The sequence below is a fragment of the Hippea alviniae EP5-r genome (assembly GCF_000420385.1).
Classification (GTDB): domain Bacteria; phylum Campylobacterota_A; class Desulfurellia; order Desulfurellales; family Hippeaceae; genus Hippea; species Hippea alviniae.
The window spans coordinates 1,035,748-1,151,090 of the sequence record NZ_ATUV01000001.1 but is presented as its reverse complement, the minus strand read 5'-3'; the positions used below and the strand labels follow the sequence as shown (position 1 = coordinate 1,151,090).

The following is a 115,343-nucleotide window of genomic DNA, read 5'->3' as shown; positions in this document are numbered from 1 at the left end:
GATAAGCTTTACAAGACTTGAGTTTTTGCTTAGCTTGATTGTTTCTGTTGTTTTCTTTCTTGGTGGTTTGTATCATTTTCAACCTTTTAAATCTTATTTTGACTTTGAGACCTATCTGAAGGATAGTTGGATAAAGAGTCCAGATTATCAACCACCTTACGGTCATGCAGAAGAATCAAGTCTTAGAGTTTTTTGCAAAAGGGTGTCAATAGATTTAAATGAAGCCATGAAGATTCTTAGCGAGAAAGGAATAAGGGTTGAGTCGGCAGATGAGAGTTTAAAAGAGATAGCAAAGAAAAATAATACAACACCTATGAACATATACATTGCGATAAAGGCGCTAAAGAAGAGTGATGAACCAACTATATCTTTCGGAATTGGTAAAAAGACAATAAAAGAGCTTGCTTCGGAAGGTGTTATAAAGTTTGGAAAAGTAAAAGCATATTTAAAGGAGAAGGGAGTCGAGATTAACCCTGATGATACGCTTAAAAGTGTAGCTGAAAAGCTTGATACCACACCCAAAGAATTATTGGATAGGCTAAAAGAGATATCAAAATAGCTATTTTATTTTTCAAATGCCTTCTCATACAGCCGGTTGTTTCCCTTTATTTTATCGCTTAAAGGGTCAAAGAATAGAATCTCTTTCTGGCTCATGGAGCTTACAACCTTAACAAACTTTTTGTCTTCTTTGTCTTTTAGAAGATAGAATCCGTTTTCTGCTATCGTCTTTGCTATCTGTTTAAATATATCTATTTCTTCGTTTTCCATTTCCATTATAAATATGTGTTTTATTTCACTAAAAGCCAGATTTACTTGCTCTTTTAAATACTCTTCAATTGAATCAAGCTTATTTTTATCCCTTAAAAACTTTTGCAGTCTGTATATGCTTCCACCGAGATAATCCCAGATTAGGTTTTGTTTATCTTTTGGTATTTTGTGGTAGTCTAAATATTCAAACACTGTATCTTTATCGAGATGGTCGATTTTGTAAAATGTGCTTGTCTCTTTCAGTTTTGCTTCGTTGTAAATCCTGTTTATAAAGATTGTGTTTGAAGAAAGGATTACAACATGAGACAGATGCGTCTCTTTTGTCAATCTTACACAGAAGTTTAAAAACTCTTTTAGGAGCTCTCTTTCTCCATTGATGTAAATCTCTTCCAATGTCTGAATCTCATCAATAATGAGAATGGGTTTTTTATTTTCTTTCTTTACCTTTTTATAAAGTTCATCTATTAGAGCATCAAATAAATCCTTTTTTCTCTCTTTTACCTGTTTTAAGACTTCTGCTTTAAGTGTGATTACTGCAATAGACACTCCTGCAGATATACTTTTTTGAACTTCATAATCTTCTTCTGACTTAATGAAAGACTCAAAGAATGTCCCGTAGCTTGATATGAGTTTCCCTCTTAAGTTTACATACCTAACCCAATAGTTATCTCTTGGCTTCAGATTCTCAAAATCTTCAAACAGCTCCTTTTCAACAACATACTCAATGAGTGTTGTTTTGCCACAGGATTTGGGTCCATAAAGCCAGAGAATTTCATCTGGCACTTCATTGAATCGCTCAAGCAGAAACTTTATTTCTTTATCTCTATCAATGAATTCTTTATTTCTGAAGGTTCTGATGAACACTTAATGCTCCTTTTATGGGGTTTATTTACATGCTATAACATCCAAAGCAACACTTGCTCCTTTTGGCATAGCTGCTTGAACGACTAAGGAGCGAGCGGGTTTATGTGTGAAGTATTCTGCGTATATCTCGTTTATCGTTGCAAAATCGTTTAAGTCAGTTATGTAAAGGGTTGCCTTTACAACATTTTCGAGATTAAAGTCAGCCTGCTGAAGAATGTTTTTTACATTCTCTATAACCTGTTTTGTCTGATTTTTTATATCACTGTCTATCTGGCCGTTTTCTGGGTTTATGGGAAGTTGCATAGAGACAAAACAAAAATTGCCTTCGACTACTGCCTGAGAGTATGGGCCTAAGGCTTTCGGTGCTTTGTCCGTATGGATGGCTTTCATGTTTTTTGCCTCCTAATTTGAGAGTTTTATCTTGAGCTCTTCTTGTATGTCCCTAAAAGAGTTTGCATTTTGAATAATCTCGCTTATCGATAATTTATTTGGGTTTTCTATGGTTAGTTTTATTTTACCGTTGTCTGTTTTTACAAAGTTTATTATTGCATCTTTAAAATCTCTAAACTCTGAATTTGACAGTTTATTTTCAAGTTCATTTATAATTTGCTCTTTTGTCTGATTATCTTTGCTTTTTATATAGTTAAATAATCTTTCTTTGAGTCCGCTATCTTTTATCTCAAAAGCTATTTTTATAGGTTTTATTTTTCCCAACTCCCCGAAAAATTCAAGTACAGCCAAGGGATTTTGGTTTTTGTTGTTATTTAATTCATCTGCAATTTTTTTTAGTTTGTAGAAGTTTATGTTTTCGAACTTTAGGGAGTATTCAAACGAAAAGTTATTTTTCCAATCTATTTTGTATTTTTTTACTTTAAATGTTTTCTTATTTTTGTTTGCTTCGATTTTTCCTTCTATCTCGATAGGGTTGTCTATTTTTATTACATCCGTCAGGATTTCATTTACCTGCTTACTGTTGTTCTGTAAATCTTTAAAGAAATTTTTGTTGAACTTTATATCTTCAACTGAGAACTCGTACTTTATTTTACCCTTTCTGTCTTTATATTCAAACTCGCCATTTTTTGCCGTTAAGATGGTTTTTCCTATGAGTTGAGTGGGTCCGTTTATGTTCATATTTATTAAGGTTGCATTTTTGAACTCCGCTTCATAATCGTTATTTAGGTTTCCTTTGAGTACAACTTCTTTGACTTTTACTTTTCCTGTTATGTTGCCCTTATTTTCGACTTCAAATTCTATACCTTTAAGCTGAATGCTTTTTGAGAATAAATTGGCTTTTAGATTTTTGTAATAAAAATTTTTTATTGTGTTGTTATTCTTTGTTAAATTTTCTATCTGCTCTTTTGCTTTTTTTTCAAAAGATGCGTTCAAATAAAGATATACACCAACGGATACGATGATTAGAAGTGCGGCAGCTGCTATGCTTATTAATAGACTTTTTTTCATCTTTTCCTCCTTGTTTTTAAGATTGTAAGAAATTTATTCAACTATATCAAATTTTTCTGTTTTTTGGGTTTCTTTATAATGCCAAAGAGCGTTGGGCTTAGAATGCATGTTATTGCAGCAAGGATGATAATAGCTGAGTTTACTTCTCTGTCAATTATACCCAGTTTCAAACCTATAATGCTTGCAGCAATAATCAAGCTTAACCTTCCGCTTAAAAGTATGCCACCTGCTATTGTGTCTTTTAAAGAGAATCTTATCTTTAGTGGCAGTGATGCTAAAATTTTTATCAGAATGCCACCAATTACGATTGTTAATAAGAACTCTAAGCCAATCTTTGTATCAAAAGGTAAGGTAGCTTTTGCTCCTTGATAGATAAAGAAAAACGGAATGAAGAATCCATACCCGAGCGCATCGAGTTTTATTCTTAAGACTTTTGTTTCTCTTGAGTTTAGGTTTGAGATAATCAATCCTGCTATGAAACTTCCCAATATTACTTCAATGCCAAACTTTTCTGCAAGAAACATAAACAGAAAGAGCAGGGCAAACGCACCGCGAATTCCAAACTGAATATGTGATTTATGTTTGAGCATAGAGACAGACTCGTGTATAGCTTTATGCTGTGGAGCTCTTTTTAAGAATCGAATAATAAGGAACGCTATGCCGAAGATAGAAAATAGAAGCAGTATCTCTGCAATTGGCTCACCTTTTTCTTTATAGAATGAGAAGATAGATATTGCCGTAAGCGTTAAAAAGTCGGCTAAAAAGGCGGCATACAGAAGCGTCTGTTTATATGCGAGTTTAAGGTCGCTTCTCGATTTTAATGTTGGAAAGACTATTGCCACAGAAGTTGTGGAGAATATAAGGGTTAGGTATAAAACACTGTTTGCGCAATCAAATTGTGATATTAAAAATTTTGAGAAGAACCATGAGAATACGGCTGTTAGTATTAAAATTAGTGCCGCTATAAATATTGGAGAGTTAAAAAAACTTTTGCCTGAGAATTTTTTGAAGTTTAAATCACTCTCAAGTCCGCCTAAAAACATTAAAAACGCAAGCCCAAAGGTTGACAAAAACTCCATAGTTTCGCCATTTGTTGTTATGAGTTTTAGTCCGCTGTTTCCTATAATAAAACCTGCAAATATCTCGAAGGCAACAGAAGGTATTGCACCACCAAGTAGTCTTGTTGATGCTATTGGAATGAGAAAGCTTAATATAACGATTAAGGCGATTGAATCTATCATAACAGTTTTGGTAAAAGCTTGTTTAAAATCCTTGCCGTTGCTCCCCAGATGATTTCACCTTCATATTCAACAAGTGGTGTTTCCCTGATTTTTCCGTTATAGTTGAGTTTTCCTTTTTTGATAGGATAGTGCTCGATGAGAAAGTTTAAGGGAACAAAGAGTAGTTTCTCGACTTCGTCCGGATTGATTTTGTATGGTGGTTGTCTGTTTACTATGCCGACAAATGGATAGATAAGGTAATCCGTCGTTAATGTTTTTGTCGGCTCGATGTTGCCAATTATCTCTATGTCGTTTTCACATATACCAATCTCTTCACATGTTTCTCTGATTGCAGTATGTAGAAGGGTTTTGTCGTTCGGCTCTTTTATGCCACCCGGAAAGCTTATTTGACCTGCATGTTTTCTCAAGCTTTTGGCTTTTTTCTCAAAAATCAGAAACCACTCGCCATTTTTTGGTAAAAAAGGTATAATTACAGCCGATATGCGGGATTGGTTGGAGATTTCTTCTGATATGTTTAAAGAGAAGATGGACTTTAGCCACTTTTTATTTCTAAACATGCTTAATTTTATCAAAATAATTAGAAAAATTGAAGAAAGTTAATATATTATCGTATTAGTTTGACTAACTCTTCAGCTGGCATGGGTTTGTAGAATAGGAAACCTTGCAGATAATCGCAGCCTATCTGTTTTAGTAAGTTTGCCTGTTCTTTTGTTTCGACACCTTCTGCGACGGTTTTTATGCCCAGCTCTTTTGCCATAAATAGTATTGTTTTTACTATTGATAGAGTTTTTGCATCGTTTAAGATAATTCTCGTGAACGAGATATCGATTTTTATGAAATCAAGTGGCAATTTTGAAATATATGATAAAGAAGAGTAACCTGTTCCGAAGTCGTCAACCATTATTTTAAATCCTTTGTTTCTAAGTTTATTTAATGTTTTTGCGGCTTTCTGCAGATTTTCTATAAACAACCTTTCGGTTATCTCTATTCTCAACATTTTAGGGTTGATGCCGTTTTCTTTGACACTATTTATCAGCTTTTCTACAAACAGGTCGTCATTTAGACTTACAGGAGATATGTTTAAAGCTATTGGTATTCCTTTTTCTATAATATTTTTAAGACATGGCAGCTTTTTGTTTACAGTCCAAATTTCCAAATCCTTTATTAGTTTCATCTCTTCGAGTATTGGCACAAACTCCATAGGAGATATTATCTTGCCGTTTTTCTTCCATCTTATTAAGGCTTCTGCTCCACCTATGCTTAAATCGTTTGCATTTACATAGGGTTGTAAGAAGAACACGAACTCGTCGTTTTCTAAAGCTTTTAGGAATGATGATTCTATCTGAACCCTTTTTGTAAATTTCTCTTTGAGAGAGTCTCTGTAAAACCCGAGATTTACGGATTTTTCTTTGCTTTCAGGAATAGCTATCTCTGCTTTTTCAATCAACTCTTCCGCATCTTTTGAATCTGATGGAAACATTGATATTCCTGCGTTAAATCCCATAATTATGCTACTTGAACCTGTTGAATATGGTTTAAAAAGCACATCGAGAAGTCTTTTTACAATAACAAACACGTCCTCTTCTCTTTGAATGTCTTTTATTAGAACACCGAATCTGTCTGATTCGAGTTTTGCTACAGTGTCGTATTCACGCAAGAAATTTATGAGTCTTTCAGCTATCTGTTTGAGTATGCTGTTTGCTTTTTTAAATCCCAATGCTTTGTTTATTGTTGAGAACTCTATTGGATTTATAACAACAACAGCACCGATTAAATTTTTGTGTTTTGCTCTATGTATGAATTTTTCTATAGCTTTTACAAATGCGTTTCTATTTAAAAGCCCTATTATTTGGTCTTTATTTAGTGTTTCGTCTATAGCTTTTTGCAACTCTATATTTCCCGTTATGTCTTTCCCTGTGGCTATGTAAAATATTTGGTCTTCCTCTATGGTTTTTGATATGTTAAGAAGAATATCAATTTGGGTGCCGTCTTTTCTTTTGCATAATACAACTCTGTAGAAACCACCATTGATTGTGTTTATAGGTTTTTGTTTAACCTTCTCTGTTAGGAGAAAGTCAAGCTTTTTGCCTTCGAGCTCTTCTTTTGAAAACCCTGTAATTCTTTCTGTGTTGCTGTTTAGATATAGGATATTTAATTCTTTATCGGTGATTATTACGAGGTCAAACCCCTGTTCAATGGTGCTATTTAAGAGATTTTTCCATCTTTCAAGATTTATTCTTTTTATAGCTGCGGAGATAGCAGTTTGAATGTTTTTTATAAGTTTTATGTGCTGTTCGTCAAATATTTCTGGGATTCTTGAATATAAAGCCATTATATAATCGCCAACAGGAAGTGAGCAGACAGCGTAAACGCCTGTTTTCTTTTGTTGTTCTCTCCATGCTTTCATTCTATCGTCTTTATAAATGTTGTTTATTACGACAATCGATTTCGTTCTGTATGCTTCGCCTATACTACCTTTACCTTCGGGTATGTTTTCGTCCGCTGAAACCTTCATTTGTTTAAATATTTCTTCGTACTCTTTTAATTTTGCTTTTATGTGATGTAGTTCGAATAATTTTGTCTTTTCGTCTATTTTGCCTACAACAACAAGATCAAACCCTACGGTTTCAACGAGCGTATTAACTGTCTTTTTTATCAACTCTTTCTCATTCTTCGATGAGGTTGCTATGAACATTATTTTTGCGAGACTCTCGTAAAGGATTGAGAAAAGTTTTTGTTGCGTTGAATCTATAACTATTACAAGCCCTGCCGGTTTACCATTAAATGTTATGGTATAACCGAAGTTTATAGTTGGTTTTATAAATCCACTTTTTGTTTTGTAAAATAACTCATTGTACTCTTTTGTGAAAGTTTCACCCCTTGTTCTTTTTTCTATGATGCTTTTTATGTAGTCCTTGTCTTTATAAAGTATGTCAAATACTGTTAGTTTTAAAATTTCATCTTTGTCATATCCCAGCAGATTTGCGAATGCTTCATTTGAAAACACTATTTTTCCTTCTTCTTGATAGATATATACACCTATGATGGAGATGGAATTTATAATGTCTATAAATGTTTTACCTAACTTCTCCATCACTTAAATTTATTTATCAGACTTTGCACTTTTTCCGCAATATCTTTAAGATTTTCGCTTGCCTTTGCTACATCTTCTGCCGCTTTTGCATTCTCTTTTGCTGCTTCTGTAACTTCTCTAACCTGCGAATCTATCTCTGCAACTGTTGCAGATATCTCTTCAATAGCTGCAGAAGTTGAAGAGATTTCTTCTATTGTCTGGTTTGTTCTCTCTACAACTTCGTTAATGTGTTCTTTGTTCTCTTGTATTGCTTTTGCTTCAGAGAGGATGCTATCTTGTGTCTCTTTTGTCTTTTGTATAGACTTCTCAACATCTGTTTGCATCTTAACTATCATGCTTCTTATCTCTTCTGTTGAGCTTTGAGTCTTCTCTGCGAGTTTTCTTACTTCATCTGCAACAACGGCAAAACCACGACCAGCTTCTCCTGCTCGTGCAGCTTCGATTGCAGCATTCAAAGCTAAAAGATTTGTTTGGTCTGCAATATCACTAATAACATCAACTATCTTGCCTATGTTTTTGGAAGACTCTCCAACTATGTTTATCTGATTCATTGTCTCTTCTGCTAATTTAGCGTTGATTTCCATGTTTTTGACTCTGTGTTCGATGTCTTCAATTATCTTTTGGTTTACTTCTGCTATTCTGTTTGCGAGATGAGTAACATTTTCTGCAGCTTTTGCTATGTCGTCTATAGCTTTTGAGGTGTCGTTCAGGGCAGTTCTTATCTCTTCCATACCTCTTGTGGTTTCTTCGGTTGCCGAAGATGCTTCGAAAGCAGCAGTTGAGAGGGTTTGAGAATCTTTTACCATTATTTCTGTGGCTTCTTTGATATTTTTAACCATTATTTGCAAGTTTTCTATCATTTTATTCATTTCTCTTTTTAGATTGCCTATTTCGTTGTTTGTCCAAACTTTAAACCTTACATTTAGGTTACCTGACCCTATTTCTCTCATTACATCTTGGACTCCATTCAATGGGTCTATGAGATACATTTTAAGAATAATAAACATTGCAATCATCATAATGCCTAAGATTGCATAAATTATTATTCCTATGGTTTGGGATTTGTTTAGGGAGCTGTTTATCGAATCCATAAAATTGCTCATAGAGTTTAGTTTTATGTTTACAAGTTCTGTTATCTGTTTCTCTATAAGGCTGTTGTTTTTATCAAGAAAATCGATGTGAGAGAGCTTAGTTTCTGGATTTTTTCTCTCTTTTTCGATTTCTTCTTTTGTTAGGTTAAATTCTGCATCTATATCATTCTCAATATTTCTTAGTTTCTCCTTTTCTATAGTTGTTAAAGAATCTGAATATTTTGATATGTATTCTTCAATTATGCTGTTTATTTGGTTTATCTGTTGTTTTGCTTTATTTAGCGAGTAGTCATCGTTTAATGCATAAGCTTTAAGTAAGGCTTCTTTTAATTTAGCGAAGCTTTTTTCGAGTTCATGGTAGTACATAATTTGTCCAAAGTCATGTTGTTTCAGATGTTTAATCATTCGTTTGCTTGAATTTATGGTCGATGATGTAAATATGACAGATACAACGAGACCTATAAACATTAACAATAGCCCCGAGATAATGATGGTTTTAACTGATACATTCTTTAACATAGCGACCTCCTACAGTATTTTTTGTTTATTTGCGTAATGCACTCGGGGGGGGGGGCAGGATGAGAAACTTTTTCTTTTGAGAACTTATACACTTAATCAGTTCAATAAGTGTTCTGTTTAACATAGGTATATCCAATCTTAATTTATTTTTGATTTCTGTCAAGTCTTTGTTAGATTTGACAAATAGATTTAAGTAGTATATTTTTTCCTTAAATGGATAGGGAATTATTCGAAAAGATTAAAGAGCTAAATAGCAAAGAGACGATAAAAGTTTTGTATGTTGAAGATGACGAGTTTGCAAGAAAAGAGACTGAAGAGCTTTTGCTTAACTTCTTTAATTTTATAGATACGGCTAAAGACGGCGTTGAAGGGCTCGAAAAATTCGAATCAAAAAGACACGATATAATAATCACAGATATAAATATGCCAAAAATGGACGGGCTTGAGATGATAAAAAGGATTAAAAAGATAGACAAGAAAGTGCCCGTTTTGGTGATCACGGCTTTTAATAATTTTGAGTATCTGCTTGAGAGTATAAAAATAGGTGTCTATGGTTATATTTTAAAGCCTATCGATATCAACCAGCTAATGGAATCTATATATAGATCTGTTGAAAAGACGATTTTAAGAAAAGAGAGAGATAGGGCTTTAGCTCTGCTTAAACAGTATAAAAAGATAATCGACGAAAGTTTTAGTGTAACAAAAACTGATTTAGATGGAGTTATAACATACGCAAACGAGCTGTTTTGTAAGGCAACAGGATACAAAAGAGAAGAACTTATAGGTAAGTCTCACAATATCGTTAGACATCCCGACATGCCCAAAGAAGTTTTTAAGCAGCTTTGGGATACGATACAGAGCGGAAAGATTTTTAAGGGTGTAATAAAAAATAAAACCAAGGATGGCAAGGCTGTCTATTTAAAAGCCAATGTTGCTCCAATCTTTGACGAAGATGGAAATATTATTGAATATATAGCCGTAAGAGACGATATAACCGATATTATCAATCCCAAGAAGGTTTTACAGGATAAGATTAACGAACTTAAGAAGCCCATTTTACTTTTTGCGAAGATTGAAGATTACGACGATTTGCAGAATCTATACGACGAAGAGATGATAGAGAAGATGGAAGAAGAGTTTGTTAAGATGTCCGAGAGCCTGTTTCCTGATGGTTGTCGTTTTGATTTTAAATACAATTTGGGTAATGGTGAGTTTGCCTTCTTAAAGGAGTATAATAACAACAAACATATAAACGAGTTTTTAAGAGATATTAAACAGTTTCAGGAGAATGTAAGAAATACACCGATTAAGGTTGGTGATTATGAGTATGAGATAGATTTGCTCTTGAGTTTTGCCACAGAGAAGAAACATATGCTTAAAAACGCTTATCTTGGCATAAAAAAGGCACTAAAAGAGAAGATTGACATAATTGCTGCAGATGGATTGTATCAGCAGGTTCAAGAGATAGCAAAAAAGAATATAGAGACATTGAGTATGATAAGGGATGCGATCAAAAACAAAAGGATAGTCTCCTATTATCAGCCAATTTACAACAACAAAATTGGCAGGATAGAGAAGTATGAATCTTTAGTCAGGCTTATAGATAAGGAAGGTAGAGTTCATACTCCTTTTGAGTTCTTGGATGTTGCAAAGATTGGCAAGTACTACAAGCAGATAACAAGGATTGTTGTCGAAAATGCACTTAAAAGGCTTTCAGAGACAAAAACTGAAATATCCATAAATCTATCTGCAATTGACATAGAAGATGCCAATACAAGAGACTTGATTTTAGATAAATTGAAGGAGAATCCCACCTTATCGAGAAGGCTTGTGGTTGAGCTTTTGGAAGATGAAGGCATAAATCAACTCCATATTGTTAAAGGTTTTATAAAGAACCTAAAAGAGTTTGGCGTTAAGATTGCCATTGATGATTTTGGAAGTGGATATTCCAATTTTTCCCGTCTGCTTGAGTATGAGCCAGATTACATTAAGATAGATTCAAGTCTTATAAAAACGATTGTTGAGAGTGTGAGCTCAAGAAACATTGTTGAAGCTATTGTTTCGTTTGCCAACAAGCAGGGATACAAGACTGTTGCTGAGTTTGTCTCTGATGAAAGGATTTTTAATATCGTTAAAGATATGGGTATAGACTACTCTCAGGGTTATTTTATAGGCAAGCCCTTAGAAGATTTAGTTAAATGAAGAGAGTTGTTTTAATCCTTCTTTCTATATTTTTCCTAAGCTCATACGCTCATGCCTTGGACAAGGTTGTTTTGCAACTTAACTGGAAGTATCAATTTGAGTTTGCTGGATATATAGCAGCTAAAGAGAAAGGGTTTTATAGAAAGGCTGGGCTTGATGTTGAAATAAGACAGTACAATGGTGGTGATGTTATAAATAATGTTTTGAGTGGGAAGGCTAATTTTGGTGTCGTTGGGACTGAGATTTTTGCGGCTATGATTTTAAAAAAACCTGTTGTTATGGTTGCAAACTTCTTTAAGCGTTCTCCTTTAGTTTTGGCTGTTAAACCTTCAATTTTTACGCCTGAAGATTTACAAGGCAAGGTGTTTTTATGCGGCGGGGCGGATATAAGGCTAACGAGTGTTGGTCTTTTGCTTAAAAAGTTTGGCATACATTTTAAGAAGATTATAAGGTTTAAAGGCCCATATACGATAAAGCCATTCGTTGAAGGAAGAGTTGATGCAATACCGATATATATTACAAATCAGACATATACATTAAATAAACTTGGCGTTAGATATAATATTATTGACCCATCTAATTACGGTATATTTGCTTATTCTGGAAATCTATTTACATCTAAGGAGTTTTTGAAAAAGCATCCTGATATAGTGAGTAAGTTTGTTAAGGCAACCGTAGAAGGATGGGAGTATGCCCTAAGACATAAAAAGGAGATATCTCGAATTATTTATACGAGATACAAGACCAAAAAAAGTTTAAAGGCTTTATATTATGAGGCAAATAAGATTCAAAGTATCATTATGCCGAGCGTATATCCTATTGGATTTATAGATAAAAATGTTGTTGAGGATATTGTTGTTCAATTCGCAAGCATAATGGGCAAACCTACAGTATATGTTTCAGATTTCATTTTTGCCAGGAAAGAAATTGCATTGACTGATAAAGAGAGAGAATTTTTGAATAGGTATAAAACAGTAAAAATATGTATAAATCCCGATTGGAAACCTATTGAATATCTTGAAAATGGAAAAGCCAAAGGTATCTCAATAGAAGTATTAAAAAAGGTTCTTTCTCAACTATCTTTGAATTATAGGCTTATAAAAACAAAAAGTTGGAGGGAATCTCAAGAGTTTTTAAAAGAGGGTAAGTGCGATGTTTTGCCAAGCGCTGTTAGGACACCACAAAGAGAAAAATACGCTCTGTTTACCAAGCCTTACATAAACTATGAATTGTTTGTTTTCTCAAAGAAGGGAAGGTCATTTATCGTCTCTTTAGATGAGTTGAAAGGCAAAACAATAGCAAGAAAAAAGGGCTCAGCACTTATTCAAATACTTAAAAATATATGTCCTCATTTGGAGATTATACAAACTAACACAATAGCAGATATGTTTAAATATGTGCATGACAACAGAGCATATTGCACAATCGCTACGCTACCGGTTGCAACTTATTATTTGCGAAAATTGGGATACAATGACATAACAATTATTGGTTCAACGGGTATAAGTTATCCTATATCTATTGCTGTAAGAAAGGATTTGCCTTTATTGAGGGGTCTTCTTGATAGGTCCCTTGCTTTGATATCTCGTGAAGATGTGAACAGGATTTGGTCAAGAGAATCAATGAGACACATAAAAGAACAATACAGTAGTTTTCTAATAAAAAGTATTTTGCAAATAACTACTATATTTTCCATTATCGTTTTGGTTCTGTTCTTTGTTCTTAGATTTTTCCTTAAAAAGAATAGAGAGCTTGCAAAAACAAAACAACAACTCGAAGAATCTTTAAAGAATTTTGAAACATTAACTAAGTATTCTATGCAGATGACAATAATATCAAAAGATGGAAAGTGTATAGATGTAAATGATGTTGCTTGTAAAACATTGGGATATTCGAAGGATGAAATTTTAGGAAGAAGCATATATGATTTCATTACTGATGATTGTATAGAGATAGTGAGAAAGAAGCAGAAACTTGAACATACTCAGCCTTACGAACTTAAGTTTAAAAGAAAAGATGGAGATATTGTATATACGCTTGCAAAGGGTGATAATATTGTATTGAATGGTGAGAAGGTTAGACTTGGAACCGCTGTTGATATTACAGAACTTAAAGTTTTGCAGGAGAAACTCAGCCAGCTGAATAAATATCTGACAAAAAGAATTCAAGAAGAGACAGAGAAGAACTTAAAGAAAGATAGAATGATGATGCAGCAATCCAAGTTTGCAGCGACAGGTGAGATGATGGCAATGATTGCTCATCAATGGAGACAGCCTTTGAATGCTATTTCAGCGACGGTTAATAATTTGCTTCTAAAGATTCAGATGGGCGAGTGCTCAGAAGATTTAATTAACGATAAGCTTAAAAATATAATGGAGTATGTTAAGCATTTGAGCAGCACAATTGATGATTTTAGAAACTTCTTTAGGCCAGAGATAACAAAAGAAGAAGCTGTAATTGATGATATTATTGTTCAAATCGTTAAGATTACAAGGGATTACATAGAAGCAAAGAATATCAAGATAGATTTACATCTTAACTGTAAAAAGAGACTGCTTATACATTCCAATGAGCTTAAGCATGTCATACTTAATTTTATAAATAATTCAAGGGATGCTATTGTTGAAAGGAGAATTAAAGAACCAGTGATAAAGATAGAGACAAAGTGTGATGATAAAGGTGTTATTATAGCTGTTGAAGATAATGCCGGTGGCATACCCGAAGATATACTGCCAAAGATATTTGAACCTTATTTTACCACAAAAGATAGCAAAAAGGGAACAGGGCTTGGTTTGTATATGAGCAAAATTATGGTTGAAGAGCATATGAATGGAGAGATAGTTGTTGAAAACACTGATGAAGGTGTAAGGTTTGAAATAAGACTGCCTTTGGAATAAGCGTTGAAAGATAACCTTTTTACTGGTATTATTGAACCTAAGATTTGGATAAAGATTGGGACCCAAATGCGCAAACTAACCTACCGAGATGGTCCTTACATAGATAGAGAAAAGGAAGAAGAATTTTTACTACATAGACTAAACGAAAGACCAGAGAGCATTCTCTTCATCTATGGCCCAAAATCATCAGGCAAAACAACATTTGTTGAATACATTGTTGAGAATATCTTACAGAAAGATGAGAGATTCTATGTCAACTATGTGAATTTTAGAAGGTATGCTATTGTCAACTATGACTCATTCTTAAATATCTACTTCAAACCCATCACAGAAGAGAACAAATCAATGCTTGCAAAGATGAAAGAGAAGTTCAATGTGATAATATCTGGCTTGAAGGGTGAAATAAGCATACCAGAGCAGGGAATAAACTATATGGTTAGCTTCAATCTATACAATGCCATGCAGGAGAATAGATTAGACCCATTTGATTTATTCTTTGATATTCTAAAAAAGCTAAGAGAAAAAGACAAAACGCCCGTCTTAATAATAGATGAAGTCCAAGAGTTAAGAGACATATACATGAATGGAGATACAAAGCAGAGTGTTGAAGGTTGCAATAGACAAGGATATTCTCTTTCTATACTCAAACAAGGGGATAATAAAGTTTAACTCTCAAATAATGAAAAAGAGTGCTGAAGTTTATTTGGGATATAAACTGTGAAGGTGGGCTGTGAGAGTGAAAGTAAAGGCTAAAGGCTAAAGACAAAGGGCTAAGGGTGTGAAAGCAAGTGGCGGAGTATAGTGGTGAGTGGTTAAAGGTAATTTGGTAATTTATCGTAATTAGTGGTAATTAATTGTAATTGGTGTTTAAGAGTTAAGTAGTTCTCTTCTTTTCTGCTGCAGGTAATTGTGGGCAAGGCGTGTTGGTTCTGGAATTTTATACTTTTTTAAACATTTTAGTGTAATTTCTAATGAAGATTCGATGCTTATGTTGTTTCCGGGTGAGACAAATATGGGTTTTGTGTTCTTTTTTGAGCGTAGGACATAACCTGAAAATTCAGAATTCACATAGAGTTTTGTTGTTGCCCTATCAAAGTTTTCAGGCATCTTGTATTCGCCTGTTAGATGTGATTTTGCAACACCTATACTTACTCTATCTTCAACGATACCAAAATGTGCCGCTATACCCATCTTTCTTGGGTGAATAATACCCATTCCGTCAAGCATAAAAACATCAACCTTATTTGTTAGTCTCCTTGATGCCTTTCTGATCAGTGGCAACTCCCTGAATGCAAGGAATGTTGGGATATACGGAAAAAACACCTTTGCTGTTTCAAATACAACTTCTATCTCCTTCTCTTTTTCTAAGTCATAGACAACGATGCATGCAATACCTATAGTCGGATTTGTCCAGATGTTTGTATATGTAAGGTCAACTCCTGCCACAAATCTAATCTCTTTTGGATTAATCCTATCTTTTAGATTAAGCCGTTTTGATAGGTTTATTTGAAACTCTTTTAACTTTTCTATGTTCATTAGCGTTTTAATATAACTTCAACAGGTTCTGAAAAGTAAAACCCTTCAATATTTTTTATGTTTATTCTAACGGGTATTAAAGGCTTTGTGTTGCATACAGAAAATACACCTATATCTCCAATTTTCTTTATCGTGCCTTCTGTTTCTCTGTTGTTGGTTTTTATAATAACCTTCTTGCCAATTTTTATATATTCAAGATTTTCTGGTGTTATGTATGCTTTTACATACAGCGTTTCAGGTTTGTAAATATAAACAATTACACTATTTGATGATACAGAATCTCCAACATGAACCATATCCTTTGCCACTATACCGTTGATAGGACTTGTCACTCTTGTGTAAGATAGCATGAGTTTAGCAAGTTTAACATCCTTTGAAGCAAGGTCAGCTTCGGCTTTTAGATTTTCATATACAACGGTTTGATTGTCTATACTTTTTAACTTTGTTAATATGCTATTTAGTCTGCTCTCTTTTTTCTCAACTTCGGCTTTGTAGAGTGTATCATCAATAAGCGCTATTATTTGTCCTTTTTTTACTTTATCACCTTCTTTGGCGTATAGTTTTGTTATCATGCCAGATACATACGAAGGTGATACACCAACGACTTCAGCAGATACAAAAGCGTTTTTTATGATTACATAAGACAGGTTTTTGTAAATCCTGCTGTATAGAAGCGGTATTGCAACGATTACTATTATGGATAAAAAAACCCAAATTCCATCTATTTTTTTTCTCATAAAACTAAAAAGGGCGGCAGAACCGCCCTTGCTTGATTTTTTAGCTTTTATCTTTGAATAGTTACAAATATCTGACTATTGCCGCGTAAAACATTCAGGAATATAACTCGTTTGTTTTTCGATTCTTCAATTATTTTTTTCAAATCCTTGATGTTTCTTACAGGCTTGTAATTCATTTTTACTATTACATCTCCGACCTGCAGTCCTACCGCATAAGCAAATGAGTCTCGAGATATATTAACAATAACAACACCCTTGTCAACCTTTATGCCGTATTTGCTCTTTAATTCTGGTGTTATGTTAGATACAGAGAATCCATAAGGCGTTTTGTAGATTGTCTCTGATGAGTTGTTTAACTCTCCTTCTGCTGGCCTTGTGCCAAGTATTACAGTTTTGGTTATCTCTTTTCCATCTCTTATTATGCCCAATTTTACCTTTGTTCCAGGTTTCATTGTAAATATCATATATGGTAAATCACTTGCCGACCTAATTTTTTTGCCATTTACGCTGACTATTATGTCGCCGGGTTTTATGCCAGCTTTATATGCTGGTCCACCTTTGAATACCTGCGATACTATTGCACCACCTTCTATGTTTTTAAGATGTAGCTCTTTTGCTGCATCTTTGCTTAGATTTTGAATCATAACGCCGAGATAACCTCTTTTTACCTTTTCACCTTTCATTAGATAGGGTAGTTCTGCTTTAACCATGTTTATAGGTATGGCAAACCCTATACCTTGACCGTGAGCTATTATTGCTGTGTTTATGCCTATAACTTGACCCTTAAGATTAAGAAGTGGGCCACCGGAGTTTCCCGGGTTGATAGCCGCGTCTGTCTGTAAGAAGTGGTCATAAGGACCTTCGCCAATCACCCTGCCTTTTGCCGATATAATGCCTGCTGTTACAGTTCCATTTAAGCCAAATGGGTTCCCAACCGCTACGACCCAATCACCGACCTGAATTTCACTTGAATCACCAAGCGGTAAAGTTGGCAAATCTTCTCGCGGATTGATTTTTATTAAAGCTATGTCTGCCTTTGGGTCTTTTCCTATAACTTTTGCTTTGTATACATCACCGTTTTGAAGCGTTACCCTGATTGTTGTTGCTCTTCTAATTACATGATAGTTTGTTAGTATGTAGCCCTTTTTTGAGATAATAAAACCACTTCCTAAGGCGTATATTTTTCTTTTTACTGGCATGTTGTTGAAAAACTGTTGGAAGAATTGTTCAAATGGGTCATTCTGGTCAAATCCAAATCCAGGTAGTGGACTTGATGGCACTTCGACTATCTGAGTTGTGCTTATGTTTACAACAGCCGGAAGCGCCTTTTTTGCAACATCCCTTATATCTGGAAGGCATGCTGCAAATGCAGTGTAATTAATGACCAACACCAAAACAATAAGAGAAGCTATAATGCGATGGAGTTTCAAATGTTTCATAATACCACCCCCAAACTTAATTTTTTCATTTTCAATCTATCCTTTTATTTTCGTTTTTCAAGTTTTTATGGTTTTTGATAAAACTATACCAAAAAGTATTACATTCCACAGAAGAAAGAGCCACAAAAGTATCGACGGAACAATAGCAACAACTCCGTATATTTTGCTGTATGAGAAGATTGAAAAATAAAGAGCCAGAGCGAGTTTTAATAGGAACACACCTATGGTTGTTAGAAATGATGCAATCAGGACCGAAACTGCTTTTATTTCCTTTGGTTTTGATATATAAAACAAGGAGCTTAAAAAAACAAACCATGCGATAAATGGTAAAGCTTTTGCGTAAAGTGTATCTGCTATTTTTGGTGCAAGCATAGGGATGACAATTTTTATTCCAATGACTATTGTTATTATCACACCAACGGCAACAATGTTTATGAGCATAAATGCTATGGTTCTTATAATTCTGAACTTTTCTTCAATTTCTAATAGATACCGTGTTGTTTTTAAAAATCCAAAAACAAGACTCAACATTGAGAGAGAAAATATAATTGAGTTTAGAAGCTCCATTGAAGAGAGTTTGGATAGAAACATGTCGAAATAACCAAGCAGTTGGTGAGAGTATGTTGGTATAATTTTAATTATATAGCTTTTTATGTAAGGAATTTTTTTGTTTACAAACGGCAGGTGCGAAAGTATAAAGAGAGAGAAATAGAAAAAAGGTACAATATTTAGAACGGTAAGGTATGTTAGAAAAGCGCTCCATATAGGGCCATTTTTTCTGCCATACAGTCTTAGGGCTTCTTTAAAATTAAAGGAGAGCATCCATCATCTTTTTGATTCTTTTTATGCTTTCATCTTTGCCAAGAACCATAAGCATCTCGTATATTCCAGGCCCTATACCTTTGCCCGTTAAAGCTATTCTTACTGGTTGTGCAATTTTAACCATCTTTAGGTTAAATTTTTCGAGCGTATCTTCAAATGCAGTTTTTAGACTCTCTTCGTTTGAGAAGTCAGCATCTTTTAATTTTTCTAACAAATACTCAAGCGGTTCTTTTATTGATGCTTTTACATATTTTTTTACAGCTTTCTGTTCATAATCTTCTGGTTCAACGCAATAAAATCTTATTTCGTCTGCGAGCTCTTTTAGTGTTTGAGCCTTAGTCTGGCGGGTCTTTATTGCTTCAATTATATATTCATCGCTGAAGTTTGAACAGTTTTTATCTAAAAATGGACGCAAATCTTCAAGTAGCTCTTCAGGTTTTTTCATTTTCATATGTTCAAAGTTAACCCAAATGAGCTTATCAGGGTTAAATACCGCTGCAGACTTATTGAGTCTTTCTAAGGAGAAGTATTTTATCATCTCTTCAAATGTGAAAATCTCCTTATCGCCATATGAGAATCCAAGCCTTAGAAGATAATTTACCAATGCTTCTGGCAGTATTCCCATTTCCTTATATTCCAAAACACTTTTTGCTCCATGTCTTTTTGATAGTCTCGTTTTGTCTTCACCCAAAATCATCGGAACATGAGCATACTCAGGCGGTTTTTTGCCAAAGAGCCTATAAAGAACAATCTGTTTTGCCGTGTTTGTTAGATGATCATCGCCTCTTATTACATGGGTTATTCCACACTCTATATCATCAACAACATTCGTGAAGTTATACATAAAAGAGCCATCCGAACGCCTGATAATGAAGTCGTCAAACTCTTTGTATGAGAAGTGCATATTGCCGTGCAAATGGTCGTAAAAATCTATATCTTCTTCTGGCAGTTTTATTCTTATAACATAGGGCTTGTCTTCTGGATACTCTTTTAAGTTTCTACAGTGGCCGTCGTAATGCGGATTTTCCCCTTTTTTTAGCTGCTCTTCTTTGAGTTTTTCAAGTCTCTCTTTTGAACAGTAGCATCTGTAAGCTTTACCTTCTTCTACGAGTCTGTTTAAGTATTTTTCGTATATATCATTTCTCTTGCTTTGATAACATATCTCATCCCACTCAATCTTGCACCACTTTAAACCTTCGAGTATCGCTTCTGTATATTCTTCTTTAGAGCGCTCTTTGTCTGTATCTTCTATTCTTAAAACGAATTCGCCGTTGTTGGCTTTTGCAAAAAGGTAATTAAAAATTGCAGTTCTTAATCCGCCGATGTGCAAGTGTCCTGTTGGAGATGGTGCAAATCGTGTTCTTACCATCATTTGTTCTCCTTCTCTTTGGGATATATTGTAACTTCAACCCTTTTGTTTTTATTGCTCTCCTGAGAAACAACATAATCTTTGTTTAAATAATACACGATTCTACCTGCTTTTATCGTGTTTTTACCGGATATAACAACAGCATTGCCTATCAGGGTTACTTCTGAATTTGTTGCATTATATATAGCTTTATTCGCTGTAGCTTTTTTATTCTCTTTTGTTATAACAACATGACCAGTGCAAATAACCTTTGATATATCGCCTGTTTTTAGATTTTTATACACTTCCATTTTGTCTGATTTTAGTGTTGTATCGCCCCTTCTTGCTATTACATTGCCTTCGAATATGTATAAGCCTTTCTTGTCAAATGCCGTTAATTTGTCTGCTGTTATGTGAAGTGGAATGTGCTTTTTGCCCAAGTACTGCTTTGGGTTTACTCCAAATGCACTAAAACTTAGAGCAAGAAGAAGTATAGAAACTGTCGCCATTTTTTTAAATATTTGCATTCTCAAGCTCCTTTTTTATAAGCTCTAAGGCTCTTTTTCTGTGGGATAGTTTGTTTTTTTCATCAGGTTTCATCTCAGCAAAGGTTATATCAAATCCGTCAGGTATAAATATCGGGTCATAACCAAAGCCATTTTTTCCTTTTGGTTTGTCAATGATGACGCCGTATACATAGCCTTCTTTTTGAATAATCTTATCGCCGATTATAAGTGTCATGCAGCATGTGAATCTTGCCTTTTTGTCTGTTTTGTTTTTTAAATTCTCAAGCAGCTTTTTTATGTTGTCTTCGTCTCTTCCTGTGCCTGCATACCTTGATGAGTAGATGCCGGGCTCTTTATTTAAAGAGAAGACTTCAAGTCCAGAATCATCAGCCAAAACAGGTAAATCTGTGAACTTAGACAAAGCTTTTGCTTTTATAAGCGAGTTTTCACAGAAACTCTTGCCGTTTTCTTCAACTTCAAACTTGTCAATCACGCTTTTTGCAGGCAGAATCTCTATGTCCTTTAAAATTTCCCTTACTTCTTTTAATTTATGCTCGTTGTTGCTTGCAAATACGATTTTACTTACCAAAAACACTCTCCCAATCCTTTTTGAATCTCTCTATGCCTATATCTGTCAATGGGTGCTTGAACAGCTGCTCCATTACTGCTGGCGGAATTGTTGCTATATCAACGCCTATTCTTGCAGCTTCAACCACATGCAGCGGATTTCTTATGCTTGCTGCTATGATTTCGCACTCAAAGTCATAGTTGTCCAGAATTTCCCTTATACTAATTAAAAGCTCAGTGCCAATATGGGATATATCGTCTAATCTTCCAACGAATGGACTTATATATCTTGCACCGGCTTTTGCTGCAAGGAGTGCCTGGGCAGGTGAGAATACAAGCGTCATGTTTACCTTTATACCCTTTTTTGCAAGCATGTTTGTTGCCTTTATGCCTTCTTTTGTCATTGGAATTTTGATTACGATGTTGTCGTGAATCGATGCTAAACTTTCAGCTTCGCTCACCATTTCGTTAGCTGTGTCTTTCGTGACTTCAGCAGATATGGGACCATCAACAATCTGGGTTATCTCTTTTATCACTTCTTCAAAGTTTCTGCCTTCTTTTGCTATTAAACTTGGGTTTGTTGTTACACCATCAACTATACCCATCTCTGCAAACTCTCTGATTTTTTCAACATTTGCCGTATCAAGAAAGAACTTCATCTTTTATCACCCCTTTTTGTAGTTATTTTTACACTCTTTTGAGCAGAAGTATATTATCTCGCCGTTGAATTTTATCTTCTTTACTGCGTCGTGTTTTGGCAGATATACGCCACAGGTGGCACATTTTACCAGCTCTTCTGGTTGACTGTTTGTGTTTTTTCTCTGTTTTGGTGGAAATAGTGCATCGAGTATGTTGTCTATGCGCTTTTTAAATGAATAGACCGTTACGAATATAAACAGCAAAAATAAAAAGAATATAAGTTTTAGCATTAGCTCAACAGTCCGTTTACAATAAACTCGGCTGCTTCGTCTTCTGTTAATCCCTTCGCCATCAATGTTTCAAGCTGAGCCTGGTTTATTCGTCCAACACTTGCTTCGTGTGTCAATTCTGCTTTATCGTTTTTGACTTTCAAAAGCGGCAGGGTTGAAACTTCAACTTCATCGCCTTTTACTATCTCATTACACTCGATATGGCCCTTTGCATAAGGTGCGTTGCCGTATGCTTCGTTTACAACATGGGCTTTTGTCTGGTCTGTTGCAAAAATGGTTGATGTTGCTATACCGCTTGAATATTCGCCGTTTAACCTTAGAACTTCTCGTATATCTATTATATCGTCTTTTCTTCCATATATTTTGCTTTCAAGGTTGGCTTTTGCATTTTTCATTAGCTCTATATCCATAACAACATTGATTCGCCCAACCCTTGTTTTTGTCTCATAGAATTTACTTGCAAAAAACGAGTTCTCATCAACCTTCATTCTTGTTATTGTCTCGACAAAAACTCCACCGCCTTCATCGTGAAAATGCTCATCTTCATACACGACAAACGAGTTCTTACCGATATACATGTCGCTTTCCATATAGTGATGCAGCTTTTCAACTTTTGTCAAAATGCAGTGTGATTTGAATTTTACCTTAACATTATTGCCGATTATATAGTTAAACTTTAGAATTTGCTCTCCTTTTTTCTTTAAAAACCCTGTGCAGAGATGAACAGGGATAGGGATTATCGTGTTGTCTTCTATCTCTACATCTATCATAACAAGCCCATCGGCTCTCTCCTTTGAGCTTATATGCATTCCTTTTACACTGTTTAATCCAACAACCTTGTTTCCACTTACGATAATTGTTGCAACACCAGGGCTTCTTAGGCTCTTATCACCAGTGTTTTTTTCATATATTTCAACAAGTTGCTCAAACTCTTTTTCGTATCCTTTGACTATGTCCATTTTAATCTTCCTCCAGATAGTTTACATGACCGCAGTTGTCGCAAGTTTTCTCATAATATTCAACAATTTTATCGCTCTTGCCTTCTAAAAAGACTTTGCCTGCGCAGATTAGGTATGAGTATCCGCAGTTTAAGGCTATTTCTTTTCTGTGTGTTATAACTATGACAGCACTGCCCATTGACTTGAAGTGGTTTATAACTTTAACAATCATGTCAAGGCTCATTATGTCTATGCCGCTGTCTGGCTCATCCATTATGATATACTTTGGCTTTAGAAGAATACAGCTTGCAAGCTCAACCTTTTTTCTCTCACCACCTGATAATTTTTTATCAACATACCTGCGCATATATTTGCTTGGGTCAAGATTGACAAGCTTTAGGGCTTCTTCTATCTCTTCTTTCTTTATGTCTCTGTTTAGCTTTAAGTAATTTTCAACGGTTATTCCTTCGAACCTTGCAGGCTCTTGCCACAGAAGTGAAATTCCCTTTCTTGCCCTTTGGGTTATGTCTAAATCCGTTATGTCTTCACCATTGAGTAAGATTTTACCTTCGGTTGGCTTATAATCACTCAAACCCATAATGATGTATCCTATTGTTGATTTGCCAACACCGTTGTTGCCAACGATACAGTAAACCTTGCCTTCTTCAAACTTCATGTTTATGCCTTTGATGATTTCGTTTGAGTTTTTTGTGTATTTTATGTTTTTAAGCTCAAGCATTTCTCCCCCTTACTTGTAGTTTCCAACAAATAATAGTGCTCTAAGTCTCAAGGTCAAGTTTTTTGAGTTTTTCTATCTCATCCCTGTATTTTATTGCGTTTTCAAAGTCCATCTTTTTGGCTGCTTCTTTCATAAGTTTTGTCAGATGTTTTATCCTTTTTGGTATATCCTTCTTATCTATCTTTTCTGTTATTATCTCTTCAAGTTCGTCCATATAGTCAAGGTTGCACATCTGAAGCATCTTGTTATCCTTTGATTTTATTATGCTCTTTGGCGTTATGTTGTGTTTTTTGTTGTACTCTTCCTGAATTTTTCTTCTTCTGTTTATCTCGTCTATCGCCTTTTTCATCGATTCTGTCATGTTGTTTGCATAAAAAATAACTTTCGAATCGGCATTTCTTGCAGCTCTGCCTGCCGTCTGAATAAGACTTGTAGTACTCCTTAAAAAACCTTCTTTGTCTGCATCCAGTATAGCAACAAGATTGACTTCAGGTATATCAAGACCTTCCCTTAAAAGATTTACGCCTATTATACAGTCGAATTTATCATTTCTCAAATCGCTAATCAATTTTGCCCTTTCTATTGCGTTGAATTCGGAGTGCATGTATTTTGTTCTCAATCCGAGTTCGTTGTAATATTCGCTTAAGTCTTCTGCCATCCTTTTTGTTAGCGTGGTTACAAGAACTTTGCCACCTTTTTCTGTTGCTTTTTTTATCTCGCTATACAAATCATCAACGGCGTTATCCATCGGTTTTACTTCAACAGGTGGCTCCATCAGTCCAGTTGGTCTTATTATCTGCTCAACAACGACTCCTTTTGATAGCTCTATCTCAAACTCTGCAGGCGTTGCAGAGACGAATATAACCTGATCCCACTTTTTTACCAGCTCTTCAAATTTTAAAGGCCTGTTATCTAAAGCAGAAGGCAATCTGAAACCGTAGTCAACAAGCGTCTTTTTGCGTGAATAATCACCACGATACATGCCCATCAACTGCGGGACTGTAACATGGGACTCATCGATTATTGTCAAAAAATCATCTCCAAAGTAATCTATCAAAGTTCCCGGTGGTTCTCCTTCTTTTCTGTTTGAAAAGTGTCTTGAATAGTTCTCAATACCGGGACATGTGCCTGTCTGCTCAATCATCTCAATATCGAATAGCGTTCTTTCTTCTATTCTTTGGGCTTCAAGCAGTTTTCCTCGTTCTTTGAAATACTCTATTCTCTCCTGAAGCTCTTTTTTTATCGATTTTATGGCTCTCTCTTTCTTCTCTTTTGTGGTTATGAAGAAGTTTGCAGGGAATATGGCAACGGAGTTTTTCTCTTCTATCACCCTATTTGAAAGCGGGTCGAACATGACGATTCTGTCCACTTCATCGTCAAACAACTCTATTCTTATTGCAAGGTTGCGCATATACGAAGGATAGATGTCTATAACATCGCCTCTTACTCTGAATGTTCCGCGCTCAAAACCTATATCGTTTCTTACATATAACAGCTCGACGAATCGTTTTAGTATGTCGCTTCTTGATAGTTTATCTCCAATGTTTATGTAAAAAGCCAAAGATGAGTAATCCTCCTTCTCACCGGCACCATAAATGCATGATACTGAGGCAACAACAATTACATCCCTTCTTGTTAAAAGACTCATAACGGTTTTCTGTTTTAATCTGTCTATCTCGTCGTTTATCGATGAGTCTTTGGCGATGTATGTGTCTGTTCTTGGAATGTAAGCTTCAGGCTGATAATAGTCGTAATAGCTTATAAAGTACTCAACGGCGTTTTCTGGAAAGAAACGGGAAAACTCGTTGTACAGTTGCGCGGCAAGTGTTTTGTTATGCGATATGACAAGAACGGGTTTATTTAGCCGGGCTATTACATTGGCAAGTGTGAATGTTTTGCCGCTTCCTGTTACGCCGAGTAAAACCTGATATTTAACGCCATTTTTTAGGTTATTTACCAGTTCGTCTATAACGCGTGGCTGGTCACCCGAAGGTTTAAAATCGCTGACAAGTTTGAATATACCCATTATCCGTAATTTTTTCTTCTGAACAGATCGGTTCTTTTTGAGATTATTCTATCTATAAACAGGATTCCGTCTAAGTGGTCTATCTCGTGTTGAATAACAACGGCTTCAAAGCCTTCAGTATCAAACTGATGTTCTTTGCCGTCAAGGTCATAGTATTTTACGGTAATTTTGCGTGCCCTGTTGACATTGCCTGTGTAATCCGGAACACTTAGACAGCCTTCTCTTGTCTTTATTATGCTTGACCAATCAAGGATTTCAGGGTTTATCATTATAAGCTCGCCGTGGTTGATTTTTTGACCTTTTTTGTTTTTTGATGCGTCTATAGCAATAATACGCACGAGTTCCCCAATCTGCGGTGCTGCTATACCGACTGTATGGTTGTAGTATCTCATGGTATCAAGTAAGTCTTGTGCGACTTTAAGAGCCTTCTCGTCGATATTTTTTATCTCATCGCATACTTCTTTTAGTCTTTTATCCGGGTATATCACTATGTCTCTTAGCATAGGCACTCCTAAAGCTCGTAAGTCTCTATTTTTCTAATGGAGTAGTCAACACCTATCTGCTTGCTTGCATTGTTTAGAATCTCTTTGAATTTATCTTCTGAGATGTCCTTTGGCAAATCTATTTCAAGAATCATTACATACATAGGATTATCAGCACTTGTGAGTCTTGTTCTTAGATCTAAAATGTTTATATTATTGTCGGCGAAGGCTTTTGAGATTGTATAGACTATGCCGACTTTGTCTTCACCATACACAGATACGCTGTATAAGTTTTCTGGTTCTTTTGTTTTTGCTTCTTCTTTTTCGATTCTCCTTAAAGAGATACTTAGCTCAAGCTCTTTTCTTGCCTTTGCAAACGATTTCTTTAACTCTAATACACCATAGTTTGTCTCAGATGAGATTATGAGTGTCATAGTGAACTGGTCGCCCAATAGTGTTGAAACTGAATCTTCTATGGAGATGTTTTTATTGTATAAAACTTCTGATACCGCAGCCACTATTCCCGGTTTATCCCTGCCAATAACCGTAAGGGCATAAAAGTATTTGTCCATTTTCTACCCCCTTTATTTTCTTGGGCTCAATTGTATATAGAAAAGATTGTTAATTCAAATAAAAAAGCCGACTCTTGAAGAGTCGGCTTATGTTTATTGTAGGAGGTTTGGGTTTTAATTAAAAGACATAGCTTAACTCAAAAGCGACTGTGTCCTGGTGCATTTTCACACTTGTTTCTGGCCCATACATCATTACATCTTGCATATCTGTATTTTTTACGCTCTGTTTATGGGAGAAGGCGTGGGCGTATGCCATTGATATATCAAAGTTTTTAGTGAATTTGTATGTAAATCCTATTGTTGCGTGGGTCTGGACTATAGCTGGTGCAACTATGTTGCTATTTAGGTCTTCATCTTTTATAGGACTTTTTGCGTAATTAAATCCTGCCCTTACTGTAAAGGATTTTGATATGTCATAGGATGCACCAACTGCAAACACCCACTGATTGTGCCAATGGAAGGGCCATTTATCAATTGCAAGTCCACTTACTTTTGGTTCCCACATTACATCTTTGTAGTTTATCCATCTTATATCTGTTTCTATTCGTAAGGGTTCAATAGGCCTAAAGTCAATGCCGAATGCCACTTGGCGAGGCATATCAAGCCTCATTTTGACTTTGTCGGAGGTAATCATCAATCCATTTCCTGGAGTCGTGTTCCACTCTAATTTTTGCATGTATCTTTTTGATTTGTATACTAAACCAACCGTGAGCATGTCATTAATTTTGTATACTAAACCTAAGTCGAACCCTATTCCGTACGCATTTGCTGTATCCAAGGAATCTGTGTGAACCCCGGGGCTTGGCAATTTCATTTGTTGGTTGGTGTACACTCCTCCACCTAAGGTGTTCTTATAGTCTGGAACATTCCAATCGAATTCCATACTTAGGGCTTGATAGACAAATACGGGCGCGAAACCTATTGAGAAATTGCCGGTTCTATATGCACCACCAATAGACATTTCCATCATTTGCATATTTGAATAGGCTTTTTTTAACCAACCAGTTTTTACATTGACTGGTCCTAAGGGTGTCATGACGGGTACTTTTTGGTCTCCTGTTAAGTTATTATCACTCCAATCAACACCCATACCGGAAACACCATACATTCCAATGCCAAATACAAAGTGAGGTGTTCCACAATTACAACCCATAGGATTGTATGCGAAGCCAGCAGCAGGAACAACAAACAGATTGGAGTCACTCTTGTGTCCATTGAGTTTTCTTGGTGGCATGAATAGGGAACCACCAACATCGAACATTGTATTTGGTAACCAAGCTATTCCAGCAGGATTTTGGATGATTGTTGATGCATCCTGCGGGTTTGCAACAACAGCACCTGCCATACCAAGTGATTTTGCACCAGTGGCTATCATGTAGTAGCCATTAGTTGCGTTAGAGATGTTAGAGATGCCAAAAACCAATCCAGCAGCCAATGCAGCACTAAAAAGCTTTTTCTTAACAGACATCTTAAACCTCCTTTTGTTAAAAAGTCAATTAAATTACAAATTCATAGCTGCCAAAGTAATACTATAACTCTATAATATTCATGTCAATAAAAAACATAATTTTTCTGAAAGATTTTCCGTAAAAAATATAGAGAATCTTTTTCTTATACAAATTCTTATACAAAGTTTTTTGAGAGTTTTTAGGAATTTTTTGAATTTGTTCTTGACTTTTTCATAATTTGACATATGTTCAAAACAGGAGAAATGATGGAGGTAAAAGTATGAAAGTCGCATTTCCAACAAACAATTTAAAAAAGATTGCATCACATACAGCTCTTAGCAAATACCTTGCTATTGTAGATATTGGGAATGGCGAGATAATGGAAAGGGTTGCCGTTAAAAACCCAATCCCTGAGATGGTAAAGGATGGTATGGGCTCAGAAGAGACCGGCAGAGGACTTGGAGCAGGCAGAATTATACCTGCTATTCTGTCTGATTATGGTGTTGAGCTGTTTGTTGCAAGGGATATAGGTGAAGGTATGAGAATGAATCTTGAGTATGCTGGCATAAGTGTATTGGAGACAGAAGAGAAAGAGATAGAAAAAATTATTGAAAGTTTAATAAGGGGGTAAGAAAATGATGAGAAGGTTTAAGTGTGCAGATTGCGGAGCAGAGTTTGAAGAGCCTTTCGGAACAGGCAGGCCTGTATGTCCAAAGTGTGGTTCGGCCAATGTTTACAGGGTTGATGAGTATGCTGGAGCAGGTCCTGGCATGGGCAAGGGTATGGGTCGAGGAATGGGCAGAGGTTTAGGTAGAGGCATGGGAAGAGGCTTAGGTCGTGGCATGGGCAGAGGAAGAAGATTTGGCGACTTTTAGGAGGATTTAAGTGATTGAAGTTCACATACCGAGTTATGGCGTTCTAAAGCTCAAAAAAGCTGTCTTTGACTTCAACGGCACGCTTGCAAACTCTGGTGTTCTTGTTGATAGTGTTAAAAATGCGATGGATGAGCTCTCAAAGAGTCTAAAAATCTATGTTCTGACGGGTGATACATTCTCATCTGCATCTTCTCAGCTTGAAATTCTGCCTTGCGATATAGTTATAGCTCCAAAGGAGAATCAGAGAGAGTTTAAAAAAAGCTTCATCTATGAGCTTGGCTGTAGTGATGTTGTTGCTATAGGAAATGGAAGAAATGACGCAGAGATGCTAAAAAGCGCAGCGTTGGGTATAGCTGTTGATAATGGTGAAGGTATAGCTGTTCAGACGCTTCTGAGTGCTGATATTGTTGTTTATGGCATAGACAGTGTATTTGAGCTTCTTTTAAATCCCACAAAACTTATAGCAACTTTAAGGGGCTAAATTTTAATCCAGGCGGCTCTTTGTGAGTCGTCTGGATGGTTTGTTTAAAATGTATTTTACCCTTGTCTTTTTATACCCATTATGTAAGATTGAAATATGGAAAATTTAAAACTCACCCAACCACACGACACATTCTTCAAAAGGCTATTCAGCAATGAGAAAAATATAAAGGATTTCTTAATCTCATTTTTGCCAGAAAAACTCAAGCAATCATTAGACTTAAACACAATAAAGGTTATAGACACAGAGAAGATTTCAAAGAGATACAAAAGGCATCATCTTGATTTAGTCGTTGAGTGCAAAACAAGTAAAGAAAAAGGAAGAAAAGCTCAGATATACATACTCTTTGAGCATAAATCATACGCGGACAGATTTACTCTCATTCAGATACTCTCATACATGACAACCATCTGAGAGACAAACATAAAGAACAAAGAAGAGTTGATACCCATAATTCCCTTTATCTTCTATCATGGAAAAAAGAAGCTCTCTATTCCTGAAAACTTCTCAAACTATTTCAATATTGAAGACAAAAACATAAAAGAGTATCTTTTAAATTTTAAAAGCATTATCTTCGATACAAACAGACTCAACGATGACAAGATAATAGAAACAACAAAAGCAATAAACAACCTTGAGCTTTTGGCTGGACTTTTGAGCATGAAACATATATTTGATGATATAAAGAGCCTAAAGCCTGTCCTTAAAGCTCTTATACAGGTATCAGATAAGAATGGATATTGTCTGTTTTTGGAGTATATTATTATAGCCAGAGACATAGACAAAAAAGAACTAAGCAGAGTAATTAAAGAAACAGGAGGAGACAAAATGCCAACATTAGCAGATAGACTAATTGAAGAAGGCAAACAGATAGGCTGGCAGGAAGGAAAACAGGCTGGTTGGCAGGAAGGTGTTTATGAAGGACTGCTCGAAGCCATAAAAATAGGCTTGCAGCTTAAGTTTAGCAGTGATGGACTTGCTCTGTTTGAGTCAATAAAAACAATTAATGACATCGATAAACTCAAAACCATAAAAGATGCGATTATTGATGCGAAGAGTGTTGATGAGATAAAGAAGCTTTTGATAAATAATTGAAAGGTTTTTGAGTGCCACCTTTAAGATATAATGAAGAGCTATTTCTTAAATCCACAATTATTTGAATTCACAATTAACTTAAAGTTAAGCCATCATCTGTCTTTCATTACAAAATATAGAAAATAGAATTCCATTTTGATATAAAGTTGCTGAAAATTTATAAGGGGGTGGGTTTTTGTGATTTTTATAGGCTCTGACCATGGTGGTTTTGAGTTGAAAGAGAAGATTAAAGTTTTCCTAAGAGAAAAGGGTGTTGAGTTTGAAGATTTGGGTACATTTTCAGAAGAATCATGCGATTATCCGGACATAGCCGAATCTGTTGCGCAAAAGGTTGCACAAACTGACTCAAAGGGTATATTAATCTGTGGAACAGGTATCGGTATGAGTATAGCGGCAAATAAGGTTAAAGGTATAAGGTGTGCCTTATGTCATGATGCTTATACGGCAGAGTATGCAAGAAAACACAACAACGCAAACATCATAGCGTTTGGTGGAAGGACAACGGGCGTTGAGATAGCAAAGCAGATGGTTGAGATATTTTTAAGGGAAGAGTTTGAAGGAGGCAGGCATAAGAGAAGAATAGATAAAATAGCAAAGATGGAGGGAGTATGAGAGTTTTAAAAGATTTTGACCCAGATGTGTATCAGGCTATTGAGAACGAGAAAAGAAGAGAAATGTATGGCCTTGAGCTTATAGCCAGCGAAAACTTTGTATCCGAAGCTGTGATGGAAGCTCAAGGTTCTGTTATGACGAATAAATACGCTGAAGGCTATCCTTCAAAAAGGTATTACGGTGGATGTGAATATGTCGATGTTGTTGAGAATCTTGCTATAGAAAGGGCAAAAAAACTCTTTGGTGCTGAGCATGTTAATGTGCAGCCACACTCAGGTTCTCAGGCAAATATGGCTGTTTATATGGCAACGCTGCAGCCTGGCGACAGACTGCTTGGTATGGATTTAACAAACGGTGGGCATCTAACACATGGCTCAAGGGTTAACTTCTCAGGAAAACTGTATCTTACATTCGGATACGGTGTTAATCCTGAAACAGGCATGATAGATTATGATGAAGTAGCCGAGATTGCCCAAGAGTTTAAGCCGAGATTAATCGTCTGTGGAGCAAGTGCATATCCAAGAATTATAGATTTTAAAAAGTTCAGAGAGATAGCGGATAGCGTTGATGCTTACTTAATGGCAGACATTGCTCATATTGCAGGCCTTGTTGCTGCAGGCCTTCACCCAAGCCCAATTCCATACTGCGAGTTTGTTACAACAACAACACACAAAACCCTGCGCGGCCCAAGAGGCGGCATGATAATGACAAAGGAGTTCTTTGCAAAGCCAATTGATAAGATGGTATTTCCCGGTATGCAGGGTGGTCCACTAATGCATGTGATTGCTGCAAAGGCTGTCTGCTTCAAAGAAGCTTTGAGTGATGAGTTTAAAGAGTATCAGAAGCAGGTTGTTAAAAACGCCAAAAAGTTAGCTGAAGTTTTAATAGATAACGGATTTAAACTTGTCTCTGGCGGCACTGATAATCATCTAATTCTTGTTGATTTGACAAATAAGAATATAACAGGTAAAGATGCAGAAGAAGCATTGGGTAAGGTTGGTATAACGGTTAATAAGAACACGATTCCTGGTGAGACAAGAAGCCCGTTTGTAGCAAGCGGTATAAGAATAGGAACACCAGCCATAACAACGCGCGGAATGAAAGAGAAAGAGATGGAAAAGATTGGCGAATTTATAACGGAAGTGCTCAACAACATAGGTGATGAGAAGAAATATAGCATGATAAGAGAAGAGGTGAAAAAGCTCTGCGAAGAGTTTATGTTTTACTCTGTCTGATACTTGCACTTTTTATAGTCAAATCAAACGCTGCGCAGCTTGAGTTTTATAAGGAAGGCGGCACATCGTATTTTGTGTTAAGTGATGTGCCGTCTGATTTCAAGGCTTACATAAAGGGCAGGTATTTTGTTGCCTATTTTCCAAAAAAAATACTAAAAAAGGAATTTTTCTCTTTTGACCTTAAAGATAGCGAGTTTTCTAACTTTCAGGTTGAAAATTTTGATAACTCATCTCAAATAGTCATAACCTGTAAAAGGGGTTTTGTTCCTAAGTTTTCCAAAAATGGCGATAAGATAGTGATAAAGGCTTTGCCTTTTGTAGCAACAAAAACAGAAGAGCTTAACTTGTCGGCTGTTCCTAAGGATATGATAGCTTTGCCGTTTTATGTTTCTGAAAACACATTCTCTCCTGTTAAGAATATTAAACCGTCTTACGATGAGACGCTCTTTTTTAGCGGCATCAGGGCATTTTATATAAACAACTATCAACTTGCTGCTGCGTTTTTTAAAGAGATAATTACAAAGTATCCACAGAGTCATTTTTTTATAAGTGCCTATTTTCTGTTGGGTGATTGTTATAAGAAGATGAAACAGTATAACCTTGCAATAAGCACATATAACAAGGCTATTCAACTTGCTCCGAAAAACGATGCCGTTGCCCAAACCCTATTTTCCATAGCTGATATTTATCAGAAGCAGGATATGTTTATGGCAGCAAGACAGATTTACAAAAAGATAAAGAAGGACTATGCGGGAACAGTTTGGGCTTTTAAGGCTAATTTTATGCTTGGGTATAGCTATTATAAAGAGAATAGGTGCAGGCAAGCTTTGAAGTATTTTTTGAATATTCAAAAGAAAAACAGCTATTATCCTTTGAGCATGCTGCTTTCTGCTGAGTGTTTCTATCGAAAGAAGGATTATGCAAGAAGTGTTCTTGCCTACTATTACATGTCAAGTGAACTAAATAGCATAGATGTTAAGAAGTTTTACAAAGAGCTTGGCGATGTTGGTATAGCTTTATGTGAGTTTGAAGATTACAAGGAGTCTGATAAGGTTTTTTCTTATCTTGAGTCTTCAAAAGACAACAACATAGTCGAGTTTTCATACATAGAGAGAATGAGATGTGATTTAAAGAAGGGTGATTATGATGATTTGGATTATCGCGGCAAGTATATTCTAAAATTTTCCAAGAATGCAAAGTATAGAGAACTTGCAAGAAAACTGATGGATGAAGCAAAGCTTAAAAAGGGTCAGGTAAGCAAGAAGATGATTGATGAGATAATGGCAAAATACAAAAACGACCCAGAAGTTGTCTCTTTGGCTTTGTATGTTTATGCTGAGAAAAATTATAGAGATAAAAACTGCCCTGAAGCTTTAGATTATCTTGCCAAGCTCAAGAAAATGTATCCAAATTCTGAATACAACAAAAAATCGGATAGTATAGCTTCTGAGTGTATCAATAGAATGGTTGATGATTTTTATAAAAATCCAGATATTGAAACAATCGAAAAAGCCTATGACTTTGCTGTTCTTTTGAAGCCACAGAAGGCTGATTTGTGCAAACTATCCTGGGGCATGATATTCTCAGGTAAAGTTGGCAGTGTTGAGAAGATTATGCATCAGATAAAGGATGAAGAGTGCAAAGATACTGTTATTGCTAAATTCTATGTCGAGATGGGCAATGATGTAAAAGCAGCAGGTATAGTCAACAAGTTAAGCAAAACAAAGCCGTATGTATATTACATAGACATGATTTTTGGTGATATTAATTACTTTAATAATGATTACAACAAGGCTTATGAGCTTTATAAGAATGGATTGGGAATAGATGTTCCAATCATGCAGGATTACTTAAGATTAAGGATTGCAAAATCGCTTCTTGAGAGTGATAACTGCTCATCAGCCCTGAATTACTTAAAACGGATAAAGACAAGAATGTACAACGATGAAGTGGAGTTTTTAAAGGGCAGATGTCTGTTTAAGCTCAAAAAATACAAGGATGCGATAGAGACATTACTCAATTTAAGGAACAATTTGGCATATAGAGAGAAGGTGCTTTTCTATGTTGCTCTGTCTTATTTGAATCTTAACGACAAGAAGAGTGCCAATGAGTTTTATTTGAAGCTTAAAAGATACTATCCAAATAGCCAATATTTAAAGGTGCTTGAGTCTTTGATGTGATGGATGAGAAATTTAAAACCTTGCAGGTGATGTTTGAAGCCGTTTTAAATACAAGCCGCAAGTTAGAAAAATCCTATGCTCAACTGAAGAGAAAATTTGAAGTATTAGAAGACAAGTTAGAAAGAAACAGGCGCTATTTGGAGAATATTCTAAAAAGCATAGATAGTGGCGTATGTTCTATAGATAAAAATGGCTTTATAACGGTGTTTAACAGAAAAGCCTGTTTAGTTTTTGCGACAAAAGAAGGCAAAGTCAAGGGAAAACATATTGGTGAGATTTTTGCTATAGAAGAACTTGTAGAAAAGAGTGCCTGCGAAGTTGTTGAGTATTTTAGAAGTGAAAGTCGTATTGAGTTGAGTGTGAGGGGGGATAAAAAGATTCTCAGCCTGTCTGCTTCTTTGATATTTGATGAAGATAAAGAAGATGGCGCTGTTGTCGTATTTAGCGACATAACGCAGGTTGAAAGGCTCAAAGAAGAGAACGAGAAAAAAGAGAAACTTGCGATTATTGGTCAAATGGCTGCATCTATTGCCCATGATATAAAAAATCCGCTTGCAAGCATTGAACTGCTTGTGCCACTGCTCGATGATGGCTCTAAGAAAGAGATTGTTGACAATATCATGATGAGTATAAAAAGGATAAATAATATCGTTAACAATACGCTTCTGTTTACAAAAACGGTCAACTATGTGCCTGAGAAGTTTTCCAGTTTAGATTTTGCTAAAGAAGTGGAGTTTGAAGTTTATGCTCAGATAAAGAACTCTGAGATTGAGTTTGAAAAGCACATCGAAGAGTTTGATATGGTTAGTGATAGAAATCTGCTTAAAAGTGCTGTTGTTAATGTTTTGGCTAATGCTTTGGATTTTGCAAAGAATAGGGTTTCTTTCAATGTGTTTAGAAGAGATAAAAAGGCTGTTTTTGAGATATCAGATGACGGCTGCGGTATAGATGATGTGGACAAAATTTTTGAGCCTTTTTACACGAATAAAAAGAATGGAACGGGTCTTGGGCTTGCAATAGTTAAACAGGCTGTTGAGATTTTGGATGGAAATCTTGAAATAGAGACAGAAAAAGGCAAAGGGACAACCTTTAGAATAGTTGTATAGATGGGTAGTTTTATCAATTTTGTTAGGCTTGCTCTGTTGAGTTTCTCTTATAGTGTTAAGCATAAAAAAATAGATGAAGGTGTGATAAGAGAGTGGGTTGATGATGTGCTTAGAAAATATCATATAACCGTTGAGTGTAAAGGCGAGTTTGATGCTGAAAAATCTGTTATAATGGCAAATCACAGCAGTTATTTTGACATACTTGCCCTGTATAAGTGCATAAAATCTAAGCTACTTTGGGTGGCTAAAAAAGAGCTTTTTGGTTATCCGGTAATAGGCAAGGCGTTAAAAGGCATCGGTGCTGTTGGTGTCAACAGAAAAGATGATAAAGAAGCGGCGATTGCTTTGATGAGAGTGCTAAAGAACTTCAAAAGCGGTGCTGTTGTCGTTTTTCCGCAAGGGACAAGAAAAAACAGGAATGCATTTAAAAAGGGTGGAATCCTTATAGCAAAGAAGAAAAACATTCCTATACTGCCTATAAAAATAGTTGGAAGTGAATCTATTATGCCTGTTGGTAAGCTTGAGCTGAATAGTGGAAGCGTTATAGTTAAGGCTTTTGAAAAGATAGATGTAAGTAGGCTTGAGAGTGATGAGATTGAAAGAGTTGTTAGGTCTAAAATATACGATTAGAGCGTTTATTTTTTTTGTATTTGCGTTTTTGCTCTCGTCGTGCTCTGTTTTGAGAAGTAGTGTCTATACGGGTGGTTATTATCCTTATCGTGTTTTAAAGAGCGTGCCTAAGGGTTATACTCAAATAGGTATAGCTTCTTGGTATGGGCCTAAATTTCAGGGCAGAAGAACGGCAAATGGTGAAATTTACAATATGTATGCTCATACTGCTGCAAGTAAAACCTTGCCGTTTAATACGATTGTCAAGGTTATAAACCTAAACAACGGCAGGTCAACAATTGTAAGAATAAACGATAGAGGACCCTTCGTAAAGAACAGGATAATTGACCTATCTTATGCTGCTGCTAAGGATATAGGTATGATAGGAACAGGCACAGCACCAGTTAAGGTTATAGTGCTTGGCAGTGCACCATCTGTTACTATGTTCAAAAACAGTGCAACTATTAAAAGGCCTAAGGTTGAACAACTTGATAAGATAACGATTGATACAAATATTGATGTCAATATCGGTGATTTTGCCGTTCAGGTTGGCTCGTTTAGAAGTCTTCTTAATGCTTTAAGACTTAAAGATAGGCTTTCGAAGAGCTTGAGTGATGTTTATATACAAAGGAAGATTGTAAACGGGATAGTGTTTTACAGGGTGCTTGTTGGAGATTTTGATACGAAGGAAGAAGCAGAGAGATTTGCTCTAAATGCCGTTGCTTCCATCGTGGGTAGTTATTGTATAGTTAAGAAATGAACTTCTCCTACTTAGCCTATCGGGTTTTATCAAAGAAAAAGAGTTCCATAATTGTTTTGAAAGACAATAGCGAAGTTGAAAGACTTGCTGTGGCTTTTGACTTTTTTATTAAGGTTTTTCAGCTTGATGTTGATGTGAGCATGTTTTTCTCTTATGAGATTCCGCCACACTCTTCCATAAAACCTTCAGATTATATCATCTCAGAAAGGCTTAAATCTATCTATAAATTGATAAATTCGTCTAAAAGGCTTCTGTTTATTACAAACATAAATGCCCTTCTTCAGCCTGTTATATCTGCCGATGATTTTTTAGATAGCATCGAGACAATCAAAAAGAGTGATACGCTGAATATAGATAAGCTGTTTAAAAAACTTTCTCGTATTGGATATAAAAAGGTTGAGCGTGTCTATGAGTTGGGCGAGTTCTCAAGACGTGGCTCTATTGTTGATATCTTCTCTCCTTTTTACGATAAGCCTTTAAGGATTGATTTATTTGACGATGAAGTTGAGAGTATAAGATTGATATATCCGCAAAATCAAAGGACAGACAGATTACTTGAAGAAGCTGTAATTCTGCCTGCATCCGAATATAGGTTTGAAGATGATGAGTATGGATACTGCCTGCTTAAAGATGGAGAGTTTTTGAGCGATTATCCGTTTGATGGTTTTTACAGGCTTGCGTTTATTGACAAAAGGGATGTTGATAACGCTTACAGACTTATTGAGCTTTACAAGACAGATGAGATATTTGCTCAAAAAGAAAAAATAGAAGGATTTTTAGATAGCTTTGAGTTTGAAGATGATGCCGTTGTGTCAAGATTGTTTAACGATTCTATTCCTATGGATGAAAAAATAAAGCTTCTAAAGAGTGCTGCTTCTTCTTTAAGGGTTGTTGTCTCAGCAGGTTCTTTGGTTAGACTGAATCACCTAAAGGAGTATTTTTCAACGAAGGGTATAGATTTTAAGCTTTTAAATTCAACTCCTTTTGAAAATCCAAACGGCATATATCTGACAGATTTGTATCTGTATGAAGGTTTTAAAGATAAAGAGAATAGGATAGCTTTTGTCAGTTTTGGAGATTTATTTGGCAGACAGGAGATCGCATTAAAAAGGCCAAAAAGAAAGAGCAGGGTTTATAAAGAGTTTGAGATTGACAGTAAGGTTGTCCATAAAAGATACGGTATAGCTCTGTTTAAAGGCTTAAAAAGGATAAAGATAGACAGAAAGGAAGAAGATTTCTTTGAGCTTGAGTTTGCAGAGCAGGATAAGATTTATCTGCCCGTGTATAATGCTGACCTTCTTCTTGAGTATCACGGCTCAGAGCAGTTAAGCTCTTTAAGAAATAATAAATGGCAAAAGACACAGGAGAATATAAAGAAGTCGATAAAGAAGATACTGACTGAGCTTGTCAGTGCTTACGCAAAAAGGCAGCTTTCAAAGAGAGAGCCTTACAATGTCGAGCTGTTTGAGATAAAAGAGTTTGAAGCGTTGTTCGAATATGACGAGACGCCAGACCAGGCAAGGGCGATAGAAGAAGTAAAAAGGGATATGTCGAAAGATGTGCCTATGGATAGACTTGTTTGTGGTGATGTTTCTTTCGGTAAGACAGAAGTTGCAGCAAGGGCTATAGCTATAGCCGTTTTTAACTATAAACAGGCCGTGTTTATGGTTCCAACGACGCTACTTTCGCTTCAGCATTATAGAACACTACAAGAGAGATTTGGCAATTTTCCCGTTAGAATAGCGCTCTTAAATCGTTTTACGACAAAAAAGGAGAAAGACGAGATATTGAATGGCTTAAAGAACGGTGAGATGGATATACTCATAGCGACGCACTCTGTCTATTCGGATGCGATAGAGTTTGCCAATCTTGGTCTTGTTGTTGTTGATGAAGAGCATAAATTTGGTGTTAAGGTTAAAGAGTATCTAAAAACCAGATACCCAAATGTTGACATGCTCTATTTAAGTGCAACGCCTATTCCACGAACGCTTAATATGGCTTTGAATTCAATCTTAGATATAAGCGTTATAAAAACACCACCGCTTGAGAGAAAACCGATAGAGACGATAATCTCAAAAAGAAAACTCTCTCTGATTAGAGATGCCGTTCTAAGAGAGATAGCAAGGGATGGAAGGGTATATTTTGTTCACAATGCGATAGAAGATATAGAGTATGTAAAGGAAGAGCTTGATAACATTTTGCCGTTTGTAAGAAAGGCCATAGTTCATGCAAAGATGCCAAAAAAACAGATAAAAACTGTATTTGAAGAGTTTAATCAGGGCAAGTTTGAGATGCTTATATCAACATCGATTATAGAGTCTGGTCTTGATATAAAGAGTGTTGACACAATAATAATCGACGATGCAGATAGGTTTGGACTTTCAGATTTATATCAGCTAAGGGGTAGGGTAGGCAGATCAGATAGAACAGCATATGCCTATCTTCTGTATCGTGGAAAGATAACTCAGAATGCAGCCAAAAGGCTTCAGTATATGGAAGAGTTCTTTGAGCGTGGCTCGGGTTTTCATCTTGCGCTTAAGGACATGGAGTTGAGAGGATACGGTAATATTTTAGGTAAAGACCAGTCGGGAAAGATAAAATCCATAGGCTTTTCAACTTACATGTCTCTGATTGAAGAAGCCATATCTGAGATTAAAAATCAGCCGACAAAAAGGGATGTCGAGATAAAACATACATTCTCTGCATTTATACCCGATGAGTTTGCTTCTAACGACGATAAAGTCGATATATACAGAAGGGCTGCCGTTATAGATAGCCTGCAGAAGTTGGAAGAATTTGAAGATGAGCTTAAGGATAGGTTTGGTAGTTTGCCAGAAGAAGTTAAAAATCTCATCTATATTGTTTCACTGAAGATAAAAGCAAAGGATGTGTTTGTGAAAAAGCTTACACTCTCGCCAACAGGCGTTATAGTCGAGTTTTATGTAGATGCTGATATTGATACAGATGAGCTTGTAAAGGTTGTGGATGAGAAGAAGGGCAGATTCTTGAGTCAAACCAGTGTCTATTTTGGTCTGCTCGGTAAAAATCTAAAAACAATAAAAGAGTCTCTCTTTGAAATATTTGATAGAATAAAAAAAGCCACCGCCTTATAGGTGGTGGCATGTTCAACAGGGCTCTCTCGGGCGAGAGAGAAACAGGGGGGAGGCCCCATTAAGGGGGAGTGAGGCGGTACACCTTACTTTCTGCCTTCAATTGTATATATTTTGGGTAAAAAATCAAGTAAAAAATGAATGTTTAAATCTCTCTAAATGCTTTTAATGTATGAACTAAATAACAATCTAATATATATCTCAAACCGATGAAGAAGTCTTCAGTCTCAATTTTTCTCTTTTTATTAATTATCTCTTCTATCTGATTAAGATAGTCGCTTTCTTTTTTTAATTGATAAATAATGCCCTTGTTTATAAGTTCTTCTGTCTCTTCTTTGAAACTTTCCATGTATGGGCCTGTGATTGTTAAGTTATTGTAAATCAATGGTTCTATAGGGTTGTGTCCTTTTAATTTTTCATCAAAACTACCGCCAACGATGGATATTTCTGCAATACTGTATGCCTTTTCTAACTCACCCATTGTGTTAAGCAGTAGTATATTGGTTGAAGTTTTTTTATCTGTTCTTTTTGTGTATTTTATCCTGTTTGATTTTAGTCTTGACTCAAAAGTCTCTATGTCTTCTAAGTGGCGCGGTGCAAGTATAATAAAGAATCTCTCTTTAAAGGCATCAATAATGCTTACCGATAAATCTATCTCTTCTTTGTGGAAGCTTGCAAGAACAAGGATGGGTTTTGTTGTCTCTATTCTTAAATCTTTTTTTGCATTTTCAAATGTTTGTTTTGCTTTGTATTTTTTTATGTTGCCGCAGACAATCGTGTTTTTGTTGAAGTAGGCAAATCTTTTGGCATCTTCTTTGGATTTTGCAATTATAAGGTTGAAGCTGTTTATGATTCCTTTGAAAAAGAAAGAGAATTTTTTGTATCTGTCAAAACTTCTTTTGCTCATGCGTCCATTTATGAGAATGGCTGGTATTTTATGCTTTTTTAGGTATTTTAAGTAAGATGGCCAAATTTCGGTTTCAAAGAATATGGCAAGTTTTGGTTTTGTTCTGAATAATTTTTTATAAAGTGGATATAAATCAAGTGGCATCAGTATCACATTTTTATTCTTTACAAGTTCGTAGGCTGTATCGGTAAATACGCTGAAAAGTATTTTTAATCCAGTTGTTTTTTTAAGCTCTTCTGAAAACTTAAGAACGGCCTTCGTTTCGCCAAAGCTTGATGTGTGAATGAGTATGTAATCTTCAATATCAACCGATTTTGGCAGGAATCTTTCTGTGAGCTTATATCTGAGTCGCCTGTTTGTTAAAGATTTTACAAAAATTAGCGGTAGGGCAGGGATAAGGAGTATAAACAGCAAAAAATTATATAGCCAAATCATTTGTCTGCAGTTTAAACAGCTTTCTGTAATATTCGCAGTTTTTGAGCAGATAGTCGTGTTTTCCTTCTGCTAAGATTTCACCATTTCTCATAACAACAATTTTATCTGCTGTCATTGCCGTTGATATTCTGTGAGCTGCCATTATTACTGTTCTGTTTTTCATTAGGTTGTTTAGGGCTTTTTGGACAATCTGTTCGCTTTCTAAGTCTAATGCGCTTGTTGCTTCATCAAGTATGAGAATGTCTGGGTCTTTTACGATGGCTCGTGCGATGGCTATTCTTTGTCTTTCACCACCGGATAGAATTACTCCCTGCTCTCCTAAATTCGTATCATATCCGTTTTTTAGTCTCATTATAAAATCGTGTGCGTATGCGTCTTTTGCAGCTTGAATAATCTGTTCATCGGTTAGGTCATCTCGCCCATAGGCTATGTTCTCTTTTACCGTTCTGTTAAACAGAAATATGCGTTGAGAGACTATGGCTATCTTTCTTCTTAGACTTCTTAAATCAAACTCTCTTATGTCCATGCCATCTATCAGGATTTTGCCTTTTGTTGGCTCATAGAATCTTGGTATAAGCTCTAAGATTGTTGATTTTCCGCCGCCACTTTCACCAACTAAAGCAACAACGGACTTTGCAGGAATTGTTAGGTTTATATCTTTAAGCACCATCTTATTTGGGTCGTTTGAGTATGAGAAATAGACATGGTCAAACTTGATTGACTCCTTTACGCCTTCAAACGGCTTTCCTTCTGAGATTTTCTCCTTTTCCATGTCCATAATTTCAAAAATTCTCTCAACTGATGCAACAGATGTGCTTATCTGATTGTTTGCCTTTGCAAGTGTTTTGAACGGTTTGTAAAGCATAAATAGTGCTGCCATGAAAGAGAAGAATCCGCCGACAGTCAAATAGCCCTTTAAAACAATATATCCACCTATCCAGATTAGAAGGGCAACACCAACAGCTCCTATCACTTCCATTAAAGGGCTTGTTGCTTCATCTATTCTTATCGCTTCAAGTTTTATCTTTAGGAGATTATCACTTTTTAATTCAAAATCCTTTGCTTCGTCTCTTTCTTTTGCAAATGCCTTTATTAGCCTTATGTTCGTTAAGGACTCCTGTATTTTTGTCGTTAAATCGGCAATAGAGATTTGTCTTCTTTTTCCGATTTTTTTCATCTTTTTACCAAAATAAATAACGGGATATGCTGCCAAAGGAAAGACGACAGTTGCAAGAAATGCAAGTTTCCAATTGTTTACATACAAAACGACAAGCAGACCAATAAGGGTAAAAAACTCTCTGACGGTATTCGGTATAACATTGGCAATACTGTTTTGCACCTGTTCTGTATCGTTTAAGATTCTTGACATTAGTTCGCCTGTGTGGAACTTATCAAAAAAGCTTGTGGGAAGATATACAAGATGGTCAAACAGCTCGTTTCTTATATTGAAAAGCACCTTTTCTGCTATGTAATGGGTCTGGTATCCCTGAAGATAGGTAAAAAGTCCTTTAAAGGCATAGGTTAGCATGATTGCTATTGGTAAAAGGTAAAGCATCTTTTCGTTTTTTGAGATAAATATATCGTCTAATGCAGGTTTTATTAGATAAGCTGCAAGTCCAGAGAGCGCACCGACTGCAAGCATGCAGAAGAACGAGAATATTAGCCTTTTTATGTATGGCTTTAAGTATTTTAGTAATCTTTTTAACATCTCTTTGCTCATTGCACTATTTCCTTTACAATCTCATCAATCTTTTCAATCTCTAAATCGATGTCTAAATAGACAATCTCATCATCTTCCAATTTAACAAAATCCTTCAGCGTTGTCAGTAAAAGTTCTGCACCTATCTCTTTTTGCTTTCTCTTTAAAGCTTCTATCTCTTCATCTGTGTATAGATGATGGTCATCAAAGAGCTGATAACCCTTTATCTTGATGCCGCAGAGTTCTATGGTTTTTAGAAAAGAGTTAGGATTTCCTATGCCACAAAACACGAATGCGCTCCTGTTTTTATACTCAACGGGTCTGTTTTGATGGTCGAATACGCCTTTTGGTTTTACTGTTGCTTTCATACACTCATCTGTCTTTTTGTTTTGCGTGCATATCTTAAACGAGCATCTTTTTAAAAGTTTTTTTGAGTTTCTTATCATACCTGCGGGCAGATAGAGTTCTTTTTTATTCAAATTCAAGTCGTCAAATACGCATATCTCTATATCTTTTTTTAGTCTTGTTATGTGAAGTGCATCATCAAGAATTGCAAAGTCCATCTTTAACGATACGGCAAGCTCTAAAGCGGCTATTCTGTTTTTTGAAGCTATAACGGTTATAGGCAACTTTTTGGCTATCATATATGCTTCATCTGGCACTTTTGGTGGTTTTTTGAATATGTTGCCATCTATCGATACAACATGAGCTCTTTTGTCTTTTAAGGGGTATATGTTTGTTATTACACACACCTTCCCGTATCTCATCAATCTTTCTGCCAATGAGATTGCAACGGGTGTTTTGCCGCTTCCACCAACAGTTATGTTGCCTATGCTTATTACCTTTAAACTATCAAAGCTTATCTTTGGTTTTGAGTATCCTTCTTTTATATTTACAACTGCACCGTATAAAAGTGAAAATGGAATAAGCAGTGGCTTTAATCTCTTTTGGAGTTTTTCTGCTTCAACCCGATTCATTCAAAATTCCTTCTATAAGTTTTGCTTTCTCGTCAAACTCCTTTTTTGAGCGTATAAATATCGGTTCTCTCATTGTAAATTTCACTTTTGAAAATGGTTTCGGGATTATCATCCTATCCCAGCTGTTTATACGAAAGTAATTCGAGAACTCACCCACGACTGGAACGATGGGCGATTTTGTGAGATATGCAAGCTCAAGAATACCTTTTTTTAACTTTCTTGGTGGACCTTTAGGTCCGTCAGGCGTTATTCCTATGCTGTATCCGTTTTTCAGCTCATTTATCATGCTTTTTAGGGCTTTTATTGGTTCTCTGTTGCTTGAGCCCCATACTGTTTGAAGTCCGAATTTATTTATAACCATGCTTGCCAAGATACCGTCTTTGTGGGTGCTTTGGAGTATTTTCAATGGCCGTTTTTTATCGTAAGCCAAAGGAGTAAAGAGTATGACTTCATGCCAGAATGCAAATATTACGGGTTTGTCGTAGTTTTTTATAGCTGAGTCATCTAACTCTATTTTGCATAGACTTCCGTAAATCTTCAAAATCAGATAGATAAGGGTTGCCTTGAATTTCATAGGATTTTTACTATCTCTTCGGCTATTTTTGGCGTTATTGGATACTCTCCCAGCACAGTTTGTATATTTTTAAGCTGCTCTATAACCCTTTTTCTCTCTGATTTATCTGTATGAATCTTATCAAATGCTTCAAATATGTTTGATGGTGTTGCTCTGTCTTCTATTAGCTCTTCCACTATTTTTTTATCCATTATGAGATTAGGCAGAGATATATAGTTGATATTCTTTATTATCATTCTGCCTATGTTATAACTTAGTTTGCTTAGTTTATAAACGACAACCATAGGCAGACCAAACAGTGCGGCTTCAAGCGTCGTTGTGCCACTTTTTAGTATGCCAAAGTATGCCTTGTCCATAAACTCATACGAATCATTTTCCACCCTTACAAACTCGAATTCGCCTTTTATCCTGTCCCTTAGTGAGCTATTTAGGTGTTTTGGATATACCCACACAAACTCAAAATCCTCATACTTCTCTTTGATGAGTTTTGCCGCTTCAAAGATTGGTTTGTAGTTAAACTCTATTTCGCTTTTTCTTGAGCCAGGCATTAGAAGGATTATTTTTTCCTTTTTGTGTGTGCCTATTCTGTTGTGGAGCAGGTCTATCAGTGGATGTCCAAAGTATTTTATGTTTTTTAATCCTTTTGCATTGAAGAACATTCTTTCAAACGGCAGTATGGGTATAACAAGGTCTGTGTATTTTATTAGCTGTTTTATGCGATACTGTCTCCAAGCCCAAATCTGTGGCGTTATGTAATAGACCACTTTTGCACCTATTTTTTTTGAAAACTTGGCTATCTTTAGATTAAACTCTGGAAAATCAAGCAGTATGACAAGCTCTATCTTTTGCTCTTTTATTGTCTTTTTTGTTTTGCTTAAAGTGCGTAGGGCTTTTTTTATTATGCCGATAGCTTCCTTTGCACCTATTATTGATATATCTCTATAATCTGCTATCTTTTCTGTTTTGTTTTCGAGTATGTTTGAACAGATGCTAAAAAAATTGAAATTGCCTTTTCTGTTTAACTCATCAACAAGAAGGGATGCGTAATTTTCGGCAGACCTTTCACCGGTTATGATAAGCGCATTCATCTATCCCTGCAAAAGCCCCTTGATGAATTCTTTAAAAATTCAATCATGTGGATGACATGCTTTGATGGGCTATTCTTTAGCTTTTCGTAGGCTTCTTTGAATGTTAGCTTGCTTTTGAAGATGGTTTTGTATGCTTCTTTTAAATCTTCTATATCTTTGGCTGAGAATCCAGCTCTTTTTAAGCCTATCAGATTCAAGCCGTGCAGGTTTGCCCTTATGCCTGTTGCAAGACAGAACGGAGCAACATCTAAAGCGAGCCCACTCATTCCACCAATCATTGCAAACTTGCCGATTCTTACAAACTGATGAATGGCTGTCATGCCGCCTATAACGGCGTTATCTTCAACTATCACATGACCTGCAAACTGGACGGCATTTGCAACGATGATATTATTACCCAAAATGCAGTCATGAGCTATGTGAACATACGCCATAATAAGGCAGTTGTTGCCTATACGTGTTATTCCGCCACCACCTTTTGTTCCTCTGTTTATCATGCAGAACTCTCTGATCGTTGTATTGTCGCCTATGATGAGCTGACTAAATTCGCCTTTAAACTTTAAATCTTGCGGTATTGTTCCCAAAACAGCAGACGGAAATATTTTACAACCTTTGCCTATGGTTGTGTATGAGTCTATAAATGCATTTGCTTCTATAACCGTATTGTCGCCTATCTCGACATTGTCCCTTATGTTTACATTTGGACCTATTATGACATTATCGCCTATCTTTACATTTTCTCCTATGATTGCCGTTTCGTGTATTTGCGCTGCCATTTTATCACCTTAATCTATTTTTGCTGTCATTGTGGCAAAAGCTGTTAGTTTGTCGTTAACAAACGCTTCACCTTTAATTTTCCAAACGCCCAATTTGTGTTTTAGTATCTCAACCTTCATCAGCAACTGGTCTCCTGGTATCACAGTTCTTTTGAAGCGGGCTTTTTCTATCTCGACGAAATATACCATTCTCTGTCCACCTATGGAGCGTTCGAACTCTTCTTTATCCATTGATAGAAAAGCTAATATTCCACCACTTTGGGCCATAGCTTCAACAATTAACACACCGGGCATTACTGCAGCCTGTGGAAAATGACCAACAAAAAACGGCTCATTGACCGTTACATTCTTAATTGTCTTTATCCATTTGCCTTTTTCGTATTCTAAAACCCTATCAACAAGCAGGAACGGGTATCTGTGCGGTAGTATCTTTTTTATCTCTTCAATCATCAGCATCTTCAAGCTCCTTTATCTTGTTCTCTAACTCCTTTATCTTTTTATACATTTCATATAGCTTTGGCATGATGGCAGAACTTTTGAGCCAATCTTTATGTTCATATACGGGAATGCCAGAATATACTCCAGCCTTTCTTATACTGCTTCCAACGCCAGATTTTGCCGTTATTATGACATTATCAGCTATCTTGAGATGTCCTGCTATGCCTGTTTGACCTGCAAGTATTACATTCTTGCCGAGTTTTGTTGAGCCTGAGATCCCGCTCTGAGCAACGATTATAGAGTTTTCGCCAATCTGGACATTGTGTGCTATTTGGACAAGGTTGTCTATCTTTGTGCCCTTTTTTATAACTGTGCTTTCAAGTGCAGCTCTGTCGATGGAGACATTTGAGCCTATCTCAACATCATCTTCTATTATAACATTGCCTATCTGTGGGATTTTTAAATGCTCTCCGTCTTCTGTGTCTGCATAACCAAAACCGTCACTTCCTATCACACTTCCTGAGTGTATTATTACGTTGTTTCCTATAATGCTCTTCTCTCTTATAGCAACATGTGGATAGATTAGGCAGTTATCACCTATTTCAACATCATCTCCAATAAAGACAAAAGGCATTATCCTTGTTTGCTTGCCGATTTTTACATTTCTGCCTATATAAACAAACTCTTCTACTCTTGCGCTCTTGTCTATTTGGGCTGTTTTATCTATGCTTGATTTATCGCTGATGTATGGTTCTGGTGGTGGTGTTTTATAGACGAACCTTATGATTTTTGCAAATGCGAGATACGGGTTATCACATATTATGAAGTTTAGATTTGGATATTCTTCCGTGTTTATTTTGTTTGATGCAATAATGCAGTCTGCTTTGGTTGAGCTTAGGTATTTTTCGTATTTTGGGTTTGAGATAAAGGTTAATTCACCAGATTTTGCCTTCTCTATTGGTGCTATGTTTGTTATCTCTTTATCTTCTCTTATTATGGCTTTGCAACCAAGCAGATTGGCAAGTTCGCTTATTCTCATTTTGTCTTGGTGTTATCCATTAGCTTTATGATTGTTTTTGTTATGTTTAGGGAGTCTTTCCAATAGATTACATTGCCCTGGCTAACTTCAAAAACACCGTCAAGGTTGTGTTTTTCTGCATATTTTTTGATTGTGTTTATTGCTAATTTTAGCACCTTGTTTGTCTCTTCGACTTCTTTGTTTCTTACTTCTTCTGCTGCTTTTGCTTGATACATTTGAAGGTCTCTGTATTTTTCTTCATACTCTTTCTTTAGCTTGTCTTTTTCGGCTTTTGAAATGTTTTTAGCATTGAGCTTTTTAAGAAGCTTCTGAAGCGCATCACTTTTTCTCTTTATGACGGTCTTTTTTGCTTCAATTAATGCCTGAATCTGGCTCTTTGCCTTCTTACCAGCTTGGCTCTCCTGTAAAATCTGACGCAAGTTTACAAAAGCTATATTTGATGCTTTTGCCTGCATGCTAAACAGAATTGCCGTTATACATACTACCACAGTCAAAATCGCTACTCTCTTCATTTTTTACCCCCTTTGTTTTTTAGAAGAGTGCACCCATCGAGAAGAGAAATACAGTAGATTTTTCTCCATCTTTTGGCGATAGGTTCTTTCCTATTGATACTCTTATTGGTCCAAGCGGCGATATCCATCTAATCTCAAAGCCAGCATCTGTTTTTGTTCTTCCGTAGCTTGAATCCCAGCAGTTTCCGACATCTCCGAATATAACACCATAGAAGTGTAAATCACCGATGATAGGGAATATAAGCTCTGCGGACGAGTAGAATTCTTTTAAGCCGCCAATGTAGTTGCCTTCATCATCTTTTGGCGATACTTTACCTTCTTCAAAGCCTCTTAGATTGTCTATGCCTCCTAAGTAAAATCTTCTATCGACGGGAACTTCTTTGCCAGATAAACCCTTTGCTGCACCAAATTCACCCTTTATATGTCCTATAAAATCCCAAAATAGCGGATGGAAGTATTCAGCAAATATGACACTTTTTATGTATTTTCTATCGCCACCAAGACCGGCAAAGCGTGTCGTTATATTGGCGTTTATTCCTGTTGTTGGGAATATGTAGTTGTCAAGAGTATTGTATGTGACAAAAGGTATAAGAGCACTTTCTATGTGTAATCCTTTCTCATGCTCTAAATAGTATCCTGGGTTGTCGGTATCAAGCGTTATCTTTTCTCGCGTTAGAGAATATTTTAACCCGACTGTAAGTGTTTGCTCAAAGAATCTTCTTGATATGGATGGAACTATGCCAGTACTTGTGCTTTCGTAATCGTAGTTGTTGAATTTCTGGTGGAATATATCAACACCTATGGCAATTGGTCTGTTATGCCACCAAGGATTGACTAAATTTAAGTCAAAATAGGAAGATTTAGATGAAATATTTGCTGAAAACTTACCGTGAATACCTGTTCCGAACAGGTTTGACTCTGATATAGAACCCATTGCTGCAAATTTTGTATAGGAACCATATCCTGCACCTATTTTTAGCATGCCGGTGCGTTTCTCTTTTACATGGACTATCATCTTGAGCTTATCTTTACCCATTCTTTTTGTTTCTATTTTTACATTCTGGAAGAAATCTAAATTTATGAGATTTCTCTTTGATTTTGTTATCTTTGTTGTTGAATATAAATCGCCTTCTTTAAGCAGGAGTTCTCTTCTTATAACATTATCATGTGTTCTTATGTTGCCTGTTATTTCTATTCTTCCTATGTGAACCTTTGGGCCTTTGTCTATAACTAAGGTTACTCCTGCAGTATGACTCTTTTTGTCCTTTTTGATTATCGGGTTTACATCGGCAAAGGCATATCCCTTATCTCCGTACATATCGGTTATTTTCTCTATGCCTTCTCTTAGTTTGACCATATTGAATGGTTTGCCTATTTCCATATCTAAAGCTTCAAGCAGCTCTTTTGGTTTATAAGGCTCTGTGTTTTTAAATTTTATGTATTTAAGTGTATATTTTGGCCCTTCTTTGATTGAGATGTCGATGTGAATGCTACCAGTGTCTGGCTCAATATTTACAATAGGCTCACTTACATTTACATCCAAATAGCCCTTTGCAAGGTATTTGTCTATTATTTTTTGTCTATCGCTTTCAAGTTCGTTTATTCTTAGTTTTCCAGTGTAAAACCATGGTAGCCATGTTAAAATGTAAGGGCCCTTCTTTACATGATTTTTGAGTCCATCTTCAAGTTCGCTTATGCTTATATGCTTATTGCCAATAATGTTTATGTCTCTTATGACTGTTTCCTTGCTCTCTTTTATATGAAAGATTATATCAACTCTGTTATTTGGCTGTTTTTTTAGTGTGTAAGTTATTCTTGTTAAATACATGCCTTTGCCTGCATACATGCCGAGCATATTGCTAATTGTCTGTTCTATTAGTTTTTTGTTCAGTATGTTATACGGTTTTATCTTTAAGGCTTTTTGTAAGTCTTTGTCGGATATCTCGTGATTGCCTTCAAAAATAATGTATCTAACAGATGGTTTTTCCGCTACCTTAAAAGTTAAAATATCCCCATTTTTTGTTTTTGTTATATATGCTGATATGGTTTTGTAGAAACCAAGGTTGTATATGTTTAAAATATCTTTATCTATTTGTTTTAGAGATAATACCTCTCCTGGTTTTGTCTTTATAACACTTAAAACCGTCTCCTTATCTGTTCTTAAGGTGCCTTTTATGTTTATTGAGATTACCTTTTCTGCATACGATATTGAAGCAGTGGAGAGAGTCAAAAAAGTTATCAGTGAGATACTAAGCTTTTTCACTTAAAACCCCTTCCGAAAGGTATAATATTCTATCACACACTTTTGCAACATCATAGCTATGAGTAGCTATAATAAAAGAGTGCCCAGTTTCTTGGTTGATTTGTTTCATAGTCTTTACTATATCTATTGAACTCTTTTTGTCAAGATTGGCTGTTGGCTCATCGGCTATTAACAGCTCTGGTGAGTTTATTAAAGCCCGTGCTAAAGCAACTCTTTGAAGTTCACCGCCAGAAAGTGTGTTTGGATAGGCATCTATTTTGTTTCTGTTTAATCCAACAAGCTCAAGTAAATTTAAAACACTCTCTTTTTCTGGCTTTTTGCTGTTTTTTATCATGTAGGGTAGGGCAATATTCTCATAAACCGTCAGCTCTCCCATTAGAGAGTAAAACTGAAATACGAAACCGATATGTTCGTTTCTGAGTTGAGCCGTTTTTTTCTCATCAAACTCTATCTCTCTATCTAAGAATATCAGTTTACCTTCATCTGGCTTGCTTAACAAACCCAAAATATGTAATAGAGTGCTTTTACCAGAGCCAGAAACACCCATTATAGCAACCATCTCATTCTCTTTGACTTCAAGATTTATGCCATTTAAAATGGTGATTCTTTTACCAGCCGAAAGAAAGCCCTTTTTTATATTTGTAGTTTTGAGCAGAATCATGACCTTAAAACCTGAACGATATTTAGTTTTGATGCCTTTGACGCTGGGTATAATCCAGATAGAATAACAAGCAGAAAGGATAAAATGCTTATAAGTGCAATGTAAAACAGATTTATGTCAACAGGTATGGTTGTTATGTAATAGACGCTTTTTGGAAGCTCTATGAAGTGGTATTTTTTAAGCAGAAAGCTCAATGTTATGCCTAAAACATCGCCAATAAACACACCGATTACACCAATGATGGCTGCTTGTTTTATAAATATGTTTTTGATGTTTTTTTCTGTTGCACCTAAGCTTCTGAGTATCGCTATCTCTTTTGTTTTCTCCATTACCATCATTGTTAGAGAGCTTGTGATATTGAATGCAGCAACGAGCACAACCAAAAGCAGAATAATAAACATAGCCGTTTTTTCTAATTTTAGAGCCGTAAAGAAGTTGCTGTTTATCTGAATCCAGTTTGATGTGTAAAAATTTTCAGGCAGTTGCATAGCTAATCTGTTAGAGAACTCTTCTGCTTTAAAAGGCTCTTTTAACTCTATTGCTATTGTGTTTATCTTACCTTTTAGATTGGTCTTGTTCCACAGCATGGAGAGTGGAATATAAACAAAGGTTGAATCGTAATCATACATGCCACATTTGAATATGCCACTTACCTGAGCTTTGAATGATAATGGTGCAAAGCCAAACGGTGTTGTTTTGCCAAATGGCAATATTACTCTTACTGTTTCTCCAATACCTATGCCCAGCATCTTTGCAAGCTCATAGCCAATAACCACGCCACTATCCGTAAGTTTGCCTTTGATTATGTATTTTTCAACAGGATTATTTCTATTTGGGTTTATACCGTTTATGACGATGCCTGTTGAGAAATTGCAGCAGCTTAACATACCCTGAGTTGTAAGCAGTGGATAGACGAATTTAACACCCTTTTCCTTTTTTAGTTTATCAATAAACGAATTACTGTAATCAAACACGCCATAGCTGTTTTTTATAAATACATGTGGCGTTATGTCTAAAATCTTTTTCTCAAGCTCTTTGTCAAATCCGTTCATCACGCCCATAACAATTATTAAAGCTGCAACACCTACTATTATGCCAAGAATTGACATTAAAGAAGAGAAAGAGATAAATCTCTCTTTCCCTTTGGACGATTTTATATATTTTACGGCTAAGAAGTTTTCAAAATTTGCCATCTATTATACTTTTAGCGGTTTTGTTAAAGCCTTCTGCAATACATCTTCCATTGTTTTGGCGTAATGATACTTTAATTTTTTGGATTTTATCTGATTCATAACTTCTTCTGCATCCTTTTTGTTGTCATACGGTATAATTATCTCATTTATCCCTGCACGCAATGCTGCGAGTGTTTTCTCTTTCAATCCACCAATCGGCAGGACCCTTCCGCGCAGTGTTATTTCACCTGTCATGGCTATATCGTGTCTTACGGGTATTTCGGTTAAACAGGAGATAATTGCTGTTGCCATTGTTATACCGGCACTTGGGCCATCTTTTGGTGTTGCACCTTCGGGCACATGAATATGTAAGTCGTATTTCTCATGGAAGTCTTCTTCAAGCCCAAGCATCTTATACCTGCTTCGAGCAAATGTTAGAGCGGCTTGAGCCGACTCCTTCATAACATCTCCCAAAGAACCTGTAAGAATCAGCTTACCAGAGCCCTTAACCTTTGAGACTTCTATAAACAGGATTGAACCGCCAACAGGCGTCCATGCAAGGCCTGTTGCTATACCTACATAATCCTTGTCCAGTTTCTCATCAACATTGAATGGTGGAACACCTAAATATTTGGTTATGTTGTTTGCCGTTATTGAAAATTCCGTCTCTTTTGAACCTTCGGCTATCTTTCTTGCTATTTTTCTTAGAACCTTTGATATGGTTTTTTCAAGGTTTCTTACTCCAGCTTCGCGTGTATAATTCTCTATAATCTTTCTTATTGCGGCATCGGTGAAGTTTATCTTAAAGTTTTCAAGTCCATGTTCCTTTATTTGTTTTGGTATTATGTATTTTTTGGCTATCTTTATCTTCTCTTCAACTGTATAGCCGCTTAGTCTTATCACTTCCATTCTGTCGAGTAGTGGTGGCGGTATCGTCTCTGTTGTATTTGCCGTTGTTATAAAGAACACTTCGCTTAAATCAAACGGAACGCCAAGATAGTGGTCTTCAAACTCGTTATTCTGCTCAGGGTCTAATGCTTCAAGTAAAGCGCTTGCTGGGTCTCCTGAAAAATCCCTACTGAGTTTATCTATCTCGTCTAACACAAATACAGGGTTTTTAACTCCGGCTTGCTTTAATCCTTGAATAATTCTGCCTGGCAGTGCTCCAACATAGGTTCTTCTGTGGCCTCTTATTTCTGCTTCGTCTCTTACACCGCCAAGCGATATTCTTACGAGCTTTCTATTTATTGCCCTTGCTATCGATTTTGCAAGTGAAGTTTTACCAACACCTGGTGGTCCAACGAAACACAAAATAGGTCCTTTCATATCCTGTTTGAGTTTTTTAACCGACAGATACTCCAAAATTCTTGTTTTTGCTTCTTTTATGTCGTAATGATCTTCGTCTAAAATTTTTTGAACTTCTTTTATGTTTATCTTCTCTTTTGAGCGTTTATTCCATGGCATTGCAATCATCCAGTCTAAGTATGTCCTGATCACATTTGCTTCTGCAGAGTCTGGATGCATCTTTGCTAATCTTGAGAGCTGTTTTTCTGCTTCTTTTTGGGCTTCTTTTGGCATCTTTGCTTTTTTGATTTTCTCTTTTAGTTCTTCTATCTCGTCAGATATATCGCCTTCTCCAAGCTCTTTCTTGATTGCTTTCATCTGTTCTCGCAGGAAATACTCTTTCTGCGTTTTTGATATCTCTTCTTTTGCTTGATTTTGAATCTTTGTTTGAAGTGCCAATAGTTGTAACTCTTTATCCAGTATCTCTTTTAACTTTCTTAATCTATTTTCAACAGACTCTATTTCCAAAAGTTCTTGAGCTATATGAGTTTTTAGTTGAATGTTGCTTGCTATTATGTCTGCGAATTTATCGGACTCTTCTATGTTATTTGCTATAACGACTATGTCATTTGGAATGTTCTTATTGTATGCTGCAAGTTGCTGGAGCTGGTCTTTTATAGTGCGCATTAGGGCTTCTATTTCCATTTCTTGATATTCTGTCAATGGTGGTATGTCAATTTTCTCTTCTATCTGGGCTTCTATGTATGGTGTAAACTGTTTAAACTCTTTTACCTTTACCTTTTTTAATCCCTGAACTAAAACCTTGACTCTGCCGTCTGGCATCTTTAACATTCTTAAGATTAAACATGCTGTTCCGACATGATATACATCGTCTGCTGTTGGTTCGTCTATATTTGCCTTTTTTTGGGTTAATGTTATGATTATTCTATCTTTTGATAGTGCTTCGTCTATCGCTTTGATTGAAAAATCTCTTCCAACAAACAAGGGTATTATCATATATGGAAAGACAACCATGTCTCTTAAAGGTAAAACTGGTGCTATCTCTGGTATCTGCATGGTGTCGCTGTTTGTCTCACTCATGTTCCACTCCTTGTATCACTATTTTTAATATCCCATCTTCATAATTTATATCTTGCACTCTTTTTGAAGCTGTGGGCAAATCTATGGTTTTTTTAAACTTACCAAAAACCCTTTCGGCAAGCAGATAAACACCTTCTTCTCTGTTCAATCTCTTTCTCTCTCCTAAAATCTCAAGCTTTAGGCCGTTTATAATATTAATGCTTAGGCTGTTTATATCAAGGTTTGGTATGTCAAGCTCAACGATTATTTTATTATTTATAACGCTTACATCACACGCAGGCTCCCATATGTACTCCTGCTTTATGAGAATCTCTAATATATCGAGAGCAATTTTATTACTCATGGAATAGTTTTCTTAGCTCTTCTGTGTATTTGCTATTTGGGAATCTGTTTTTTAGTTCTTTAAAGAATTCATAAGCTTCTTTTTTCCTGCCCAAGGCATAATAGACTTTTGAGAGATAGTAAAGCATCTCATCGTTGAATTTTATGTTTTTAAAGTGTTTATACATGTAATTTAGTCTATTTTCTGCGGCTTTAAACTCATCTAAATCAGCATAAAATTTTGCCACAAATAACTCGTGTTGATATAATTCTTCAACGCTTTTTGTAAGATAATAGTAAACTTTATCTTTGTATGGATTGTTTGGATATTCATTTAAGAACTCTAAAAACTCCCTTATCGCTTCTCTAACGGGTGTTGCATCGCATTTATAACCATTTCTCTCTTTGTAATAGCTTAGAGCTATTCTGTATTTTGCATACACAACATCTTTGCTGTTTGGATAGAGTTTTAAGAATTTTCTGTAATAATCTCGTGCAAGCATATAATCGCCTTTAGCGAAATAAACATCACCAAGAATAAGTGTAGCTCTTTTTGCATAGATACTGCCTGGGTGCTGGGCATTTATCATTGTAAGTGCATGCTCTGCTTCCTGATAATCGTGGTTTATGTAATCTTGGACTCCTTCATTGTACCACTCATAGGCTGGTTTTTCTTCTTCGTGTGGTATGATTTTCTTGTGCGATGAGCATCCAGCAAGGAAAAAAGCCACACCACACCCTATAACGAAAATTGACTTTTTCACAATACAAACTCCTTTACCTTCAAGTTGCAGTCTTTAACCACAACCCGGTGAGATACCGCTTGGGTCGTCTTCCCAATCGTCGTCTTCCCAGGTTTTTTCTGATATCTTTTTTGTCTCTTCTTCTTTTGTCTCTTCTATCTTCTCTTTCTCTTCCATGACTCTTCGAACCTAACCCTTTTTAAAACATCTTCACCGATAAGTTCATTCACCCTTTTTACTATTTCGCCTTCAAAGAATGATAATTCTTGAGAGAAAACAGAGTTTGGCGTTCCTATCCATACTGTCTTATCTTTAAACCCTTTTATTTTAATCTGAGACGATAGACCCTCACCCAAAACATGCTTTAAAGCTTCGAAAACAAGCTCAGAAACATAAATCTTCTCAAACGCCTCGTTTTTTATTAGGTCTTCTTTTATAATTTGGCCTACGCTTCTTAACATGGCGTACCCGGGGGGATTTGAACCCCCAACCTTAAGATCCGGAGTCTTACGCTCTATCCAGCTTGAGCTACGGGCACTTCATTTTTTACCATTACCACCCAATCATTCTCATTTTTCTTAAGCACATTGTCAACGGTGGCTTTTACTGCAAATGCCGCCTTTGCTACAACAGATATATCTTCATATCTGTTTACATAAACAAGCATGAAGTTGCCCTTTTTCACAGACTCCAGAGCTTTCTGAACTCTCTCTGTTATTGTCTGTTCATCTTGGCTTCTTAAATCTAACTCTTTATCGATGTTGAAGGTATCGCTCTTGCCATCCATTTTTATTTACCTCCAAAATATTTATTTTTTAGTTTGTCGTGTTTTTTCTGTATTTTCTGTTGAATTTCTCAACTCTTCCAGTCTCATCAACTATCTTCTGTTTGCCTGTGAAGTATGGATGACATTTTGAACATACCTGAACGGTGAGATTTGGAACTGTTGACCTTGTAACTATCTCATTACCACATGCACATCTTATTGTTGTAAGCTCATACTTTGGATGAATGCCTTTTTTCATTTCGCACACCTCTCCTTCGAAATTTTCATTTTGGAAGATTAACATAATTTTACCGAACAGGCAATAATTTTAAGGATTTTTTTGTTTCAAGTAGAATAAACGGTGAATATAAAAACTTTCTTGGTTTAGTGAATTGTTAAGCTAATCAAAAAAGATTTGCTTGAAAGTTTTTAGCTATGGAAGTGTTTTGATTGTCTGATTTGCATAATAATAACACATAAATTTTTATTTGCCTTTTTTGAATTTGCTTTTTATCTCTTTATAATCAATCTGTTTTGTTGAATATACTCCAGTTCCTGGAATTCCTGTTGTTATTCTTATACCATTTTTGCCGAATGTTATGTGAAATCCACGCCTGCCAAAAGAGATAGAAAATCCGCTTTTCGATATGTTCAGTGTTATGCCTTTGGTTAATCTTATTCTTCTGTAAAATCTTATGCTCATATTTTTATTCTATCCCTTTCTGTGCTTTTTGCAATTTGTCTATATCTTTACATTCAGTCTTTTTTCGTTAATAACTGGTTTTATGTCTGATATTCCTATGTATAGATTAACGCCACCGAGTATATTTTTTATTTTGCCTTCCATTGATTTGAACTTTTCAAAAGCCCTTTTGTTTGAGAAAAATATGCTTATCGATGTTGAGTCTTCTATTGATAACCCATTTATCACTATTGCTCCATAGCTTGAGTGTGAAACAAGCAGGCTTATCTTGAATGCCTTTTTGCCTTTTGTTGAAGCTAAATTCTCCTTTTTTATAAACACCTTCTCTTCCTTGCCATTTATGACAAACGGCAAAAATACAAAGAGATTTTCTTGATTTTGACTGTTAATTGCTCCAAACTGTCTGATGCTTTCCTTTATTAGATTTGAGAGTTTTTCTATGTCATCATGAGAGTTTGATAAGTGTGCTGATAGCTTATCTATGATAGTTTTAATCAAATCTTGCTTGATGTTTTTTTCTCTTATCAGGTTTTCTTCAGCTTTACTCAGAAGTTCCTTTAACTCTTTTTTTTCTGTTATGTTTTTCAGTTTTACAACTAATGATATGAGTGTTAATCTGTCGTTGTTATCTAAGGCTTGCTTTAGCTTCTCTATGCTTTCGGCTATGAGCTTTTCTGCATCGTTTATTATTATAGCTGATGTCTGTTTTACAAAATCAACAGGTAAATTCTCTTTTTCGACAATCTTTATCTTTCCTTCATCGTCAAGTAGAAGGCTTATGAGATTTGAGTTTATCGGTTTTTCTGTTTCTATCTCGAGCAATTTCCCTTTTATGCTTATCAGATACCTGCCGTCAGATTTTCTTTGAATTACTTCTGCTTCTTGAGAGTTCTCTTCAAACACAAACAGAGATTTTATCTCTTTTTGTGTGATGTTTTTAACTTCAGATGCTATTTTCTCTGTTTTTGGTGAGCTTTCTGGTTCCAATAGTTTTAAAACTATCTGTGGTGCTAAGCTTTTGACTTCAACCAAAACCTTCTTAGAGTTAATCGGTATATTTGAAGATGCTTCAAATAGTTTTCCTTTTAATCTTACAATGTATTTAAAGTCGCCCTTTTTTGAGACGACAAAGGCTTCAACCCTTTCTCCAACCTTAAGCAGGTTCTTTAATTGCTGCGGCGTTATGTTTAGTCGTAGGTTTGATACTTCTATCTGCATTCTTCTATCGCTGGGCAGAGTTTTTTAAGTTTATTTAAAGATAGCTCTTTAAACTTCTCCCAAAACGGAAAACTTTCACACTGTTTTGGTCTTACGGGATAAATCTCACACCTGTAATTATCATCCAAAAATACACAGCGCTTTTCACCCTTTATCACAAGGTCAATCAAGGCAATTTTACCAAACACCTTTCTTGTGTATGTTTTTAAAAAATCTTCCCTTTTTAAACCTAAAAACTCTGAAATCCTTTCTATATCTTCATTAGTTAGAAACACATACCCTTCGCCAATGCAACAGAGTGCTTTGCAGGTTTTGCATCTTGTATCGTCAAAGCAGAACCAGAATCCATCTCTTTTAACCATTTACGCCTATTTTTGGGCAGATATCATTTAAAAAACAGCTTTTGCAGTCTGGCTTTTTAGCCTTGCAGATATGCCTGCCAAGCAGAATTAGTCCAGTATAGAAGACAATCCAATCTTCTTGGTTGACCTTTTCCATTATATCATTCTCAACTGTCTCTGCCTTTTTTGAGTTTGATATGCCAAGTCTATTTGCAACCCTTAAAACATGCGTATCAACACCAACAGCAGGTATGCCAAACCCCATCGATAAGACTATATTTGCCGTTTTTCTTCCAACGCCGGGCAGACTTGTTAGCTCTTCTAAGCTCTTTGGCACTTCACAGTCGTATTTTTCACAAATCTCTTTTGCAAGCTCTATTAAATTTTTTGCCTTTGTGTTATGCATACTGCAAGATGAGATTATCCCGTTTAGCTCGTCGAAGTTTGCATCTTTGAGCTCTTTTGCTGTCGGGTATATTTTGAACAGCTCTTCGGTAATTTTGTTTGTTCGTGCATCTGTGCATCGGGCAGATAGAATTAGTGCAACAAGCAGCTCAAATGGGTTTGAGTAATTCAATTCAATCGTCGGGTCTGGATACTGCTTTTTTATCCTTTCAACTATCTGGTTCATTTCTGCTGCTCCTGTATGTGATTTTTATTGAGCATCCTTTGAAGTCAAACAGTTTATAAAGGCTATTTCTTACATATCTCTTGTAATTCTCTTCTATCTCATCTGGTCTATTTGTAAAGATTACAAAATGCGGCGGGTTTGTCTCAACCTGTGTCATGTATTTTAGCTTAATCTCTTTACCTTTTTTTGAGAATGGTGCGTTTTGTCTAATGATTGAGTGTAATTTCTCGTTTAACTCATGCGTTGGGATTCTCTTTGAACACACCTTTTGAACCCGCTCTATCTTTTTTAAGAGCTTGCCTATATTTTTTCTTTCCTTTGCACTTATTGAGATAAACTCTGCAAAACTCGCAGACGGAATCGCTTCTTTTATCACCTTCTCATACTCACTTAACTTCACATCATTGAGCAAGTCCCACTTATTTAAAGCAATAATCAATCCTTTGTTTTTCTGGACGATTTTGTCTATGATGTATCTGTCCATTGAAGTTAGGCCTTCTTCTGCATCAACCAAGAATACACATATATCGCTTCTGTCGATGGCAAAAAACGAGAAGATGCTTGAGAGTTTATCGATTGCCTTCTTAGTTTTGGATTTTTTTCTTATGCCTGCCGTATCGATAAGCAGATAGCATTTGTCGTTGTAAAAAAACGGCGTATCTATACTGTCTGTTGTTGTTCCAACTTTATCACTAACAACGCTTCTATTTTCGTTTAAAATCGCATTTATTAGGCTTGATTTTCCGACATTTGATCTGCCTGTTATTGCTATCTTTGATATACAGTCGAGTTTCTCTTCGCTCTCTTTAATGATTTCGGCTAATCTCTCTTTTAGTGTTGCTAAGTTTTTTCTGTGCGTTGCCGATATTTTCAAGACATCGCCGAATTTGTAATACTCATATTCAAACTCCTGTTTCTTTATGTCGCTTTTATTTGCAACAAGTATGTGCGATTTTTTGGATTTTAGGACATATCTGAATATCTCTTCATCTTGAATGCTTAAAGGCGTTGTTAAATCAAACACAACTATTACAGCATCGCTTGAGTCGATTGCTAATTTTATCTGGTCGTTTATACTCTCTGCAAATTCACCTTCAGTCTCAAAACCGCCAGTGTCTATAAAGAGCACATCCTTATCTTCTATCTTGCCGTATTCAAATATTCTATCTCGTGTTGTGCCTGGCATATCAAGAATTAGGCTTTTGTTTTTGTTTGTAAGCGCATTAAATAGTGTTGATTTTCCGACATTGGGCTTTCCAACTATTGCAACCTTTGCCATTTTTTATCCCCCTTCCTTTGAGAAAGATACCAATTTAAAAGTGATTTGCAAGTCTCTTTCTTTTTTGTATAGTAAATCAGTGGGAGGTTAAAGATGGATATAAAAAGAGTTCTGTTTGAGTTAAGCAGATTATCTGATTTTATTGAAGGCAACGATACATTCCATCAGAGAAGGGTTGCGGTTATTGCCTTTGAATTGGCAAGAGAGCTTAAATTCGACAACTTTGGACTTGACCTTGTTTTAAAATCTGCTCTAATTCACGATATTGCCTTGTTAAACGACACTTCAAAGGTTGAGACATTCAGGCAGATAGTTTATGAAGAGTTTGGAAAGCTCAATAAACACGCAACAGTAAGCGGCAGAATAGCACGATTCTTCAATCTCCATCTTGATATAACGACGGCTATAAACCTACACCACACGCCGCACGGCTCAAACTCATCACTCATAGGCAGTATCCTGTTTTTGGCAGATAACATTGAAGTTGCACACAGAAGTCTGACAAACCCGTTTGCCTTTGATGAGCTGTTTGATTTTTTAAAACAGAAGGGTGATTTGTTTGACGATACGCTTTTGGATGCGTTTAAGAGATGCTCTGAAAAAGAGTGTTTCTGGTTTTACCTGCTTGATGAGAATGTTGATGACAGGATTGAAGAGATTTTGAAAATGCTGCCAGAAGAAGAAGTTGACGACAAGTTTAAGGATGCTCTGTTTTATTTTCTTGCCTATGCAAGCGATAGAATTGCACCATTTTTTGAAGGATATTCCATACTTACAAAGAATATAGCAACATCATTGGGTTATAAACTAAACCTTGATGTGAATAGGCTCAAGTATGCAGCGCTTTCATCTCACATAGGCAATCTCACTGTGCCTTTTGATGTTTTTAAGAAGGAGTCTATTGACGAAGTTGAATACAATATAATAAAATCCCACACGCTTAATGCAAAAAGGGTGCTTGAGAAGATGGGTTTTGACGATTTAGCGCAGGTTGTATTTGCTCATCATGAGAATATTAAAAACAGTGGTTATCCATGCAAGAGACTTCCGTCTCTTGAGTCGGAAGTTTTAGGTTTGTCGTCTTTTGTCGCTGCTATGATGCAGGATAGACCATATAGGGCAGCTTTAAGCAATAAAGAGATAGTCAATGAGATAGATAAAATGAGTGAGAAGTATCACGAAAGTGTTATAAAAGCTTTAAAAGAGATTGATTTTGATAAGGTTAGAAAGACAAAAGATGAGTATTATGATGCCGTATCAAAACTATTTTTGTGAAGAAGGAGAATAAGCGATGAGACTCGCAATGATAGGAAGCGGTTATGTTGGGCTTGTTACGGGTGCCTGTTTTTCTGAAATGGGCAACAATGTTATTTGTGTTGATATCGATAAAGATAAGATAGAGAAGCTTAAAAAGGGTATAGTTCCCATATTTGAGCCCGGCCTTGATAAGATGATAAAGAGAAACTTGGAAAAGGGTAATATAGAGTTCACAACGGATTTAAAGTATGCAGTCCAGAATAGTGATATTGTGTTTATAGCTGTTGGAACGCCACAATCTGAAGATGGAAGTGCAGATTTAAATCATGTTTTGAAGGCTGCAGAAAGCATTGGCGAGTTTATGGACCATGAGATGATAGTTGTTGATAAATCAACCGTTCCCGTTGGCACAGCAGATAGGGTAAGAGAAGTGATAAGTAAGAAGCTAAAAGAGAGATACGGTGATAGTGTGCCGTTTGAGTTTGATGTTGTATCAAACCCTGAGTTTTTAAAGGAAGGTGATGCTATAGCCGATTTTATGAAGCCTGATAGGGTTATTGTTGGTGCTGATAACGAAAAATCTATGAAGATAATGAAGGAGTTATACAGGCCATTTACACTGAATCATGAGAGATTTATAGAGATGGATGTTAGAAGTGCTGAGCTTACCAAGTATGCTGCAAATGCTATGCTTGCGACGAAAATTTCCTTTATCAACGAGATTTCAAGGATTGCAGAAGCCTTGGGTGCAGACATAAACAAGGTGAGAATAGGTATAGGAAGCGACAGAAGGATAGGGTATCACTTTATCTATCCAGGTGTGGGATACGGTGGCAGCTGTTTTCCAAAGGATGTTAGAGCACTTGAGAAGATGGCTTTGGATGCAAAGATAAAGCCAATGATTATAAAAGCCGTCCAGAAGGTAAATGCAACACAAAGGTATTATTTCATAGATAAAATTCTAAACAGGTTTGGTGATAATTTAGAAGGAAAAACATTTGCCGTTTGGGGGCTTGCCTTCAAACCACAAACAGATGATATGAGAGAAGCACCATCAATTACCATTATAAATGAGCTAACCAAAAAGGGTGCAACTATTAAAGCTTATGACCCAGAAGCAATGGAAAATGCCAAGAGTTTCTGGCTAAAGGATAACAATAAGGTTGAGTATTTTGACAATAAATACGATACGCTTAACGGTTCTGATGCGATGATTTTGATAACTGAATGGAAGGAGTTTAGAAGTCCAGACTTTTACGAGATGAAAAAGAGACTTAAGAATCCAATAATATTTGACGGCAGGAATCAGTATAACAAAGAACTGTTAAAAGAGCTTGGTTTTGAATATTATCAGGTGGGCGTCAAGGCGTAGGCCTGCCTTTTTAACTCTTTTATCTTTTTTGTTGAAAAGCCCATACGAAACAGCAGGCTGTCATCTGTAAGCAGAAAATCTTGAACGAGAACTATGCCGTTGTCTAATAGCTTTTTGAGTAAATTTATCTTTATGCCTATTAGAACGGTTATAGGATAAAGCTTTTTTGTCTCTATCATCTTTTCAAGGCCACCATCTTCCGGATATCTCCAGCTTATAACTTTAAAATTATAACAGTGGGCAAACCGTTTTGCATCAACTGTTAGGCGTGTATTTGTCACGAGCCAGCCTTCAAATCTTTCCTTTTTATATTTTGTTTTGAGCGTATTTTCAAGGTCTCTAAAGCGTGAGAGAACATACATAGCCACTTTGGCATCACTTGCCCTTGTTGATGTTGAGTGATACTTGCACTCCACCGATACGACTTTGTTCTGTTTGAAGGCGAGAATATCTATTTCGTGATTTATGCAAAACCCTTTCTCGACTATGTTTGTCTGGGTTTTATAACCGTATGCTTGCATAACCTTTGCAAAGAACTTCTCAAATGGATAACCAGAAGGTCCAAGTCTCATCATCGCTTTTTTTAAAGAATAGCGCATGGCGTATGTGTGTTCCATGCGCCTTAGAAGTTCCTTTGCAAGCCTGTATATCTTTCTTGTAGGTGTTAAATCCTTTATGTTATTCTCAATTATATTGGCTATCTCAAATGCTTCGTCTGTTGATGCTCCAACCCTAATAAGAGAGTTTATCAGCTTTTCGGCTTTGAACTCTTCAACTTCACCATTTGATTTGATAACTTTCACTAATCACCGTTCTCCCAGATGAATCCTATTCTTACACATCCCCAATGTTTACCTTCTAAATAGACAGGTGTGGATATGTCATTCATAACAACGCCAGTGTCTCTCATGTATGTCTGAAGTAGGACAGGTTGTGTGTTTCTTGCTGCTGCAAGGCCTGTCGGGTCGTTGAATATTCTCATTGAGCGATTGCCAACTAAGTCTTTCTCATAATCTCCTGTTAAAGGTTTATCGTAGATTGAGTTGTGAGCAGCAACATAGCCGTTGTTATCTGCAAGAAGTGCAAATTTAAAGTTCGGGTCCATATTAAGATATTTATCTTCAATCGGCTGAACATATTTTTTGAAGAAGTCGGTAAAGCGAGTTCTGTATTTTTGTGGGTTTGTGTTTGGAACTGGCACATAGTTTCTATCCCACAAGTCTGCAGACGAGATAAGGCCATTTTTGATTGACTCGTGAAGTAGTTTTTCAAATTCATGTTTTGCATCGAGTAGTATTGAATATACCCTGTCAATGTAGGAGCCTGTTCTGAATTTAATCATGAATGTGAATAGCTCTTCGGCTGTTTTGGATATTGTGTATGTATCGTCTTTTATCTTTTCGATTCTATCGGCTGATTTTGCCACATCATCTGCCATTTTTTCCACTCTTTCTGCTATGGAGTCAACAGCAGACGACTGCTCTTCTGCTGCAGCTGCTACATCTTCTATCATTCTGCTTGCTTCTTTTACGCCTTCTGCTATTTCTATAAGAGAATCGGAAGTAGTTTTTATTAATTCTTTACCTTCTTCGACAGTGTCTATTAGTGTTAAGGTTGCTTCAATTGTTTTTTGGGTCTCAGTTTGTGTTTTTGATACAATTTGCCTTATCTGTTCGGTTGATTGGGCGGTTTTGTCTGCAAGTTTTCTTATCTCATCTGCAACGACGGCAAAACCACGACCAGCTTCTCCAGCTCGTGCTGCTTCAATTGCAGCATTTAGCGATAAAAGAGCTGTCTGGTCAGTTATCTCGTTGATTACATCAACGATTTTTCCTATCTCTTCTGAAGATGAACCCAATTTTTTCATCATCTCTGCGTTTTTCTGTGTCTCTTTTGCTATGTCTTCTATTTTGTTTATTGCGAGTGATGCCTTATCTGAGCCATCTGTTGCAAGTTCGTTTACCTTCTGCATAAATTCAGATGTGTTTGTTATGTTTCGAGAGACGCTGTTTAGGGAATCTTTTATCTCGTCCATTGTTGTTCTTATCTCTTCCATGCCTTCTGCTTCAGCTTTTACATTTTCAGATATCCTTTGGGCGTTGAAGCTCACCTTTGCTGCCTGTGTTGCCACTTTGTTTGATACTTTGAGTGTTTTCTTTAAAGCATCTTGAACCTGAGCTATGAAGGTGTTGGCAAGATTTAGGAATCCTATCTCTCGAGAAACTTTTGGTAGTCTGTCTGTTAAATCATATGTAGAACATAGGCGAGTTTGGCAAAATTGGTTTATCTCTTTTATGGGTTTTACGAATGTCCTGTAATAGTAGAGAAGAAAAATAGAGAAAAATAAGATGGAAAGAACGATAAATGAGATGAAAAACAAAGATTTCGCTGTAAAGAATATTATGAGCATCAAAGTAAAGTATATGAAAAAAATTGTACTGCTTACGGCTATAAATCTCATCTTACCCCCCTTGCAGCTTTATTTTTGAACTAAATTATTATTTTTTGGTTTTTTTGTCAAACTATATTTTAGCCTAAAACAATAGTTTACAATCTTAAAAGCAGGTTAAAATTTTACAGAAATATTGACATGATAATATCTTGACTTATTTGTGGATTATGGTAATAAATAATCGGGCAAAAATGAGAAAAATAAAAGATTTGGGTGAAAGGAGGCTCAAGTGCACTTTTTAGTATTTATTAAGCAGGTGCCTGACGCTGCCCAGGTTAGAGTGGATTATGAGACTGGAACATTGATAAGGGAAGGTGTTCCAGCTATCATCAATCCTTATGACAAACACGCTATAGAGGCAGCAGTAAGGCTGAGAGACCAGTTTGGTGGTAAGGTTTCTGTTATTTGTATGGGACCACCTATGGCTGAAGATGCTTTAAAAGAAGCTATGGCTATGGGTGCTGATAACGCTTATCTGTTGAGCGACAGGGTGTTTGCCGGTTCAGATACTCTTGCTACAAGCTATGCTTTATGGGCTGGTGCTCAAAAGATTATTCAGGAAGAAGGTCCAGTTGATATTTTCTTTGCTGGCAAACAGGCAATCGACGGTGATACAGCTCAGACTGGACCTGGAATTGCAACGAGATTCGATATTCCGTTAATAACTTATGTTGTTGACATTAAAAAAGTTGACCCAGAGAAGAAGACTATCCAGGTTGTAAGACTTGTTGAGAGTGGACAAGAAACAGTTGAATCTCCATTGCCATGTTTCTTGACAGTTGAAGAAGAGCTTAACACTTTAAGCTATGCACCCTTACCTTATTTGATTAGGGCTGCTAAGACTCCTGTTAAAGTATTGAATTCTAAGAATACCGAGATTGACGCTTCTCAATGCGGTTTGAAGAACTCTCCAACAAAGGTTAAAAAGGCCTTTACGCCGCCTAAGAGAGAAAGAGGGGAGATGATTGAAGGGGATTCTATAGACGCTATCTTGAACACACTTTATGAAAAAATCGAGCCCGTTCTTAAAACAATGGGCAAAGTAAAATAAGGTGAGGTTGGAAAATGATTAAACAGGATATTACGAAGTATAAACATATTTGGGTTTTTATTGAACATGAGAATGGCAAAATTGAAAGAGTTTCGTTTGAGCTTCTAACTAAAGCAAGAGAGCTTGCTAAAGACTTGGGTTGCGAAGTTCATGCGTTTACGGTTGGTGATAAAGTTGAGCAGTTTAAGGGTGAAGTTTTCAAGTATGGTGCAAAGAAGTTCTTTATAATTGAGGACCCAATATTAAAAGATTACATCACAGAGCCATGGAGAGATGCTATTGTTTACATGATAGAGAAGCATAAACCAGAAATAGTGCTTATCGGTGCGACAACCTTGGGAAGGGATTTAGCCGGAACGATAGCAACAAAATTAATGACTGGTCTTACGGCTGATACGACGGCTCTTGATATTGACCCAAAAACGAAGAACCTGTTAATGACAAGGCCTACATTTGGCGGTAACTTGATGGCTACGATTTTCTGCCCAGACAATAGACCGCAGATGTCCACATCAAGGCCAGGAGTTTACAAAGCAGTTGAAGAGCCTGTTAAAGGTGAGGTTATAAAAGAGAAGTATGAATTTGACAAAGGCAAATACACGAAAAAAATTATAGAAAAAATCATAGAAGAGGGCGAGAAAGTAAATCTTGGTTTCTACGATGTCATCGTTGCTGGTGGTTTCGGCATGGGCAGCAAGGAGAACTTTAAATATTTACAGGAACTTGCTGACCTGTTAGGTGGAACATGGGCTGCAAGTAGAAAGGCTGTTCAGGCTGGCTGGGCTCCACAAACAAGACAGGTTGGTCAGACTGGTCAGACAGTCCATCCTAAGATTTACATAGCTTGCGGAATTTCTGGTGCAATTCAACATCAGGCAGGTATGAAGTCATCAGAAGTTATAATAGCTATTAATAAAGACCCAGATGCTCCGATTTTCGAGATAGCTACATACGGAATTGTTGGAGATGTAACGGAAGTTCTTCCTAAGATGATTCAAATGTTTAAGGAAAAATTAGGAAAGGCTTAAAAAGGAGAGCGAAATGAGAAAAAAGGATTTTGATGTAATAGTTGTGGGAGCTGGTCCTGCAGGATTGGCTGCAGGTTATGTCTTGGCTAAGGCTGGTGTTGATGTTATCATCATAGAGAGAGGAAAATTCCCAGGCTCCAAAAATGTAATGGGTGGTATTTTCTATAGGGAGCCTATGGATGATTTGATTCCAGATTTTTACAAAGAAGCTCCACTGGAAAGACATATCATAGAGCAAAGAATGTGGTTGATGGATGATACTTCTCACTTTAGTTTTGGTATTAAAACTCAGAAACATAATGTTGAGCCTTACAACTGTTTTAGCGTGTTTAGGGCTCACTTTGATAAGTGGTTTGCGAAGAAGGTTGTTGAAGCTGGAGCTTTATTGATTAACGAGACAGTTGTAACAGAGCCTATAGTTGAAGATGGTAAAGTTGTTGGTGTAAGGACAGACAGACCTCAGGGTGATTTATATGCAGATGTTGTTATAGCGGCTGATGGTGTTCAGTCTTTCTTGGCTAAATCTTTGGGTTTGAGAAAGAAAATTACACCAGAGAAAGTTGCTGTAGGTGTGAAAGAGATAATAGGATTGAGTGAAGATCAGATAAACGATAGGTTTGGCGTAAAGGATGCATCTGAAGGTGTAACTATAGAAATTACGGGTCCATTCCTTAAAGGAATGGAAGGAATGGCTTGGATTTATACAAATAAAACATCTGTTTCTATAGGTATAGGCGTTATAGTCAAAGACATGATAGAGCATCGAAAGAATCCTAATGACTTGTTAGAAGAACTAAAGGCCCATCCGTCTATTGCTCCATTAATAGAGGGTGGAGACACAAAAGAGTATTTAGCTCACCTGATTCCAGAGGGTGGATATTACTCAGTTCCAAAAATGTACACTGATGGCTTTATGGTTGCAGGTGATGCTGCAATGCTTGTTGACAGTGTTCATAGAGAAGGTTCTAACCTTGCGGTAGAAAGTGGTAAGCTTGCAGCAAGGACGTATCTCGAAGCAAGACAGGCTGGCGATTTCTCAGAGAGAATGCTCTCAAGATATCAGGAAAAAATAGAAGAATCCTTCGTCTTAAAGGATTTGAAACATTACAGAAATTTGCCAGAGTTGCTTGAAGAGAAGAGATATCTCTTGACAGATTATCCACAGTTTATAATTGATGCTATGATAGAGCTTTACACCGTTGATGGCACTCCAAAGCCAGAGAAGTTTAGAAAGCTGAAAGAAGAGCTTAAGAGTAGATTTGGTTATGTCAACCTGGCTAAGGATATATTCACTATTTGGAGGAAGATGAGATGAAGAAGTTAAGAATAGAAGATAAGCTTTATCTTATAGGCTATAATGTTGACCATGAATATAACCATCTTGGTATAAGCGACCCTGAGATGTGTAAAACTTGCGAGAAAAAGCAGTGCACTTATGTTTGTCCTGCAAGTGTTTACACATGGGATGAGAAAGAGCAGAAAATAAACATCAACTATGATGCTTGTGTTGAGTGCGGAACATGTAGAATAGCTTGCGATTACATAACTTGGAAATACCCAAGAGGCGGCTTTGGAGTTGCATATAAATTCGGTTAAAATTTGCCTTTCTTGAAAAAGAAAATCAATGCCCTCATCTCTTTTAAGGGATGGGGGCATTTTTATTTAAGGGTGGTGTTATGATTGTTAAACTTGTCGTAGGCGAATTACAAACAAACTGTTATTTGTTTTTCGATGATGAGACAAAAGAGACGATAATAATTGACCCAGGAGATGAGCCTGAACATATAGCTGATGAATTGGATAAATATGGGCTTATACCTATTATGGTGGTAAACACTCACTATCATTTTGACCATGTTGGTGGCAATGCGTTTTTGAAAGAGAGATACGATGTACCAATAGCCATAGGTGAACTTGACGCTGATTTTTTAGAGAATTCTCATCGAGACGCCTTTAGTCTTTTGGGTAAGAGACAAGACCCTTCGCCAGATGCTGATATACTACTTTCTGAAGATAGAAGTATAAAGGTTGGTAGGTTTATATTTGAAGTTATAGAGACTCCAGGACATACCCCTGGTTCAATTTCTCTTTATCAAGCGGAAGAAGGTGTTTTGTTTAGTGGAGATACTTTATTTTACGAATCCGTAGGTAGGTGGGACCTTGTTGGCGGGAATGAGTTTGATTTGTTAAGAAGTGTTAATAGGCTTTTAAAATTACCGAAGGAGACTGTTGTTTATCCTGGACACGGAAGAGAAACTACAATAGAACATGAACGCAGCTCGAACCCGTTTATAGAGTTTGCAGTTAAGTAAAAATAAAAACCCGTCTGTCGCGAAAGACAGACGGGTTGATTTTGTCTGTTTAACTTTTTAATACATGCCAGCGCCAGCACCAGCCATAGCTTTATCTTCTTTCTCTCTCTCCTTTGGGTCGTCAGTAATGAGAGTCTCTGTTGTAAGCATCAATCCAGCTACACTTGCAGCGTTCTGGATTGCTGTTCTTTCAACCTTTGTTGGGTCGATAATACCTTTTTCGAACATGTTTACAAAGTCGCCGTTTCTTGCATCAAATCCATAGGACAAGTCGCTGTTCTCTCTAATCTTGTTGATTATAATTGAGCCTTCAAATCCAGCGTTGTTTGCTATTACCTTTGCAGGCTCTTCGAGAACCTTCTTTATTATCTTTATACCGATATCCTGGTCATCGTTTTCGCCTTTTAAGTTGTCCAAAGCAGCCTGACATCTCAGAAGTGCTACACCACCACCTGGAACTATACCTTCTTCAACAGCAGCTTTCGTTGCGTTCAGTGCGTCTTCAACTCTTGCTTTCTTCTCTTTCATCTCTGTCTCTGTTGCAGCACCTACCTTGATGATTGCAACACCACCGGCCAGTTTTGCCATTCTCTCTCTTAGCTTCTCTTTGTCGTATTCGCTTGTGGACTGCTCAATCTGAGCTTCAATCTGCTTGATTCTTGCCTGTATCTCTTCTTTTGAACCCATACCATCAACGATTGTTGTATTCTCTTTGTCAACGATTATCTTCTTTGCTCTACCGAGAACATCTAAGTCAACAGTGTCAAACTTCATACCTGTCTCTTCGCTGATTACCTGACCGCCTGTCAAGATAGCGATGTCTCTTAACATCTCTTTTCTTCTGTCGCCGAATCCTGGTGCCTTAACTGCGCAGCACTGAAGTGTTCCTCTTAACTTGTTGACGACGAGTGTTGCCAAAGCTTCGCCTTCAACTTCTTCAGCTATTACAAGGAATGGTCTGCCAGTCTTTGCAATCTTTTCAACAAGTGGCAAGAACTCTTGCATAGAGCTTACTTTCTTGTCTGTGATTACGATGAATGCATCTTCAAGCTCTGCAACCATCTTCTCAGCGTTAGTTACAAAGTATGGAGAGAGATATCCTCTGTCGAATCTCATACCTTCAACAAGCTCAAGTGTTGTCTCTGTGCCTTTTGCTTCTTCAACTGTGATTACGCCGTTCTTTCCAACCTTGTCCATTGCTTCGGCGATTATTTCGCCAATCTCTTTATCGTTGTTTGCAGAGATTGTTCCGACTTCAGCTATCTGTTTCTTCTCTGTTACTTCTTTGGATATCTTCTTTAACTCTTCAACAACCTTATCAACGGCTTTGTCAATTCCTCTCTTTATCTCGATTGGATTAGCACCAGCTGTTACATTCCTTAAACCTTCTCTGAAGATTGCCCTTGCCAAAACAGTTGCCGTTGTTGTTCCATCACCAGCAACATCGCTTGTCTTGGAAGCAACTTCTTTTACAAGCTGAGCACCCATGTTCTCATAAGGGTCTTTTAGCTCTATCTCCCTTGCAACAGTTACACCGTCCTTTGTTATTGTTGGGCTACCGAATCTTCTGTCGATTACTACATTCCTTCCCCTTGGACCCATTGTTACGGCAACTGCGTCAGCAAGCTTATTTACACCTCTCATTATTGCTTCTCTTGCGCTATCACCAAACTCCAAAATCTTTGCTGTCATCGTCTATCACCCCCTTCTTCTTAATTTTTTAGTCAACAATCTTTGCTAAAACTTCGTCTTCTTTGAGTATTACATACTTCTTGTCATCAAGTTTAATCTCGTTGCCTGCATACTTTTCAAATACAACCCTGTCGCCTTCCTTTATGCTTTCAACATCATCACCCACTGCAATAACCTTACCCTGCTGTGGCTTCTCCTTTGCTGTGTCTGGAATGATGATGCCAGATTCTGTTTTCTGCTCTAACTCTTCAGGCTCAACTATCAATCTGTCCATCAGTGGTTTAAGAGTCATCTTCTCACCTCCCTTAATTTTTTGTTAGCACTCATCTTACTCGAGTGCTAACAATATACCTTTTTCAAAAAATTTCAAGTCTAAATATTGCAAAATACAAAAAAATAAATCATAATAAACAAAGATACACAAAAATAATGCAACAAATCACCTAAAAATCTTTTATCAAACCTTAAAAAATTTGACTTTGATTGAGCTTTGTGATAGAAGTTTGCTTGCGATTTTAAGAAAAGTAAGGAGGTAAAAGTGGCTAATCACAAGTCTGCTGCAAAAAGGGCAAGACAGAACAAGAAGAGATACATGAGAAATAAAGCCTACAGGACAAGGCTTAAGAATGTGTTAAAAAAAGCAAGACTTATAATAGAACAGGAAAACGACAGAGAAACTGTCGAAAAACACCTTAGGGAAGCAGAAAGGGTTATAAGAAAGATTTACAGCAAGGGTGTTATAAAAGAGAACAAGGCTTCAAGGCTAATCTCAAGACTGTATCAAAAAGCCCACAAAAAGTTTACTCAAGCAGAAGCAGAAGCATCATAAAAAGAATAAAAAAGGCGGTTAGCCCGCCTTTACTCTCCTTTAAAAATGGGTTTTCTTTTCTCTAAAAAGGCGCTTATTCCTTCGTTTTTGTCATATGTTGAGCAACACGCACCAAAAAGAGATGCTTCTATCTTCATTCCTTCTTCTAATGGTGCATCTATGCCACTGTTTATTGATTCAATTGTACACTTTACGGCTATTGGTGGTTTTTCTGCCAATAACTGAGCCAGCTCCTTTGCTTCATTAATCAACTCTTCGCTTTTTACCACTCTGTTTACAAGCCCAATTTCGTAAGCCCTTTGTGCTGTTATGGGTTTACCCGAGAGTATCATTTCAAATGCCAATGTTTTACCTATTAATCTTGGCAGTCTCTGGGTTCCGCCAAATCCCGGGATTATTCCTATATTAATTTCTGGTTGGCCAAGTTTTGCATTTTCTGATGCTATCCTTAAATGGCAAGCTATGGCAAGCTCCAAACCGCCACCCAAAGCATAGCCGTTTATTGCAGCTATTATGGGTTTTGGAAAGTTCTCTATATAATCAAACAGCTTTTGGGCTTTTCTTGCCTTTCTCATACCAGTCTCAAAATTCAGCTCTTTTATCTCGTTTAAATCGCCGCCACTTGCAAATGCCTTTCCGTTGCCTGTGATTATTACAGTCCTTATACTTTTGTCTTCTTCGACTTCTTTTAAGCTGTTTTCTAACTCTTCAAACATCTCATTATTGAACGCATTTAAAACTTCTGGCCTGTTTAATGTAATTAGCAGAACAGAGCCACTTCTCTCTTTGAGTATTACACTCATGGCTTGCTCCTTAAAGCTTCTTCTATCAGTTTAACATCAAAACCAAACTCTCTGTATCCTTTATAAATATGCTCTATATAGTTAGGTTGTGGGTTTTGATTATCCGTTAGTTTATCGGGATGAGCTATATAAACTTCGGCTATAATTCTCTGGCTATCTTCTAAAATCACAGGAACTGTAACCCTTAAATAGTGGTTTGGTGCACCTTCATAACTATCCAGTTTGTTTAGCTGTTCAAATGAGAGCTTCTGCAAAACAGCCGGGCAGCGTGCATCTTTTTCAAACACTATATTCGCATAGGTTTGAAAGCTTTTATCAGCCATTTTATTAAAAGTCAGCTTGAAGTTTTCTATGTAAACAGGCTTATACTCTTCAATCTCTCCCACCCTTCTTTTAATTCTCTCTAAACTCATATTCGAACCATAAGATGCAAGCCAGATATAGTCATTATTTCTCTCAAGGATGTATCTTCTATAATCGCAAATCTCTATGGGTTGGTTTAGCTCTTCTGTCTTGTTGTAAAAATAGCAATAAGCATCTTCAATTTTACCGTTTAAATTCCTAAGCTTTACACACTCCCTTAAATACAGCGAATCTGGGTTGTCTTCCTGATAATCTTCTATTTTATCTATAACATTAAGCTCTTTTACTTCTATCTCGTATATTTCACCAAATGTCATATAAGAATCTTTAACAAGAGCCGGATACCAGCCAACATCATAGAGTTGAGAATTTTCCAAAATAGCATACCCAATAAGCTCTCCATTTACATATTTATGAAGCCGCATGCCTTTCATTAATGTGCCATAAAAAAATAGTTTAATTCTCATTAAATAGTAAGTGTAAATTACCTTATTGTCTCTTATATCAAGTGGCAAGCTACAAATCTATCTTTTTCTATTTCTTTAAGCTCTGGCTCTTTTTGAGAGCAAATTTCTTTGGCAAATGGGCACCGTGTATGGAATCTACAGCCGGAAGGTATTTTTGTTGCTGACGGTATCTCACCCTTTGGCAGGAGTTTTTCTCTTCTGATATTCGGGTCAGGAATAGGAACAGAGCTCATCAAAATCTTCGTATATGGATGAAGTGGCTCCTTAAAAAGGTCAAATGTCTTTGCTATCTCAACGATTTTACCCAAATACATGACTCCTATTCTATCACATATATACTTTGCACTCGCCAAATCGTGGGTTATAAACAGGTATGTTAAACCAAAAGTCTCTTTAACATCTATCATAAGCTTTAGTATTTGAGACCTTACCGATACATCAAGCATTGCTGTTGGCTCATCAGCCACGATAAACTCTGGGTTTGTTATTAATGCCCTTGCTATTACAACCCTTTGTCTTTGACCACCGCTTAAATGTTTTGGAAACCTGTTGTAAAACTCTTCTGCCGGCGATAGATTTATCTTCTCAAACAGCTCTAATATTCTCTCCTTTCTCTCGTTTTTTGTGCCTATGTTGTGAATCTCAAGTGGATGAGAGACAATTTTACCAATTCTCATGTAAGGGTTTAAGCTCGCCATCGGGTCTTGAAATATGATTTGAAAATTCTTTCGCTCTTTTCTGAGCTCCGATTTTGGCAGTTTGGCTAAATCTTTGCCTTTAAAGATAATACTTCCTGCTGTTGGCTCTGTTAGCCTTAAAACCGTTCTGCCGAGTGTTGTTTTTCCGCTTCCGCTTTCTCCGACTATACCGAGCGTTTCGCCTTTTCTTATACTAAAAGAGACATCATCAACAGCTTTCACAGTTGGCTTATCTTTTGAAAAGAAGGACGCAAGCCATGAGCCTTTTAATTCAAACTCTTTTTTTAAGTTCTTTACTTCAAGGATTTTCTCCATTTTAATCACCATACAACCAGCATTTTACCCGTCTGTTTTCGCCAATAGTTATATCGGGTGGCTCTTTTTGAGAGCAAATCTCTTTAGCAAACGGGCATCTTGGTGAAAATCTGCAGCCTTTTGGTAAATTCTTAGGGTCTGGCAGACTGCCAGGTATGAATTTTAACTCCATGTCTTCTAATTTTACATTCGGTATTGATTGAAGCAGAAGCTGTGTGTAAGGATGCAGCGGGTTGTTGTATAGTTCTTTAACTTCGCCATACTCAACCAAATGCCCTGCATACATAACAGCTACTGTCTCTGCAAGCTCTGCCACTATGCCCATATCGTGTGTTATAAGCATTATTGACATTTTTCTTGTTTTCTTAAGCTTTTTAAGCACTTGCATTATCTGTTCTTGCACGACGACATCTAAGGCTGTTGTTGGCTCGTCTGCAATCAGAAGAGAAGGTTTTAGAGATATTGCAATAGCTATCATAACCCTTTGTCTCATTCCACCGCTAAACTCAAATGGATAGTTGTTTAGTCTCTTTGGGTCAACACCTACGGACTTTAGGGATTCTGATGCTATCTCAACCATCTCTTCTTTTCTCATATCTGGGTGATGAACCTTGAACAGCTCAAAGAAGTGGTCTCTTATTCTCATAATGGGATTTAGACTCGTCATGGGGTCTTGAAATATCATAGCTATCTCTTTGCCGCGAAGTTTGCGCATCTCTTCATTGTTTAGTTTCAGTAAATCTCTGTCTTTGAAAAATATATTGCCTTCAATCTTTGAATTCTGCGGCAGAAGTCTCATTATAGCAGTGCCAAAGGTTGATTTACCACAGCCACTCTCACCAACAATACCCAAGCTCTCTTCTTCGTTTATCGTTAAATTTATGCCATCAACAGCTTTGATTACTCCTTTTCTCGTTAGATATCTAATTCCTAAATTCTTTATCTCAACAAGTGGCATTATCTCTTCTCTCCTATGTTTGGATTGAAGTACTCATTTAGACCTTCTGCAAACATACTAAATCCCAATACAATCAAAATTATGGCTATACCCGGAAAGAAGGCCATCCACCAGTTGTTTGAGACTATGAACTGCTGACCATTTGCTAAGTCATAGCCCCAGTCTGGTGTTGGCGGTGTTATACCAAGACCCAAGAAACTTAAACCAGCTTCAGTCATTATAGCATCAGCTATGTTCATTGATAAAACAACGATAATCGAAGGCAACACATTGGGCAGTATGTATTTAAATATGATTGTCGATGTTTTTGCACCGATTGAGTATGCGCTCTCAACATAAAGCTCGTTTTTTACACTTGCAACCTGGCTTCTTATAACCCTGTAATATGTGGGTATGTAAACGACAGCGATGGAAAGAGAGATGTTTATTATCCCAGGCCCTAATACAGCGGCTATAGCTATTGCAAGTATAAGCCCAGGAAATGTATAGACAGAGTCCATAATCATAGTTATGACTCTATCTAAGGGTCCACCTATATATCCAACAATAAGCCCGGTTGGAATACCGACTGCCGCAGCAATAAGTGTTGCAATAAAAGCTATGGTTAAAGCCATTCTTGAACCGTAAATAAACCTACTGAATACATCATAGCCAAGGTTGTCCGTTCCCATGAGATGATGGATGTTTGGTGGAAGCAGTGGTTGACCTGATGGTTGAGTTGGGCTGTATGGTGCGATTAATGGTGCAAATATTGCCATTAAAATGAAAATTGTAAGCAGAACAAACCCGGCAAATGCCATTTTGCCGCTTGAGTCTCCGAGTAAGTCTTTTAAAAAAGAAGAAAACTTTGCTGAAATCATCTGGTTTGAGTTTTCTATCATTGGGCTAATACCTCACTCGTGGGTTTATCCATGCGTTTATAACATCAACCAAAATACTTATGATAGCAACAAATATAGCAAAAAATACAACAGTGCCTTGAATAGCAGGAAAATCCCTTGCATGTATTCTCGAAACCAAATAACTGCCTATTCCAGGCCATGAGAATGTAACTTCAGTCAAAACTGCACCACCAAGCAGAAGGGCGAATTGAAGACCCATAATTGTAAGAATAGGCGGTAAAGCGTTTTTTAAGGCGTGTTTGAATAGAACGGTTTTTTCTTTGATTCCTCTTGCTCTGGCTGCCACAACAAACTGAGACGATAGTGTCAGTATAACATTTGAGCGCACCATTCTTACAAATATACTCGAAATAACAACACCAAGCGTTATGGAAGGCAAAATTAAATGCATCAGAGAATCTTTTAAAACATCCCACTGTCCGTTTATTATCGCATCAACGACATACATGCCTGTGTATGTTTTGTCTGGTGTCATAAACGGTGATGACTCGCCAGATACAGGAAGCCAATTAAGCCAGACACCAAATACCAACTGAAGCATCAAACCAAACCAGAAGACAGGGAATGAGTAAACGAATATTGAATAGATACGGGCTGAGACATCTATTGGTGAGCCCAACTTATACGCTGCAAATGTTCCGTAGAATATTCCGATAACAACGGCAATTATCATTGCAAAGATGGTTAGCTCTAATGTTGCTGGAAACTTCTGTTTTAACTCATCGATTACAGGCATTCCTGTAACCGTTGATTTGCCAAAATCACCCTTTGCTATGTCTTTTAAATAGTTCGCATACTGAACAAGGATAGGTTTATCCAGCCCCATCTGATGTTCCATGGCTTTTACGACCTGCGGCGGTGCTTTAGGCCCAAGCATAGCAAGGACAGGATTGCCCGGCAGCACCCTTAAAACAAAGAATACAATTGTTAGGATTATAAGCACCATCGGGATGGATAAAAGTATCCTTGTGAAGATGTAGGTTTTCACTTCAACCCCCTTACACGAAAAAAGGGGGAATTACTTCCCCCTTCTATTTTTTGTAAAGCAGATAATATCTAAAGATTTGCACTGGGTCAAGCAGTAAGCCTTCTATGTTTGGTTTTGCAACGACTCTTTGTTTACCCTGGAAAAGCGGAACATAAGGTGCTTCCTTTGCGAGTATCTCTTGAACTTTGTAATAGAGCTTTGTTCTTGCTTTGATACTTGTCTCTTTTCTTGCTTTTAGAAGTAACTCATCAACCTTTTTGTTTGAGTAAAAGCATCCCATCTGTGGTGATGCGCTGCTTGCAAGGAACGGCCACATGTAATCATCTGGGTCAAAGTAATCTGGATACCAGCCGAGTAGGAACATTCCCATTATACCCTTTGTCCAGTAATCTATGTATGTAGCCCACTCTGCAGACTTAAGTTGACACTTGATGAGACCTGTAGCTTCAAGCTGATTTTTGATTGTGAGTGCTAATGATGCTTCCGTGGAACCGTAATGACTTGGACTATACCAGAGTGTTATCTTAAGTGGATTCTTTTTTGAGTATCCTAATTTTTTCAAAATTGCTATAGCTTTCTTTAGGTTGTAGTGTGGCATAACGGGTTTGTGTCCCCACATACCTTTTGGTATTAGCGTGTAAAGTGGGCTTACCTGGTTGTTAAACACATCCTGTATTATCTGAGCTCTATTTATTGCGTAAGATATTGCCCTTCTTATGTTAACATTATCAAATGGCTTCTGTTTGACATTGAATACTATCTCTCTAATAAATGGGCTTGGACCAACTAAAGCTTTAAAGTTTTTGTTTTTCTGAATCTGGGAAAACTGCTGTGGTAAGAGTGTTCTATATGCGACATCAATCTCTTTGTTGAGTAAAGCAATATATAGGACATTGGCATTTCTGTAGAGTTTTACAAGTATAATTGGCGTTTTTGCCTTCTCGCCGTAGTAGTTAGGGTTTCTTATTAGTTCTATCTGTTGGCCTCTTACCCATTTTTTAACCATGTAAGGGCCACTTGCAACAGGTATGCCATTGTATAGCTTGTCCTTAGGATACACCTTTGGGTCAACAGGGTATGCGACATTAAATGCCATTATGTTGATGAAAGGTGCAAATGCGTACTTTAGGTGAATTCTTAACTCGTATTTGTTTACAACTTCAATTTTCTTTATAATATCGCTTAGAAGGAATGCTGGCTCTTGGTTGAGTCTTATCACCCTTTCAAATGAGTATTTGAAGACTTCAGCTGTTATCGGGTCGCCGTTTGAGAATTTAAGACCCTTTCTCAGATAAAATGTGTAAGTTAAACCATCTTTTGAGATAGTCCACCTTTTTGCCATTGCTGGGACTATCTTTGTCGTTCCAGGGATGTATTTTACCAATCCTTCCATGATGTTCTGCAAGATGTTGTCAGATAGATAGTCGTAAGCTTTTGCTGGGTCTAATGATGCAATCTTGTCTGTTGTTCCGATGATGATGTAATCCTTTTGCGAGATGGCATACGATGATAAAGAAAAGCTCAAGATGAGAACAAGTGCCATCAAACTGCCGAACAGTTTACGCATAATAACCTCCTACAAAAAGTTTTTTGTCTTTTTTTATTACCATATTTTCCCTGTTGTGTCATTAAATTTTTAAGTATAACTAAATTATTTTGTTAGAAATAAATACTGACACAAACGGTTATTCTATAGTACCGAGGAAATCATCTATAGACATTGGTTTGAAGAATAGAAATCCTTGAAAGTAATCGCATCCCATATCTTTGAGAATCTTATACTGCTCTTTCTTTTCTATCCCCTCTGCTATTGTTTTTATGCCAAGCTTATTTGCGATATATATTATAGATTCGACGATGTTTTGAGTATGCTTGCTATGAATCAGCTTTCTAATAAAAGAGATGTCTATCTTTAAAAACTTCACAGGCAGTTCAGACAGATAAGAGAGCGATGAATATCCCGTGCCAAAGTCGTCAAGCATAAATTGAATACCCTTTAGACTGATTGTTGTTATTATCCTTTTGACAGGATTAAAATCTTTTAAAAATGTCCTTTCAACGATTTCAAATCTCAACAGTTGTCTCTCCTCTTCGCTTAGTTTACTTAAAATTTCACTCAAATCTTCAAGGAAATATTTATGCTTCAATGTCTTTTCGGATATGTTAACAGACAAGGGAACGGTTTTTGTATTTCTCTCTTTTTGAATTCTTATAATGTCTGCTGCTGTTTTTATCATCAACTTCTCAGCGCTTATTATTAAGTCTGTTGACTCAAGAAATGGTATAAACTCAGACGGCGGAACAACTTCTGTGCCTTTTACCCAGCGTATCAGGGACTCCGCACCTGCGATATTCTCGTCTTTATCAACATAGGGCTGAAGGTAAGCTGTAAATTCGTTGTTTTGAATCGCCTTTTCTAACTCTGTTTTTAGCTTTATTCTCTCTATGGTTAGCTTCTCTAAATCTTTTCTAAAAAAGCCTATCTGATTTTCGCCTTTGGCTTTTGCATCTGCAAGTGCAATCTGGGCTTTGTTTAATAACTCCTCGGATGTTTTTCCATCTTTGGGAAATAGGCTTAAGCCGATATTAAATGGAAGTGTTATCTGATGGTTTCTGATGTTATAAGGTATGGTCAGGGTTGCCAATATTTTCATTGCTATTACGAGTATATCTTCTTCTCTTCTTATATCCTTTATAAGAACACCAAATCTGTCTGATTCCAGCTTTGCGATTATGTCATAACTGCGCAGGTGTTTTTTTAATCTCTCTCCAATTATTCTGAGTATCTCATTTCCCATTTCAAAACCAAAGGCTTGATTGATGCTCTTAAACGAAACAGGGTTTATTATTGCTATAGCTCCAAGTTGCCTTTCGTGTTTTGCCCTTGCAATGAATCTTTCTGTGGCTTCTTTAAATGAGAATAGATTCATTAATCCCGTTATAGAGTCATACCTTAGCAGTCTATTTAACTCTTCTTTAAGCTTGTCTTCTTCGGTTATTCTCTTGCCAAGAGAGATAAAATGCGTTATTTTGTTATCTTTCTTAAAAGGTATAATTGTTGTGTAAAAGCTCTCTGGCTTGCCGTCTTTTGTTGCGTATGTTATCATGCCTGTAAATGTTTCTGAGCTCTTAAGCGATGACTGTAATTTTTCTAAGGTATTTAAGGATTGTTTTGAAAAAAATATTGAGTATGGCTTCTGGTATATCTCTTCTTCTGTATAACCAAATGTTTCTAAGGTTTTTCTGTTTGCATATACGATATTAAATCTATCGTCTGTTATAACCAAGAATTCAAACCCTTCGTTTGTTGCAAGCTGAACTATCTCTAAGAACTTCTCCTTATCGAACTTGTTAAGCGTAAACTCTATCTGGGTTGAGATGTTTCTCAAAAGATTAAATATCTTTGCATCAAATATGTTGCTCTTGCGGGATATTAGTGTCAAAAACCCACTGCTTTTGCCATCTCTTATGATAGGAATAAAACAGCATGAGTTGAGATTAAACGATTCAAGCAGTTCATCAAACGGTTTTATGCTTTTATCAACCCTGTTTATTAAGTAAATCTTCTTGTATTTTAAAGCCTTTTCAGCAGGGTATGTGCGTATTTTTTCTCTATCTGTATAAACAGACTGTATCTTTTTGTGTATCGCCTTTACAAGGTTTGTAAGACTGGGTTCTATGGTTGAATAATGAACAATTTCATAATTATTCTGTTGTTTTCTCACGATATATGCAACATCGACAAGCTCGTTATCTGTAAATATTTTCGTCAATTTTTTGAGAAACTCATCTTCCGATGAACTTGTTGCTGATATCTGGGTTATCTGATAAAGGGTGTTGTAAAGCTTTGACTCCACCAAAAGCCTTTGCTGATACTCTTCAACTTCTGTTATATCCTTTGCAAGACTTATAAAGTTAGTAATCCTTCCCTGCTCTTTTATGGGCACAATTATTGCATCAAGATAGAATATTTTGCCTGTTTTTGACTTGTTTATGAGTTTTGCTGAAAATGTTTTGCCGTTTAAGATTGTATTCCACAGGTTTTTGTAAAACTCTTCATTATGGAAGCCACTTTTAAATATTCTTGGCGTTTCTCCGATTATCTCATCCCTTGAATACTCAGATATCCTGCTTACGGCGTCGCTTGTATGGATTATCTTTCCATCTCTGTCTGTTATAACAACCCACTCGTGCGTCGATTGTGAAGCAATTGTTAGCATCTTTAAAGTTTTTGACTTTTCTATGTTTGTAAGTGCAAATGATAAGTCGTCTTGAAGCTCTTGCAAGAGTTTTAAATTTTCATCACTGAAGGCGTTTCTAAACTTATCATGAACAAGCAAAATGTAAGCAATTTTATCTTCTTTGAATATAGGTATTGCACATACTGAGTTTATCTTGAATCTCTTTTGATCTTCTCTCCAGTAAGTCATTCTTTCATTTGTTAAAACATCATTTATTACAACAACTTTCCCTGTTAGAAAGGCTTCAGAGATGCTGCCTTTGCCGTGTGGTTTGTTTGGGTCTGCACTTACTTTCATCTTATACAAAGCATCTTGAAGCTCTTTGTCTGAAGATACGGCGAATTTTATTTTAAATTCCTTTGTCTTTTCGTCTATTGCACCTACAGTTGCAGAGAGATAACCAACAGTGTTGACAAGAACTTCACACGCTTTTTCTATTAGTTCTTTTTCTAAATCTATTCTTATGATGAGTTGGTTTATTTGGCTTAGGGCGAAAAAGAGTTTTTTAAGAGATTGCTCTTTTGATTTATCGTAAAATATAACGATACCAAATGGTTCGTTGTTCCTTATAAGAGTGAAGGCAAACAATTGCACGGGAATTAGATACCCATTTTTTGAGATAAGAGTTAGTTCTGTGTATTCTTTTTTGAATACCATACCTTTGCTTCTAAGTTTCATGTTTTTTAATATTAACTTTTTGGTTTTGCTGTCAGGAATTAACTCTATAGCGTGTTTGCCGATGAATTCTTCTTTGCTATACTCCAAAATTTCAAGAGCTTTTCTATTTGCAAAGGTGATTTTTCCCTCTTTATTATATGTAAAAACTCCAAATATATATGAGTTTTTTACTGCATCAAAAAAACCTTCAATGAACATTATTCTTCGAACTAATAAATAATTAAATATTAATACACCTTAACTTAACTATATAAAAAGTTTTTTAGAATTTCAACATTTATTTTAATTAAATTTAATTAACTAACTGATAAGCATCACACCACCGATGTTTCTGCCGCAGGTTTTGTCTCTTCTGTATGAGAAAAACCTTTTATCTTCAAAAGTGCACATTGATAGGTTTTTTATGTTCCCTTTTGGTATGCCTGAGTTAATTAGCTGATTTATATTTGCTTCTGAGAGATTGAGATAAAGCCTGCCGTTTGATTTTTTTATGAATCTACCATCGAACTTTTCTGCCACGTCATCCTTTATCTCGTAGCAATTTCCACAGATATGAGGGCCTATTGAAACTATAATATCTTCCGGTTTTGAGCCTTTTTCTATAAAAAATTCTACCATCTTTACGCTTATTTTTAAATGTGTTCCGCGCCAGCCGGCATGTGCTGCCCCTATAAAACCGTTTTTTCTATCCAGAAACATTATCGGAGTGCAATCTGCAAATTTTATAGCCAAAAACACACCCGTTCTGTCGGTAAATATACCATCTGCATCATGGATTTTGTCATCATATTCGACAATTGTGTTTGAATGCACCTGATTTAGAAGAGCAATCTCATCTGCTTTGACAGTTTCTCTTACAATCTCAAGATTCTTCCAAACATTTTCTCTTTTATCCCCAACAGTCGTGCTCACATTTAAAGAATCAAAAGGCGGTGGGCTTACACCACCAAACCTATCAAAATATACACACCTTGCACCAAACTCTCTAAATCTTAAATCTTCAATAAATCCCATTTAGCCTATCTTCTCTTTGCCAAAATAAGGAATTAAGGCTTCTGGAATCTTAACAGTTCCATCTTCCTGCTGGTAGTTTTCAAGTATGGCAACAAGACATCTGCCTACTGCAACACCGGAGCCGTTTAATGTGTGCGGGAAGTATTTTTTCTTATCTTTGCCTTTAACTCTTATTGATGCCCTTCGCGCCTGAAAGTCCAGCGTATTTGAACATGAAGATATCTCTCTGTATCTGTTTTGTCCGGGCAACCAAACTTCAATATCGTATGTTTTAGCTGCAGCAAAGCCAATATCTCCGCTTGAAAGTATAACAACTCTGTAAGGTAAGTCTAAAAGCTTTAAAACTTCTTCTGCATCCTTTGTCAACTCTTCTAATGCTCTGTCTGACTCTTCGGGTTTTGTAAACTGGACAAGCTCAACCTTGTTAAACTGATGTTGTCTAATTATGCCTTTAACATCTTTGCCATAGCTTCCTGCTTCTTTTCTGAAGCATGCCGTATATGAGACATATTTAAGCGGTAAATCATCTTCGTTTAAGATTTCTTCCCTGTGCATATTTACAAGCGGCACTTCTGCTGTCGGTATTAGGTATTGGCCGTCTGTTTCATAAGCCTCTTCTATAAACTTTGGAAATTGGCCGGTTCCAACCATTATTTCGTAATTTACGATATAAGGAGGGATTATCTCTGTATATCCATGCTTTTTTGTGTGTAAATCAAGCATAAAGTTTATCAATGCTCTTTCCAGTTTTGCTCCATCACCTTTGTAGATCACAAAACGGGAACCTGAAAGCTTTGCTGCCCTTTCAAAGTCCAGTATTCCGAGATTCTGAGCAATTTCGTGGTGTTCTTTTGGTTTAAAGTCAAACTTTGGCAACTCTCCAACCCTTCTTATCTCAACATTATCATTCTCATCTTTACCAACAGGCACATCATCTTCCAAAATATTGGGAACAAGAAGCCATCTATCCATAAAATCTTTGTAAAGTTTGTTATAATTCTCTTCTGTTTCTTCTATCTGTTGATTTATCCTGTTGACTTCGTCTATTAAATCATCAGCACTCTCTTTCTTTGCTTTTCTTCTTCCTATCTCCTTTGAGAGCTTGTTTCTTTTTGACAAGAGTTCGTCCAGCTCGGCTTTTGCTTTTCTAAGGCTTTTATCGAGCTCAATAAGTTCATCAACGTTTATATCGCTGTGCCTTTTTGCTAAGTTATCTTTTAAAAGTTCAGGATTTTTTCTTAGAATGTTTATGTCTAACATTTTATCACCTCTTTTAGGTATTTTTCGAATTCTGAGTTTATCTCTTTGTCATGCAAAGCAAATTCAACCGTGGCCTTTAGGAATCCGAGTTTGTTGCCGCAATCGAATCGTTTGCCTTCTAAAATCTTGCCGTATATTACTTCCTTTCTGCTTAAAGACTCTATTGCGTCGGTTAGCTGGATCTCGCCTTTTGTTCCAACTTTTGTTTTCTCGAGCTCTTCAAATATAGCAGGTGTAAACACATACCTTCCTATAATTGCCGTATTGCTTGGTGCTTTGTCCTTTGGCGGTTTTTCGACGAATGTATCAAGCTTAAACATACCCTTTTCTATCTCTTTCCCCGCCACTATACCATAACTTGAGACATCTTCTGGGCTCACTTCTTCAAGCCCTATAACCGAGCAGTGGTATTTTTCGAATATTTCAACGAGTTGTTGTGTTCCGCTTCTTTTGGCTTCTATCACATCATCTGCTAAAATCACGGCAAACGGTTCACTGCCTACAACATCCTTTGCCCTTAATACGGCATGCCCCAATCCCTTTGGTTCTTTCTGTCTTATATAGACAAAATCTGCCATGTTGCTTATCTCTCTCATTTTTTCAACAAGCTCTTCTTTACCCTGAAATTTTAGGTGAAATTCAAGCTCAAACGATATGTCAAAGTAATCTTCTATGGCTCTTTTGCCTCTTCCTGTTATGAATATGATTTGCTCGATTCCTGCTTTAACAGCATCTTCAACAGCATAATGGATTAATGGTTTATCAACAAGCGGCAGCATCTCCTTTGATGATGATTTGGTAGCTGGTAAAAATCGAGTTCCGAATCCAGCAACCGGCAAAACGGCCTTTTTAACCTTCACTTTTGCCTCCCATAGCCATATTTATTATCTCAAGTGTATGCCTGACTTTTATATCCTTCTTCTCTTGATTCAGAATGTCTGCAAGCTGCATGATACAGGCGCTGCAGCCTGTAACGAGATATTGAGCATGCGTCTCTTCAATATTTTTTACCTTTCTCTTTGCTATTTTTAAGGATACATCGCGGTAATCTATACTGAATGTACCACCATTACCACAGCATCTGTCTGCTTTCTTCATCTCAACAAAATCAGTCGCCTTTTTTAAAAATGCTCTTGGCTCATCTTTTATTTTTTGAGCCCTTTTTAGGTGGCATGGGTCGTGGTATGTCGTTTTTATGTTTAGTCTCTTTAAACTATTTAATGCATCGGTTTTATCATGTAAAAACTTTACAGGGTCGAGAATTTTTCTGCTTAACTCTCTTGCTCTGTCTTCCCATTTTTTGTCTTCAAAATACATAAACAGCTTGGGATAGTCGTTTTTTATCATGCTTGCACATGTTGGCTCCAAAACCAGTATATATTCAACGTCAAGATTTAAGAATAAATCTATATTTTTTTTAGCTAAATATCTTGCATCTTCAAAGTTTCCAGCAAAATAAATCGGAGCACCACAGCAGAGCTGCTTTTTCGGGACGGTAAAGTCTATCCTTAGTTTTTTCAAAATCTCAACCAACGAATCGCCTATGCTCGTGTATGTGTAATTTATTAGACAGCCTGGAAACAAAGCAATCTTAGCCCTTTTTCTATCGTCTTTGTATTTATCTAAAAATGTCTGTTTTGATATTGGCGGTAGGAGTCTGTCTTTTTCTATACCTGCAAGGGATGTTCTTAATTTTATGCCGTCTCTCGGTTTGCTTTGAGATTTTGAGAATACAGGCGAGAAGACAGATGCGCTTTTAAAGGCAAAATCCATAAGCTCTCTGCTTTTTAAAACCTTCGACATGACCTTTTTGTATGTAGGAAGTCCGTGTCTTCTTATAACTTCATGTCTTGCTATCTCAACGATTGTGTCTGTCTCTGAATTATTCGGACATGATTCAACACATGTTGTACATAAAAGACACTTATACAGATAATCTTTTGCTGTTTCTTCGGAAAAATCTATATTTCCTTTGATAAGTTCGCTTAGAAGTGTTATGTGACCTCGTGCGACAAAAGGCTCTGTCTTTTCTTCTTTAAAAACAGGACAGACACTTCGACATATACCGCACTTGACGCAGGATTCCCATGCTTCATAGAGTCTTTTATCCATTTAGAGCCTCATCTTGTGCGGATTTATTATATTGTTTGGGTCAAATGCCCTTTTAATTCTTCTTAGCAGTTCAATCTGCTCTTTTCCTATCTGCTTTTCTAAATAGTCCTGCTTTGTTATACCCACTCCATGCTCTCCGGTTATCGAACCACCAAGTTTTATGCACTCATTGAATACATCATCCATAGCCTTAAAAGCCCGCTTTGTCTCGTCTTTGTTGTCTGTGTGATACATGATATTCACATGGATATTACCGTCACCTGCATGACCGAAATTGACGATGGGTAGGCCGTATTTTTTTGAGATCTCCTGCAGTTTGCTTATCATCTCGGCTAATTTTGAGCGCGGGACAACTATATCTTCGTTTAATTTGCCGTCTGCTATGCGTTTTAGAGTTGGCGATATAGAGCGTCGTGCAAACCATATATCATCAGCTTCCTTTTCGTCTTTTGCTATTCTAAAAAGCATTACCGAGCTTTCGTTTTTGGTTAGTCTTTCTATCTTGGCTGCATCTTCTTCAACCTGATTTTTGCTTCCGTCAACTTCAACTATCAGGATCGCATCTGCATCGGGTAAATCAACTCCCGTTGCATCCTTAACCGTCTTTATCGCATCCTTATCAACAAACTCGATTGCAACAGGGATAATACCGTTTAGAAGTATTTTATTTACAAATGCTGCAGCTTTGCTCATATTGTCAAAGGCAATCTGCATTGTTTTTTTTGTCTCTGGTAAGGGAAATAACCTAAGAAGCGCCTTTGTGATTATGGCTAATGTCCCTTCGCTTCCCACTATCAGGCTTGTTAAATCATAACCTGCAACATCCTTTATGTTCTTTGAGCCTGTTTTCATGATTGTGCCGTCTGCAAGCACTATCTCAAGTCCTTTAACCCAATCTTTCATAACGCCGTATTTAACGGCCCTTGGCCCGCCTGCGTTTTCTGCTATGTTTCCGCCGATTGTCGAAAACTTCCAGCTTGACGGGTCAGGTGGAAAGAACAATCCATACGGTTTTACATACTCCTGCAAATCGTAATTTACCATACCTGTTTCAACCCAGACCATCATGTTGTCAAGGTCAAGCTCTATCACCTTATCCATCTTTTCAAGCGATAAACATATTCCACCTTCTATATTCAAAGCACCACCGGTAAAGCCGCTTCCCCACCCTCGTGCTACAACAGGGATTTTGTATCTGTTGGCTATTTTCATTAATTGAGATATCTCTTGAGTGTTTTCTGCTATAACGACAACATCGGGAAGGTACATCTTCTGTGTGGCATCGTATGAGTATTGAACCCTGCTTAGCTTATCCGTTAGGCACCTATTTTTGAATATGTTTTTTATCTTGTGTAAAGCCCTTCTGTTCATAGTGATTGAGATTATACAAATTTAAATAAAAAAAACCAGCCCGAGGGCTGGTTGGGAAAGGGTTGCAAATCAAAGGGAGGGTCTCATCTATTTAACATAAAGAATCAGAGAATCCTTATTTACAGCCGTATGATGCCTTCCCATATATTCAACCTTTATTACTAAATCTGTTGCTGTTGGTGGAACTTTAATTAGTTTGCAACCATAGCTTCTGTATCCTACACCGTGTGAGTAACCTCTAAAAACTCTTCTCAAACAAGGATGTGCATTTCTAAGTAGCAATCTTCCCTTTGCAATTACTCTGTTGTTTGAGATTGTTATTATTTTCAACGAGGAGTTGTATCCTGCACCGCCGTTTATACCGTTTGTTGAGAGCGTACTAAAACATGCTGCAATGATCTTCTTGTTCTGCGGCAGTTTAAAGTGCCACTCTGCATAATGACCACTTCTTCTTAGCCAATACCAGTGCATTATCAAGTCACCGTTTGTTTTAAATCCCGTAGGAATTAATTTAACCGGATTCGAAGATGCATTTTTAGGAGCACCAATGAATAAAACGACCAGTGTCAAAACAATTAACCACAATCTTTTCATGGTATGTACCTCCTAAATTAAAATTATATGCAAATGTTATACATTAAGTTTATTGTTGTCAAGTTGTATTTGTTTTTTGCTTTGTCTTGATTTTTCTTCTGCTCTCCTTTAATATTAAGCAGAAAAAAACAAGAAGAAGGGGAAAAGATGCTAAGCGTATTAAAAAAGATATTTGGAACACAGAACGATAGGATTTTAAAGTCGATTCAACCGTATGTAAACAAGATAAACGACAGAGAGAGCTGGGCAAAATCCTTAAGTAATGAACAGATAAAAGATGAGATAAAAAAACTCGAAGAGCAGTATCATAAAAAGAATGACTTGGATGCTATTTTAGTTGACTCTTTTGCCTTAACCAGAGAGACAGCAAGAAGAACACTTAATATGAGACACTTCGATGTTCAGCTTATAGGTGGCTATGTGCTTCATAAGGGCATGGTTGCCGAAATGAAAACAGGTGAAGGTAAAACGCTTGTTGCAACCCTGCCTTTGGTGTTGAATGCAATGACAAGACGCGGCGTTCATCTTGTTACGGTTAACGATTATTTAGCAAAAAGGGACGCCCTTTGGATGGGTCCAATTTATCTATTTTTGGGTTTTAGTGTTGGTGTTATTCAGCAACAGAATAAATCATTTTTAGTCGAGTGGGACGATAAAGAGAAGTTTACAACAAAACTTGTGCCATGTTCGAGAAAGGAAGCCTATCAGGCAGATATAACATACGGCACGAATAGTGAGTTTGGCTTTGATTATCTGCGTGATAATATGAGCTATTCGCTTGACGATTATGTGCAAAGGGACTTTTACTATGCCATAGTTGACGAAGTTGACTCGATATTGATAGACGAAGCAAGAACACCGCTAATAATATCTGGCGTTGCAGACAAGCCATCTTCTTTGTATTACAAGATAGATAAAGCAGTTAGGCAACTCAAACCAGAAGATTACGAAGTTGACGAAAAGACGAAAAATGCCGTTCTGACTGACTCTGGTGTCGAGAAGATACAAAAGATTTTGGGATTGAAGAATCTATACGATATCGAGAATATAGAGATTCTGCACATGGTTAATCAATCTTTGAAGGCTCATACGGTCTATTTAAGGGATAGGGATTACATAGTTAAGGACGGAAAGGCAATAATAGTTGATGAGTTTACCGGACGATTGATGCCAGATAGAAGATACTCAGATGGCCTGCATCAGGCAATAGAAGCAAAAGAGCATTTAAGGATTCAAAAGGAGTCTCAAACGCTTGCATCAATAACATTTCAGAATTACTTTAGGATGTATGAGAAGCTTGCAGGTATGACAGGAACGGCAGCAACAGAAGCCAGAGAATTTAAGGAGATTTACAACCTTGAAGTTGTCGTTATACCAACAAACAAACCCGTAATAAGAATAGACCACAATGATTTGGTATTTAAGACGCACAGAGAGAAGGTGAATGCAATAATAAAGGAGATTGAAGAGAGACATAAAAAAGGCCAACCTGTCTTGGTCGGAACGACAAGCGTTGAAAAGTCCGAAGAGCTCCACAAGATTCTCGTTAAGAAAAGGATTCCGCATGCTGTCTTAAACGCTAAACATCACGAGAAGGAAGCAGAGATTATCGCACACGCTGGAGAGCCCGGCAGAGTCACGATAGCAACAAATATGGCAGGGCGTGGCGTTGATATAAAACTTACAGAAGAGAGTAAAAAACTCGGTGGTTTGTTCATTCTTGGAACTGAAAGACATGAATCAAGAAGAATAGACAATCAGCTAAGGGGAAGGTCAGGCAGACAGGGAGACCCGGGAGAGTCAAGATTTTTCTTATCCTTAGAAGATGATTTACTAAGGATATTTGGTTCAGAGAGAATAAAGATTTTAATGGATAAATTGGGCGTTGAAGAAGGAGAAGCGATAGAGAATAAAATGGTAAGCAGGGCAATAGAAAATGCCCAAAAGAAGGTTGAAGATTACAACTTTGAGATAAGAAAAAACCTGCTTGAGTATGACGATGTTATGAATAAACAGAGACAGGTAATATACGAGCAGAGAAGAAGCATACTTGAAGGTAAGGATTTAAAAGAAGACATTTTGGGCTATGTGGATTCTATAATCGACGATTTGGCAGACCAGTTCTTGCCGGATAAGGTTGACCCGACAAACTGGGATGTTGAAGGCTTTAATAAAGAGACAAGAAGAATATTTGATAAGACTTTTAAGATAGATACACAAGAGCTTTCAAAAACAAAACAGAGACACAAACTGCTTGAGCAGATAAAAGAAGAGCTAAAGAAAGAATACAATGATAAGGAAGAGCTTATCGGCTCTGAAGAGATGAGAAATTTAGAGAGACAGATAATGCTTCAGATTGTGGATATGCACTGGAGAGAGCATTTGAAGAATATGGATTATCTGCGCGATGCAGTGGGTTTGAGAGGGTATGGCCAAAGAGACCCATTGGTTGAGTATAAAAAGGTGTCGTTTGATGAGTTTGAAGATATGGTTAGAAGGATTCAGGAAGACACTGTCGCATCAATATATCATATAAGGATAGTGTTTGAGTAAGTTCTATATTGATACGCCGTTTGATAGGTGGTTGATTTTTGATATAAAGGAGAAAATTAACTCTATCAGCTTTTCAGAAGAAAAAAGTGGAATTGAGCTTTCTAATCATCTAAAAAGGGAAGTTTTGACAGTATTTGAAAGAAGAGACTTGGAGTTTTTTGATTACTCTTCTTTAAACACATCTTCTCTTTCTGAAAAAGCAAAACTGCTTTATAGTTTTTTAATAAAGACAAAAACTGGTGAGACATTCACATATTCAGAAGTTGCAAAAGAGCTTTTTGGTGATGAGAAATACAGACGTGCAACTGCCATGCTTCTTAAATCAAACAGATTTGCATTTTTTGTTCCGTGTCATAGGGTTGTTGCAAAAAACGGTATTGGCGGCTATTCTGCTGGTGTTGAGTTAAAACTAAATATATTAAAATGGGAGAAAGGAGAGTTGTTATGAGAAGAGAATCAGGATGGAGCGGCTTTTGGTGTGGCCTTTTTATAGCTGTTGGGCTTGTTGTGTTTGGTTATTTTATCTCAACAACGGCCGTTAAAGTAAAAAATATGGAAAGGACTGTGAGCGTTAAAGGATTGGCAGAAAGGCTCGTCAAAGCAGATATAGCCATCTATCCTATAAGGTTTGATGTTGCAGACAACAATCCATTGAAGCTTTATGATAAGATAAAGGCTTCAAAAAGTGCCATTTTGAAATTTTTAAAGGACGAAGGTTTTAGTCAAGACGAGATTTTCATCTCGCCGCCACAAATAACGGATAATTATGCAAGCGGGTTTAACCAAAACGCTAAATTTAGATATTCAGCCGTTGGCGTGATAACGGTTTATACAAACAAGGTTGATAAGGTTGTAAGTTTGGGAAAAGACCTTTACAAGCTAACGCAGATGGGCATAATGGCAAGCAACGAGAAGTTTCAGACAAACTATCTCTTTACACATCTGAACAAAATAAAGCCTATTATGGTTGAAGAAGCGATAAAAAACGCCCAAAAGGCAGCCGAGCAGTTCGCCATGCAGTCTCATTCTAAATTAGGAAAGATAAAGACGGCATCTCAAGGTTATTTTTCCATAACAGACAGAGACCCTAACACACCTTACATAAAGCGGGTTAGGGTTGTTGTAAGGGTTGTGTACTATTTGCGTTAATACAAAAACCCGAATAATCATAACTGTGCTTTACAAAGATTGCTCCCAATTTTGCATAAGTTCTCAAAATCTGATAATCAAAATTGGTATATTTATAAGGATGGATATGGAGCAGAGATAAGTTTTATCTAACTTGAGGTGGATTTTTACCGTTTTTTTGTATTTTGTATATATACCTACAGATCAAATAAACAAGCTCACTCAAGAAACGATTCGTTGTTTAAATTTACTTTTTGTTTTATCATTTTCCCAATTTGATTATTATTAAAGCCTTCGGCGGTATTGGTTGTATAAATAATTTCTTCTAATCGGTTCGGAATATTCAAAATTGTCGAAACAATTTATTCTGCTTTTAGGGTATCTATCATTGAAAGTATACTCTTAACAGGTGTAAATGTACTCCCGACAAACTGTTTATGATGCATTATGTAGATAGAAGGCAGGCTTTTAAAAAGATGTGAACATGTACGCCTTGAAATAGAAAACGAATAAAGGGGCTATTCGCCCCCTATTTTTCAGCGGGCTACATTCATCTCACCTTCCGCGACATAATCCGGCACCACATGTATGCCATCGTAGTAAATTTTCAACTTACCCATTATCATACCTTCATAAGACAGTGGCACAGCCCACGAATTCTCGGGCGCGAGATACTCAACCCCATCCAACACAGCAGAACCACTAACAACCTGAGGTAAAAGCGTCTCTGCCCTTCTTAAAGCCTTCTGAGTTACCTGAGCCGACGAAACCACAAAACCCATGGGAAGTACTCTCCCAGTGGCAGGATCAAAGTTCACTACGGCAACAACCCTACCCTGATACAGTATGGCACCCTTAAGTTGTTGAACACCACCGGGACCCACAAACGTCCATATCTTTCCGGGACGCATGTACTTCTTTACACTCCTCGCTGACTCCAGAACTTGACCCACATTATTCAACACACCGATAGAAACCGTTCCGGGTGCCACAGGTGGCGGCATTGGTTGAACTGCACTATTGGGTGGCGGTGGAGCTCCAGGTGGTGCCGCTGCAGATGGTGCACCAGGCGGTGGTGGGGCACCAGGTGGAGGTGCAGGAGCCTGTGGAGCAACGCCTGGTGGAGCAGGAGTTGCAACGGGTTGTCCCGTAGTTTGCACCGAACTACCGGATGGCAGAATTGGGGGAGCCTGTTGAGCCATAGCGATCACAGAAGACATAACAACACTAACAAGCACAAAAACAAATAAAACCTGTCTCATAGCAAAACCTTCTAAGAATCCTTTTCTTTCAATCGTTTCACATCCTCTTCCAGTCTCCTTAACCTCTCGTTTATGTCATTTAAAGCCTGAATGATGTAGTCTGTTTTATCCTTTCCCTTTTCGTCCAGCCTCTTCCAAAATATAAAAGCAAACACTACAATCCCAATAAACCCCAGAATAAGCCACCCTATTGCCATAACCCCGGGACCACCCAGCAGGGGTGGAGGTGGACCTGGAGGCCCGGGTGCACATCCGTAAATTGCAAAGAGAAGCAAAAAAAACACCCAAATGATATATCTCATACGACACCTCCTTATTTCCTTAATGTTAATGTCTTAATGTTAATGTATAGTTTAAATATATTTTATTAAGAAGTCACAAAGGAAACATTAAAAAAGTATTAAATTTTTACTCAACGGGAACAAACAACCTGAAAAAAGAACCTCTCCCGGGCTCACTTTCAACCTCTACCCTACCGCCGTGCGCCTCCACTACAGATCTAACGAGCGTAAGTCCAAGACCCGCTCCAGAAGACTTTCCATCTCTGTAAAACGGTTCAAATATATGAGATAAAACATCCGGGGATACACCAACTCCATTATCCTTAACGCCAATAACAACACCGTTCTCAACAAGCTGCCAACCAACTTCAATAACACCACCTTCATCTGTATACTTAACAGCGTTATGAATAAGGTTGAACAGAGCTTGCATCAGCATATCCCTGTCAGCAAAAACCTCAACAAATGGGCCTTCCCTCAAAACAATTTTCCTGCCCGAATTTGGAAAACCAGTCACACACTCCCGAACGAGACTCCCAACATCTACTCTGGTTTTCTTAAGATGAATTGCCCCATCCAATTTGGCTATATCAAGCAACCTATCACACACATTGGCAAGTCTCTCTGTCTCCTTCAATATGCCCCTTGACAGGCTTTTAACCTCCTCGGGCCTCTTGAGTGAGCTTCTTAAAAGCACCTCGGCTGACCCCTTTAGAGCCGTCAATGGAGTTTTAAGCTCATGGGCGGCATTCGCCACAAACCTCTTCTGGGCAGTAAAAACAGTATTCATCCTCTCAACCATCTCATCAAACACACTGGCAAGCCTTCCTATCTCATCACCCCTTTTCGGAAGATGAACCCTTCTGTCAAGGTTACCTTCTGAGATTTCCTTGCATGTGTCAATAACCCTGTTTAGTCCACTGAGAGCTGACGATATCATCACCGCTCCGAGAACCACACCCATAATTAAAGTTATTACAACACCAACGCCCAGATAGAGAGCGTGAGTCATCAGGATATTGTTTATATCCTTAAGAGAAGAACTTAATTGAACGACGCCTACAATATCCTTTCCACTGGGAGACTTTCTCAACGGAATTAAATCCACCAAGACTTCATGTCCTCTGTGTTTCACTATATAAGTAACATCGTTATCACCAGAAAGAGCCTTTTTGTAGTAGAAAGAAACAGGTTCGGGAGGTACAGGTTCTTCAGGCAGAACCTTGCCGTTAGCTATAGGTTTGCCGTTTTTATCAAGAATCAAAGCAACGGCATTCCTGGAAGTCAAATCCCTTGCAAGCGGGAAAGCAATACTCCTGAGTTCTACCCCACCTTTTTTGCTGTATAACCAATGTTGAATCACGGGTTTTGCCCTCGCCCTCATATCCGCTGCAACACGCTCTATCAATAAAGCTTTTGTGTCCATAAAAAAACTAATACCAAGTATACCGGCTATCAGAGCGAGCAAAAACGAATAAAAAACAACAAGACGGGCTTTCAAGGAAAGTCTTTCCAGGCCCCTCACACCTCCTCCTCAGGATGAAAGGCGTAACCTACCCCATAATGCGTCTTTATCAATTTAGGCGGTTTATCACCTATCTTATCCCTTAAATGGCTTATATGGACATCCACTATGTTCGTGCCACCAGAATAATTATACCCAAACACACTTTCCAGAAGTTCTTCCCTCGTAAAAACCCTCCTTGGATGTTTCATAAGCATTTCAAGCAACGAGAACTCTTTGGGAGTAAGATAAATACGCTCTCCATGAACAAAAACATCTCTCGTTTCCATATTTAGAACAATGCCCCCACCAGCAACCTCATTTGTTTTACCTAACCCGCCAAACCGCCTCAGTATGGCTCTTATACGTGCCAACAACTCATCGAAACTAAAAGGCTTTGTAACATAATCATCCGCACCAGCATTGAGCCCTTCAACCCTGTCTTCAACATCCTTCTTGGCTGTAAGCATTAAAATGGGAGTATCGATTCCCAAGCTCCTTACTCTCCTACACACCTCAAAACCGTCAATGTCGGGTAACATAATATCAAGAATTACAAGGTCAACCTTATCTCTTTTCAGAAATTCCAAACATTTTTCCCCGCTGTCCACACTTACCGTGTCAAACCCTTCGTATCTTAATCCTATCCTCAAAAACTCCACTATGGTTTGTTCATCCTCTACAATCAAAATCCTAAAATCACTCATAAATTTGTTTACGCTTAGAACACCTTATTGATTCTCCCTGCAGGCAAATTGTATATTTAAAACTCATTAAAGCAAGGAAAAATTAGATAAAATTATTCCTAAAACAACAATGATAAGTTCATTCTTTGATAATTCCTACAAGCGACTTAATTTAGAAGAGACTCTCTTTTCACAGGAACAATGAGAACTTGTAAGTAGATGGCAGCAAAAAGGAAGAGCAGACAAGAAAACGGATGAGGATTGTTATAGACACCAATATTTTAGTTTGGGTTTGTAAACCTATTTGTGTAAACTTATAAATACTGCGACGACAAGCCAGCCACAATAATTAACTTATTTTAAGAGAAGTAAAGGTTTTTTATAACAACAAAACTCGACGAGCATAGAAATATTTTTCTTAGGAATAAAATTGAATTTGAAAAAGAGAGTTAGTTGATTCGCTTTTCTAAGTGGAAGAAGAATTTGTCGTTGTATAGCTAATATAAAAATACCCGGTGATGCTGATAAAAAATTCTTGAGGTTGTAAATTTAGTAGGTTTGATTGTTTAACCGTAGACAATATCGGACCTACCATAGTTAGAGAAAACTAATAACAACCCTCTCTTCTTTGAAAAATTTTCTAAATCGAATTCCATATGGGATAATCAAAAAGTTCCTTAGTCCAAAATTACCTTATCCTATCTTTGCCTTCAGTTCTTCAAGCTCCCGTTTCTTTTCGAGCAAAAGCTTTGTGTTTTTCTCTATCTCTTTTAGTTTATCTTCAACCTGTTTTTCGTTTTCCTGTTTGAGCTTTATGGCTTTGTTGAGAGCATCCTGTATAGCTTCTATTGTTAAGTCAAGTTTGTCTTTGAGCTGGTCTTTGAACTTAAATGTTGTTTCTCTAACCCTTTTTGTTAAATCGTATCTAACCCTTCCGCAATGCCTATCGAACAACTCAATGGTTGTATTTTTGATATGTTTCTGAGCTATCTTTTTGCCTATAAAAAACGGCAATTTTGTTCTGAAAGTTGTTGCAAATATGTTTAAAATGCCCATCTGGTCTTCCAGCATAAAGTAAAAATCGCTTTTCTGTGTTAATTTTTCCGTATCAACATAGGCGTTTAATTTAACATCAAAGATGGAAGATGCCGTATTTATAATCTCTTCTATTTTTGCATTTATTCTCTTTGCTAAATCTTCGTAAATTCTTTCAACCTTATCCGAGATTATATCTGACTGCTCTTTTCTCCATTCTGAGAATATCTCCATGATGTATCCATTCATTTTTTGCGTCATATAGTTTTCAAACTCTTCAGTGCTTAGTTTTTCTTTTGATTTTTCTTCAAAGTGTTTTTGCATTTTCTCTATAAGTGGAGGTAGTTGAGCTTCCTTTAGTTTCTCTATCTCTTCGTCTAACTCTTTATAGATTTTGTCTATTCGTTTATCTAAAATATACTCATACTCTTCTGCTTCATCTTTTACTGTTTTTATGAACCCATCAAACTTTTTAACCTTCTCTGTTAACTCTTCAATGGAGAGCTTTTGAGTCTCTTTTTGAAGCTTATAGGCTGTAAGCTCGTTGTTTATGTGTCTTAGAAGAGCATTTATTACGCTGATAGCTATTATATTCATTCTCTCTTTTGCTATAAACTCTTCCAATGACTCTTCAATCGCCTTTATTTTTGACTGCTTCAAAAGGTGAGAGTCTTTGTTGATTTTTGCCTTTAATGCGGTTTTGGCAGATATAGGGTAAATTCTTATATTATCGTTTTGTGTGCGCTCTTTTAATAAAGATTTGTTGAATTCAACTACTTCGTCGAGTTCGTCTTCGGAAACTATGTCTATCTTATTCAAGACAAAGAAAAACTTTTCAGTGTAAACCCTTACATTTTTTAAGAATTCAATCTCTGCTTCAGTTAATGGTGGGTCTGGACTCATAACAAATACAGCAGCATCGCAATAGGGCAAAAAACTCAAGGCAACATCGGTATTATGTTTAAACACGCTTCCTATACCCGGCGTGTCTATTATCCTTACGCCTTTTTTCAAATACTCCGACGGGTGAAATACATATACTTCTTTAACATTGAGCTTGTTTTTTGGGTTGTGCTTCTCTGTAACATACTTCTCTATCTCTTTTATATCTATTTCCCTTTCGCTGTTGTCTAAAAATTTAACTTTGGCTTTTTTTGTTGGAGAATATGAGATTATCGTTACAATTGAAGTTAAAGGTAAAATAGAAGATGGAACGATATTATCACCGAGTAGAGCGTTTATAAAAGTTGATTTACCTCTTTTAAACTGGCCTACAACAACAAGATTGAACTGTTCAGACTCAAGCTTATTTAAAGCTTTATCCAAAGCAGTGCTTTTAGGTGTTATCTCTTTAAGAGAATTTATCTCTTTTTTGAGTATATCTTTTATATTCTGCATGAATACACCCCCTACCACTTAGTTTTAGGTAGAGGTCATCATCCCGAAGGTGGGCTTTTAAGGCTGACCTCATAGCCTTTTAGTGCTGATAATATAAAAGAGAAAAGAAAAAATCAACAGAAGCATAAAACAAATTTTTGGTTGACAAAAGCTAAAGAATTTGTATAGTTAATCTTGCTTTTAGCTTGAAGGGGCCCATAGCTCAGTTGGCTAGAGCCACCGGCTCATAACCGGTTGGTCCCAGGTTCGAGTCCTGGTGGGCCCACCAACTTATTTAATGAGAGTAGAAGAGGTAGTAGGTTACTTAGAAGCATACTTCCCTTTAAGCCTTCAGGAAGGCTGGGATAACTCTGGCCTTCAAGTTTCCCCTAAGGATAATTCCATAAAAGGCATACTGTTAGCGTTAGATATAACAACAGGCACGATAGATGAAGCTGTTGAGTTTGGTTGTAATCTTATAATTGCCCATCATCCATTGATTTTCTCATCAACAAAGAAGATATTTAACCACTTCTATCCGTTCAATGTGGTTTATAAAGCCGTTGAGAACGGTATAGGGATTTATGCCTTTCATACCAATCTTGATATCGCAGAGGGCGGCTTAAACGATTATCTGTGTGATTTGCTTGATTTGAGAGATGTTCAGGTACTTCAGGAGCATAAGCCTTTAAGAGTTGGTGTTTTGGATAGGGATTATACACTTGATGAGTTCGCTAATTTTGTTAAGGAGAAACTCGGCGTTGATACGCTGAAGGTTATAGAAGCTGATGATAAACCTATAAGAAAAGTTGCAGTATGTTCTGGTAGTTGTATGGATTTGCTTAATGATATAAAAGAGCTTGATTTTGACCTGTTTTTGAGTGGGGATTTAAAACATCATATTGCCATTTTTGCTAAAGAGACGGGTATAAATGTAATTGATGCAACGCATTTTCATACAGAGAAATTCTCAAAAGAGATTTTATTCAAGTTGCTTAAAGATAAATTTGAAAATCTTAGAATTTTTATATCAAAAAGGGATGAATTGCCGTGGAAATACTTATAAGGAGGTGTCAATTTGAATCCAGACTTGAAAAAATTACTTGATATTCAACAGTACGATAAGGAGATAGCGTCCTTAGAAGCCGAATTAAAAAGGCTTGAGTCTAAAGAGGATAAGATTGTAGAAGTTGTTGAAACGAAGAAGGTTCAAATAGCTGATGCAAGAGAAGAGATTGAGGAAGTAAAGAAAGACATAGAAGAAAAAGAGAACCTTCTCGAAGAAACGATTGAAAATCTTAAAAAGTTGGAGATAAAACTGAGTGGCGTGTCAACTGAAAAGCAGATGCAAGCTGTAAATACTGAGATAGATATAGCAAAGACCAATAAAACTGTGTTGGAAGAGAAGTTAGAAACCTTAAAAGAAGAGCTTTCTTTGAAAGAAAAGGGGCTTAAGGAACTTGAAGATAGGTATGAGCAACTTCTTAAAACACTTGATGAGTATAGGAACAAGTTTGATAAAAGGAGAGAGGAAATTAATGAAAAGATAAAAGAAATAAACAAAACAAAAGAAGAATTGTTGCCAACTATTGATAAGAAAGTATTTAAAAAATATGAGAGAATCAATAGATGGGCTAAAGGAACGGCTATTGTTCCAGTAAGGCAGGAAGCCTGTTATGGCTGTTTTATGAAGCTTACACCACAGGTTTTGGCACTGCTTGAAGAGACTGATGAGATAGTCTATTGTCCAAACTGTGGAAGAATGCTCTATTTGGAAGAGATAGAGCTTGATGAAGATTAAAGGGTTTTTTGAAGAGCTTTTTAAAGAAGGCTCAATAGACGGGGTGCTTAAAAAGTACCCCGAACTCACCTTTGATGATGTAAAATCGTTTTTTGAAGAAGTTATAAACAGGTTTGATGATGAAGATAAGGTTGAGTTGTATGTTGATGGTGCATCGTCTGGAAATCCTGGGAGTGCTGGCATAGGAGTTGTAATCAAAAGTGGTGATAGGGTTTTGAAGAGCTTGTCTAAATCCATAGGTAAAACAACGAATAATGTGGCAGAGTACACAGCTCTTATTGTTGGTTTGAAAGAAGTATTGGATTTAGGAATAAAAAAAGTTTCTGTTTACAGTGATTCTGAGCTTGTTGTGAAGCAGGTAAACGGTATTTATCGTGTTAACAATGAGAGATTGAAAAAGCTCAAGTCTGAAATTGAAGACTTAAAATCCAAGTTTGATGAGTTCTCTATTACTCATGTTCCACGAGAGAAGAATAGATTTGCTGATAGACTTGCGAAAGAAGGATGTAAGTAATTTTTAATTTTTACTAAATCTTCTTTTATTTTCTTGACTTCTTTTCCTGTTTAAATAAAATTTTAGTTAGAAATTAAATTATGGAGGTGAACCATGTTTAAAAGAGTCGTGGTCTTTGTGAGTTTGGTGGCGTTTTTGATTGGTTTTGGGCTTCCCAACAAAGTATTCGCTAAAAAATATCGTAATTACATCATAGCCACAGCAACGCCAGGTGGGACTTATTATCCTGTGGGTGTTGCCATTGCAACATTGATAAATATTAAGCTTGCCAAGAAGGGCATAACAGCAACGGCAATTACATCTGCAGGAAGTGGTGAAAATATTCAGCTTCTAAAGAACAAAGAAGCAGATTTTGCTATTCTTCAAGGTCTGTTTGGCTCTATGGCTTACAACGGTAAGGGTTTGTATAAAGGAAAACCGCAAAGGTTTTTCTATGCTGTAACAGCTCTTTGGCCAAATGTTGAGCATTTCTCACTTCTTAAGAAGTATGTAAAAACTGGCAATATTATGGATTTAAAAGGTTTGCATGAGAGATTCTCAATAGGAAAAAGGGGTTCAGGAACAGAAGGTTCAGGAAAAACAATTCTTTCTGCTTTGGGTATAAGGGTTGGCAAGGATATCTATCCTGTTTATCTTGGCTATAATGCAAGCATAGATGCAATGATAAACGGTAGAATTGCCGGTGCAAATACACCAGCAGGGCCACCTGTTGCTGCTATAACAAGACTATTTGCCAAAATGGGTGCGGATAAAGTTGCTATACTCAATTTTACAGACGAGCAACTTAAAAAGATAGATTCAAAATACGATGTTTGGTTTAGGTATGTTATAAGGCCTGGAACATATCCTGGTCAGAATAAACCCATTTACACAATAGCTCAGCCGAACTTTTTGGCAGTGAGAAAAGGTATTCCACAGGAAGATGTTTATCTTATAGTAAAGACAATTTATGAAAACCTGCCTTTCTTAAGAAATATTCATAAAGCAACATACTATATGAGCTTGGATAATGCTATCAAAGGTCTTCCTGTTCCTTTGGCTGAAGGTGCTGCAAAATATTATGAAGAGAAGGGCTTGAAGATACCAAAGAAACTCATTGCAAAATAATATGGAAAAAAAGAAGAAAGAAGAGAACCTTGAGCTTATAGAATCAGAAGCTGGCTCTTCCATTCGCCTAAGAAACCCGGATAATCTGGGTTTCTTAGGTTTGCTTATTAAAGTAGCAAGCGTGTTTTTAGCTGTTTTTGCATTATGGTATAACAGCTTTGGTGTTATTTCAGAGCTTCATCAAAATGCTATATTCTTCTCAATTATTGGGTTTGTAGGATTTATTCTGTATCCACTCTCCAAAAAGAGAGCAAAACAGACGCTGCCTATTGATACATTTTTGGCATTTCTTGTTCTTGTAAGTGGTTTGTATATTGTGTTCTTTGAAAATACGATACATGCAAGGAATGAAGTGCTAATCTTAAGGGACATAATCATTGGCAGTATTGCTGTTGTTTTACTTATTGAACTTTCAAGAAGGGCTGCTGGTATAGTAATACCACTGCTTGCCATTCTGTTTTCTGCCTATGCCCTGTTTTTGGGCAAATTGATGCCGCCCGGTATGCTCAGTTTTAGGGGGATATTCTACTCAACATACATCTATCGCATGTATTTTACAAATGACGGTATATTTGGATATATTGCGACGATAGCTTCAACCTATGTGTATCTGTTTATTCTGTTTGCTGCTTTCTTTTTGAAGAGTGGGGCAGGGGATTTTATCATCGATATAGCAAAGGCTCTGCTTGGAAGGAGCGTTGGTGGGCCTGCTAAGGTTGCTGTTTTGGCAAGTGGTCTTATGGGCTCAATAACAGGGAGTTCTGTCGCAAATGTTGTTGGAACAGGTTCAATAACGATACCTTTGATGAAAAAGATAGGATTTAAACCAGAGTTTGCAGGTGGCGTTGAAACGGCTGCAAGTGTTGGTGGTCAGATGATGCCGCCGATAATGGGTGCAGGTGCTTTTATCATGGCTCAGTGGACTCAAATTCCTTACACAACAATCATAGGTAAGGCATTTATTCCGGCTCTGATGTATTATTTGGGTGTACTTTTAAATGTTCATATAAGGGCTAAAAAGAGTAACCTTAAGCCGTTGGATAGTGAAGATATACCATCTGTGAAAGAAGTTCTTAAAAAAGGATGGCATTTTCTCATTCCTTTGGCAGTTCTTGTATTTTTGCTTGTCAGTGGATATACGCCAACCTATGCTGCGATTATCAGTATAGTTGCCGTTGTTGTTTCAAGTTGGATAAGAAAAGAAACAAGAATGGGGCCAAAAGAGATAATAGATGCGATGATACTCGGCACAAGGAATATGGTTGGAACGGGCATACTTCTGCTTGTTGCAGGAATAATAGTGGGTATAATTACGCTTACCGGTTTAGGAATAACGCTGTCTATAATGGTAACATCTTTGACTTCGAACAGTATATTTTTGCTTTATCTGTTTACGGCGTTGGCTGCTCTGTTTTTAGGTATGGGTCTGCCTGTTACAGCTTCATATATTGTTCTTGCCATTTTGATTGCACCTGCTTTTAAGATGCTTGGAGTGGGAATCTTAGCTGCCAATATGGTTGTATTCTGGTTGGCAGAGACTGCAAATGTTACGCCACCTATAGCTTTGGCTGCCTTTGCTGCAAGTGGTATAGCTGGCTCAAAACCTGTTCCAACAGCTGTTGAAGGCTTTAAACTTGCCAAAGGATTGCTTTTAATTCCAATACTCTTTCTTTATACTGATTTACTTGCTGGATTTAATGTGCATGCATTAATTCCTATGATAAGTGGTCTGTTTGGTCTGTTTGGCTTTACGATTTTTCTTGAAGGGTATTGGGGCAAGCATCTAAATATATTTGAGAGAAGCCTGTTTCTTATTGCTGGTTTGCTTGCATACTATCCGAACTATGAAACAGATGCGATTGGTGTTGGTTTGGAGATAACCCTTTTTGTCTATTACTGGCTTGCTTCCAAGAAGCTAAAGAGCTGATTATTTCTCTTCTCTTACATAAGGGATACCAAGTTCCTTTGGTGGCTTTATATGGCGTGTCTTAACGATAATCGAGCTTATAACTATGACAATGAATGTTACGATGTATGGAAGCATGTTTAGAATTGCCGATGGGATTGTTGTGCCTGATGCTTGAAGTTGAAACTGAAGGGCGTTTATACCGCCAAATAGATAAGCTCCAAGTAGGGCTTTAATTGGGTCCCACATTGCGAATATGACTAATGCTATGGCTATCCAGCCTCTTCCTGCTGTTATGCCGTCAAGCCAAAATGGTGCATAGGCTGTTGTCAGATAAGCTCCACCTGCACCAGCAAGCAGACCACCAAAAAATGTCCATGTGTATCTAACCTTATAAACACTTATTCCCATAGCGTTTGATGCCTTTGCGTTCTCTCCAACAGCCCTTAGGTTTAATCCTATACTTGTTTTATAGAGTATAAACCACATAACGAACACCAACAAATACGATAAATACACGATTAAATCTTGTTTGAAAAATATGGGCCCTATAAATGGGATATTTGATAAAATTGGTATGCTCACCTGTGGGATTGTGTTGTTTATAGACATGTTTATCCACTTTTGGCCATAAAATGTTGTAAATCCAGAGCCGAAAATTGTTAAAGCAAGTCCACTAACTATCTGATTACCGCGCAGGGTTATAGAGATAAATGCATGAATTAAGGCTGAAATACCACCTGCCACTGTTCCAACGATGAAACCTATGTAGGGATTACCCGTTGAGTGTGCTGCTATGAAACCAAAAAAGGCACCGATTAGCATCATGCCTTCAACACCTAAGTTTAATATGCCAGACCTTTCTGCGAATATCTCTCCCAATGTTGGAAATAGAAGTATCGTGCCTGCTTTTACTGTATTTGCAAATAGTGTCGTGTATATATCATGTGCCATACTTTTTCCACCTTATCCTGTAATGTAAAAATATTTGAGCACCAACAAGGCTAAACAGCGTTATACTCTCTATTAGCCCGACTATGCCGTATGATACTCTCATTGAGATTTGAATGGAGTATCCGCCGCTTGAAAGACCGCCAAATAACAGGGATGCTATAATTGTTAGGATTGGGTCGAGATAGGCTATCCATGCAACTATTATTGAAGTATATCCATAATCTGCGCTTATTTTAACTTGAAGGAAGTGAATAATACCAGAGACTTCAACTATCCCTGCAAGGCCGGCTAAAGCGCCGCTTATAGCCATGCTTATCATTATGTTTCTATTGACATTTATACCTGCGTATCTTGCAGCTAAGGGATTGTCTCCAATGACTTTAACTTCATACCCAAAACGTGTTTTTTTAAGAAGAAACCAGACGATAAATACAGCTATGAGTGCAAATATTATGCCAATGGTTATCCTTGTGCCTTCAAAGATTATAGGCAATTGAGCTGTTTGTGGAAATGTCTTGGATAGTGGAAATCCATAGCTTGTAGGATTTTTCCAAGGTCCATACATGAGAAATTTTAAAATATAAAGCGCTATGTAGTTTAGAAGCAGTGTTGTTATAACTTCATTGACTTCCCAAAATATTCTTAAGAGTGTCGGTATTAATGCCCATATCGCACCACCAACCATACTTGCTATAACCATTAAAGAGAGCATAACTGGTTTACTCAAACCTGCAGACATAAAGAGAGCAAAATAAGAGCCAAAAATAGCGCCCATAATGTATTGACCGTATGCACCGATATTCCAGATGTTCATCTTGAAGACAAGTATCAATCCAGCCGTTATGAGTATTAATGGCGTTGCAGCGACAATGGTTTCTGAGAATGCATACCAGCTGCCAAAGGCGTTTAGGAATAACTGTTTATATACTTCCATTGCATCAACGCCAGTTATGTAAATGGCTATAGCTCCTATGATAAGTCCGATAGCGAGTGATATTATGGGCATGAGTATTTTTAAATAGAGTGGCACAGAAGGTCTCTTTTCAAAGTATAGCATCGAGTGTTTCTCCTGCCATCATGAGTCCGATTTTGTTTATTGTTGCTTCGTCTCTATTTAGAATTCCCATAATCTTGCCTGCATGTATGACAGCTATTCTGTCAGATAGCGTCAATATCTCTTCTAAATCTTCCGATACGAGTATTACAGATTTGCCCTTTTTTGTTATCTCTATGAGTTTTTGTCTGAAGAATTGCGTTGATGCAAGGTCAAGTCCACGAGTAGGATACGAAGCTATAAGGAGTTTTGGATTTTCAAGGAGTTCTCTGGCTAATATTAACTTTTGCATATTGCCGCCTGATAGGAGTTTTATAGGAGAGAAGGGATTGTCTAACTTTACATTGTAAGAGTTAACTATCTCTCTGGTGAATCTTAAAGCTTCTTTATAATTCATTATGCCGTTTTTTGAAAGTGGATATCTGTCGTATCTCCTTAGGATAGCATTATCTATGCTTGATAAATTTGGTGCAACACCCATTGCGAGTCTATCGGCAGGGACATAATTAATTCCCTGTTTCGTTATAAACTTTGGTGTTTTGTTTGTTATATCGACACCGTCAAATATTATCTTACCCTTGGTTGCTCTTCTAAGCCCTGCTATTGTTTGGACAAGCTCCTTTTGGCCGTTGCCGGATACTCCGGCTATTCCTAATATTTCACCTTTTTTTAATTCAAAACTTACGCTATTTAGGGCTTTTGTTCCCTTATCACTTTCTGCTTCTAAATTCTCAACCTTCAGTATTATCTCATCCGATGCTGTTTTATCCTTTTTGAGTATCTCTATTGGTGATTCTCCCATCATGAATTTTGCAAGTGTTTTTTTATCTGTTTCATTTTTTGAGAATGTTTTTATAAGTTCACCTTTTCTTAAAACCGATATTCTATCTGCGACTCTCATTACTTCGTCTAACTTGTGTGTAATAAATATAATAGACTTGCCGTTTTCTTTCATTTTTTCAATAATTTTGAACAGACTTTCTGTCTCCTGCGGCCTTAGAACGGCTGTCGGCTCATCAAGAATTAGTATGTTTGCCCCTCTGAATAAGACTTTTATTATTTCAACCTTCTGCTGTTGACCAACGCTTATCTGCCATATCTTTTCGTAAGGATTTACCTTTAGTGAGTAGAGCTTCTCTATCTCTTTTAGCTTTTTTTCTGCAGCCTTTCTATTTATTACTATACCATACTCTTTCAATCCAAGCACAATATTTTCGAGAACGGTCAATGTATCAACCAGCATAAAATGTTGGTGAATCATGCCTATACCAAGCGATATAGCATCTGATGGAGATTTTATCAGAACTTTTTTACCGTTTATAAATATATCGCCTGATGTAGGCATGTATATGCCATAGAGTATATTCATAAGTGTTGTTTTTCCCGCTCCGTTTTCGCCAAGCAAAGCGTGCACTTCACCCTTTTTTAATGTAAAACTTATGTTTTTGTTGGCTATAGTTTCTGGGAACTCTTTTGTTATGTTTTTAGTTTCTAAAACAATTTCTTCCATAAGAAAATTAAAAGGGAGACCGAGATTTTTTCCCAGTCTCCCTGATTTGGGTTGGCATTTTTAATGCGGAATAGAGCCAACAACACCTTCAACGAACCATTGGAGTGAGAGTTTTTCTTTATCCGGTAGCTCTTGGCCTTTTTTAACCATTAGTTTTCCATGCTGGTCATAGATTGGGCCTGCAAATACCTTAAATTTGCCTTCTTTTAACTCTTGCTCTCTTTTTAGAACATACTTTTTGACCTTTTCAGGCACTGTATCTCCGAATTTGCCAAGTTTTACTATACCCGTTTCTATACCACCCCAATATCGGGTTGCTTTCCATGTGCCATTCTTTACTTCTTTTAAGACTTTCACATAAAAAACTCCCCAATTCCACGCTCTTGATGTCAAAACTGTCTTTGGGAATTTGTCATGAATATCCCTATCGTATGCTATGGCGTATATGCCTGCCTTTTTGGCTGCTTCAATTGAAGCTGGTGAATCGCAGCCACTTGCTATAATATCTGCACCATTTGCTATAAAAGTTTCTGCTGCGCTTCTCTCTTTTACTGGGTTAAACCAGGAGTTTGTCCAAATTACGTGAACTTTTGCTTTTGGATTGACTTCTCTCGCACCAATTGTAAATGCATCTATTTCTCTTACGACTTCAGGAATAGGAAATGGAGCTACAAATCCTATATAATTTGACTTTGTCATCATTCCGGCAACTAAACCAGCTAAATAATCGACCTGGTACATTCTACCGAAATATGTTCCCATATTCTTTCTTATTTTGTATCCAGAACAGTGTTCAAATATGACATTTGGATAATCCTTTGCGACATTATACATGGAGTTCATAAAGCCAAAACTCGTTCCAAAAATGACCTTGTATCCTTTGTGAATGTAGTCTCTAATGACTTTCTCACAAGGTGCACCTTCGGGCACATTCTCTGAATATGATGTGATTACATAAGGTAGATGTTTTTGTAGATACTGCCTGCCTTCATCATGGGCCTGGCTCCAACCACCATCATTATGTGGACCAATGTAGAGAAACGCTACCTTTATCTTGCCATTTTCTTTAGCAAGACTGTTGGGCAACTGCATAGACATCAGAAGAGCCAAGATTAAAACGAATAGGAAAGTTCTCTTCATCTCTTCCCTCCCTTCCTGTTTTGGAGATTTTTACCAATATACTTTCTTCTGGTCAACCAAAAAAATTTGTAAATAAAAAAAGGGAGCTTTAAGCTCCCTTTAGCTGCTTTTGGGTTGTTTTTTAGACTTTGAATCTGTTTACCATGTTTTCCACTTGGACTGTAATTCTGTTTAGCTCTTCTGCTGCCCTTGATACTTCTTCGACAGCTTTTATGTTTTCTTCTGCTGCTTGAGCAATATCTTTTATCTGCATATCCATCTCTGAGAATGTGCTTGATAGCTCTTCTGTTGCGGCAGAAGTTGAGTTAATTTCTTCAACAACCCTGTTTGTTTTCTCAACAATTTCTTCAATGTTCTTTTTATCTTCTTCTGCCTTTTTCTCTTCTTCTAAAATCATCTCACTTGCTTGGCGAGTCTTTTCAACTGCTGTTTTTGTGTCATTTTGAATCTTTGTTATCATTGCTCTGATTTCTTCTGTTGCACTCTGTGTTTTTTCTGCAAGTTTTCTTACTTCATCTGCAACAACGGCAAAGCCACGGCCAGCTTCTCCAGCGCGCGCTGCTTCAATGGCTGCATTTAGAGCAAGCAGGTTTGTCTGGTCTGCAATCTCGTTGATTACGCCAACAATCTGGCCTATCTCTTTTGATGATTCGCCTACGGTGTTTATCTGCTCCATTGCTTCTTTTGCAAGCAGAGCGTTCTTTTTCATTCTCTCAAGTCTCTTTTCTATATCAACTATCATCTGATTATTGATTTCTCCGACTTCGTTTGCGAGATTATTAACATTTTCTGTTGCAACGGCTATATCGTTTACAGCCTGAGATGTGTCGTTCATTGCATTTGCTATCTCTTGAGTATTTCTTGAAGTTTGCTCAATAGATGCAGACATTGTTGTTGCTGCAGATTGTAGATGAGATGAGTGGTTGTTTAGCTCTGTTAGCGTGCCTTTTATCTCTCTTATCATCTGTTGTGTTTTTTCTAAGAACTTGTTAAACCACTCTGCGAGTTCTCCAAGTTCGTCTTTTGTGTCTATCTGGATTCTTTGGGTTAAATCACCCTGACCACTTGCAAGATTTCTGGCTTGATTTGTGAGAACAGCAATATTTGCGAGGACATATTTGAATATTGCAAATACAAGCAATAAAACTGAGACAACACCAGCACCAAAGGTTATGCCATAAAGTATTAAGTCTGCCATTGCAGAGTTCATTTCTTTTTTCATGTCGTTGAGTATAGATGCTTCCATGAAATCTTCTATATTTTTCAAAATGTTTATCTTTTTTGTGATGGTTTTAAACCAATACTCTGGGTCAACGCCGAAATTACCTTTACCAAAGTGTGTTATAGCTATCTCCCTCATTCTATTTACTTCTTCTATGCTTGGTCCTGTGAAATGTGTTTTAAAGTAATTTAGGAATCTGTCGTTTGCCGATATTTCAAATGAATGAAGGTAACTTTTTTGTTCTGCTATCAATGTTATAAATTTTTCGTACATACCTTTACCAAAATGTCCTTGAGCAAATGTGTTGGAAAGGACAGCTCTCTCAATACCAGCTCTCTCTTTAGAAAGGAGGAAATTTGTGTATGCATTCAATTCTTTTGATAATTCTGCATCTTTTATACCATATCCTATAGCACCAACAGCATCAAGTAAGTTAGAGTTTATCTGTGTATACCATGCAACTTCCTTCTGGACGGATATCGCAAGATTATCAACTTTATTTCTCATAGCTTGTAGGCCTTTTAGCTGTTGAACGGCGGCAATAAAGTATTTCTTAAATCTTGGGTTTGAATCTAAATTTACATGTTTTGCTACATTATACAACTCTTTAAGTTTCTTGTCGGTCATTAATCTCTGATTTGCAAGTATGGATTGAAATTTTGTGCCCTTTGCACCTAAGAAACCGGCTGATGCACCTCTCTCTTTTTGTAGTTCGTGGACAAGGCTACCTATTTTTACTGATAACACTACAAGTGATTTTGACCGAGATAAATTGGTGTAACTTGATAACTTCTCAATGAACAGGGAGCCAGCAAAGAAGAGTAAAGCGATGGATACTAAAGCGATGGAGATGGAAAGTTTGGTTTTTAATTTCATAGACTACCTCCGAACATTTATTTTTTTACAAATATTTTCCTTTATTCAAAAAAGTCAAGTTTTATTCCTTAGCGTTTGTTGAGTTATGTGTTCCGCCTGGTCTGTTGTACGGTAATGGTATGTAATTAACTGATTGGGTTGCTGTTGGTTGTGGATAAAGCTCCATTAAAGCATATACTTCTTCTGGAACATCCGTTGAAACATTTAAACCGAGCTGTTTTGCATGCTCAACGGTTATTGGGTAATCGTGTGTCCATTTGCCGCTTGATAGCTCTTCTGCAACTCTATTTGCATTGTCTTCTGAGAATCCCTTTTTCATAAGCAGTCTCTTTACAGTATCATGCATTTGACTTAGGGCTTTCTCGCTCATATCTATTTTAATCAGCATCTCATCGCTTATGTCTTTTATCTCTTTTAGCTCTTTTATTCTCTTTATACTTGCTGCTGGTTCATGACCTAACTGTGGGTCAACAGGACCCAAAACGGCATAGTTGTCCATTAAGATTTCATCTGCGGCTAAAGCTATTAAAGTTCCACCAGACATAGCATAGTGTGGGACGATAACTCTAACCTTTGCCTTATGGTCTGCTAATGCATTTGCAATCTGAGTTGCAGCCAAAGCCACACCACCGGGCGTGTGGACTATCATGTCTATTGGCATATCATCCGGGGTTATCCTAATTGCCCGTAGAATTGCTTCTGAATCTTCGATGTCTAAAAATTTCATAGAGAAGAAGCCAAATAGAGATTTTGTCTCTTGTCTGTGTATTAAAGTTATTACTCTTGATGAGTGTTTCCTTTCAAGTTGTCTTATGAGTTTCAATCTGTTGCCTTCAAGTGCGTGTGTTTTGAAATAGGGGTAAAACAGCGTGATAAAAAAGATTATCCAGAATAGCTGACCAATCAGAGTATCGAACAAATGCATAGATAAAACCTCCACTTAAAAATTTACTAAATTATACTAAAATTTGTTAGTTAATCAAGATAAGTGTATTTGGCTGAAGTTGCAACTGCTTGACACTTTTTAAGTTATAAAATAAAGTTAAAATATGAATAATAAGATTGAAGAATTAGCGGATTTAATAGTAAGAGAAGGTATAACTTCTGAGACTTTGGATAAAATCGCAGATTATTTTAATGTAGATGGTTGCACAATTATTTGTATAAAGGATTTTGATTTAACTCTTGTCGAGTCGTCATCTTATTTCAAGGAAAACAAGATTGATATAGTGGAGCTTTACAATAACACAAAAGAAGAAAATCTGTTGTTATATGAAGCTATAAAAAAAGGCTATCTCGTTGTGAATAACTATCAAGATTATAAAGGATTCTCGTCTTTATGGAGAGAGATTGGCTTAAAGTCTGTTTTGCTTTTTAGATTGGATGCAGAATTTAATGCTGTTTTGGGTCTTGAAAGTTTTGAAAAGCCAAGAAAATTTACATCTGAGGATATTAAAGATATTGCTTTTCTTTCACGATTTATCACTGTGTTAGTGGAAAATAAAATGTTTAAGGATTTTCTTCAACAGGAAATTTTAAACCTTGAAGTAGAAAGACCTAAATGTAGTGATTTAAGTTGTCTTAAAAGTTGGGTTGAAGGTAATCTAAAAAAAATATTGGATATAACAAAAGCGAAAGCCGTGAGTTTGGTTTTTCCAAAGAGAAATCTGTATGCATTCGTTGATGTGTCAGCTCAGTTTAGTTGCGTTAGTTTTAAAAAGGTTGAAAAAGTGAAAAGTATGCTTTCGTATAAGATGTTCGAAAGAAGACTTAAAGGTGTAGCAGTATTTAGGTATGAACTGTCTAAGGATAGACTTAAGTGTTTTAAAAACATAAAGCAGGATTTATCTATTGATAGCATATTAATTATACCTATCTGGGATGATGGTGAACTTATAGCGACGGTTGGATACGGTTATGTTCATGATTATATGTTTTCTGTCTATGATATAAATATAACTACACTACTTACAAGGCAACTACTGAAGTTCCTTGATGAGATAAAGGAGTATCACAAGCTTAAAAATGTTATAAGCAAAAATGAAGAAGAGATAATAAACAGCTTTATTATTACAATTGAAATGAAGGATGTTTATACAAAAGGCCATTCCCAAAGGGTTGCGTTTTATTCAAAGAGAATAGCAGAGAATTTAGGTTTGACAAGTAAGCAGGTTGAAAGAATTTACATTGCCGGACTTCTGCACGATATAGGCAAGATAAGTTTGCCGGATTCTGTTTTATTGAAACCATCTTCTTTGTCTGAAATTGAGTTTGAAATTATAAAATATCATCCTGTCTTATCTTATGAAATTGTTAAGCGTTTTAAAACATTGCCAGATTTGAAGAGTATTGCTGAGATGGTTAGGCATCATCATGAGCGTTGTGATGGGAGTGGATATCCTGATGGACTTGACTGTTCGAAGCTTTCAAAAGGTGCAAAGATTCTTGCCATTGCTGATGTGTTTGATGCCTTAACGACTTCAAGGCCTTACAGAAAGGCGTTTAGTGTTGATGAAGCTATACAGATTATGATTTCTGAAAAGTGGCATTTTGATGAGAATTTACTTAAAGAGTCGATAGATGTTTTGAAGAAGAGTTTTAATGATGCTATGGAGATGTCTCAAAAATCTCTAATCCCAGAAGCGTTTGATGAGTATAAGAAAAAGTTTAGCAATGTGGATTATCTGACAGGTCTTCTGAAAAGGGATATATTTTTGAAGAATGTTGACAATCTGCTTGCTTTAAAGAAAAACTTTAAAATTTACCTTGTTGATGTTAAGGATATGGATTTTATAAACCTGACGCATTCGACGGTTTTTGGTGATGAGCTGTTAATGAAGACGGCCGCTGTTTTGTCTGAGCTTACCAAATACGGTGCACTCTTTTTAAGCAGATTTGGCGGTGATTCGTTTATCTTTGCTCTGCCTTATTCTAAAAAGGTTGATAATGTAAGCAGGGTTGAAGGTTTCTTAAAAGGCCTTTCTGATGAAGTTTCAAAAAGGCTTAATCATCTTGATAAGGATTTTAAGGTGAAGTTCACCATAGCATCTGTTGATTCAAGTGAAGGTAAAACACCGATTGAGCTTATTTATATTTTGAGAAAGAGAAAGAGAATGCTCTCAATTTAATATGAGACTCGATGTTTATCTAAGCAAATCACATATTTTGGAGTCGAGAAGCAAAGCAAAAGAGCTGATTTTGAAAGGCTATGTTAAGGTTAACGGAATTGTTATCAAAAAACCTTCCTTTTTGGTTGATGAGAGCGATGAAGTTGAAGTGTTGAAGCTGCCAGAATATGTAAGCAGGGCAGGTTATAAGCTTGAAAAAGCCATTGATGAATTTGGCATTGATTTGAAGGATAAGGTTTGTCTTGATGTTGGCTCATCAACGGGTGGTTTTACCGAATGTATGTTGAGAAATGGTGCTAAGAAGGTGTTTGCAGTTGATGTTGGAAAGGAG

At 36.8% G+C, this 115,343-nt stretch carries 107 protein-coding genes, 2 tRNA genes, 1 pseudogene and 1 riboswitch (2 of these 111 only partly in view); of the genes and pseudogenes, 34 read left to right on the top strand and 76 right to left on the bottom strand.

Annotated elements, in window-relative coordinates; genetic code table 11:
- A protein-coding gene (locus G415_RS0105940) for a DUF4405 domain-containing protein (RefSeq protein WP_022670708.1) crosses the window boundary here: on the top strand, positions 1–559 show its 3' portion. 254 nt of this gene lie to the left of the window's left edge; 559 of the gene's 813 nt are visible here — the last part of the coding sequence; its start codon lies beyond the left edge, outside the window; the stop codon is at positions 557–559.
- Positions 560–564: 5 nt separating this feature from the next.
- Here G415_RS0105940 and G415_RS0105935 read toward each other — a convergent pair whose 3' ends face one another.
- From G415_RS0105935 to G415_RS0105905, 7 genes are read right to left on the bottom strand one after another with little or no spacing between them, the layout of a single operon-like run.
- On the bottom strand, positions 565–1,632 hold the full coding sequence (locus G415_RS0105935; RefSeq protein ID WP_022670707.1) for an ATP-binding protein: 1,068 nt from the start codon (positions 1,630–1,632) through the stop codon (positions 565–567).
- Positions 1,633–1,653: 21 nt separating this feature from the next.
- Positions 1,654–2,022 (bottom strand): Rid family detoxifying hydrolase, encoded by a 369-nt coding sequence (locus tag G415_RS0105930; protein ID WP_022670705.1) that lies wholly within the window; start codon positions 2,020–2,022, stop codon positions 1,654–1,656.
- A gap of 12 nt (positions 2,023–2,034) precedes the next feature.
- A complete protein-coding gene (locus tag G415_RS0105925; protein ID WP_022670704.1) occupies positions 2,035–3,093 on the bottom strand; it encodes a hypothetical protein in 1,059 nt (352 codons plus the stop codon).
- Between the two features lie 41 nt (positions 3,094–3,134).
- The gene (locus G415_RS0105920; protein ID WP_022670703.1) at positions 3,135–4,334 is read right to left on the bottom strand and encodes a cation:proton antiporter; all 1,200 of its coding nucleotides are present in this window, start codon (positions 4,332–4,334) and stop codon (positions 3,135–3,137) included.
- A complete protein-coding gene (locus tag G415_RS10020; protein WP_022670701.1) occupies positions 4,331–4,891 on the bottom strand; it encodes an NUDIX hydrolase in 561 nt (186 codons plus the stop codon). The genes G415_RS0105920 and G415_RS10020 overlap by 4 nt, the downstream gene beginning before the upstream one ends.
- Before the next feature lie 47 nt (positions 4,892–4,938).
- Complete coding sequence (locus G415_RS0105910) at positions 4,939–7,428, bottom strand: EAL domain-containing protein (protein ID WP_022670700.1); 2,490 nt, start codon at positions 7,426–7,428, stop codon at positions 4,939–4,941.
- Positions 7,428–9,038, bottom strand: a complete 1,611-nt coding sequence (locus G415_RS0105905; protein WP_022670699.1) for a methyl-accepting chemotaxis protein — start codon at positions 9,036–9,038, stop codon at positions 7,428–7,430. Before G415_RS0105905 ends, G415_RS0105910 begins: the two co-directional genes overlap by 1 nt.
- 213 nt (positions 9,039–9,251) lie before the next feature.
- Here G415_RS0105905 and G415_RS10015 point away from each other — a divergent pair, with 213 nt between their 5' ends.
- The 3 genes from G415_RS10015 (at position 9,252) to G415_RS0105890 (ending at position 14,806) form a co-directional block, all read left to right on the top strand.
- The gene (locus tag G415_RS10015; protein WP_022670698.1) at positions 9,252–11,240 is read left to right on the top strand and encodes an EAL domain-containing protein; all 1,989 of its coding nucleotides are present in this window, start codon (positions 9,252–9,254) and stop codon (positions 11,238–11,240) included.
- Positions 11,237–14,137: an ABC transporter substrate-binding protein gene (locus tag G415_RS0105895; RefSeq protein ID WP_022670696.1), complete on the top strand. Its 2,901-nt coding sequence runs from the start codon at positions 11,237–11,239 to the stop codon at positions 14,135–14,137. Before G415_RS10015 ends, G415_RS0105895 begins: the two co-directional genes overlap by 4 nt.
- A 66-nt stretch (positions 14,138–14,203) precedes the next feature.
- Positions 14,204–14,806 (top strand): ATP-binding protein, encoded by a 603-nt coding sequence (locus tag G415_RS0105890; protein WP_155825442.1) that lies wholly within the window; start codon positions 14,204–14,206, stop codon positions 14,804–14,806.
- Between the two features lie 198 nt (positions 14,807–15,004).
- Here the strand turns inward: G415_RS0105890 and G415_RS0105885 are convergent, their stop codons facing one another.
- The 15 genes from G415_RS0105885 to G415_RS0105815 all read right to left on the bottom strand — a co-directional run bounded on the left by G415_RS0105885 (position 15,005) and on the right by G415_RS0105815 (position 28,246).
- Positions 15,005–15,673: an endonuclease V gene (locus tag G415_RS0105885; RefSeq protein WP_022670694.1), complete on the bottom strand. Its 669-nt coding sequence runs from the start codon at positions 15,671–15,673 to the stop codon at positions 15,005–15,007.
- A complete protein-coding gene (locus G415_RS0105880; protein WP_022670692.1) occupies positions 15,673–16,410 on the bottom strand; it encodes an HlyD family efflux transporter periplasmic adaptor subunit in 738 nt (245 codons plus the stop codon). Before G415_RS0105880 ends, G415_RS0105885 begins: the two co-directional genes overlap by 1 nt.
- A gap of 47 nt (positions 16,411–16,457) precedes the next feature.
- Positions 16,458–17,849, bottom strand: coding sequence for a DegQ family serine endoprotease (locus G415_RS0105875; RefSeq protein WP_022670691.1), 1,392 nt, complete (start codon positions 17,847–17,849; stop codon positions 16,458–16,460).
- Positions 17,850–17,906: 57 nt separating this feature from the next.
- Positions 17,907–18,671, bottom strand: a complete 765-nt coding sequence (locus G415_RS0105870) for a YhjD/YihY/BrkB family envelope integrity protein (protein ID WP_022670690.1) — start codon at positions 18,669–18,671, stop codon at positions 17,907–17,909.
- Positions 18,658–20,043: a glutamate--tRNA ligase gene (gene gltX / locus G415_RS0105865; RefSeq protein ID WP_202897969.1), complete on the bottom strand. Its 1,386-nt coding sequence runs from the start codon at positions 20,041–20,043 to the stop codon at positions 18,658–18,660. Before gltX ends, G415_RS0105870 begins: the two co-directional genes overlap by 14 nt.
- The gene (gene lptA, locus G415_RS0105860) at positions 20,040–20,546 is read right to left on the bottom strand and encodes a lipopolysaccharide transport periplasmic protein LptA (protein WP_022670688.1); all 507 of its coding nucleotides are present in this window, start codon (positions 20,544–20,546) and stop codon (positions 20,040–20,042) included. Before lptA ends, gltX begins: the two co-directional genes overlap by 4 nt.
- On the bottom strand, positions 20,533–21,114 hold the full coding sequence (gene rdgB, locus G415_RS0105855) for an RdgB/HAM1 family non-canonical purine NTP pyrophosphatase (RefSeq protein ID WP_022670687.1): 582 nt from the start codon (positions 21,112–21,114) through the stop codon (positions 20,533–20,535). The genes lptA and rdgB overlap by 14 nt, the downstream gene beginning before the upstream one ends.
- Entirely contained in the window at positions 21,104–21,751 is a 648-nt protein-coding gene (gene fsa / locus G415_RS0105850) for a fructose-6-phosphate aldolase (protein WP_022670685.1), read from the bottom strand. The genes rdgB and fsa overlap by 11 nt, the downstream gene beginning before the upstream one ends.
- 6 nt (positions 21,752–21,757) lie before the next feature.
- Entirely contained in the window at positions 21,758–22,021 is a 264-nt protein-coding gene (locus G415_RS10010) for a PP0621 family protein (RefSeq protein WP_022670684.1), read from the bottom strand.
- Positions 22,021–22,980, bottom strand: a complete 960-nt coding sequence (locus tag G415_RS0105840; protein WP_022670683.1) for a SufB/SufD family protein — start codon at positions 22,978–22,980, stop codon at positions 22,021–22,023. The genes G415_RS10010 and G415_RS0105840 overlap by 1 nt, the downstream gene beginning before the upstream one ends.
- 1 nt (position 22,981) lies before the next feature.
- Positions 22,982–23,698 (bottom strand): ABC transporter ATP-binding protein, encoded by a 717-nt coding sequence (locus G415_RS0105835; RefSeq protein ID WP_022670682.1) that lies wholly within the window; start codon positions 23,696–23,698, stop codon positions 22,982–22,984.
- A 40-nt stretch (positions 23,699–23,738) separates the two neighbouring features.
- The gene (gene uvrB / locus G415_RS0105830; RefSeq protein ID WP_022670681.1) at positions 23,739–25,724 is read right to left on the bottom strand and encodes an excinuclease ABC subunit UvrB; all 1,986 of its coding nucleotides are present in this window, start codon (positions 25,722–25,724) and stop codon (positions 23,739–23,741) included.
- Positions 25,724–26,227, bottom strand: a complete 504-nt coding sequence (gene def, locus G415_RS0105825) for a peptide deformylase (RefSeq protein WP_033378674.1) — start codon at positions 26,225–26,227, stop codon at positions 25,724–25,726. The genes uvrB and def overlap by 1 nt, the downstream gene beginning before the upstream one ends.
- Before the next feature lie 8 nt (positions 26,228–26,235).
- On the bottom strand, positions 26,236–26,778 hold the full coding sequence (locus tag G415_RS0105820) for a glycine cleavage system transcriptional repressor (protein WP_022670678.1): 543 nt from the start codon (positions 26,776–26,778) through the stop codon (positions 26,236–26,238).
- A gap of 118 nt (positions 26,779–26,896) precedes the next feature.
- Positions 26,897–28,246, bottom strand: a complete 1,350-nt coding sequence (locus tag G415_RS0105815) for an OmpP1/FadL family transporter (protein WP_022670677.1) — start codon at positions 28,244–28,246, stop codon at positions 26,897–26,899.
- Positions 28,247–28,506: 260 nt separating this feature from the next.
- Here G415_RS0105815 and G415_RS0105810 point away from each other — a divergent pair, with 260 nt between their 5' ends.
- The 11 genes and pseudogenes from G415_RS0105810 (at position 28,507) to mfd (ending at position 40,292) form a co-directional block, all read left to right on the top strand.
- A complete protein-coding gene (locus tag G415_RS0105810) occupies positions 28,507–28,857 on the top strand; it encodes a NifB/NifX family molybdenum-iron cluster-binding protein (protein WP_026939613.1) in 351 nt (116 codons plus the stop codon).
- A 4-nt stretch (positions 28,858–28,861) separates the two neighbouring features.
- On the top strand, positions 28,862–29,101 hold the full coding sequence (locus tag G415_RS0105805; protein ID WP_026939612.1) for a hypothetical protein: 240 nt from the start codon (positions 28,862–28,864) through the stop codon (positions 29,099–29,101).
- 10 nt (positions 29,102–29,111) lie between these two features.
- On the top strand, positions 29,112–29,582 hold the full coding sequence (locus G415_RS0105800) for an HAD family hydrolase (protein WP_022670676.1): 471 nt from the start codon (positions 29,112–29,114) through the stop codon (positions 29,580–29,582).
- 96 nt (positions 29,583–29,678) lie between these two features.
- Positions 29,679–30,677 (top strand): annotated as a pseudogene (locus G415_RS0105790) (Rpn family recombination-promoting nuclease/putative transposase).
- Positions 30,678–30,854: 177 nt separating this feature from the next.
- Positions 30,855–31,289, top strand: a complete 435-nt coding sequence (rpiB, locus tag G415_RS0105785; RefSeq protein ID WP_022670673.1) for a ribose 5-phosphate isomerase B — start codon at positions 30,855–30,857, stop codon at positions 31,287–31,289.
- Positions 31,286–32,524 carry a serine hydroxymethyltransferase gene (locus G415_RS0105780; RefSeq protein WP_022670672.1) on the top strand — a complete coding sequence of 413 codons (1,239 nt, stop codon included), beginning with the start codon at positions 31,286–31,288 and terminating at the stop codon, positions 32,522–32,524. The genes rpiB and G415_RS0105780 overlap by 4 nt, the downstream gene beginning before the upstream one ends.
- 74 nt (positions 32,525–32,598) lie before the next feature.
- Positions 32,599–34,704, top strand: coding sequence for a tetratricopeptide repeat protein (locus G415_RS0105775; RefSeq protein WP_022670670.1), 2,106 nt, complete (start codon positions 32,599–32,601; stop codon positions 34,702–34,704).
- Positions 34,704–35,810, top strand: a complete 1,107-nt coding sequence (locus G415_RS0105770) for a sensor histidine kinase (protein ID WP_022670669.1) — start codon at positions 34,704–34,706, stop codon at positions 35,808–35,810. Before G415_RS0105775 ends, G415_RS0105770 begins: the two co-directional genes overlap by 1 nt.
- On the top strand, positions 35,811–36,440 hold the full coding sequence (locus G415_RS10750; RefSeq protein WP_022670668.1) for a lysophospholipid acyltransferase family protein: 630 nt from the start codon (positions 35,811–35,813) through the stop codon (positions 36,438–36,440).
- Entirely contained in the window at positions 36,400–37,179 is a 780-nt protein-coding gene (locus G415_RS10000; RefSeq protein WP_022670667.1) for a septal ring lytic transglycosylase RlpA family protein, read from the top strand. The genes G415_RS10750 and G415_RS10000 overlap by 41 nt, the downstream gene beginning before the upstream one ends.
- Positions 37,176–40,292, top strand: coding sequence for a transcription-repair coupling factor (mfd, locus tag G415_RS0105755; protein ID WP_022670666.1), 3,117 nt, complete (start codon positions 37,176–37,178; stop codon positions 40,290–40,292). Before G415_RS10000 ends, mfd begins: the two co-directional genes overlap by 4 nt.
- 142 nt (positions 40,293–40,434) lie before the next feature.
- Here mfd and G415_RS0105750 read toward each other — a convergent pair whose 3' ends face one another.
- The 25 genes from G415_RS0105750 to der all read right to left on the bottom strand — a co-directional run bounded on the left by G415_RS0105750 (position 40,435) and on the right by der (position 61,217).
- Positions 40,435–41,631, bottom strand: coding sequence for a 3-deoxy-D-manno-octulosonic acid transferase (locus G415_RS0105750; RefSeq protein WP_022670664.1), 1,197 nt, complete (start codon positions 41,629–41,631; stop codon positions 40,435–40,437).
- Positions 41,615–43,351, bottom strand: coding sequence for an ABC transporter ATP-binding protein (locus G415_RS0105745; RefSeq protein ID WP_022670663.1), 1,737 nt, complete (start codon positions 43,349–43,351; stop codon positions 41,615–41,617). The genes G415_RS0105750 and G415_RS0105745 overlap by 17 nt, the downstream gene beginning before the upstream one ends.
- Complete coding sequence (gene lpxK, locus G415_RS0105740; RefSeq protein WP_022670662.1) at positions 43,348–44,307, bottom strand: tetraacyldisaccharide 4'-kinase; 960 nt, start codon at positions 44,305–44,307, stop codon at positions 43,348–43,350. The genes G415_RS0105745 and lpxK overlap by 4 nt, the downstream gene beginning before the upstream one ends.
- The gene (locus tag G415_RS0105735; RefSeq protein WP_022670661.1) at positions 44,294–44,881 is read right to left on the bottom strand and encodes a lysophospholipid acyltransferase family protein; all 588 of its coding nucleotides are present in this window, start codon (positions 44,879–44,881) and stop codon (positions 44,294–44,296) included. Before G415_RS0105735 ends, lpxK begins: the two co-directional genes overlap by 14 nt.
- Entirely contained in the window at positions 44,878–45,969 is a 1,092-nt protein-coding gene (gene lpxB / locus G415_RS0105730) for a lipid-A-disaccharide synthase (RefSeq protein ID WP_022670660.1), read from the bottom strand. Before lpxB ends, G415_RS0105735 begins: the two co-directional genes overlap by 4 nt.
- A complete protein-coding gene (lpxA, locus tag G415_RS0105725; protein WP_022670659.1) occupies positions 45,966–46,745 on the bottom strand; it encodes an acyl-ACP--UDP-N-acetylglucosamine O-acyltransferase in 780 nt (259 codons plus the stop codon). Before lpxA ends, lpxB begins: the two co-directional genes overlap by 4 nt.
- A gap of 9 nt (positions 46,746–46,754) precedes the next feature.
- A complete protein-coding gene (gene fabZ, locus G415_RS0105720) occupies positions 46,755–47,201 on the bottom strand; it encodes a 3-hydroxyacyl-ACP dehydratase FabZ (RefSeq protein ID WP_033378672.1) in 447 nt (148 codons plus the stop codon).
- Positions 47,188–48,222: a UDP-3-O-(3-hydroxymyristoyl)glucosamine N-acyltransferase gene (lpxD, locus tag G415_RS0105715; protein WP_022670657.1), complete on the bottom strand. Its 1,035-nt coding sequence runs from the start codon at positions 48,220–48,222 to the stop codon at positions 47,188–47,190. Before lpxD ends, fabZ begins: the two co-directional genes overlap by 14 nt.
- Complete coding sequence (locus G415_RS0105710) at positions 48,219–48,734, bottom strand: OmpH/Skp family outer membrane protein (protein ID WP_022670656.1); 516 nt, start codon at positions 48,732–48,734, stop codon at positions 48,219–48,221. Before G415_RS0105710 ends, lpxD begins: the two co-directional genes overlap by 4 nt.
- A 19-nt stretch (positions 48,735–48,753) precedes the next feature.
- Entirely contained in the window at positions 48,754–50,997 is a 2,244-nt protein-coding gene (gene bamA / locus G415_RS0105705; protein WP_022670655.1) for an outer membrane protein assembly factor BamA, read from the bottom strand.
- Positions 50,984–51,658: an ABC transporter ATP-binding protein gene (locus G415_RS0105700; RefSeq protein ID WP_022670654.1), complete on the bottom strand. Its 675-nt coding sequence runs from the start codon at positions 51,656–51,658 to the stop codon at positions 50,984–50,986. Before G415_RS0105700 ends, bamA begins: the two co-directional genes overlap by 14 nt.
- Entirely contained in the window at positions 51,655–52,851 is a 1,197-nt protein-coding gene (locus tag G415_RS0105695; protein ID WP_022670653.1) for an FtsX-like permease family protein, read from the bottom strand. Before G415_RS0105695 ends, G415_RS0105700 begins: the two co-directional genes overlap by 4 nt.
- A 3-nt stretch (positions 52,852–52,854) precedes the next feature.
- The gene (lon, locus tag G415_RS09995; protein ID WP_022670651.1) at positions 52,855–55,215 is read right to left on the bottom strand and encodes an endopeptidase La; all 2,361 of its coding nucleotides are present in this window, start codon (positions 55,213–55,215) and stop codon (positions 52,855–52,857) included.
- Positions 55,208–55,558 carry an Hsp20/alpha crystallin family protein gene (locus G415_RS0105685; protein ID WP_022670650.1) on the bottom strand — a complete coding sequence of 117 codons (351 nt, stop codon included), beginning with the start codon at positions 55,556–55,558 and terminating at the stop codon, positions 55,208–55,210. Before G415_RS0105685 ends, lon begins: the two co-directional genes overlap by 8 nt.
- On the bottom strand, positions 55,551–56,300 hold the full coding sequence (locus tag G415_RS0105680; protein WP_022670649.1) for an outer membrane protein assembly factor BamD: 750 nt from the start codon (positions 56,298–56,300) through the stop codon (positions 55,551–55,553). Before G415_RS0105680 ends, G415_RS0105685 begins: the two co-directional genes overlap by 8 nt.
- Positions 56,301–56,333: 33 nt before the next feature.
- On the bottom strand, positions 56,334–56,456 hold the full coding sequence (locus G415_RS11330; RefSeq protein WP_022670648.1) for a hypothetical protein: 123 nt from the start codon (positions 56,454–56,456) through the stop codon (positions 56,334–56,336).
- Positions 56,435–56,740: a DciA family protein gene (locus G415_RS0105670; protein WP_026939610.1), complete on the bottom strand. Its 306-nt coding sequence runs from the start codon at positions 56,738–56,740 to the stop codon at positions 56,435–56,437. Before G415_RS0105670 ends, G415_RS11330 begins: the two co-directional genes overlap by 22 nt.
- Positions 56,740–56,817, bottom strand: a tRNA-Arg gene (locus G415_RS0105665). Before G415_RS0105665 ends, G415_RS0105670 begins: the two co-directional genes overlap by 1 nt.
- Positions 56,794–57,066, bottom strand: a complete 273-nt coding sequence (locus G415_RS10970) for a hypothetical protein (RefSeq protein ID WP_026939609.1) — start codon at positions 57,064–57,066, stop codon at positions 56,794–56,796. Before G415_RS10970 ends, G415_RS0105665 begins: the two co-directional genes overlap by 24 nt.
- Before the next feature lie 28 nt (positions 57,067–57,094).
- Positions 57,095–57,304 (bottom strand): 50S ribosomal protein L31, encoded by a 210-nt coding sequence (rpmE, locus tag G415_RS0105655; protein WP_022670647.1) that lies wholly within the window; start codon positions 57,302–57,304, stop codon positions 57,095–57,097.
- 225 nt (positions 57,305–57,529) lie between these two features.
- On the bottom strand, positions 57,530–57,748 hold the full coding sequence (locus G415_RS09990) for a DUF4236 domain-containing protein (protein ID WP_022670645.1): 219 nt from the start codon (positions 57,746–57,748) through the stop codon (positions 57,530–57,532).
- Positions 57,749–57,787: 39 nt separating this feature from the next.
- On the bottom strand, positions 57,788–58,966 hold the full coding sequence (locus tag G415_RS0105645; RefSeq protein ID WP_022670644.1) for a hypothetical protein: 1,179 nt from the start codon (positions 58,964–58,966) through the stop codon (positions 57,788–57,790).
- Entirely contained in the window at positions 58,957–59,328 is a 372-nt protein-coding gene (locus G415_RS0105640) for a YkgJ family cysteine cluster protein (RefSeq protein ID WP_022670643.1), read from the bottom strand. The genes G415_RS0105645 and G415_RS0105640 overlap by 10 nt, the downstream gene beginning before the upstream one ends.
- Complete coding sequence (nth, locus tag G415_RS0105635; protein ID WP_022670642.1) at positions 59,321–59,938, bottom strand: endonuclease III; 618 nt, start codon at positions 59,936–59,938, stop codon at positions 59,321–59,323. The genes G415_RS0105640 and nth overlap by 8 nt, the downstream gene beginning before the upstream one ends.
- Positions 59,922–61,217, bottom strand: coding sequence for a ribosome biogenesis GTPase Der (der, locus tag G415_RS0105630; RefSeq protein ID WP_022670641.1), 1,296 nt, complete (start codon positions 61,215–61,217; stop codon positions 59,922–59,924). The genes nth and der overlap by 17 nt, the downstream gene beginning before the upstream one ends.
- Before the next feature lie 93 nt (positions 61,218–61,310).
- Between der and G415_RS0105625 the strand changes: the two genes are divergently transcribed.
- Positions 61,311–62,492, top strand: coding sequence for an HD-GYP domain-containing protein (locus tag G415_RS0105625; protein ID WP_022670640.1), 1,182 nt, complete (start codon positions 61,311–61,313; stop codon positions 62,490–62,492).
- A 16-nt stretch (positions 62,493–62,508) separates the two neighbouring features.
- The gene (locus tag G415_RS0105620; protein ID WP_022670639.1) at positions 62,509–63,846 is read left to right on the top strand and encodes a UDP-glucose dehydrogenase family protein; all 1,338 of its coding nucleotides are present in this window, start codon (positions 62,509–62,511) and stop codon (positions 63,844–63,846) included.
- On the opposite strand, the gene G415_RS0105615 is transcribed toward G415_RS0105620, so the two are convergent.
- Together G415_RS0105615 and G415_RS0105610 are read right to left on the bottom strand one after the other, a co-directional pair.
- Positions 63,825–64,649 (bottom strand): ATP cone domain-containing protein, encoded by an 825-nt coding sequence (locus G415_RS0105615; RefSeq protein ID WP_022670638.1) that lies wholly within the window; start codon positions 64,647–64,649, stop codon positions 63,825–63,827. The two genes, G415_RS0105620 and G415_RS0105615, sit on opposite strands and share 22 nt — an antisense overlap.
- On the bottom strand, positions 64,649–66,307 hold the full coding sequence (locus G415_RS0105610; protein WP_022670637.1) for a methyl-accepting chemotaxis protein: 1,659 nt from the start codon (positions 66,305–66,307) through the stop codon (positions 64,649–64,651). The genes G415_RS0105615 and G415_RS0105610 overlap by 1 nt, the downstream gene beginning before the upstream one ends.
- 220 nt (positions 66,308–66,527) lie before the next feature.
- Between G415_RS0105610 and G415_RS0105605 the strand changes: the two genes are divergently transcribed.
- The 5 genes from G415_RS0105605 (at position 66,528) to G415_RS0105585 (ending at position 70,689) form a co-directional block, all read left to right on the top strand.
- Entirely contained in the window at positions 66,528–67,349 is an 822-nt protein-coding gene (locus G415_RS0105605) for an electron transfer flavoprotein subunit beta/FixA family protein (RefSeq protein WP_022670636.1), read from the top strand.
- Between the two features lie 14 nt (positions 67,350–67,363).
- Entirely contained in the window at positions 67,364–68,377 is a 1,014-nt protein-coding gene (locus G415_RS0105600) for an electron transfer flavoprotein subunit alpha/FixB family protein (RefSeq protein ID WP_022670635.1), read from the top strand.
- A gap of 13 nt (positions 68,378–68,390) precedes the next feature.
- On the top strand, positions 68,391–69,692 hold the full coding sequence (locus G415_RS0105595) for an FAD-dependent oxidoreductase (RefSeq protein ID WP_022670634.1): 1,302 nt from the start codon (positions 68,391–68,393) through the stop codon (positions 69,690–69,692).
- Positions 69,689–69,973: a ferredoxin family protein gene (locus G415_RS0105590; protein WP_022670633.1), complete on the top strand. Its 285-nt coding sequence runs from the start codon at positions 69,689–69,691 to the stop codon at positions 69,971–69,973. The genes G415_RS0105595 and G415_RS0105590 overlap by 4 nt, the downstream gene beginning before the upstream one ends.
- A gap of 80 nt (positions 69,974–70,053) precedes the next feature.
- Positions 70,054–70,689 (top strand): MBL fold metallo-hydrolase, encoded by a 636-nt coding sequence (locus tag G415_RS0105585; protein ID WP_022670632.1) that lies wholly within the window; start codon positions 70,054–70,056, stop codon positions 70,687–70,689.
- A gap of 57 nt (positions 70,690–70,746) precedes the next feature.
- On the opposite strand, the gene groL is transcribed toward G415_RS0105585, so the two are convergent.
- Together groL and G415_RS0105575 are read right to left on the bottom strand one after the other, a co-directional pair.
- On the bottom strand, positions 70,747–72,381 hold the full coding sequence (gene groL, locus G415_RS0105580) for a chaperonin GroEL (RefSeq protein WP_022670630.1): 1,635 nt from the start codon (positions 72,379–72,381) through the stop codon (positions 70,747–70,749).
- Between the two features lie 28 nt (positions 72,382–72,409).
- A complete protein-coding gene (locus tag G415_RS0105575; RefSeq protein WP_022670629.1) occupies positions 72,410–72,673 on the bottom strand; it encodes a co-chaperone GroES in 264 nt (87 codons plus the stop codon).
- A gap of 246 nt (positions 72,674–72,919) precedes the next feature.
- Between G415_RS0105575 and rpsT the strand changes: the two genes are divergently transcribed.
- A complete protein-coding gene (rpsT, locus tag G415_RS0105570) occupies positions 72,920–73,210 on the top strand; it encodes a 30S ribosomal protein S20 (RefSeq protein ID WP_022670628.1) in 291 nt (96 codons plus the stop codon).
- A gap of 29 nt (positions 73,211–73,239) precedes the next feature.
- Here rpsT and G415_RS0105565 read toward each other — a convergent pair whose 3' ends face one another.
- The 14 genes from G415_RS0105565 to G415_RS0105500 all read right to left on the bottom strand — a co-directional run bounded on the left by G415_RS0105565 (position 73,240) and on the right by G415_RS0105500 (position 89,974).
- Positions 73,240–74,013, bottom strand: coding sequence for an enoyl-CoA hydratase/isomerase family protein (locus G415_RS0105565; protein WP_022670627.1), 774 nt, complete (start codon positions 74,011–74,013; stop codon positions 73,240–73,242).
- Positions 74,010–74,843 (bottom strand): gamma-glutamylcyclotransferase family protein, encoded by an 834-nt coding sequence (locus tag G415_RS0105560; protein ID WP_022670626.1) that lies wholly within the window; start codon positions 74,841–74,843, stop codon positions 74,010–74,012. Before G415_RS0105560 ends, G415_RS0105565 begins: the two co-directional genes overlap by 4 nt.
- A 32-nt stretch (positions 74,844–74,875) precedes the next feature.
- Positions 74,876–75,856 carry an ABC transporter ATP-binding protein gene (locus tag G415_RS0105555; protein WP_022670625.1) on the bottom strand — a complete coding sequence of 327 codons (981 nt, stop codon included), beginning with the start codon at positions 75,854–75,856 and terminating at the stop codon, positions 74,876–74,878.
- Between the two features lies 1 nt (position 75,857).
- Positions 75,858–76,814 carry an ABC transporter ATP-binding protein gene (locus tag G415_RS0105550; protein ID WP_022670624.1) on the bottom strand — a complete coding sequence of 319 codons (957 nt, stop codon included), beginning with the start codon at positions 76,812–76,814 and terminating at the stop codon, positions 75,858–75,860.
- The gene (locus G415_RS0105545) at positions 76,814–77,695 is read right to left on the bottom strand and encodes an ABC transporter permease (protein WP_022670623.1); all 882 of its coding nucleotides are present in this window, start codon (positions 77,693–77,695) and stop codon (positions 76,814–76,816) included. Before G415_RS0105545 ends, G415_RS0105550 begins: the two co-directional genes overlap by 1 nt.
- Positions 77,696–77,699: 4 nt before the next feature.
- Positions 77,700–78,704 carry an ABC transporter permease gene (locus tag G415_RS0105540; protein ID WP_022670622.1) on the bottom strand — a complete coding sequence of 335 codons (1,005 nt, stop codon included), beginning with the start codon at positions 78,702–78,704 and terminating at the stop codon, positions 77,700–77,702.
- A gap of 43 nt (positions 78,705–78,747) precedes the next feature.
- Positions 78,748–80,271, bottom strand: coding sequence for an ABC transporter substrate-binding protein (locus G415_RS0105535; protein WP_022670621.1), 1,524 nt, complete (start codon positions 80,269–80,271; stop codon positions 78,748–78,750).
- A 118-nt stretch (positions 80,272–80,389) separates the two neighbouring features.
- The gene (locus G415_RS0105530; protein WP_022670619.1) at positions 80,390–83,821 is read right to left on the bottom strand and encodes an EAL domain-containing protein; all 3,432 of its coding nucleotides are present in this window, start codon (positions 83,819–83,821) and stop codon (positions 80,390–80,392) included.
- A 102-nt stretch (positions 83,822–83,923) separates the two neighbouring features.
- Complete coding sequence (gene pgeF / locus G415_RS09985; protein WP_022670618.1) at positions 83,924–84,637, bottom strand: peptidoglycan editing factor PgeF; 714 nt, start codon at positions 84,635–84,637, stop codon at positions 83,924–83,926.
- A complete protein-coding gene (gene serS / locus G415_RS0105520) occupies positions 84,638–85,897 on the bottom strand; it encodes a serine--tRNA ligase (protein WP_022670617.1) in 1,260 nt (419 codons plus the stop codon).
- Entirely contained in the window at positions 85,891–86,757 is an 867-nt protein-coding gene (gene galU, locus G415_RS0105515; RefSeq protein WP_022670616.1) for a UTP--glucose-1-phosphate uridylyltransferase GalU, read from the bottom strand. Before galU ends, serS begins: the two co-directional genes overlap by 7 nt.
- Complete coding sequence (locus G415_RS0105510) at positions 86,747–88,009, bottom strand: (Fe-S)-binding protein (protein WP_022670615.1); 1,263 nt, start codon at positions 88,007–88,009, stop codon at positions 86,747–86,749. The genes galU and G415_RS0105510 overlap by 11 nt, the downstream gene beginning before the upstream one ends.
- Positions 88,010–89,380 (bottom strand): FAD-binding oxidoreductase, encoded by a 1,371-nt coding sequence (locus G415_RS0105505; protein ID WP_022670613.1) that lies wholly within the window; start codon positions 89,378–89,380, stop codon positions 88,010–88,012. It lies immediately after the preceding gene.
- Positions 89,381–89,467: 87 nt separating this feature from the next.
- Positions 89,468–89,974, bottom strand: coding sequence for a hypothetical protein (locus tag G415_RS0105500; RefSeq protein ID WP_022670612.1), 507 nt, complete (start codon positions 89,972–89,974; stop codon positions 89,468–89,470).
- Between the two features lie 147 nt (positions 89,975–90,121).
- Between G415_RS0105500 and secA the strand changes: the two genes are divergently transcribed.
- From secA to G415_RS0105485, 3 genes are read left to right on the top strand one after another with little or no spacing between them, the layout of a single operon-like run.
- The gene (gene secA, locus G415_RS09980; protein ID WP_022670611.1) at positions 90,122–92,527 is read left to right on the top strand and encodes a preprotein translocase subunit SecA; all 2,406 of its coding nucleotides are present in this window, start codon (positions 90,122–90,124) and stop codon (positions 92,525–92,527) included.
- A complete protein-coding gene (locus G415_RS09975; protein WP_022670610.1) occupies positions 92,520–92,975 on the top strand; it encodes a methylated-DNA--[protein]-cysteine S-methyltransferase in 456 nt (151 codons plus the stop codon). Before secA ends, G415_RS09975 begins: the two co-directional genes overlap by 8 nt.
- Positions 92,972–93,676, top strand: coding sequence for an SIMPL domain-containing protein (locus tag G415_RS0105485; protein WP_022670608.1), 705 nt, complete (start codon positions 92,972–92,974; stop codon positions 93,674–93,676). Before G415_RS09975 ends, G415_RS0105485 begins: the two co-directional genes overlap by 4 nt.
- A gap of 515 nt (positions 93,677–94,191) precedes the next feature.
- Here G415_RS0105485 and G415_RS11045 read toward each other — a convergent pair.
- From G415_RS11045 to G415_RS0105460, 5 genes are all read right to left on the bottom strand, one after another.
- Positions 94,192–94,917, bottom strand: coding sequence for a hypothetical protein (locus G415_RS11045; protein ID WP_022670607.1), 726 nt, complete (start codon positions 94,915–94,917; stop codon positions 94,192–94,194).
- Positions 94,918–94,928: 11 nt separating this feature from the next.
- Complete coding sequence (locus G415_RS0105475; protein ID WP_022670606.1) at positions 94,929–95,219, bottom strand: hypothetical protein; 291 nt, start codon at positions 95,217–95,219, stop codon at positions 94,929–94,931.
- 106 nt (positions 95,220–95,325) lie between these two features.
- Positions 95,326–96,723, bottom strand: coding sequence for a HAMP domain-containing sensor histidine kinase (locus G415_RS0105470; RefSeq protein WP_022670605.1), 1,398 nt, complete (start codon positions 96,721–96,723; stop codon positions 95,326–95,328).
- Positions 96,720–97,409, bottom strand: a complete 690-nt coding sequence (locus tag G415_RS0105465) for a response regulator transcription factor (RefSeq protein ID WP_022670603.1) — start codon at positions 97,407–97,409, stop codon at positions 96,720–96,722. The genes G415_RS0105470 and G415_RS0105465 overlap by 4 nt, the downstream gene beginning before the upstream one ends.
- A 672-nt stretch (positions 97,410–98,081) precedes the next feature.
- On the bottom strand, positions 98,082–99,821 hold the full coding sequence (locus G415_RS0105460; protein WP_022670602.1) for a dynamin family protein: 1,740 nt from the start codon (positions 99,819–99,821) through the stop codon (positions 98,082–98,084).
- A gap of 22 nt (positions 99,822–99,843) precedes the next feature.
- A riboswitch (Fluoride riboswitch) is annotated at positions 99,844–99,907 on the bottom strand.
- Positions 99,908–100,012: 105 nt separating this feature from the next.
- Between G415_RS0105460 and G415_RS0105455 the strand changes: the two genes are divergently transcribed.
- The 6 genes from G415_RS0105455 to G415_RS0105430 all read left to right on the top strand — a co-directional run bounded on the left by G415_RS0105455 (position 100,013) and on the right by G415_RS0105430 (position 105,149).
- Positions 100,013–100,089 (top strand) — tRNA-Ile (locus G415_RS0105455).
- 9 nt (positions 100,090–100,098) lie between these two features.
- A complete protein-coding gene (locus G415_RS10960; RefSeq protein ID WP_022670601.1) occupies positions 100,099–100,866 on the top strand; it encodes a Nif3-like dinuclear metal center hexameric protein in 768 nt (255 codons plus the stop codon).
- Positions 100,867–100,878: 12 nt separating this feature from the next.
- Positions 100,879–101,601, top strand: a complete 723-nt coding sequence (locus tag G415_RS0105445) for a zinc ribbon domain-containing protein (protein WP_022670599.1) — start codon at positions 100,879–100,881, stop codon at positions 101,599–101,601.
- Entirely contained in the window at positions 101,591–102,115 is a 525-nt protein-coding gene (locus G415_RS0105440; protein WP_022670598.1) for a ribonuclease HI family protein, read from the top strand. The genes G415_RS0105445 and G415_RS0105440 overlap by 11 nt, the downstream gene beginning before the upstream one ends.
- A gap of 93 nt (positions 102,116–102,208) precedes the next feature.
- Positions 102,209–103,222, top strand: a complete 1,014-nt coding sequence (locus G415_RS0105435; protein WP_022670597.1) for a TAXI family TRAP transporter solute-binding subunit — start codon at positions 102,209–102,211, stop codon at positions 103,220–103,222.
- A gap of 1 nt (position 103,223) precedes the next feature.
- A complete protein-coding gene (locus G415_RS0105430) occupies positions 103,224–105,149 on the top strand; it encodes a TRAP transporter permease (protein ID WP_022670596.1) in 1,926 nt (641 codons plus the stop codon).
- On the opposite strand, the gene G415_RS0105425 is transcribed toward G415_RS0105430, so the two are convergent.
- The 6 genes from G415_RS0105425 to G415_RS0105400 form a co-directional block, all read right to left on the bottom strand.
- Positions 105,150–106,082 (bottom strand): ABC transporter permease, encoded by a 933-nt coding sequence (locus G415_RS0105425; RefSeq protein ID WP_022670595.1) that lies wholly within the window; start codon positions 106,080–106,082, stop codon positions 105,150–105,152.
- On the bottom strand, positions 106,072–107,139 hold the full coding sequence (locus G415_RS0105420; protein ID WP_022670594.1) for an ABC transporter permease: 1,068 nt from the start codon (positions 107,137–107,139) through the stop codon (positions 106,072–106,074). The genes G415_RS0105425 and G415_RS0105420 overlap by 11 nt, the downstream gene beginning before the upstream one ends.
- Positions 107,126–108,646 (bottom strand): ABC transporter ATP-binding protein, encoded by a 1,521-nt coding sequence (locus G415_RS0105415; RefSeq protein WP_022670593.1) that lies wholly within the window; start codon positions 108,644–108,646, stop codon positions 107,126–107,128. Before G415_RS0105415 ends, G415_RS0105420 begins: the two co-directional genes overlap by 14 nt.
- A 60-nt stretch (positions 108,647–108,706) precedes the next feature.
- Positions 108,707–109,786, bottom strand: a complete 1,080-nt coding sequence (locus G415_RS0105410; RefSeq protein ID WP_022670592.1) for a BMP family ABC transporter substrate-binding protein — start codon at positions 109,784–109,786, stop codon at positions 108,707–108,709.
- A 121-nt stretch (positions 109,787–109,907) separates the two neighbouring features.
- Positions 109,908–111,884, bottom strand: a complete 1,977-nt coding sequence (locus G415_RS0105405; RefSeq protein WP_022670591.1) for a methyl-accepting chemotaxis protein — start codon at positions 111,882–111,884, stop codon at positions 109,908–109,910.
- Positions 111,885–111,945: 61 nt separating this feature from the next.
- Positions 111,946–112,809, bottom strand: a complete 864-nt coding sequence (locus G415_RS0105400; RefSeq protein ID WP_022670590.1) for an SDH family Clp fold serine proteinase — start codon at positions 112,807–112,809, stop codon at positions 111,946–111,948.
- A 124-nt stretch (positions 112,810–112,933) separates the two neighbouring features.
- Between G415_RS0105400 and G415_RS10745 the strand changes: the two genes are divergently transcribed.
- Positions 112,934–115,012: an HD domain-containing phosphohydrolase gene (locus tag G415_RS10745; RefSeq protein ID WP_022670589.1), complete on the top strand. Its 2,079-nt coding sequence runs from the start codon at positions 112,934–112,936 to the stop codon at positions 115,010–115,012.
- A 1-nt stretch (position 115,013) separates the two neighbouring features.
- A protein-coding gene (gene tlyA, locus G415_RS0105390) for a 23S rRNA (cytidine-2'-O)-methyltransferase TlyA (protein WP_022670588.1) crosses the window boundary here: on the top strand, positions 115,014–115,343 show its 5' end (the start). It continues 381 nt past the right edge of the window; the window shows 330 of its 711 coding nt (coding positions 1–330); the start codon lies at positions 115,014–115,016; its stop codon lies off the right edge, out of view.

Bases quoted from the DNA above. Each gene is read 5' to 3' on its own strand.
- G415_RS10015 (WP_022670698.1), top strand. From the start codon at position 9,252: ATGGATAGGGAATTATTCGAAAAGATTAAAGAGCTAAATAGCAAAGAG.
- G415_RS0105410 (WP_022670592.1), bottom strand. From the start codon at position 109,786: ATGAAGAGAACTTTCCTATTCGTTTTAATCTTGGCTCTTCTGATGTCT.
- G415_RS0105870 (WP_022670690.1), bottom strand. From the start codon at position 18,671: ATGCTCTCCTTTAATTTTAAAGAAGCCCTAAGACTGTATGGCAGAAAA.
- G415_RS0105840 (WP_022670683.1), bottom strand. From the start codon at position 22,980: ATGGACATAGTCAAAGGATACGAAAAAGAGTTTGAGCAACTTGTTGAA.
- G415_RS0105670 (WP_026939610.1), bottom strand. From the start codon at position 56,740: ATGTTAAGAAGCGTAGGCCAAATTATAAAAGAAGACCTAATAAAAAAC.
- G415_RS0105560 (WP_022670626.1), bottom strand. From the start codon at position 74,843: ATGAGAATTAAACTATTTTTTTATGGCACATTAATGAAAGGCATGCGG.
- gltX (WP_202897969.1), bottom strand. From the start codon at position 20,043: ATGATGGTAAGAACACGATTTGCACCATCTCCAACAGGACACTTGCAC.
- G415_RS0105640 (WP_022670643.1), bottom strand. From the start codon at position 59,328: ATGGTTAAAAGAGATGGATTCTGGTTCTGCTTTGACGATACAAGATGC.
- G415_RS11045 (WP_022670607.1), bottom strand. From the start codon at position 94,917: ATGAGACAGGTTTTATTTGTTTTTGTGCTTGTTAGTGTTGTTATGTCT.
- der (WP_022670641.1), bottom strand. From the start codon at position 61,217: ATGGCAAAGGTTGCAATAGTTGGAAAGCCCAATGTCGGAAAATCAACA.
- G415_RS0105875 (WP_022670691.1), bottom strand. From the start codon at position 17,849: ATGAAACATTTGAAACTCCATCGCATTATAGCTTCTCTTATTGTTTTG.
- G415_RS0105770 (WP_022670669.1), top strand. From the start codon at position 34,704: ATGGATGAGAAATTTAAAACCTTGCAGGTGATGTTTGAAGCCGTTTTA.
- G415_RS0105810 (WP_026939613.1), top strand. From the start codon at position 28,507: ATGAAAGTCGCATTTCCAACAAACAATTTAAAAAAGATTGCATCACAT.
- lptA (WP_022670688.1), bottom strand. From the start codon at position 20,546: ATGCAAATATTTAAAAAAATGGCGACAGTTTCTATACTTCTTCTTGCT.
- G415_RS0105645 (WP_022670644.1), bottom strand. From the start codon at position 58,966: ATGCAGATAGAAGTATCAAACCTACGACTAAACATAACGCCGCAGCAA.
- G415_RS10020 (WP_022670701.1), bottom strand. From the start codon at position 4,891: ATGTTTAGAAATAAAAAGTGGCTAAAGTCCATCTTCTCTTTAAACATA.
- G415_RS0105780 (WP_022670672.1), top strand. From the start codon at position 31,286: ATGAGAGTTTTAAAAGATTTTGACCCAGATGTGTATCAGGCTATTGAG.
- G415_RS0105685 (WP_022670650.1), bottom strand. From the start codon at position 55,558: ATGAGTAATAAAATTGCTCTCGATATATTAGAGATTCTCATAAAGCAG.
- G415_RS0105880 (WP_022670692.1), bottom strand. From the start codon at position 16,410: ATGAGAAAAAAAATAGATGGAATTTGGGTTTTTTTATCCATAATAGTA.
- G415_RS0105530 (WP_022670619.1), bottom strand. From the start codon at position 83,821: ATGTTCATTGAAGGTTTTTTTGATGCAGTAAAAAACTCATATATATTT.
- G415_RS0105405 (WP_022670591.1), bottom strand. From the start codon at position 111,884: ATGAAATTAAAAACCAAACTTTCCATCTCCATCGCTTTAGTATCCATC.
- G415_RS0105460 (WP_022670602.1), bottom strand. From the start codon at position 99,821: ATGCAGAATATAAAAGATATACTCAAAAAAGAGATAAATTCTCTTAAA.
- nth (WP_022670642.1), bottom strand. From the start codon at position 59,938: ATGAACCAGATAGTTGAAAGGATAAAAAAGCAGTATCCAGACCCGACG.
- G415_RS09990 (WP_022670645.1), bottom strand. From the start codon at position 57,748: ATGAGCATAAGATTTTACAGAAGAATAAGATTAACCAAAGGCATAACA.
- G415_RS0105500 (WP_022670612.1), bottom strand. From the start codon at position 89,974: ATGAAAAGATTGTGGTTAATTGTTTTGACACTGGTCGTTTTATTCATT.
- G415_RS0105475 (WP_022670606.1), bottom strand. From the start codon at position 95,219: ATGAGATATATCATTTGGGTGTTTTTTTTGCTTCTCTTTGCAATTTAC.
- G415_RS0105930 (WP_022670705.1), bottom strand. From the start codon at position 2,022: ATGAAAGCCATCCATACGGACAAAGCACCGAAAGCCTTAGGCCCATAC.
- G415_RS0105885 (WP_022670694.1), bottom strand. From the start codon at position 15,673: ATGAACATAGAAAAGTTAAAAGAGTTTCAAATAAACCTATCAAAACGG.
- G415_RS0105895 (WP_022670696.1), top strand. From the start codon at position 11,237: ATGAAGAGAGTTGTTTTAATCCTTCTTTCTATATTTTTCCTAAGCTCA.
- G415_RS0105415 (WP_022670593.1), bottom strand. From the start codon at position 108,646: ATGGAAGAAATTGTTTTAGAAACTAAAAACATAACAAAAGAGTTCCCA.
- G415_RS0105535 (WP_022670621.1), bottom strand. From the start codon at position 80,271: ATGCGTAAACTGTTCGGCAGTTTGATGGCACTTGTTCTCATCTTGAGC.
- G415_RS10970 (WP_026939609.1), bottom strand. From the start codon at position 57,066: ATGGATGGCAAGAGCGATACCTTCAACATCGATAAAGAGTTAGATTTA.
- G415_RS0105585 (WP_022670632.1), top strand. From the start codon at position 70,054: ATGATTGTTAAACTTGTCGTAGGCGAATTACAAACAAACTGTTATTTG.
- G415_RS0105430 (WP_022670596.1), top strand. From the start codon at position 103,224: ATGGAAAAAAAGAAGAAAGAAGAGAACCTTGAGCTTATAGAATCAGAA.
- uvrB (WP_022670681.1), bottom strand. From the start codon at position 25,724: ATGGGTATATTCAAACTTGTCAGCGATTTTAAACCTTCGGGTGACCAG.
- def (WP_033378674.1), bottom strand. From the start codon at position 26,227: ATGCTAAGAGACATAGTGATATACCCGGATAAAAGACTAAAAGAAGTA.
- G415_RS0105400 (WP_022670590.1), bottom strand. From the start codon at position 112,809: ATGCATTTGTTCGATACTCTGATTGGTCAGCTATTCTGGATAATCTTT.
- groL (WP_022670630.1), bottom strand. From the start codon at position 72,381: ATGACAGCAAAGATTTTGGAGTTTGGTGATAGCGCAAGAGAAGCAATA.
- G415_RS0105820 (WP_022670678.1), bottom strand. From the start codon at position 26,778: ATGGACAAATACTTTTATGCCCTTACGGTTATTGGCAGGGATAAACCG.
- G415_RS0105925 (WP_022670704.1), bottom strand. From the start codon at position 3,093: ATGAAAAAAAGTCTATTAATAAGCATAGCAGCTGCCGCACTTCTAATC.
- lpxA (WP_022670659.1), bottom strand. From the start codon at position 46,745: ATGGCAGCGCAAATACACGAAACGGCAATCATAGGAGAAAATGTAAAG.
- G415_RS0105920 (WP_022670703.1), bottom strand. From the start codon at position 4,334: ATGATAGATTCAATCGCCTTAATCGTTATATTAAGCTTTCTCATTCCA.
- G415_RS0105710 (WP_022670656.1), bottom strand. From the start codon at position 48,734: ATGAAGAGAGTAGCGATTTTGACTGTGGTAGTATGTATAACGGCAATT.
- serS (WP_022670617.1), bottom strand. From the start codon at position 85,897: ATGTTAGACATAAACATTCTAAGAAAAAATCCTGAACTTTTAAAAGAT.
- lpxB (WP_022670660.1), bottom strand. From the start codon at position 45,969: ATGAATGCGCTTATCATAACCGGTGAAAGGTCTGCCGAAAATTACGCA.
- secA (WP_022670611.1), top strand. From the start codon at position 90,122: ATGCTAAGCGTATTAAAAAAGATATTTGGAACACAGAACGATAGGATT.
- G415_RS0105815 (WP_022670677.1), bottom strand. From the start codon at position 28,246: ATGTCTGTTAAGAAAAAGCTTTTTAGTGCTGCATTGGCTGCTGGATTG.
- fsa (WP_022670685.1), bottom strand. From the start codon at position 21,751: ATGAAGTTCTTTCTTGATACGGCAAATGTTGAAAAAATCAGAGAGTTT.
- lpxK (WP_022670662.1), bottom strand. From the start codon at position 44,307: ATGAATCGGGTTGAAGCAGAAAAACTCCAAAAGAGATTAAAGCCACTG.
- G415_RS10010 (WP_022670684.1), bottom strand. From the start codon at position 22,021: ATGCTAAAACTTATATTCTTTTTATTTTTGCTGTTTATATTCGTAACG.
- G415_RS10000 (WP_022670667.1), top strand. From the start codon at position 36,400: ATGAGATTGAAAGAGTTGTTAGGTCTAAAATATACGATTAGAGCGTTT.
- G415_RS0105550 (WP_022670624.1), bottom strand. From the start codon at position 76,814: ATGCCACTTGTTGAGATAAAGAATTTAGGAATTAGATATCTAACGAGA.
- G415_RS10750 (WP_022670668.1), top strand. From the start codon at position 35,811: ATGGGTAGTTTTATCAATTTTGTTAGGCTTGCTCTGTTGAGTTTCTCT.
- G415_RS0105435 (WP_022670597.1), top strand. From the start codon at position 102,209: ATGTTTAAAAGAGTCGTGGTCTTTGTGAGTTTGGTGGCGTTTTTGATT.
- G415_RS0105905 (WP_022670699.1), bottom strand. From the start codon at position 9,038: ATGTTAAAGAATGTATCAGTTAAAACCATCATTATCTCGGGGCTATTG.
- G415_RS0105805 (WP_026939612.1), top strand. From the start codon at position 28,862: ATGATGAGAAGGTTTAAGTGTGCAGATTGCGGAGCAGAGTTTGAAGAG.
- G415_RS0105750 (WP_022670664.1), bottom strand. From the start codon at position 41,631: ATGATTTGGCTATATAATTTTTTGCTGTTTATACTCCTTATCCCTGCC.
- G415_RS0105425 (WP_022670595.1), bottom strand. From the start codon at position 106,082: ATGGCACATGATATATACACGACACTATTTGCAAATACAGTAAAAGCA.
- G415_RS0105575 (WP_022670629.1), bottom strand. From the start codon at position 72,673: ATGACTCTTAAACCACTGATGGACAGATTGATAGTTGAGCCTGAAGAG.
- mfd (WP_022670666.1), top strand. From the start codon at position 37,176: ATGAACTTCTCCTACTTAGCCTATCGGGTTTTATCAAAGAAAAAGAGT.
- lpxD (WP_022670657.1), bottom strand. From the start codon at position 48,222: ATGAGAATAAGCGAACTTGCCAATCTGCTTGGTTGCAAAGCCATAATA.
- G415_RS0105620 (WP_022670639.1), top strand. From the start codon at position 62,509: ATGAGACTCGCAATGATAGGAAGCGGTTATGTTGGGCTTGTTACGGGT.
- fabZ (WP_033378672.1), bottom strand. From the start codon at position 47,201: ATGCTGATGATTGAAGAGATAAAAAAGATACTACCGCACAGATACCCG.
- lon (WP_022670651.1), bottom strand. From the start codon at position 55,215: ATGAGTGAGACAAACAGCGACACCATGCAGATACCAGAGATAGCACCA.
- G415_RS0105700 (WP_022670654.1), bottom strand. From the start codon at position 51,658: ATGATTCTGCTCAAAACTACAAATATAAAAAAGGGCTTTCTTTCGGCT.
- G415_RS0105745 (WP_022670663.1), bottom strand. From the start codon at position 43,351: ATGAGCAAAGAGATGTTAAAAAGATTACTAAAATACTTAAAGCCATAC.
- G415_RS0105565 (WP_022670627.1), bottom strand. From the start codon at position 74,013: ATGAGTGTAATACTCAAAGAGAGAAGTGGCTCTGTTCTGCTAATTACA.
- G415_RS0105485 (WP_022670608.1), top strand. From the start codon at position 92,972: ATGAGAAGAGAATCAGGATGGAGCGGCTTTTGGTGTGGCCTTTTTATA.
- G415_RS0105545 (WP_022670623.1), bottom strand. From the start codon at position 77,695: ATGATAGAAAACTCAAACCAGATGATTTCAGCAAAGTTTTCTTCTTTT.
- G415_RS0105590 (WP_022670633.1), top strand. From the start codon at position 69,689: ATGAAGAAGTTAAGAATAGAAGATAAGCTTTATCTTATAGGCTATAAT.
- G415_RS11330 (WP_022670648.1), bottom strand. From the start codon at position 56,456: ATGGAAGAGAAAGAGAAGATAGAAGAGACAAAAGAAGAAGAGACAAAA.
- G415_RS0105910 (WP_022670700.1), bottom strand. From the start codon at position 7,428: ATGGAGAAGTTAGGTAAAACATTTATAGACATTATAAATTCCATCTCC.
- G415_RS0105735 (WP_022670661.1), bottom strand. From the start codon at position 44,881: ATGAAATTCAAGGCAACCCTTATCTATCTGATTTTGAAGATTTACGGA.
- G415_RS0105465 (WP_022670603.1), bottom strand. From the start codon at position 97,409: ATGAGTGATTTTAGGATTTTGATTGTAGAGGATGAACAAACCATAGTG.
- G415_RS0105610 (WP_022670637.1), bottom strand. From the start codon at position 66,307: ATGAGATTTATAGCCGTAAGCAGTACAATTTTTTTCATATACTTTACT.
- G415_RS0105420 (WP_022670594.1), bottom strand. From the start codon at position 107,139: ATGCTATACTTTGAAAAGAGACCTTCTGTGCCACTCTATTTAAAAATA.
- G415_RS0105835 (WP_022670682.1), bottom strand. From the start codon at position 23,698: ATGCTTGAGCTTAAAAACATAAAATACACAAAAAACTCAAACGAAATC.
- pgeF (WP_022670618.1), bottom strand. From the start codon at position 84,637: ATGGGATTTATTGAAGATTTAAGATTTAGAGAGTTTGGTGCAAGGTGT.
- G415_RS10745 (WP_022670589.1), top strand. From the start codon at position 112,934: ATGAATAATAAGATTGAAGAATTAGCGGATTTAATAGTAAGAGAAGGT.
- rpmE (WP_022670647.1), bottom strand. From the start codon at position 57,304: ATGAAAAAAGGCATTCATCCAAAGTATGAGCTTACAACAATAAGATGT.
- G415_RS0105695 (WP_022670653.1), bottom strand. From the start codon at position 52,851: ATGGCAAATTTTGAAAACTTCTTAGCCGTAAAATATATAAAATCGTCC.
- G415_RS0105440 (WP_022670598.1), top strand. From the start codon at position 101,591: ATGAAGATTAAAGGGTTTTTTGAAGAGCTTTTTAAAGAAGGCTCAATA.
- G415_RS0105600 (WP_022670635.1), top strand. From the start codon at position 67,364: ATGATTAAACAGGATATTACGAAGTATAAACATATTTGGGTTTTTATT.
- G415_RS0105555 (WP_022670625.1), bottom strand. From the start codon at position 75,856: ATGGAGAAAATCCTTGAAGTAAAGAACTTAAAAAAAGAGTTTGAATTA.
- G415_RS0105510 (WP_022670615.1), bottom strand. From the start codon at position 88,009: ATGGATAAAAGACTCTATGAAGCATGGGAATCCTGCGTCAAGTGCGGT.
- G415_RS0105890 (WP_155825442.1), top strand. From the start codon at position 14,204: ATGCGCAAACTAACCTACCGAGATGGTCCTTACATAGATAGAGAAAAG.
- G415_RS10960 (WP_022670601.1), top strand. From the start codon at position 100,099: ATGAGAGTAGAAGAGGTAGTAGGTTACTTAGAAGCATACTTCCCTTTA.
- G415_RS0105595 (WP_022670634.1), top strand. From the start codon at position 68,391: ATGAGAAAAAAGGATTTTGATGTAATAGTTGTGGGAGCTGGTCCTGCA.
- G415_RS0105505 (WP_022670613.1), bottom strand. From the start codon at position 89,380: ATGAACAGAAGGGCTTTACACAAGATAAAAAACATATTCAAAAATAGG.
- G415_RS0105625 (WP_022670640.1), top strand. From the start codon at position 61,311: ATGGATATAAAAAGAGTTCTGTTTGAGTTAAGCAGATTATCTGATTTT.